Here is a 115,343-nt window from a genome sequence, read left to right on the forward strand (position 1 = left end):
GTCCCCGACACCTCACATGCCCATGATCAGTTGGTCGAGGCCCTTCAAGACGCCGACCCAGAAGCCGCGGTAGCGGCAACTCGAGCAAACATCGACACCGTCCTACGACGACTGCGTGTGCTCGACGCCTAAGAGAGGTTAGTTCTCGTGCAACACCCCACCGGCACAGTTCTGTCGACCGAACACGTGGATCTCGTCCGCGACGGCCGATACTTGTTGAAAGACATCAACATTTCGATCGAACCCGGACAACACTGGGTCCTCCTCGGCGCGAACGGCGCGGGCAAGAGCACGCTTCTGAGCCTGCTCGGAGCAACCGCCCACCCGACTCGCGGTTCCGTTTACGTCCTCGGCCACAAGTTGGGCCGCGTCGACATGAGGGAACTGCGGATGGACATCGGGCACGTGAACCCTCGTCACACGATCGGAATTCCGATCACCGTCCGCAACGTCGTGATCACCGGCCTCACCAACACCACCGAGGTGATGCCGCGCTGGTCACCGACGCCGGAGCAAGAGGCTCACGCCGACGCACTGATCGATCTACTCGGAATGAGTCCGCGTTCGGACGCACTGTGGCCCAACTTGTCCCAAGGCGAACGGGGACGAGCCCTGATCGCCCGCGCACTCATGGTCGAACCGCGCCTGCTTCTGCTCGACGAACCGGCGACCGGGCTCGATCTTGCTGCACGCGAACAACTCTTGACGGCACTGGACGACCTCCGCAATCAGAACCCGTCACTTGCCAGCATCCTCGTGACGCACCACATCGAGGAGATCCCCAGCACCACCACACATGCTCTTCTGATCAAGGACGGCGTCGTGACCGCCAGCGGCCTCGCCGAGGATGTGATCACCACCCAGAACATCAGCGAGTGCTTCTCGCATCCCATCGAGATCGAGCGTCGTGGTGGTCGGTGGAATGCCCAGTCGCGGCCACGCGAAAGAGTGTGACCGACAGTAGTTTCAGAGACGCCTGGCGCCGGGTCCCTCCCGGCCCAGTTCGTCTCCAGGGTTGAGCAGGTTGCATGTTTTCAGTGACAGACACCCGCAGCCGATACAGCCCGTCAGTTCGTCCTGCATCCGGTTGATGGCCTGCTTGCGATCCTCGAGGCGCTGATTCCACTCCGTGGAAATCTTGCGCCAGTCCTTCTTCGTCGGAGTTCGACCCTGCGGCAACGATCCGAATACTTCGGCAACTTCGGCCAGAGGTATCCCGAACCTGACTGCCAACTGGATCAGCGACACCCGCCGGATCGAGTGCCGCGGGAACTTCCTCATATTTCCTGCCGTCCGCTCCGCAGGAACCAGACCGAGTGTTTCGTAGTAGCGCACAGCCGACACGGCGACGCCAGTGCGCTCCGATACCTCACCGATCGAGAGAAGTTCGTCACTCTTACGGATCATTCTGCCTCCCAATGGCTGCGCGACATTGACCTGAAGCGCACTCGAGATTCTACCTTCGACAACATGCACTCCCCCACCGATGCTCCCGCCGGAACCTGGCGGCAACTCCTGAGCGGTCGATACCTCGGCACCGCTACCGTCCTCGCAGGCGGCGTTGCGCTGTACGCGACCAACGTCTACCTGACGACCAGCCTGCTTCCGACTGCCATCGACGACATCGGCGGTCAGCAGTACTACGCCTGGACCGCGACGGTCTTCCTCATTGCTTCCGTCATCTCTTCGATGTTGGTCACCAACGTCCTCGCTGCCAGGGGACCGCGCGGGGCCTACCTGATCGGCCTCGCGATCTTCGCGCTCGGCACCGTTGTCTGTGCGGTCAGCCCGACGATGGAATTGCTGTTGGTCGGCCGCACGATCCAGGGTTCGGGCGGTGGCCTGCTGGCCGGTCTCGGTTACGCCGTCATCAATGCCGCGCTCCCCAGACATCTGTGGACTCGCGGGGCCGCGCTGGTTTCGGCGATGTGGGGAGTCGGCACCTTCGCCGGCCCTGCAATCGGCGGTGTCTTTGCTCAGTTCGGAGCCTGGCGATGGGCTTTCGGCGTCCTGGTCATCGCGACGATCGCAGTCGCCGCTCTCGTCCCCAGCGCGCTACCGGCACATGAACCGGGCAGCACCACCAGTAGCCCGGTGCCGGTCCTCTCGCTGGCATTGCTGACTGCGGCAGCTTTGCTGGTCAGCGTTGCCGGAATTCTGTCCAACCTCGCCGTGACCGCCGCAATGGTTCTCGCCGCTGTGCTGCTACTGATCGCCTTTGTCGCCGCTGACCGTCGCTCGCGCCACGGCGTACTACCGCCGTCGACGTTCAACGCGTCGTCCCTCAAATGGGTGTACCTGACCATCGTCGTCCTCGCTGTCGCGTCGACCGTCGAGACGTTCATTCCACTCTTCGGGCAACGACTTGCCGGCCTGGCGCCTCTCGCGGCCGGATTCCTCGGGGCCGCACTCGCTCTCGGCTGGACTCTCGGCGAAATCCCGAGCGCCTCGGCCACGACCCCTCGTATCGTGCGACGAATCGTTGTCAGCGGTCCGATCCTCGTCGCGATCGGGTTGGGCATCATGGCAGCATTTCTCACCGAACACGCCGGCGCCGGTGCGATGGTCGCGTGGGTGATCGGACTGCTGTTCGCCGGCGTCGGAATCGGCATCGCCTGGCCTCATCTTGCAGTCGGGGCGATGACCTCGGTCACCGATCCCGGAGAAGGTGCGCGTGCCTCGGCTGCCATCAACACCGTTCAGCTGATCGCCAATGCCTTCGGTGCAGCCCTGGCCGGAGTGCTGGTCAACATCGGCGAACCGTCGACGCTTCGTTCTGCGCAATTGCTTCTCTTCACCTTCGCCGCTGTCTCGATCATCGGCATTGCCGTGGCAGCTCGCGCACTTCCGCGAACGCCCGACAAAATCGGCAGCCCCGAAATCGTTCACGACGCTCGCTAAACTGTGAGAAACCCACACGGAGGAGTTGGCCAGTGACAGAACCGGATCCGGGCACAGTGGAAACCGACTTCCCGAAGACGGGAGCTCCCGCACAGCGCGCGCTGATCGCAGCGGGTTACACCCATCTCGCGCAGCTGACGTCCGTGTCCGAGAAGGAACTCGGCGCTTTGCACGGGATGGGACCGAAGGCCTTGAGGATTCTGCGCGAAGCACTCGCCGAACGTGGTCTGAGCTTCGCCGACTGAGCTCTCACATCAGACCAGGCTCGCCCGCACCTGGTTGCCACCTTCGCGCTTCGCTTCGTACATCACCGAGTCCGCGACGCGGAAGAGTTCGGCAAAAGCAGCGTCGACTGACTCACCCGGATTCCGGGGCGCGGTGCGGACCGCCATTCCGATGCTCGCGCTCGTCGGAGGGTCATCGTTCGCTCCGTCCATCGCGGAGCGGATCTGTCCTTCCAGCCTGGAGATCACGCTGACCGGTACCCGTTCGACCACGACGAACTCGTCACCGCCCATACGAGCAGTCAAGGCGGACTGGGTTGTCCACAAACGGATGCGCAGTGCAGTTCGCATGATCGTGCTGTCTCCTACGTCATGGCCGTGAACGTCGTTGATCGTCTTGAAGCGATCGAGGTCGATCACCACTACGAGCAGTGCATCCGCTTCGGTGACCGGAGCGCCCATCAAGTCGTTCACCCGACGCGCCAATCCGCGACGGTTGAGCAGTCCGGTCAACGGGTCGATGTCGGAGGTAGTGGCATCCGAACCCAGGACCGCCAGAACAATCTGTGACACAACAGGAATCACGATGATCGTAGCCAGCACAACCGAGATCTTCGCCAGTCCCAAGCCGACGTCCGCTGCTGGCCCGAACAACAAAGTCCACCCCGAAAGCACCGTGACGGTCGAGGCGAAGACCAAGTGACCGACTTGGAGTTTCGGATTGTGGAAGAACGCGATGTAGCCGCCGATCGACGCGAAAACGACGCACGCGATGAGTCGTCCCAGCGGTTCCGAGTCGGTTGCGGCCGCCGCCGCAATCGCGACGTCGGAACCCACGACAAAGGTGTACGACCACAGCGGCGTAGGCGGAAACAGCCACCAGATCAGGGCCGCGCCGAGGCACAGCGCGATGACCGCCAGATTGACCGCTCGCCAGAACGTACCTTGCGGACCGACGTCACTGAATCGCGCCGACAGCAACACCAGCCCCATCCAGAATGCTGTTCCGCCGACCAGCGCCCGGCAGGAAGTCAAGAACCCGCGGTCCTGGAGGTACCTGCTGAAACTGTGGAACTGGTCCGGCAACTGCCACCAGCGCATGACGACGTCGACCAAACCGTTCATCGCCGATCAGCCGATGCAGCTCCGCAACTTTTGGGCGTACTTCGACGAAACGGACTCGCTGATTTCCCCCCGGAGCACACTGGCATATCCGGCAGCATAGTCAGCGGCGACAGACAAAAACCGTTCTGCCGGATTTGAATCGGTCGATCAACTCAAAGCGTCGTAGGCCGCCGATACGTACTGCGCCGATCTCTCGGAACCGAGCAGACCCGGCCCCATCTTGTTCATCACGTACGAGAACGTCATGCGCTTCTCGGTGTCGATGATGATCTGCGAGCCACCCCAACCTCCCCAGAAGCAGATTCGCCCCTCCGGAATGAACGGGACGGACTCGGGCGTCGGCAATCCGAATCCGACGCCGAAGCGGACCGGCACGCCGAGGACGAGGTCGACCCCGTACGACTGCTCCTCGAAGATCTTGTCGATCGTTTCCTCCGACAGCAAGCGAACGTCACCGACCTTGCCACCGCACGCGATCACCGATTGGATCCTTGCGAGTGCCCTCGCATTCGAATGACCGTTGGCCGCACCGATCTCGGCGGCGCGCCACCCGTCGGTCCACGAACCTGTAGCGTCAGCGGGCGGCGCGGTGAATGTCTTCACCATGATGTTGTCCATCCCGAGTGCCGCGATGTCGATCGGCAACGGCGGTGGCGCAATCACATTCGAGACTCGCCCGTATTCCGACTTCGGCAAGCCCAGGCGGAAATCAGCATCGAGTGGGCCGGCGATTTCCTCGTCGATGAAGCGGCCGAGGGTTCGTCCGTCGATGCGCCTGACGACCTCGCCGATCAGGTGGCCGTAGTTGAGGGCGTGGTATCCGGATGCCGTACCCGGTTCCCACCACGGAGCCTGCGTCGCCAACCGGGCGGTGGCATATTCGTCGTCGCAAATGTTCTCGAGCGTGAACGGTTGATCCCACCCCGACACACCCGAGGTGTGCGACAACAGTTGCCGGACCCGAATTCGGTCCTTGCCCGCTGCTGCGAATTCCGGCCAGTACTGCGCGACCGGGGCGTCGAGATCAAGCAACCCGCGGTCGACGAGCATGAGCGCGGCCAGTGCGGTCACGGTCTTGCTGCAGGACCAGACATTGGTAACGGTGTCGCGAGACCAAGGAGCAGTGTGCTCGACGTCGACCCAACCGCCCCACATGTCGACGACGGATTCGCCGTCGATCGTCAGTGCGATCGCTGCCCCGACGTCCTCGCCGGAATCGAGATTGCGTGCCAGCGCCTCCTTCAAGCCAGAGAATCGCTGGTCACATACGCCTTCGATGTTCGCCACTGACAGCCTCCACAGGAATGATGAAACTTGACGTCAACTTCAACTACGTTGAGTATGTGTCCGATTCACCTGTGGTGTCAATCACTTCAAGTGCCAGAGTCGGCTCAGACCAACGGGATTCCCTTGGCGATGCGCCGACGCAGATCCCAGAGATAGAAGTTGTAGGGAAACATCCGCAGAATCTTCGGACTGAACCGATTGACCAGCGCGGCGACGCGCATGGATCGGTCGAAGTTACGCTGCTGACGCACTGACCACGGGAGCCGCATTTCGTCACGAAAGGCTTGGGGCAGGAACCCGGTGGTGACAAATCGGTTGAGCGGACCGACCACGGGATGCAACAGCTTCGGAGTGAAGGTCGCCGACGCGATCCCGTAGAGATGCTCACGAATCGTCTCGTCGATCGCCACCTTGTCGAGGTTCTCGTTCCAGTAGACCTCGAACGCATCCCGGTCCGCCGGCCACATGTCGCGTCGCATCTGAAGGGTTGTACCGAACGTGGCGCTGCGCTGATAGAACGCATCCCGGGTTACCGGATCGAGATCCCCGTACAAGATTTTGTAGACGTCCTCGAAGCCTCGGTACAGGCAGGCGGCTACCCACAACTGCAGTTCGGGATCGAACGCGTTGTATTCGACCGCGCTGTTCTCATCGGAGCGAACGTGCTTGTGAGAGCCGTTGACTGCGCGTCGGTACAGCTTCTTTTCTTCGTCCGTCGCCAGGCTCGCCACCGCGAGATACGTCAGCGTCGTCCGGGTTCGCTTCACCGGATGCCGATCCAACCGACCCGTCTCGACCTTGCTCTCGTACACGCCGTACCCCACCGCCGGGCGCGCCAACTGCATGATGACGTTGGCGCCTGCGGCCAACAGTCCGAGCCCGGACATCGCCTTTTCAACCTCGGCGTCGATGTCGACCGCCTGGACGCCGACCGCTCCGATGCCGCCTACCACCGCTTCCTCGCGCCCGTCCATCGAATCCCTACTCACCGTCATGGCAGAACCCCTTCGAGTCGATATCTGCGAACGCATGTTCTCAGATGAGTGAAACGCCGAAATGCCGAGATGTCAAGCAATCTCGGGATGCAAAGATGGTCTTCATGAATGACCAACCGCGTTCGTACGGTGGCGTCGACGGCGCGCTCCGCATAGCCCAACGACGGGAGGCGCTGATCGAGGCCGGTCTGGAACTCATGGGCTCCGCCGAGCCCGAACTGACGGTCCGCGGAGTGTGCAAGAAGGCCGGTGTCGCGGCGCGGTACTTCTACGAGAGCTTCACCGATCGTGATGCTCTGATGTCGGCCGTCTACGACACCGTCATCACGGACATCGCCGTTTCAACCCAGGCTGCAGTGGACGCCGCCGAGACCGAACGCGGCAAGGCGCTCGCTGGAATCGCGAACATCGTCCGCTCTATCGCGAACGATCCCCGTCGCGGACGTCTACTGTTCTCCAGCGCCCTGACGAGCCCTGTCCTGGCCGAGAAACGCCAAGCGTCGACGACGATATTCATCGGTCTCCTGGCCGCCAACGCGAAGACCTTCTACCGATTGAACGACAGCGGTCATCTGACCCTGACGGCCACGTTCCTGGTCGGCGGCCTGGCGCAGACCCTCAGTGCATGGCTCGACGGGTACATCGACGTGACGGAAGAAGAACTGGTCGCCGAATGTGCGGCGATCCTGCTCGCACCCGCCCTGCCGCCGTCTTGAGCTCCTGCATTCAGTCCCAGATCCCGATGTTGTCGAGGTGAGCGAGAAGTCGAGCAGCGCCGTCGGAGAACTGCAGACTCATCTGCGCGTCCACCTGTTCTCGATCGTGCTTCTCGAACGCCGCGATCAAAGCATCGTGGCTCGATACCGCAAGCTCACCCCAGCCTGGATCCGTCGCGTAGAGACGAGCAGGGGTGTACCGAATCGCGCCGAACAGGAACCATGCCAACTTCGCACCACCCGCAGCGCGATTGATCAGGCGATGGAACTCGAATTCGCACTGCTCGATCGCAGCTGCATCCGAAGCGTCGACCGCCGCTCGCAAATCGGCATTGAGTTCCGCGAGTTCCGCGAGTTGATCAGCGGTGATGCTGTCCATCGCCCGCAACGCCAGCTTGACCGCGATCTGCCCCTGCAACCAGAAGATGTCTTCGATGTCCTGGCGACTGAGGGGCGAGACGAGATAGCCGCGATGCGGAACCAACTCGACCATCCCCTCGCCGCGTAATGCGACGAGGGCTTCTCGCACCGGCGTGACGCTGACCCCGAGGTCGGCCGCCGTTTCGTCCAGCCTGACGAACTCGCCCGGACGGACCGAGCCGGACATGATCAGGTTGCGAACGTGGTTGGCCACGTCCTCCGACAACTGTGGCCGTCTCCTCAGCTCAGATGTCGCTCTCCGAGTGCGTGCAGACGTTGCCACAACCGATCCTCACAGTCCGTACGTTTTGCCGATGATGTCTCGCTGAATCTCGTTGGTACCACCATAAATGGAGGACACAAGAGTCTTTCGCACATGGTGCTCCATGTCGAACTCAGTCGCGTAACCGTACCCACCCATCATCTGCATCCCCTCGAGCGCGACCTTCTTGGCGGTCTCGGTCAGCTTGAGCTTGGCCATCGACGCTTCCCGCGGGAACATCTTGGTCGGGTTGGCGTCGACCATTCGGGCCACGCTGTAGACCAGCAGACGGCCGCATTCGATCTCCGTGGCGAGATCCGCGATCCGGTGGCGAAGCGCCTGAAACGATCCGACCGGACGGCCGAACTGCTTACGCGTGGTGACGAATTCGAGGGTGTCGTCGAAAGCGCGCTGCGCGGTCCCGAGCATCATCGCCGCGAGGATGAGGCGTTCGATGTTGAGTCCGGCCATGAGTTGACGCCAGCCGTTGCCGACTTCGCCAACCACCGCGTCCTCGGGCAGGAATGTGTCGGTGAAGTAGAGATCGTTGACCTCCTTGCCGCCCATGGTGTCGATTCCACTGATCTTCAATCCGGAGATGTCGGCCGGGACATGGAACATCGTCAGGCCCTCATGCTTGCCTTCACCTCGGGATGTGCGAGCCACCAGAAGGATGTTCTCGGCGAAGTGCGCGTTGGAACACCACGTCTTCTGGCCGTTGATCAGCCACCCACCGTCGACCTTCTCGGCGCGGCAACTCAGATTTCCCACGTCGGAGCCCGCTTCGGGTTCGGACATCGAGATCGACTGAGACGCGCCACGGACGATCCCGCCGAGCACTGCCTCCTTCTGGGCCGGACTGCCGAACTTCTCGTATGCAGCCCCGGTGATGACGGTCGGGCCGAGTCCACCGATCGGCGCCATGCCCTTGGCGGCTTCCTCCAGAAAGATGCACAGGTCGACCGTGCTTCCGGCGGATCCGCCGTATTCCTCCGGGACAGTCAGCCCGAGCCATCCCAATTCCGCCATCTTCTCGTAGAACGCCTGGTTGTGGTTATGGGCGCCATGATCGGTCAGCAGGTCTCGCTGCTCACGGGTACCACTTTCCTTCTTGCAGAACGACGCTACCGACTTGGCGAAATCAGACTGCTCCTGCGTGAAATCCATGTACATCGAAAACTCCCGAGTGAGATGAGGCTGGAGGCTTGTCGGAGCCCGGTCCGACGCATACTGTGACTACCAGCACAGTAAATCACATCACATATATGTGATGCACCGACATGTGGAGGATCTGAAGAACATGACAGAACAGCTCGGCCGCCAGAGCACGTCCACGTCGACAGATCCGAGATCGGACGATCACACTTTCGCGAGCCTCGACCCTCGCAATGATTCCGTGGTCGCGCAGCACCCCATTGCAGACCAGCAGGAGATCGAGAAAGCGGTCGCCGCAGCACGCACGGCGTCGAAGTGGTGGGATCAACTCGGATTCCAAGGCCGCCGGAAGGTGCTCGGCAATTTCCGCGCCGCGATCGCCACTCACGCCGAATCGATGGCGGCGATCATTTCCGCCGAGACCGGAAAACCCAGCGACGACGCACTACTCGAAGTCATGCTGGCCGTCGAACATCTCGACTGGGCGGCACGCAACGCACAGAAAGTGTTGCGCCGCAGACGCGTCGGTGCAGGACTGATCAGCGCCAACCAGTCTGCATCCGTCGGCTACCGGCCGATGGGCGTCGTCGGCGTGATCGGCCCCTGGAACTATCCGCTGTACACACCGATGGGGTCGATCGGCTACGCACTGGCCGCCGGCAACGCCGTAGTCTTCAAACCGAGCGAACTCTCACCAGGCGTCGGCGTCGAATTGGCCCGGCTGTGGAACATCGCCGCACCCGGACACCCTGTCCTGCAGACCATTACCGGTGACGGAAAAACCGGTGCACTTCTGTGTTCGTCCGGTGTCGACAAGATCGCATTCACCGGTTCGACCGCTACCGCAAAGCGCGTAATGGCCGCCTGCGCGGACACCCTCACCCCCCTGGTCGCCGAATGCGGCGGCAAGGACGCCATGCTGGTGGACTCCGACGCCAACCTCGATGCGGCCGTGAGCTTCGCGGCATTCGGGGCAGTGGGCAACGGCGGACAAACCTGTGCCGGCGTCGAACGAATCTACGTCGCAGCGCCCGTGTACGACGCCTTCCTGTCCAAGCTCACCGCCGCGCTACGAGACGCCCACGCCGGCGCCACCGACAGCTCGACCTACGGGCCGATGACGCTGGGAAAGCAGACTGGGATAGTCCGGGGCCAGATCGAAGACGCTCTCAGTCGCGGCGCGAAAGCTGTACTCGGCGGACTTGATTCGTTCAACGGTCCGTTCATCGATCCGATCATCCTGACGGATGTTCCGGAGGATTCCACGGCGATCACCGAGGAGACGTTCGGCCCGAGCGTCGTGGTGAACAAGGTCGCCGACATGAACGAGGGGATCGAACACGCCAATGCGTCGAAGTACGGCTTGGGCGCCTCGGTGTTCACCAAGAGTTCGTCGAAGGGCCGAGCAATTGCCGAGAAGCTCGACTGCGGTGTCGTCACGGTCAATTCGGTTCTCGGTTTCGCCGGAATCGCCGCCCTGCCGTTCGGCGGGGTCGGCGATTCCGGATTCGGCCGTATCCACGGAGCCGATGGGCTGCGTGAGTTCAGCAGTGTGAAATCACTGGCCGTTCAGAAGTTCAGCGCTCCACTGGACCTGCTGACCATCGAGCGAAAAGCCAGGGACATGAAGATCTCACGTTGGATGCTGGCGAAACGCCACGCGAAGTCCTGAGAGATCAGGCGATCAGCCGGCGGTGACGAGCACCTGCTCGTCGCTGTCGGCTGCTTCGAGTTCACGAACCAGCGGAAGCACCTTGGCCCCGAAGTATTCGATCTCCTCCTGGAAATGCAGGAATCCGCCGAGAATCAGATCGACACCGCGACGGCGATATTCGACGATCCGATGCGCGATTTGTTCCGGCGTGCCGATCAGTTGTGAGCGGAAACCGTCGTTGTACTGAACCAAGTCCTCGAACGTCGAATCCGCCCACATCCCGTCCTTGGACGCGGTCGATGCGCCGGCCTGTTGGACTGCATTCTTGAATCCCTCGACCGCAGGGCGGTTGGCCTTGGCGATGATCTCGCGCAGTGTGTCCTTTGCTTCCGCCTCGGTGTCGCGGGCGATGATGAATCCGTTGAGCCCGAACTTGACCTCCCGATCGTTCTCACGAGCAACACGGCGAACGTCGACCAACTGTTCGGTGACGCCGTCGTAGTCCTTGCCGTTACTGAAGTACCAATCCGAATACCGGCCCGCGTTCTCACGGGCTGCCGCCGAGTTACCACCTTGGAACAGTTCGGGATTGGGGCGCTCCGGAGTGTTGAGAGGCTTCGGCTTCAACGTGAAGTCGTGGATGCGGTAGAAGTCGCCGCGGAAATCGACGTCGTCTTCCGTCCAGATCTTCCGAAGAACCTGAAGGAACTCGGCGCTACGCCGATAACGCTCGTCGTGCTCGAGCCACGGCTCGCCTAGATGTGTGAACTCGTCCTTGAACCAACCACTGACGACGTTGACGGCAAAACGACCGTTCGACAAGTGATCGGCGGTAGCGCCCAGTTTCGCCAACACGGCCGGCTGCCAGAGTCCCGGATGCACCGCGGCGATCACCTTGAGCTTCTCGGTGGCCAGGAGAAGCGCAAGGCTGAAGCTCGTGGATTCGTGCTGGAATTCGGCCCCGTAGCTCGCCTCGTAACGTACCTGGCTCAGGGCGTACTCGAAGCCGTTGTTCTCGGCGGTCTGTGCCAGCTTCTTGTTGTACTCGTAGTCCCAGCTGGTCCGCTGCTCGATGTCGGAGGTGACCAGACCACCACTGACATTGGGCACCCAGTAGGCGAACTTGATCTCGTCGGCGATACGTTCAGTAGACATGAAACCCAGCAAACATGCAGTTCCCAGTGGTTTCCAGGGTAGCGATCACACAGGTTGTAAGTGTTGGGTGGGTGCTGCGACTGTGAAACGGTGGCAGCATGACTGCTGTGGACATTCAGGAGATCGCGCACCGCATCACCAGCGAGGACGAGGCGCTCTCGGTGGCGTCACAGCTGTCCGACGAGTTCGCGGCAGGTGCCGGAGTCCGCGATGCGCAGCGCCTCCTCCCCCACGACGAGGTTCGCACCCTGGCGCGGTCCGGCTTGCTCGGACTCTCGGTGCCGAAGGAGTTCGGTGGCATCGACGCAAGCACCGAGACGTTGGCCGAGGTCTTCCGCCTACTCGCCGAGGGCGATCCCAGCATCGCGCAGATTCCGCACAGCCACTTCACTTTCCTGGAAGCGCTCCGGTACCAGGGGTCTAACGAGCAGAAGCAGTTCTTCTACGCCGAAGCATTGTCGGGTAAGCAGTTCGCCAACGCCCAGAGCGAGCGCGGCAACAAGACCATCGACATCGACGGCACCACTCTCACCCCCGACGGGAAAGACTTTGTGCTCGAAGGTCGAAAATTCTATTGCACCGGAGCGCTTTTCGCAGATTGGATCGTGGTGCGTGCCGCCAATGCGGATCAATTCACCGAGACCGGCGCACAGGTGAAATCCGCGGTCTACCTACCCCGGAATACCCCCGGACTGTCGATCGTCGACGACTGGGACGGCATGGGACAGAAGACAACTGCAAGCGGAACTGTGACCCTGGAATCCGTTTCGGTGCCGCGGTTCAATGTCGTACCATTCACGTCGCTCTTCACTCACCCGACCACCTACGGAGCACAGGCCCAGATCCTGCACGCCGCGATCGACACCGGCATCGCGTCGGCTGCACTGCGTGAATCCGTGAAACTCGCGGCAAAGGCGCGTCCCTTCTTCGAGGCGAAAGTCGATACAGCGGTGGAGGATCCACTGCTCGTTCAACTCGCCGGCGAAGCGGCAATCGAGGTTCGCGCTGCCAGATCCCTCTTGGCGGAAGCAGCGCGATCGATCGACGTGGCGCGTCGTGATCCCACCGAGGACTCCACGGCCCGAGCATCCATCGACGCTGCAACTGCCAAAGTGGTCGGCGCCAGGGCGTCATTGGCGGCCACGAGCACTTTGTTCGAGATCGGTGGCACCAGAAGCGCGGGCGAATCGGCGAACCTCTCCCGATTCTGGCGTGACGCGCGCACGCACACCCTGCACGATCCGACGAGGTGGAAGGTCCAGCACATCGGCCGGTGGACACTGTCCGGGACAATCCCACCGCGGCACGGACTGCTGTGAACACACTCAGTCGGAGTTCATATATCCGCTGATCAAGACTTCCAGTCCTTCCAAGTAGCTCTCAGTCGTCGTCCCTCCCGGCCAGTCCTCGAGCACCTCACTGAGCACCGGCAGTTTCTCGGGCCCGATTTCTCGGATCTTGACCGCGAGAGGTGACACGCTGCCTTCCGGTCGCGTAGTGGTGTCGTAGATGTTGAGCAATGCGCCGAGTGTGTAGTTCCACAGCGCTCGATAGATCAACAGTGCGCGACGAGGTGACATACCGAGTTCGACACACGCGGCCATCGCCCGATCGACCAAGACCACAGCGCCGCTCCCACCACGGCCACCGCGCTGAAGCAACTCGATGATCCAGCGCTCCGACGCCAGCTTTTCGAAGATCGCGGTGAAGATCGTGCGAAGCCGTTCGACCTGATCCTGCGGCAGGACCAGCGCGCCGAGATCTTGTGAGTACACATCGAGCACCGCGCTGATCAGCTGTTCCTTGTCGCCCACGTGCCGGTACAGCGCCATCGGCGTGGTGCCGAGCGACTTCGCCAACGCGCGCATGCTCAACGCGTCGGCGCCGCCGGTCTGAAGCTGCCGTTTCGCCTCGTCGACTATCTGCTCCGACGTGATCGTCGGGGGACGTCCGAGCCGCGGTGATCTCGGTTCCATCTTTTCGGCCATCCGTCGATTGTGCGCGCCCCTGCTACGACGCTCTCGCCCGGGGAACCCCTTGCATCTCAGTCGCCAGCAAGGTAAACCTAACTACTTATGAGAACGCGTATACAAATTAGGTACCTGCAATGACAACAACAACTCGAGCGGTAGCCGCACCGGCTCTGGTCCTCACAGCCGCCGCGGCAGCGCAGTTCCTGGTGGCCTTCGACATGTCGGTCATCAACGTCGCGCTGCCCGACATCCAGGAATCGCTGAACTTTTCCGACGCCGGGTTGTCCTGGGTCGTCAACGCGTACGCCCTCGCCTTCGGCGGACTGCTGCTTCTCGGCGGTCGTCTGTGCGACGTGATGGGCACTCGTCGAGTTCTGGTTTCCGGGCTTCTGCTGTTCGCCCTCGTCAGCATCGTCGGCACCTTCTCCGTGTCCGCCGAAATGCTTGTCGGAGCTCGGGCGCTTCAAGGCGTCGGCGCTGCACTGATCGCTCCGGCCGGGCTCGCCGCCCTCAGTCAGGCCTTTCCCACCGGACGCGCCAGGGCCAAGGCATTCGGCATCGGCGCAATGTCGTCAGCACTGGGCGGCGCACTCGGTGTCGTCCTGAGCGGCATTTTGACCGAAGGGCTCAGTTGGCGATGGGTGATGTTCGCCGGCGCACCAGTGGCCCTGATCGCCGCAGTTGCCGGTGCCCGCGGCCTGCCGGCCGGCCAAGCCGCCAGAGGCGGCTCTCTCGATCTCCCCGGAGCCATCTTGGCGACGGCCGGAATCACCGCCCTTGTCGGCACAGTGATCGCCACGGAATCACATTCCTGGACTTCGGGTTACGTGCTGGGTGGATTCGCGCTCACGATCGCGCTGCTCACTGCTTTCGTTGTGGTCGAAAGCCGCTGCGCCACACCACTGGTACGACTGTCCACCCTGCTTCGACCCCGAATCGGACTGGCCAACGCCATCATGTGCCTGGTGTGCGCGGCACAGTTCAGCGCGTTCTTCTTCGTCTCACTCTTCCTGCAACGCGGGCTGGGCTATTCACCGACCACCACCGGTCTGGCTTTCCTGCCCTTCTGCTTCGGCCTGGTGATCGGCATCCTCGCGTCCACCAAACTCCTTCCGCGCTACGGAGTTCGACCGCTGCTCGTAGTCGGGACAGCAGTCGCCGCAATCGGAACTTTCATGTTTTCGACCATGAACCTCGACAGTCCCTTCTGGGCCGTCATCCTGGTGCCTTCGCTTCTGGCGAGCATCGGCATCGGTCTGTCGTTCATGCCGCTCAGTAACGTCGCCACCGCCGACGCTCCCCCCGAAGAAGTCGGCATGGCATCCGGGCTACTGAGTACATCGCGTCAGATCGGCGGTTCACTCGGACTAGCCGTTCTCGTGAGCGTCGCCGCTTCCTCGACGGCACGTTCGGACAGCGCGCCGACCGAAGCACTGGTTTCCGGATACTCCCAAGCCCTCTTCGTCTGCTCCGGCCTACTGCTGGCCGGTACCCTCCTGTCCTTCTTCTTCCCACGAATGGATCGTTGACCTCAGATGTTCACCACCCGAACCGCATTCGGCATCGTCTCGGCGCTTCTCCTGACCGTCGCCGGCGCAAGCGCGTGCAGCAGCTCCGCCGAGTCCGACACCGCCTCTGCAACTCGCTCCGTCACCCACGAACTCGGCACCGTCGAAGTTCCGGCCTCACCGCAGCGCATTCTCGCGCTCGACGAGTACGCGGGGTTGAGTGCACTCGCACTCGGCGTGAAGCCCACCGTCGTCTACAGCACCCTGCGATCGGACGTCGCCAAGTCGATTCTGCGCGAGCAGGGCGTCGAAGTTCTCGACAAGCCGACTTTCTTCGCCAACCCCGCCGTCGAGGAGATCGCGTCCGTCGAACCCGACGAGATCTTGATGAGCAATGCCGGTCCACTACCGAGCCTGTTCGCGCAGATCAATTCCGTGGCGCCAACCTTGGTCCTCCCGTACTCGGCGCCGTGGCGTGATGTGCTCGAACAAGCTGGGGCACAGCTCGATCGAGGCAGCGAAGCTACCGCCATGATCGGAAAGCTGGAATCCGGCCTCGAAGGCGTCAAGTCCGCGGCTGCCGGCCAGAGCCTTGCGATCCTTCTCGGCTACAGCGGAAACCTGTTCACCGTGCCACCGACCACTCCCATCTCCACACTGGTCACCGAGGCCGGATTCACCAGGCCGGCATCGGAAGTCAACGCGACCAACAATCAAGACACCGGCACGATTTCCCCCGTCTCGCCGGAACTCCTACCCGAGCATGCGGCGCAGACCGTCGCCGTACTTTCCGGGCAGCAGTACGACGCATCCATCGTGCGAAACACTCCACTGTTCGACAACCTGACACCCGATCCGGCGCACGCTCTGGACGTCAGCGGTGATCTCTGGTTCGGCAGCCATCCTTTTGCCATCTACTGGATCATCCAGGATCTGGACGGCATCGCACATGGCAAGGGGCAGAACAGTATCGGAACCCTCGACAGCGCCGACGCGCGATGGGCGGCATTCAGCGCGCTCTGACGTCCTGACGGAAGGTCAGCGGAGAAACACCCACCCGGGTGGCGAAGAACTTCGTGAAGTTCGCAGAATCGTCGAACCCCAACTTCGACGCCACCTGGGTGACCGTGTCCGTGCCGAAAGACAGCAGACGTTTCGCTTCGAGAACCACACGCTGATCGATGTACTGCTTTGCCGTCATCCCGGCAGCGGCTCGGGTGGCCCGCAGCACAGTCTTCTCGGAGTACCCGATCTTGTTGGCGTACTCCGAAACCGAACGGACCGTGGCGAAGTCACGTTCGACAACGGCATGAAACCTTTCGAACACGTCATTGTGCGCCAGCACGGAACTCTGTTCCTGTCCACCGAGATGGGTCAGTTTCAACAGAATTGCTGTCAGCGTGTGCCGCAGAATGGCCGCGCGAACGACCGGCGCGGAAGTATCCGGGCAGCCGTAGTTCAGGTTCAGGTGTTTCATACCCGTGCTGATGGTCTCGAGGTTCTCGCCGGACAACTGCCACGCTGCCTGCCGACTGCGAGCGTTCCCGTCCAACAACTGCTGGCTGACGGCATCGAGCGACGAGGGTGTGAACAGAACAACCGTCGCCTCGAAGTCCTGGATTCGCCCCCACTGTTGCACCTGCCCCGGTCTGACCCAGAAAACGGTCCCCGGGCTCACCGCGTAGTTCACGAAGTCGATGGTGTGTAGCGCCGAGCCCTCGGTCACCAGCGCGAGCAAGTGAAATTGCGGACGTTGGGGGCCGACGAACTCTGCGCTTCCCCCGTTGATGCGAATGGTGTCCAGGCTGAGTACTTCGATCTCGGTCGCGTCAGCCACCGACGATGCGTACCCGACGTCCCGGACGGGTACTTGTCTGTTTTTCACTAGTTCGGGACTCATCTTCACCGTGACCGAATACCCGAATGCGACATACCGTCAGGGTATCAATCAGTTCACGCTCGGATAGGAATCTTCCAGTGCAGACATCACGCTCGGAAACAGCAGGCAAGACGCAACTCACCTACGTCTTCGACGCCTATTGCGGGTGGTGTTTCGGCTTCGGCCCTGCGTTGACGGAGTTCGTCCGTCAAAATGCCGATTCCATCGACTTGTCCGTGGTCAGCGGCGGACTGTTCACCGGTGAGCGCGTCGCGCCCATGTCTTCGGCTCCGTACCTGAAATCAGCCAACGCCACCATCGCCGCCCAGACCGGCGCTGTCTTCGGTGACGGATATTCACAACTGGTGACTGATGGGCGGTTCGTCATGGATTCGACGGATGCAGCGATCGGACTCGCCGCACTGCGCGCGCAAGATCCGACACGCGCCCTCGACATCGCGGAGGCCATGCAGATCGCGTTCTACCGAGACGGTCGCAGCCTTTCCGATCCCGAGACGTACCGATCCATCGCGGAATCCCTCCAACTCGACCCATCTGCCGCGGTGTCTTCCCTGTTCACCGCCGCCTCGAAGGATGCCGCCCGCGCTGATTTCGTCCGAGCACGCAGGCTCGGCGCCACTTCGTTTCCGACGCTGTTGTTCCACGGGAGCGACGGGTCCGTCGTGAAATTCGGTTCTCCGACCAGTACCGCGGCCGATCTCACCCGCGACCTGAACACGTGCGTGCGGGCGTATGCGGTGGCTTGACCCACGCACTTTTGCGAGCGAAAGGTACGCCCGGCGCCTTCAGTACGCCGAACGTACCTTTCGCTCAGCGTGACTTCACCCAAATCACTTCGGCCCCCCTTCTGGTTTGATGAACACCGAACGAATCGCACCAAAGGGGAAACGACAGTGGTTTCAGATCCGATCACGGGCCTGGAGATGGAACTTGCCGACATGTGGCAACGAGGACGCGCCCAGGCGCGCACCTATGCGCGCGCAATTCATCCCAAACTCGATCCGGCGCTCTACCCGGTTCTGGTCATCCTGAACCGTTCGGATGCGGTGCGGATGTCCGACCTGATCTGCACCCTCGATATCGAGAAGTCCACCTTGACCAGGCAAATCGACGCCGCAGCTCGACTCGGCCTGGTGGAACGAATCCCCGATCCCGACGACGCTCGCGCCAAGTTGGTAGCTCTGACCCCTGAGGCGCGAACGAAGCTCACGACCATCCGCAATCACCAGATAGATCGCTGGCGCGCCCGACTCGCGAAATGGGATACGGACGACATCACCACGCTGACAGCGCTGCTTCACCGACTGGGCAGTTCCGAGGACTGACGACAAATTAGTCGTGATGGGCAGCCCACTCGAACAGCCGGACGATTTACGCCGTCACGACAATTCTGCAGCAGCACGCAGGATCAACTGGGTGACCTCGTGCGGGTGGGACGCCAAGGATGCATGGCCTGCGTCGAGTTCCTCGATCTCGCGGGCACCGATACGCTCTGCCATCCATCGCTCGGTTTCCGGCGGAATCATTCGGTCCTGCCCTGAAACCTGATACCAACTGGGCTTCCCACGCCATGCCGGCGGCCCTGACGGGTCCGAGAAGCACTGACCCGCAATGGGTTTCTGCGTCAGCGCCATGACCAATGCTTCCGTGTCGTCGAGATCCTGACTGAAACTCTCCTGAAACTTGTCCGGGGCGATCCACAAGAAGCCCTCGGCGTCCGGCGCGATGTTCGCCGCGCCCGCCGGCTGATCCGTGCGGGCGAAGATACTTCCCAGGCTGTCACCCTCGTCCAGCGCGAAGGCAGCGATATATACCAGTCCCACAACGTTTTCCGCATGACCCGCGCCTGTGATCACCGCGCCGCCGTACGAGTGTCCGACCAGCAGGGTCGGGCCGTCCATCGATTCGGCCAACTTCCTGGTCCGGTCCACGTCGTCGGCGAGCGAAGTAAGCGGATTCTGGACCGCAACCACTCGATGCCCGGCGTTGTGCAGGGTGGGTATGACGTGACGCCAATGAGAACCGTCTCCCCAGGCTCCATGCACCAGAACGATGTTTACCTTCTCTGTCATGACCAACTCCTCCAGATACGCAGTGCGACGAATACTCCGACGATCGGCAAGCCTTCGAAACCCAGACCTTGCCTGTTACCCACGTTAAGGGGATCCTGGATCAATAACCATGACCAGATTGCCAAGTTTTTGTGCAGAAACGCCGAATGCTCGAGACATCGGAGTGATCGATCCATGAGGACAACATCATCACAGCGGTACGCACCCACCACCGACGAGACTCGAACCCGGGACACCCTCTCGCACGTTCTCGAAGTCGTCCACCTTCGCGGTGATCAGATTCATCGCTGCGTCCACGGCGAGAACTTCACCGTGGAGGTACCCACGGGGGTGCGAGCACTTCACATTGCCGAGCACGGTGACATCGTGATCAGAACGCAGGGCAAAGCCCCGATCGAACTCGGCCCCGGGGAACTCGTACTGTTACCCCATGGGCATGCTCATACGATCGAGAATGCGATGCCGATGCACACGAAAAACGAAACATGTTGGCTTTTCGGTACTTTCACACTCGACGACGTCGCAGCGCAGCGACTGCTGTCCGTTCTGCCGGACTTCGTCGAACTGCGCGCGACACAAGGAACCCCGGTCGAGTGGCTCGAGGTGAGCAGCCGACTGTTGGGCGCCGAGGTGGACGATCCGAAACCTGGTTCCTCCGTGATGGTTTCCCGGATTCTCGACCTTCTCTTCGTCCAGATCCTCAGAGCGTGGGCTCGAGCGGACGGATCGAACGGCGGATGGTTGACCGCAGCAATGGATCCACGAATCGGGCAGGCCCTCGAGGCCGTCCACAACGACCCGTCACGCAACTGGACCATCGACGAACTGGCGACGCTGTCCACCCTGTCGAGATCGTCTTTTGCGGAGCGCTTCTCGCGACTGGTCGGCCAGACGCCCGGCGCTTACATCACCGAGCGCCGACTCGACCGTGCCGCCGAACTACTCGTGCAAACCACCGAGCCGGTCGGAACCATTGCGATAACTGTCGGCTACGAATCCGATGCCGCGTTCAGCCGCGCCTTCCGTCGACGATTCGACGCCTCGCCGTTGAACTGGCGAAAGTCCAACTCCCACAATCACTGACGTCAGGTCGCAGCGATTACGCCTGCGACCGGGATCCGGCCGAGAACTGCAACGCGGAAGTCCACCATCGCGCGCTCCACGTGATTGGCGCTCGAGACCACAACCACGCCGGTCGCGCCTCGATCGGCGAGAATCCGCGCAGAGTTGATCGCATTCTCGACCGTCGACCACGAAGTTCCCTCTTCGGTGATCCGGCCCGGGTTGACGCCGTTGGCAACGAGCCATTCGCGCATCGCCCTGGCTTCCGTTACTCCGGCCTTCGGAGCCCCACCGCTTGTGATGATCGGAGACTGCGGGTACTGACGGGCCAGCTGGAGCGCCGCCTGAAGCCGGTCGACCAACATCGGACGCATCGTGCCGTCGTCGAAGAGGCCGGCACCCAAGACGACGATGTTCGTGCCCACGGGGTTGAGGTCGAGCAGCACGGGCGACTGGCGTGTCAGCGTCTCAGCACTCGTGCACGCGAGAATGAGAGACCGCACCGGTGTTTGGCAGCCGCCCACCGTCGACAGGATGCCGTTGACGACCGTCGTCGGAGTGATGTCGGCACTCGCTGTCGCCGGCGTCAATCCCACTCCGGCTGCGGCGATTACCGAAGCAGCAATCAATCCCTTCGTCAGAGACCTACGAACATTTGCCATGTAGCCGAACCCCCAGATTGTCGATTGTCCAGCCCACGGTAACGAACATTTCGTCGCGATTGCATCATTTGACTCAAATTTACTGTTCACTGACCGTCACACAGATTAAACATAAATATTGGGCAACAATTCGGGTTCGAAACCGTCATCTACCAGCATCTCGAATCGACGCGCCTGCCGCGTTACCGATCTGAGCTGCAGCATCCCCGAGCAGGTCGGCGACACTGAACGGCAACAATTCGTTGTTGCAGATCACGATGTTGCATCCGGGTGTTCCTGCTCGCCCGTCCCGACCATCGTGTCGAAGATCAATTCGGGGTTCGCGAAGCCGACGAGCTGTGACGGATCGTCGATGAGCGGACCACCCGACCCATGCACGGGAGGCCCGACGTACGGCGGCGGTGAAACGTCCACGATCGAAGCGACGACAAGCCGCAAGAACTCCTGGAGATAGAGATCCCGAGGCGCGTTCTGCCACACCGGATGCGAAACATACTTGCTCACCGGCGCATTCACGGAGTAGAAGTCCTCGCCCGCGTTCACCCAGGTCAAGAAGCCGTACCCCCATTGGACGGAGAGGGCGCGGACAACTCGTCGAGGTAGGCGGAGTCGATCAACGTCTGATCACGCCACGCGCCTCGTTGCACCATCAGCTGACCCAGTCTCGCCATGTCTCCCGGCCGCATTGCCAATCCGAGAATCAGACACGTTCACAGAGAACCACAGACGCATCACGTTTGGGAAGAGTCCGCCTCCATTCCGAGCGCGCGACGCGCTCCCAGCGCCATGGTGACCTGTACAAGATCTTTCGGTGACGACAGGTCAAGTCCCGTCAGGGAACTCGCTTTACGCAGGCGGTACACGACCGTGTTCGGGTGTACGTGCAACTGCCGAGCGGTGGTAGCTCGATCGAATCCGGAGTCGATGAAAGATTCGAGCGTCTCGAGCACGGCAGGATCGGACTCCAACGGCGACAACACATCTGCGAGGATCGGCAGCGCAGCGCTCGGGCGGGTCAGTTGATACTCGACTGCAAAATCCTCGAGACGCACGACCCCACTTGTACGGCCGTACTTTCGGGCAACGTTCAGCACCTCGCGCGCCTGCGACACCGCTGCGGGAATTGCCGGCGGTGCCGCGACATGTACGGCGGCAACCGTCGATGCACCGATGACCTTCTCGAGATCACCCAATCGTCGACACAATGACAAATACTGCGGACTCGACGCCCAGTTCCCCTCAGCGGGTTCCGATTCCACAATAGGAATCAGTACGGCTCCGCCACTGCTCCCGAGCACCCCGAGCGCTTTGTCACGCCCCACCTGATCGAGCTCTCGTTGCAGGTGGCGCACCTTTCTCCGCTCGGCGACGGCAGTGTCCACCTCGGTCGAGGACTCGTCGTCATTCCGTTCGACGTGCAGCGCCACCACCCAGTACAGGCGCGCCAACCGGATGCCCACATCGTCGGAGACCCGATCAACATCGACACCCGTCGAAAGTGCTACGAACAATGACCTTCGCGCAGAATCCTCGTCCGTCTGGGTGGCATGGTCGGAACCGTAGCCGGCAAGAACCGCCGACGCGGAGGCCGCGGTGTATGCATTCAGGAGTCGTCCGGTGCGGGCAAGTGCGACACCGTCTTCCGGGACCGCCCATTCGCTGATGGTCTCCCACCACAGCCCGGCTGCCAGGTGATATGCCCTCAGCACCTCACCGAGTGGAACCAATTCCTGAGCCCGTTGGCGAGCCGATTCGCTGATGTCGGCGAGCAACTCGGGCGTCAGATCGGCGCCGGTCCGCAGCATCGAAATGAACAGTTCCAGATTGCGCCTCACGATGGTGGTGACGTCGTTACGCAATGCCTCGTCAGGGAGCAACCGGTAGAAGGTGACGTCGCGGTGGACCAGATCGACTGTCTCAATGACCAGTGGATGGGTGCGTTGCGCCAGTCGGTCGGCCAGAGATCTGCCACCAACCAGGATCGGCTCGAACGGCAGATTTTTGTTTCCTGACACAAAACCCTCCACAGAATTGAATTGCCACCACAAGGCCGACCTGCCTTTTTCCTATCACTATGTAACCCACGCCACTCACGAATTCACAATCAGCGGCGTAACTGGAAGTCCCACCTTCGACCAAGAGGAGCCTCGAGTGACGTGGAAAACGCGCAGCGCAGCCATTCTGGCAGGCGTCGTGGCTGCCGGTTCGATCGCGGCTCTCGGGACCGGTGTGTCGAGTGCCGAGACAGCGGTCAGCACTATCCAGTACGTCGCGCTCGGCGATTCCGCGGCGGCCGGCCCACTGGTCACCGCGCAGGACTCGTCGTCACCGGGGTGTCTACGATCACTCGACAACTACCCGTCCGTGGTGGCGCGAGAACTCGGCGCTCAACTCACGGATATGACCTGCTCGTCGGCGCGATCCGCCAACGTCACGGACACCGCACAATCGACGTTCTCCGGTCAAGTATCACCGCAGGCAACAGCATTGGGGCCTGATACCGACCTCGTCACCATCACCATCGGTGCCAACGACATCTCGTTGTTCCCGACAGTTCTGAGCTGCGTCAATCCACTCCCCGAACCCGCCGGAACGTCCTGCCGTGACAAGTTCACCTCCGGTGGCGTCGATCAACAGCGACAGATGATCGAAAATGCGTCCACAGGTTGGAGTTCCATGATCGAAGTCGCGCAGGATCGAGCACCTTCGGCGCGCATCGTCGTGGTCGGATACGGCACATACATCCGTGGTGGCGGCTGCCCCGACACTCAGCCGTTCTGGCCGCGCGACGCCGACTATCTCCAGAGTGTGATCGACTACGGCAACACGGTCATGGCAGCAACTGCGGCCCGTTACGGCGTCGAGTACATCGACATCACCGAAACCACTGCCGGGCATGACATCTGCACGGACCCTGCCACTGCTTACTACACGGGAATCGTCCCTACCCAGCCGGCGGTTCCACTGCATCCCACTGCGGCCGGGATGCAGGCGATCGGGAAAACGGTCGCCGACGCTCTGTCCTGAGCTTCTCCCCCAGCACAATTCATTCAGCACTCGCGAAAAGGGTGGAACAATCATGTCAATTCAACGAGACGCTCCGCCGCTGCCGTCCGTCGACGGCGCCCCTGTCGGAACACGTGACAAACTTCTCGGCGGCACACTCGTCGCCCTGTTTCTCGCGAACATGCTCAACTTCTTCGACCGGGCGATCCCCTCAGTCGTTGCCGAGCCGATCAAGAACGAGTTTTCGCTCAGCGACTTGCAATTGGGATTGATCACCTCTGCATTCACCCTCGTCTACGCAGTCGCAGGACTGCCTCTGGGCCGGTTGGCCGACACGAAGAACCGTCCCAAGATCATCGGGATCGGACTCCTGGTGTGGAGCGGACTGACGGCAGCAACCGGTGCCGCCGGCAGCTATGTGCTGTTCATCCTCGCGCGTCTCGGCGTCGGTGTGGGCGAAGCGACCTTCACACCTGCAGCCAACTCGATGATCGGTGATATCTACCCGGCAGAACGACGCTCACGCGCACTTGGTGTCTTCATGCTCGGTTTGCCAATTGGCCTCATGCTCGCCTACTTCACCGTCGGCAAGATCGCCGAGGCATTCGACAGCTGGCGTGCACCGTTCTTCCTCGCGGCGATTCCCGGTGTCCTGCTTGCAGTCGTGCTCTACCGCATGGCAGATCCGGTTCGTGGTGGTTCCGAAAGTCCGGAGGCCCGCGCAGCCGCTGTTTCAGAGGCACCGATCACCCGCCCGATCCGTCGTCTGCTCGCAATTCCCACGCTTCGTTGGCTCATCCTTGCCGGGCTGACGTTCAACTTCGCCGCCTACGCAGTGAATTCGTTTGTCGTCCCGCTGCTCATGCGCCAGTACCACCTGAAACTGACTGCGGCGGCATCGGTCACCGGCATCATCGTCGGAATCACGGGCCTGATCGGATTGCTTCTCGGCGCTCGCTACGCTGACAAGGCCAGCGCACGCTCACCACGCGCACGGTTGATGATCGGTGTCGGAACCTCGGCATTGGCGGCACCTTTGACGGCGCTGGCACTGTTGCAACACGGCGGAAACGTCGTGATGTTCACGCTCTTGTTCTCGGCCGGGTGGCTTCTGGCCTACGGCTTCTACATCAGCGTCTACCCTGCCATTCACGACGTCGTGGTTCCCAGGCTCCGCGGCACTGCGACTGCGTTGTTCTTCGCTGCCATGTACCTTCTCGGCGGATTCTCCGGACCGGTTGCCGTTGGAGCGATCTCGGACTGGTTCGCCAAGCGTGCACTTGCAGATGCCGGTACCGGGAAGTTGGCTCAGTACGCCGGCGACGGGTTGAACTCGGCCATGTATCTCGTGCCGATCATGTTGGCACTCACCGCGGTATTCATCTACCTGGCTACCCGCACTGTCGGCAAGGACTCCGCGCGCATGCAAGCGGAGCTGAGCCAGGCCTGACCGACAAGTTCACGGGCGGTGGCGGGACCCTGAGGCCCCGCCACCGCCGAGTTCAGTTGACCGTAATCGCCAGAGTCGACAACATGGACCGCAACATGTCCGGCAAGCGAGCGATCAGTCGCTGCTCGGTTATCCGAACGGAGACGGGCGCGGCCAGCGTCGCTCGCCACAGTTCCGGTTGATTCTTCATCAGGTTGTTGTAGACCGGGAGCAACTGATCGTTGATGTAGGTCCAACGACCATCCCGGTCCGCCCAGTTGAAGTCCGGAAGCGGCGTTTGCACAACAGCATTGCCCACCTCGAACGAGAGCGGGTTCGACTCGCGTGGCGGCACGACGCCAGGCATCGACGGTGATGCGGCGAAGGTGGTCAGGTAAGTCAACGAGCGACCAACGCTACCGCGGTAGGCCTTCGCCTCGTCCCACTGATCACCCACCGACTGGTACTGCTCCCTTCGCAGCAGACGCACATTGCCGTCGAAGACCGATTCCGGTGTCCCCGAAGCAATGTTGTTCCACGCGATACGGGCGTTCTCGTCGAGCAGCCCTGCGCGATCGAGTTCGGCGATGCCGTCGACACCGTCGTGAACCCACGCCATGTGCATGGGAATCAGGTCCGAGAAGATGTGTTTGCTCATCGCAATCACTTTCCCCTGGAACCACATCACGTCCTCGGGGCGAATCTCGTGGCCGACCTCGAGAAGTGCCGCAATGTCCTCGGGCGCTCCCATCGACGATGCAACCGGCGCCCCGATGCGGTCGATCTCTCGCCACACCAGTGCCATCGCCTCGCTGATCGCTTGGACTTCCAGCACAACCCGCCCGTAGTCCAAGTCGAGGAGTCCACCGGCGAAAGCGGGCCCGACCATTCCTCCCATACCTGCCCACTGCAGCTCTCGATGCTCGAGCTGGAGTCGCTCGTAGAATTGGAAAGTGTTGGTGAGGTTTCCGAGATTCGCGTGCACACCGTCGAACGGAGTCCACGAAGCGAGATCGATACCTGCCGACTCCGTCCCGACCGCGAGCCAGTACTGCTTGAGCAGTGTCTGATAGCGATGCGGATCCACTCCCGAGGCTCGGGCGGTATCCACCAAAGACCGCAGCGTCGCGGAATCCGATGGCAGAGAAGGATGCAGACCGCCCGTGGCTTCGGCGTTTGCGTTCACTGCTTCGAGGTCGAGGTACCTGTCGAGCTCACCAGTACCCGCGGACGCCCTGCCTCCCAGTACGACGGCACCGCCGATACCTGCCGAAGCAACGAGAACCGTGCGCGCAAAATCCCTGCGCGTCAGAGACTTCCGCAAGCTCATCGTCCCTCGGCTTCGTCGAACGTCTTTGCCAGCCAGGCGATGTCCTGCATACCCAGCTGATCGGTCACCGTCTTGTACAGGTTGGTCACGTAATCGAGCGGCCCGCACTGCGACGGGAGCAGGTCCACGTTGCCGCCGTCTGCTCGATATGTCTGCGCCAATTGCTCTGCCTCACTGAAGGGAACGAGAAAGTCGTCCTCACAGGAAGAAATCAGAAGCTTGGAAGCCGGCGCCTGCTTTCCCAACGTGTTGTCCGCGTACGCCGCGGCCAGCGCAGGGATCGTTCGGGGCGAAGGGTTGGTGAGTAGGACGTCGAACGGAACGAATGGGAGTCCGAGGTAGAGCGCCTGGCAGGACGCGCGGAAGGCTGCGGCGACGTTGTGACCGATCGGAGTCAGATGGTCGTCGAGCCGAACGTCGGGGTAGCCCGCGTCGAATCCGAGAATGCTCGAGAAGACGAATCCGGAACCGATCCCACCGGCCGCTGTTTCCTCGAACGTTGCGGGGTCGATCATCATCGCCTGAATGGCACTGGCCTGGACGTTCAGTTCCGGCGCATAATCATGGGCTTGTTCCGCGGCAAAGCCCGCTGCGACACCGCCTCCGGCGACACCGTAGATGCCGACAGGGGTGTCTGATTCGAGGCCACCTTCCGGAAGCGCGAGTGCTGCCCGAACGCCGTCGAGCGTTGCCTTCCCTGAGAACTGTCCGATCGAGAACGGATGGGGAGCAGTGTCGCCGTCGTTGCCGACGTCGCTCATCATCACTGCCCAGCCGTGGCCGAACATCTGAGCCACCGGGCCGAGCGCCGAGAACATCGCCGGGTCGCTCTGATTGCCGCCGGTCCACTGGTGACTTGGTGCGCAGTTCGCGCCGAGGCTGTCGTTCGCCTCGGCGTATCCGATGATCTTGCGATCACCTGGCGCAGTTCCGTCCTCGGGAATCATCAGAATTCCGGTGCTGATCACCTGCCGACCGAAGTGATCAGTGGTGGTGTACATCAGTTGATGAGCCGAGACCACGTCGGGACGGACCTGGTAGACCTGCACGCTGACCGGACGCGCTTTGAGAAGAGTGCCGGGGGCGGTACCCGGCTCGATTTCGGGTTCGTCGAACCACGGATCATCGGACGAGAGCCCGAGTGGAGTCAATTCGGTGGAAATGTCAGCGCCTTGGAGTGCCTTCACGACCAACGGGTTGAACACGTCGGCCAGGTCGACGGTCTCCTGCGCGCCAGCCGGCGACCCCACCGCAAACAAGGCCACTGCCAGGGCCGATGCCGTTCCGGCGCGCCATGACCACCGTCGCCACGTCGAGTCAAACATCGTTCACGAGTTCCTTACTTTCGGGTAATGAGCACCCCTACACTCCCATTCACCTGCATTAACAGACAAGTCGGGCACCCATCCGTTGGCCGAAAACCTCGATCGGGCTTAGGCTGACGGCACCTGTCCGGCAAGTCTGGCGTGGGAGGTTTGTCTGTGAGTGCTCCGACCCGTGTATCGCGAGCTACCGGCGATTCACTCCAAGCTCGACCGCGGCCGTCCAACATCACGTGCAAGATTCTGATGGCCGTGACAGGACTGATCTTCGCCGCTTTCGTTCTTGTCCACATGATCGGAAACCTGAAGGTCTACACCGGTGCCGATCACTTCGACGACTACGCACACTGGCTACGAACGGTGTTCGAACCCTTCCTGCCCTACGAGGGACTTCTGTGGATTCTTCGCATCGTCTTGCTCGCGTCATTGGTCGCACACGTCTGGTGTGCCTGGCTGCTCACCGTCCGCGGACGCCGAGCTCGAGGAAAATTTCGACGTAAAGGTCTGGGAATCAAGTCCTTTACAGCGCGCACGATGCCCGTCACCGGAGCTGTGCTGCTGCTGTTCGTCATTTTCCACATACTCGACCTCACGACCGGAACCCGACCCATCGGCAGCAGCGAGTACGAAGCGGCCACGCGCACACAGAGTTACGCATACGACAATCTGATTGCCAGCTTCGAGCGTCCGCTGGTGGCAGCGTTCTACATCGTCGCGATGGCTCTGCTGGCAATGCACCTCGCGCACGGACTCTGGAGCGCGGTCAACGATCTCGGCGTGACCGGCCAACGACTGCGCCGGATTGGCGTTGCACTCTCCGGAATCTTTGCGCTCGTCGTGATGGTCGGAAACATGTCGATCCCCATCGCGGTCATGACCGGCGCCATCTCGAAGACAGGAGCGTCATAAGTGAACAGCTTCGAACTCGACGATCTGCGCAGCATCGGGACACCGGTGGACGGTAGGGTCCCGGCCGGCGATCCGGCGACGGCCTGGCCCACTCGCAAACTCGACTACAAGCTCGTCAGCCCACTCAACCGGCGCAAGTTCACGGTCATCGTCGTCGGTACCGGCCTCGCCGGCGCGGCCTGCGCCGCCTCCCTCGGTGAACTGGGCTACCACGTCGAGTCCTTCACCTTCCACGATGCACCCCGCCGTGCACACAGTGTCGCCGCGCAAGGAGGCATCAACGCTGCTCGCGCTCGAAAAGTGGACAACGACAGTCTCGCCCGCTTCGTGAAGGACACCGTCAAGGGCGGTGATTTCCGGGGCCGTGAGGCCGACTGTTTCCGTCTCGCCGAAGAATCCGTACGCGTCATCGATCACATGAATGCCATCGGGGCACCGTTTGCTCGCGAGTACGGCGGCACTCTGGCCACCCGATCCTTCGGCGGCGTTCAGGTGTCGCGCACGTACTACACGCGCGGGCAGACAGGCCAGCAGTTGCAGATAGCGTCGTCGCAGGCACTGCAACGTCAGATCGCAGCCGGAACGGTCAACCTACACACCCGAACCGAGATGCTCGATCTCATCGTTTCGGACGGGCGAGCACAAGGGATAGTCACACGCGATCTCGTGACCGGTGAAATCGGCGCCACCACAGGCCATGCCGTCGTACTGGCATCCGGCGGCTACGGCACCGTATTCCACAAGTCCACACTTGCGAAGAATTCCAACGCCACGGCCGCGTGGCGAGCGCACCGACGCGGCGCGCTGATTGCCTCACCCTCGTTCATCCAATTCCATCCGACGGCACTTCCCGTCAACTCCGAGTGGCAGTCGAAAACCATTCTGATGAGCGAATCCCTGCGCAACGACGGCCGAATCTGGGTACCGGCCAAGCCCGGAGACGATCGTGAGCCCGGCGACATTCCCGAAAACGAACGCGACTACTACCTCGAGCGCAAATATCCGGCGTTCGGGAACCTCTCTCCCCGCGACGTCTCTTCACGGGCCGCCCGCGAGCAAATCGACTCCGGTCACGGCGTCGGCCCTCTGAAAAACAGTGTGTACCTGGATTTCCGCGATGCGTTGGCACGGCTCGGCCGCAAGACCATCGAGGAGCGATACGGAAATCTGTTCTCGATGTATCGCGACGCCACCAGCGAAGACCCCTATACGGTGCCGATGCGCATCGCCCCCGGAGCCCACTTCACCATGGGAGGACTGTGGAACGACTACGACCAGATGACCTCCATCCCCGGCTTGTTCGTCGGTGGTGAGGCAGGCTGGGGATACCACGGGGCCAACCGCCTCGGCGCCAATTCGTTGCTCTCGGCATGCGTCGACGGCTGGTTCACCCTCCCGTACGCGATTCCGAATTATCTTGCACCGCTACTCGGATCCACTCCACTCGAACTGTCCGATCCCGCTGTGACGTCGACGCTCACTGACGTGAGGGGTCGGGTGGACCTGCTGCTCTCGGTCGGCGGAACACACGGTCCCGACAGGTTCCATCGACAACTGGGCGAGATCCTCTATGCGGGTTGCGGTGTCACCCGAACGGCCGAGGGCTTGACCAAGGCGATCGCCGAAATCCGCGCACTGCGAACCGATTTCTGGTCGAACCTGCGAGTTGCCGGCAGCGGAAACCAGTTCAACCAGGAGTTGGAAAGGGCCGGCAGGGTAGCCGATTTCCTCGAGCTCGCCGAACTGATGTGCGTCGATGCTCTCGATCGTGACGAGTCCTGTGGAGCGCACTTTCGTGCCGAACATCAGACTCCCGACGGCGAAGCGCAGCGAAACGATCAGGACTGGTGCTTCGTCTCCGCGTGGGAAACCGCCCAGGACGGCAGACACGTTCGACACGACGAGCCGTTGTCCTTCACCGCTGTTCCACTGCAGACGAGGAACTACGTATGAAAATCACCGTGGACGTGTGGCGCCAATCCGGACCTGAGTCGTCCGGCGCATTCGACACCTACCAAATAGACGACGCGACGGTGGAGATGTCGCTGCTGGAGCTCCTCGACCGACTCAACGACCAACTCGTGGAAAGCGGCAACGAACCCATCGCCTTCGATTCCGACTGCCGAGAAGGGATCTGCGGGTCCTGTGGCATCACCGTCGATGACGTTCCCCATGGGCCGGTTGCGAACACTCCCACGTGCCGTCAGCACCTGCGTAGCTTCTCCGACGGTGACCGAATCAAACTGGAGCCGTTCCGCTCCGCAGCCTTTCCCGTGGTCCGAGACCTCGTCGTCGATCGCTCTGCGCTCGACCGGGTGCTCGAAGCCGGTGGATACGTTTCGGTCAATGCAGGAACCGCGCCGGACGCAGACAGTCAGCCGCTCTCGCATCAAAGTGCCGAAGCTGCACTGGACTTCGCCGCGTGCATCGGCTGCGGCGCTTGCGTGGCAGCCTGCCCGAACGGTGCCGCGCACCTCTTCACCGGGTCCAAACTGACCCACCTGTCTCTCGTCACGCAGGGCCGCAACGAACGTGGCAAGCGGGCCCGAGCGATGTCGCACCAGATGGAGGCCGATTTCGGGCCGTGCTCGACCTACGGTGAATGTGCGCAGGTGTGTCCCGCGGAGATACCGCTGACCGCGATTGCCGCTGTCAACAAGGAATCGATGCGATTCGGATTGCGGCGCAAGGACAACTGATCGTCACCAGGCGCCGATCAGCTTCATCCACGCGCCGCCGATGATCGTCCAGATCAGGATGATCACGACGCTCATCACGAAACCGATTCGGAACCATTCCGAGGTCTTGATGTATCCGGAACCGTAGATCACTCCGGCCGGACCGGACGCGTAGTGCGAGATACCGCCGAACAGGCTGCCGATGAAGCCGAACACCAGGGCTGAGAACAGCGGCGGTGCACCGGTTGCCACCGCCGCGCCGAGAAACACCGCGTACATCGCGACGATCTGCGCGGTGTTCGACGCAAACAGATAGTGCGCGTAGAAGTACACCAAGGTCAGGATCGCAAAAGCCCAGATCCACGGCAAACCGTCGACGCTCGAGGAGACCTGGGTTCCGATCCACGAGATCACGCCGAGTTCTTCGAGATGGCTTGCCATACCGACCAGAACGGCAAAGAACACGAGCGTCTGCCACGCCCCGGTGTCGTGGACCAGGTTGTTCCACGTCAGCACCTTGGTCACCAACAGGATGCCGATTCCGACGAATGCTGTTGTAGTGGCATTGACGTTGAGCTGCGAGCCCAGGCACCAGAGCACCAGCAGCAGAACGAAGGTGGCGGCCATGATCTTCTCGTTGCGGCTGATCGGACCTGCCTTGCGCAGTTCCTCCCTGGCTTGCTCGGGTGCTTTCGGAGTCTTCAACATCGTGGGCGGGAAGATCTTCGACATCACCCACGGGATCGCGATGAGACTCGCAATTCCCGGAACCGATGCTGCCAGCGCCCATTTGCCCCACGAGATGTCGATGCCGATCTTGGCAGCCGCATCGACGGCCACAGGGTTACCCGCCATGGCGGTGATGAACATCGCGGAGGTCACGACGTTGACTTGCAGCGACGTGAGCAGCAGATATGCTCCGAGCTTCTTGCGAGAGTCCTCGGGCTCGGGATTGGAGTCCTCCAACTTGCTCAGCGAGACGATGATCGGATAGACGACGCCACCCGCACGGGCGGTGTTCGACGGCGTCGCCGGAGCAAGTATCAAGTCCGTCAACGCCATTCCGTAGGACAATCCGAGACTCGACTTGCCGAGTTTGGTCACGAACATGAGCGCAACCCGTTTGCCGAGTCCGGTGACCAGAAAGCCCTCGGCAATGAAGAACGATGCGACAATCAGCCAGATCGTGGTGTTACTGAAGCCGGACAACGCTTCCGTCGGCGTCTCGGTCTGGGTGATCATGGCGATCGACAGGCCTACCAGCGCCACAGAACCCGTCGGCAGAGGCTGCAAGATCAACGCCACGATGGTGCCGACGAAGATTCCGAGCATGTGCATGCCCTTGGGATCCACACCGTCCGGAACAGGCATGAAATAGATGATCAAGCCGAGGACGACGGGCACCGCAGCCGGGTAGTACCGCCTGAGCACCGATTGTTTCGACGGCTCCGCCGGCGGTGTCGTCTCAGAAAAAGACTCAGTGCTTTCGGATTTGGCCTCGGACATTTGCATCTCCTCGACTTGTCGCCCCAGGTGATCGCCCCAGATGATTGTCCCCCAAACATCAGGTTTTCGTGCGGTCAATCCAAGTTCGAGAGAAAATGCCCAGAAGTACAGTCGTCCTTACGAGGCGCTGTCTCGCACCGACGCTTCAGTGGGAGAATGCCCATCTCGCAAAAGATTGTGCCAATCGATCAACAGAGGCGCGGGCGTGCTGCACGCTTGAATCTCCGAGAGTTGTTCAACCTGCTTCTGCGAAAGGTATTCGTCGGCAAGATGTTTGGGTCAGGACTGCGCGGATTGCCGACCTCGACCGGATCTTCGCGCGTGATGTGATCCAATTCCGAAGCATGTCAGCCGACAGACAGACCCACGAACCGAGAAGATTCGTATCGGGCCGACGAGTGGTTGCGCCATCTATTGTCGGGAATGTGACGGAATCCGACGCCCACGAGGACTCGACCGACTCCACTGAATCGGAAGTGGCCGGTCACCCGAGGAAACGTCCACTGTGGCGTGAGATTCTGATCCTCTTTGTCGTCGCACTCGTCCTGAGTGTTGCCATTCAGAACTTCGTCGGACGCATTTTTCTGATCCCGTCGGAGTCCATGGAACCGACACTTCACGGATGCACCGGCTGCACGGGAGACAAAATTTTCGTCGACAGAATCAGCTATCGATTCGGGGATCCACAGCCTGGGGATGTGGTCGTGTTCAAGGGACCCGAGTCCTGGAACGACGAGTACAAATCCATTCGATCCGACAATTCGATTGTTCGCGCATTTCAGGGACTCGGGTCCATCGTCGGCTTGGTCCCGCCGGACGAAAACGACCTCGTGAAGCGGGTAGTCGCGGTCGGTGGCCAAACCGTACAGTGCCTGTCCGAGGAAGAGGGGCTTCGAGTGAACGGCAAGCCGCTGACCGAGCCGTACATCGACAAGCGCATTCCGGGCAACGGTACCTCTTGCCAAGGAAGGTATTTCGGGCCGGTCACGGTTCCCGACGGGAACCTGTGGGTGATGGGCGACAACCGCGCCCATTCGAAGGATTCACGTTTCCATCTCGATGACGAACACAGTGGAACGGTGGCGATCGACAATGTCATCGGCAAGGTTCAATTGATCGTCCTTCCCTTCTCACGGTGGGGAACTGTGAGCTCCTTCGATCCGCAGTGACAGATCGAATCAACCAGGCGGCCCGCATCTTCGGACGGCACAGTCGACATGGCTCCGCTTTCGGACGATCATCGAGCGCATCTGTTACCGAGGGTAGGAGAACCACATGCGCGCTCGACGCATCACCGCCAATCTCAAAGTCGCCGATGTCGGAACCGCCAAGAGCTTCTACTCCGACTTTCTCGGCCTGAGCACCGAAGAGTTCAACATGGGGTGGGTCGCTCGCTACACCTCTCCCGACACCGGCGCGAACGTACAGCTCGTCACGCACGACGCCACTGCGACCGAGGACTCGGTCATCTCAGTCCACACGGACGACGTCGACGGCGCCTACGAAGAGGCCCGCAGGCTCGGCTACGAAATCGTGCACCCCATAACGACCGAAGAGTGGGGTGTTCGCCGATTCCTCGTCCGGGCACCCGATGGCAACGTCGTCAACATCGTGCGACACCGGGACTGAGCAGCGGAAAGAACCCCATTCGACGTTTTAGGTCATTTGACCTAGAGTTAGGTGCATGACCGATTCATTGCAGTATTCAGCCGACGGCCCGATCCTCGTGGCCGGCGGATACGGAACCGTGGGCAGCGCCCTGACTGCGTTGCTCGCCCCCGACTTCCCACTACTCCTCACCGGACGCACCCCCGAGCGAGGCGACGAACTGGCCGGCCGTCACGGCGCTTCCGTCCGCCGCTGGGACCTCCTCGACCCGACACCCTTCGACGCGTCCGTACGCGCGGTCGTGTCGACGGTCAACGATCCCCACGATCGTGTCCTGTCCGCAGCCGTCGAGGCCGGCATTCCGTACGTGGACATCACCCGCTGGACAACCCGCGTCGCTCGCGCCGCCACTCTGGCGGGTCAGAAGTCGCCGAGCGCACCGGTGTACCTGTCGTCCGGATGGATGGGCGGAGTCACCAATATCGTCGCCGCAGCGCTGGCCGAGGAACTGGGTGGCGCGAGCACGATCGACGTCTCGATTCGCTACGACGTCAACGACATTGCCGGGCTGGACTCCGTCGACTTCATCGATCGGCTCGGGCAGGATTTCGAGGTGATGCAGCAAGGAAACCCGATCACCGTCAGCCCGTTGACGGATACACGCTGGGTCGACTTCCCCGGATCGCGCACCAAGGTCGGAAGAATCGACACTCCGGAACAATTCACGTTCCCCATGACCTTGGGCGCCGAAACTGCCAGCACTCGAATAGGTTTCAGTTCGAATGCATCCACAACTGCGCTGCTCGCCGCCAAGAAGGTGGGTCTGTTCCGTTGGGGTCGCGGCGACCGCTTCACACCGCTACGACGCGGGCTCCTGTACTCGCCGGGCAAGGGCGGGAGCGCGCAAGTACGCATCGATGTCACGGGCCCGAGCGGCACGACAAGCGCGACAATCGTCGACCGGCAGGGCCAGGCTCACCTCACCGCGGTGGGCGGCGCGCTGGCCGTCAGACGAGCCTTGGCCGACGATGCCCGGCCTGGAGTCACTTTCCCCGAATCGCTTCCGAACCCTCGCCGCACCGTCTCCGAGTTGGAGAGCTTCGGGGTGGCAGTATTGCGACCATGACCCTCTCCAAGGGCGCCGCCCGTGCGGCAGCACTTCTCGACGCAGCAGAACAGGTCCTCACTACTCAGGGCAATGCCAACTCGGCAATGCGCGATTTCGCAGCCGCGGCCGGAGTGCGGGTAGGACATCTGCAGCACTACTACCCCACCCGTGCAGATCTGATACGCGCAGTGATGTCACGTGCATTGACCCGCTCACTGGATCGCCTTGCCGTCGTCCCCGATACGGATCAGAGCCTCTCCCGCGAGGAATCCGAACACTTCATCGGAGTCCTGCTCGGAGAACAGGACGACCAGGCCACGGTGCGTCTGTACGTCGAAGTATGGGCCATTGCAGCGGCGGACCAAGAAGTCGCGGTCGTGCTTCGAGACTTCTACGCCCAGTACATCGCACACGTAGAGCGCGCAGTCGCGTGTGCACAACCGGAGCTGGATGCGGCGGAACTTGGCGCGACAGCGCAGACCATCGTGAGCCTGCTCGAGGGTTCCGCAATTCTCCGATCGGGAATCACCGGCCGAAAGTCCGAGGCTTCGGACCGAAAGCTCGTGGACACACTGCAGTACCTGATTCACGGGTCCTGACTCGGACGTATCGTAAAGCCCATGAGCGTTGCAAACGAATGGAGCCGAATCGAAGCGTGGTGCCGTACACACGCACCGGTGACGGCTGCAGCGTTTCAACCAGGACTCGGTGACGCCGTTATCGAGGAATTCGAAGCCTCGACCGGCGTCACGTGGCCCCAGGAACTTCGCGACCTGTATCGGGTCCACAACGGCAGCCTGACCCACGACGACCGGACCGGCCTCTTTCTCGGCAGCGTGCTCCCGGACAAATTCTTCTACCCCATCGACGTCGCAACAGAAGTTCGTCTCACTCTGCTCGAAACGTGGGATGAGACGATCTACGAGAATCCAGACCTCTACGCCGAGGACGAGATGGATCGACACGATCAACGCGACGCAGGCACTGCCGCAACCATGTTCATCCCCTCGTTCGTTCCCTTCGCCGGACTGGACGAGTACCACTACTTCGTGGACACCCGCAGCGGCGCACTCCACCATTGTGTGACCGAGTATGCCTCGGACGCCACTGACAACGGCGGTCCGATCTGGGCGTCCATCTCGGTAATGCTGGCCGCCCATGCCGTAGCGCTGGAAACAGGATCAACGATCGGAGTGTGGAAACCCGTTGTCAGCAAGGGTGTTCTGGAATGGGAAGTCGACGCATGACACCCAAGCAGGATCCGACCCGTCGCACCCTCGCCGACGGGCGTCAGATCTTCTACTTCGACGATGCCGGCAGTGCCCGCGCCCACTCTGCGCGAGATTCCCGCGAATTGCCGGCTCTCGACCACTCGTCTCGGATGAGATTCGACGTTCTCACCGGGGAGTGGATCACCATGGCTTCGCATCGCATGACACGGACACATCTCCCCTCCGCCGCCGAATGTCCATTGTGCCCGACCGACGAAACACGCACGCCCACAGAGATACCCGACGGAGACTACGACGTCGCGGTGTTCGAGAATCGGTTTCCGAGCTTTGCCGCGGCGCCTGAGGAAGCCATTGACAGTCCCGGAGACGGTGCGGGCGATCGCCCAGCGGCCGGTCACTGCGAAGTGATGTGCTTCTCGAGCGATCACACGGCGTCCGTCGCCGAGCTTCCACTCGAACGCATGCGCACGATTGTGGGCGCCTGGATTTCTCGGACCGAAGAGTTGTCGGCGGATCCGCTTGTGGAACAAGTGTTCTGCTTCGAGAACCGCGGCGAAGAAATCGGGGTGACACTCACCCATCCACACGGACAGATCTACGCATACCCGTATGTCACGCCACGCACCCGATCGATGCTGACGCAGGCGCACAAACACTTCGAGCGCACCGGTCGCTCACTACTCGCCGATGTTCTGGCGTTCGAGCGCGAGGACAAGGCCGGGTTGATCTACGACGGCGATCACTGGAGCGCCTACGTCCCGACCGCCGCACGATGGCCCATCGAGATTCACCTGGCACCGCACCGAGACGTCCCGGACCTTCCCTCGCTGAACGACCAAGAGCGCGAAGAGCTTGCGGTCGTCTACCAAGATCTCCTACGCCGTATCGATCGCTTCTATCCGGGCGTCGACCGGGTACCGTACATCGCGGCTTGGCACCAAGCTCCCGTCCGCATCAACCGACCTCTGGGCCGACTGCATCTTCAGCTGTTCTCGATCTTGCGCGCACCGGGCAAACTCAAATACCTCGCCGGGTCCGAGTCCGCCATGGGCGCCTGGGTGAACGACACCGTTCCCGAGGCAGTCGCGGCCCGTCTACGGGAGTTGAAATAGTGGATACCGTCTCGAACAATTCTGTGCTCCAACAGTTTCACGCCACCTACGGCTATCCGGCAACCGGAGTGTGGGCGGCACCCGGACGAGTCAACCTGATCGGTGAACACACGGACTACAACGGTGGATTGTGCCTACCGGTCGCTCTCGAGCAGCGAACACTGGTTGCCGTCGCACTGCGCAGCGACGGGGTCGTCCGCGTGCACAGTCGGCAATCCGCCGAGACGTACACCGGGCCCCTCGGCGACATCGCCACAGGGTGGGCCGCCTACCCCACAGCCGTTCTGTGGTCTCTTGCGCGCAGAGGCCTCCCGATCGAAGGAATCGATCTTGCCGTCGACTCGTCGGTACCGGTCGGGGCCGGGCTGTCGAGCTCCGCTGCCCTCACCTGTTCGGTTGCGTTGGCCGTCAACGAACTTCATGATTCACCTTTCGCCCGCGATGAGCTGGTACAGGTGTGCATCCAGGCCGAGAACGACGGCGTCGGCGCACCGACCGGAGGGATGGATCAAACCATTGCCCTCTTTGCTCAGCCCTCGACTGCGCTCCTGCTGGACTGCCAGGACGGATCCACCGAACCCATACCTTTCGAACTCCACGGTGCAGGTTACGAACTGATCGTCATCGACACCCGGGTCAAACACTCACTCGCAGACGGACAGTACGGAATGCGGCGCTCTCAATGCGTCGCTGCAGCAGCAACTCTCGGCGTCGGCAGCTTGCGAGAGGCTACAGCAGGCCAGGCCGAGACAGTGCGAGACCCGATTCTCCGGGCGCGGGCACGGCACGTCGTGACCGAGATCGAGAGGACGCGGAAGACCGCAGAACTTCTGCGCAACAGCAGATTCAGTGACGTCGGCGAGCTGTTCGACAACTCGCACGCCTCGTTGCGCGACGACTTCGAGGTCTCGTGTGAAGAACTCGACGTCGCCGTTGCCGCAGCACGACGCGGCGGCGCGATCGGTGCGCGGATGACCGGCGGCGGATTCGGAGGCTCGGCCATCGCGCTGGTTCCGGAAGGAAGCGGAGCGGAGGTCATCGCGTCAGTGAGCCGCGACTTTGCGGCGCGAGGTTGGCGAGCACCCCACTTTCTCGGCGTCGTTGCCGGGGGTTCGGCCGCCCGTCTCTGAGCGAACGGCACGTTCAGCGCACTGGAGGTGCCGAACGTACCGTTTGCCCTGGTTGGGGCACCTCGAGATCCCCCTCACATAAATAGTCATCTCAGATGCGAATTATGTAGGTTCAGATCATGCAACTGACGCAGTTCACCGATCTGGGATTGCGCGTCGTCATGCGGTTGGCCGTACTCGACGCGGATGCCTCCCCCAGCACTCGGGATGTTGCGCAGCAGCTCAACGTGTCGTATTCCCATGCCACCAAGGTGGTTACACGGCTCGGTGAGCTCGGCATCGTGACAACCAGGCGCGGCCGCGGCGGTGGGCTTTCCATCACCGAACTCGGCCGCACCGCCACCATCGGCTGGCTGGCCAGACGCCTCGAAGGCCCGGGTGAAGTCGTCGACTGCGAAGGCGACAAACCGTGCCCACTGCGCGGAGGTTGCCTCCTTCGGAGCGCTTTGCGCGAAGCACAGGAAGCGTTCTTCGTTTCACTCGACGCGGTCACGATCGAAGACGTCATCCGGCAGCCGTCCAAAACTGTCCTGCTACGCCTCACCACCCGGAGCGACGAAGCAGGCTGATCAATCGAATTTCGACCGAACGGAGCAGCTCATGCTTTCCCCACAGTCAACCGAGGTCATTCGCGCCACCCTTCCCGTGGTCGGCGCTGCCATCGGCGATATCACAACCCTGTTCTACCGCAGGATGTTCGACGCGCATCCTGAACTCGAACGCGATTTGTTCAATCGCGGCAATCAGAAGCAGGGCGAACAGCAGAAGGCTCTCGCCGGCGCCATCGCGGCATTCGCGACGCTTCAGCTCGAGCCGGACAGCGCCAAGGTCGATCTCATACTTTCACGTATCGCCCACAAGCATGCGTCGCTGGGAATCACGCCCGACCAGTACGCAATCGTGCACGAACACCTCTTTGCCGCGATCGTCGAAATACTCGGCGATGCAGTCACTCCCGACGTCGCAGCAGCCTGGGACGAGGTCTACTGGCTGATGGCGGAAACCCTCATCACGATGGAGCGTGGCCTCTACCAACTCGCCGGCGTGGACGCCGGTGACGTCTGGCGCACAGTCAGGATCAGTGAACGAGTTCTTCAGTCCGCCGACACCGTCTCACTGACGCTCACGTCGCTCGACGGCAGTGCACTCCCCACCTTCGCTCCCGGACAGTATCTTTCGGTCGGGGTTACGCTGCCCGACGGCGCCCGCCAGATCCGCCAATACAGCCTGTGTTCGACACCGAGCAGCGCAGACTGGCGGATCAGCGTCAAGCGAATCTCCGGAACTCCCGATGGCGAAGTGTCGAACTTCCTCTACAACAACGTATTCGAAGGCCAAGAACTCTCCGTCACCACACCTTTCGGTGATCTCACCATGCCGGACGACAACTCGCCGCTCCTGCTCGCGTCGGCCGGAATCGGTTGCACACCGATGATCGGGATGCTCAATCATCTCGTGGACACCGGCGCTGACCGTCCGGTATCTGTCATCCATGCGGATCGATCCATTGCGGATCACGCGCACCGCGCAGAACTCAGCACACTCGTCGACCAGATTCCCGCCGCAACCCTGCACCGTTGGTACGAGGATCTCGGCACGCACGTTGCGTTCGGATCGGTTCACGAAGGACGGGCGGATTTGCAAGGTATTGCAGTGGAGCCCGATACCCAAGCCTTCCTTTGCGGGCCGATGCCGTTCATGTTGGCGATGCGCGCCTCGTTGCTCGAACGGGACGTCCCGGCGCAGAATATCCACTACGAGGTCTTCGGGCCCGACAGCTGGGCCAACACCTGAGCGGACCACTGCCTGCGAACTGGACCTTGGCGCGCCACAGTAATCCCTTGTGTACTCGACGGAACATACGTACCGAGTAGTGGGAGACCGACATGATCACGTCAGCGTCGATGACGGGAGTCGCGCTGATCGCCCTGGCGATGGTTCTGACACCGGGCCCCAACATGATCTATCTGGTGTCCCGCAGCATCAGCCAGGGCCGCCGGGCAGGTTTGATCTCGCTCGGCGGAGTCGCAACCGGTTTCCTGGTCTACCTCACCGCCACGTGTGCAGGGCTGACGGCGGTTCTCTTCGCCGTACCAACGGTGTTCACCGCGGTGAAAATCGGTGGTGCCCTGTACCTGGCCTATCTCGCCTGGTCGACACTCCGACCAGGTGGGAAGTCCGCTTTCGAGGTGGCCGAGGTCGACCGCCACGGTAGCGGCCGTCTGTTCGGGATGGGGTTGACCACCAATCTGCTCAATCCCAAGATTGCGCTGATGTACGCGGCCCTGATCCCCCAGTTCGTCGATCCCACTGCGGGTCCGGTCTGGCAACAGGCACTCGTACTCGGCGGCGTGCAGATCCTGGTCGCAGTCACCGTCAACGCGTTGATCGTGTGCTGTGCGGCAGCCGTGTCGACCTTCCTCATGGCGCGTCCGGTGTGGATGCGGGCTCAGAAATGGCTAGCTGGTGGCATTCTCGGAATCTTCGCCACCCGCATGGCCCTGGAGTAGTTTCAGTCCTTCGGACGTTGGTCGATCAGACGACGCGCTTTGCCGATCGAGCGTTCGAGTCCGCCGGGTTCGAGAACGCTCACCTCGACCGTGACACCGATCTTGTTCTTCACCAGCTTCTGCAACGCCGAAGACGCTGCCGCATGATCGGAAATTGCCGCGTCAGGGCGAGCCTCGACGCGCACTGTCAGAGTATCCATCCGGCCCGGACGCTCCAGCACACACTGGAATTGGGGTGCCAGGGCGGGGACGGTCAGGATCAGCTCTTCGATCTGTGTGGGGAACAGATTGACCCCACGCAGGATGATCATGTCGTCGGTCCGGCCGGTGACCTTCTGCATCCGACGCATCGAGCGCGCCGTACCGGGCAACAGACGGGTCAGGTCCCTGGTTCGGTAGCGAATGATGGGCAGCGCTTCCTTGGTGAGAGAGGTGAAAACCAGCTCACCTTCTTCACCGTCCGGAAGCACTTCGCCCGTGACCGGATCGATGATCTCCGGGTAGAAGTGGTCTTCCCAGATATGGAGCCCGTCTTTGGTTTCCACACATTCCATTGCCACACCCGGGCCCATGATCTCGGAGAGTCCGTAGATGTCGACCGCATGCATGTCGAGTTGCTGTTCCAGCTCGGTACGCATCTGTTCGGTCCACGGCTCCGCTCCGAAAACTCCCACCCTCAGTGAGGTCTTCGAGGGATCGATGCCTTTCTTGATCATCGCATCCACGATGGTCAACATGTACGACGGAGTCACCATGATGGCGTCGGGCTCGAAGTCCTCGATCAGTTGAATCTGCCGCTCGGTCATGCCACCGGACATGGGAATGACCGTGCAGCCTAAGCGCTCCGCACCGTAGTGTGCTCCCAATCCACCGGTGAACAGACCGTACCCGTAAGCCACGTGAACCTTGTCCGAAGACCGCACGCCGCCGGCCGAGAGACTGCGCGCGATGAGATCGGCCCAGTTGTTCAGGTCGTTGCTCGTGTACCCCACCACCGTCGGGCGACCGGTGGTCCCCGAAGACGCGTGAATTCGCGAGACCCGGTCCTGGGGCACTGCAAACATCTTGAACGGATAGTTCTCACGTAGATCCGCTTTGGTGGTGAAGGGGAACTTCGCGAGATCGCTCAGATCCTTCAAGTCGCTCGGGTGGACGCCGGCGTCGTCGAAAGCTTTGCGGTAGTGCGGAACATTGGTGTACGCGTGCATCAGGGACCATTGCATCCGCTCGAGTTGGAGCGTCGAAATGCGGTCCCGACTGGCAAATTCGATGTCTTGCGATGTAGCAGTGGCGAGTTCGGTCATGATTGTCTCCGGTGGGCTCAGTGAGGGCGCTGTGCGGGCGGTCAGGCGTCGAAATCGACTGTTATCTGTTCACCGACAGGGAAGGTCTGGCAGGTCAGTACAAAACCCGCGTCGACTTCGTAGTCTTCGAGTGCGTAGTTCCTGCGCATCTCGACGTCACCGCAGGTGACCTTGGCGCGACACGTTCCACAGACCCCGCCCTTGCACGCGAAGGGCAGATCCGATCGGTACTGTTCCGCTGCATCGAGAATCGACTGGTCTCGCGGAAGTGTCGCGGTGGTCGATCGACCGTCGAGAGTAATAGTCACCTCGCTGCTCGGTCCGACAATTCCGCGCTCACGATGCACTGCAACCGGCGGAGCGACGTCGTCGACGTAGAACAGCTCGTGATGGATGCGATCCTTGGCAATTCCCAAGCCGGCCAGTACTTCCTGGGCGTCGTTGACCATCCCGAACGGACCACACAACCAGAAGCCGTCGACCTGGTCGCACGGAACGAGAGAGGTGAAGATCTCACGCAACCGGTCGGCGTCGAGACGGCCCGAGAACAACTCGACCTCGCGCGGCTCGCGAGAGAGGACATGAATAACGTCCAGGCGCGCACCGTACCGGTCCTTCAGGTCGGCGATCTCTTCGGCGAACATGACTGAACGGGTGCGCCTGTTCCCGTACAGCAGGGTGACATCGGCCTCGGGGTTCACCAGCAGTGTTGCAGCGATGGACAACATGGGCGTGATTCCGGAGCCCGCCGCGATCAGAACGTGCCGTCCACCCAATGCCGGATCGGCGACAAAATTGCCCGAAGGGCCCTGGACGTCGATTCGATCCCCGGCCTTGACGTCTCGCACCAACCAGGAGGAGAAGAGTCCGTCTGCCACTTCGCGAACCCCCACCCGTGGAGACGCCCCTACCGGTGCACAGATCGAGTAGGAGCGACGGTGTTCGACGCCGTCGATCATCCGCCGCAGTGTCAGTGACTGCCCGGCGCCGAAGTCGAATTGATCGGCGATATCGGCAGGCACGTCGAAGGTGACGGCAACTGCGTCGTCGCACAGTGATTCGACACCGGCGACCGTCAACGGGTGAAATGGTTTGTTCCGGTTCGTCGTTGCAGTACTCATCTGTTCAGATCTCCTTCACGTGATCGAACGGCTCGAGGCAGTCGAGGCAGCGATAGAGCGCTTTGCACAGGGTCGCACCGAATTCCGAACTCAGTCTGGTGTTTGCCGAACCGCACTGGGGGCACAGGATGTCGCGCGGCTTGGCCGTCAAGGTCAAGGCGATCGGGCCGGAGGTGCGACGCGGTGCGGCCCCCGGCACCGAGTACCCGGCCGTCCGAAGTTTCGCGAGCCCCTCTTCGCTGATCCAATCCGAACTCCAAGGCGGCGACAGTTGAGTCTTGATCTGGACGCTGCCGTACCCCGCGTCGGTCAGCTTGTGCTCGATGTCGTCTCGCATCGTCGCCATCGCCGGACACCCGGAATAGGTGGGAGTGATTGTCACACAGACCAAGTTCGCTTCGACGTCGACCGATCGGATGACGCCGAGATCGGCCAAGGTCAACAGTGGCATCTCCGGATCCATCACCGAGGCGACGATCTCCTGCGCGGAAGAGACGGTAGCGGCAGTCACGGTCACCACACCCCTTCCGGATGCTCCCGAGCGACGCTCTGCATTTCGGCGAGAAGTAGCCCCAGTGCCCCGGTGTGCAGTCCGGCACGCCCGCCGCGGCCGCCGACGAAACCGGAGAAACGCGAAGGGGGCTCTTCCATTTCGGCTGCATGGAGGACCTGGGCAAGAACAGCGTCGAACTCCGGCCGAACAGTACGCGGGTCCACTCCGACGCCAACTTCTGCCAAGACGAGTTCGTCCTGAGTGGGAACAAAGAGTTCGTCCACGAACGGGAAGATCTCGAGCAAGGCGTCGGCCGTCCGACGCTTGGATTCTGCCGTGCCGGCGCCCAAGGTGACGACCCATCTTGCCGCGTAGTCGCGGTGATAGGTCAGTTCCTTGACGCCCTTGTTCGCCACAGCTGCGAGAACCGGATCGCGCGACATGCGCAGCCGATCGAACAGCGCCAGCCGCCAGGTCGAGAACACGAGTAGCCGAACGACCGTGTGCGCGAAGTCGCCGTTGGCGAGTTCCACCAGTCTCACGTTGCGGAAACCGAACTGATCACGAAAGAAGGCAAGCGCATCTTCAGCCGGCACCGGTGACGTATCGGAGATGAACGGAACCACAGTGGAATCGGCTGCTGCCGCGCGAGCCAGCAGCAGCCTGGCCTGCCCGATCAAGTCCAGGCCGACGTTGGCGAGAGCTACCTCTTCTTCGAGTTCCGGTGCCCGCGTCGACCATTCGGCGAGTCGCTGCGAACTGACGAGCGCGTCGTCGCCGAGCATGAGGCAGTAGCGCGCCAGCGCACCGAGATCGACATCGCCTGGCACCGTGGTGTCGACGCCGGCGAGGGGGTCGTCGAAGCTCGTTCCGAACGCCCACTGACCGTGGCCGTCACCGTCGACCAGGCCGTCGTAGGCACTGTCGTGATCGTTCATCTGTTGGTCCTCGAAGTCGAAGTGATTCTCACATGTGCGGAACGGAGTCCGGGATGTCGTAGAAAGTCGGGTGCCGGTAGACCTTGTCGCCGCTCGGCGCGAAGAACGGATCCTTTTCTGCCGGACTCGAAGCCACGATTTTCGCGGATGGCACGACCCAGATACTCACGCCTTCGTTACGTCTGGTGTAGACGTCGCGCGCGTGGCGTAACGCCATCTGGTCGTCTGCCGCGCGCAGGGATCCGACGTGCACGTGGTTCAGTCCGCGCTTTCCCCTCAGAAATACCTCGTACAAAGGCCATTCGCCCCGCACCTGATCGCCCTGTACCTGATCGTTCTCGCTCATGATGTTTCCCCAGTCGTGCGATCGTGCGCGAGTCTCTCGCGCTGTGCAAAGGCGTACGCGGCGTCGCGAACCCAGGCCCCGTTGTCGTGTGCGGCTTTCCGATTGGTGATCCGCTCGGCGCTCGCCGCTCCGTTGCCGCGGACCACGTCCATGAATTCGCTCCAGTCCGGCTCGCCGAAATCGTGTGCGCCACGCTCGGGGTTCCAGCGCAGGTCGGGATCAGGGAAGGTCACACCGAGTATCTCGGCCTGCGGTATCGACATGTCCACGAATCGTTGCCGCAGTTCGTCGTTCGTGTGCCGCTTGATGCGCCACTTCATCGACTGCTCGGTGTTCGGCGATTCGTCGTCCGGCGGTCCGAACATCATCAGAGCGGGCCACCACCATCGGTCGACGGCTTCCTGCACCATTGCCCGTTGAGCTTCCGTGCCGCGCATCATCGTCGCCAACAGCTCGAAGCCTTGCCGCTGATGGAACGATTCCTCCTTGCACACACGGATCATCGCGCGCGCATACGGCCCGAAGGAGCTGCGGCACAGCGGAACCTGATTGCAGATGGCAGCTCCGTCGACCAGCCAGCCGATCACACCCACGTCGGCGTATGTCAGCGTCGGATAGTTGAAGATCGAGGAGTACTTCTGCTTTCCCTCGATCAGCTTGGTGGTCAGATCGCCACGATCGGCACCGAGCGTCTCGGCCGCGGAGTAGAGATACAGACCGTGCCCGGCTTCGTCCTGGACCTTCGCCATCAGGATCGCCTTGCGTCGCAACGAAGGCGCACGGGTGAGCCAGTTTCCCTCGGGCTGCATTCCGATGATCTCGGAATGCGCATGCTGGGCGACCTGGCGGATCAGAGTCTTGCGGTAGCCGTCCGGCATCCAGTCGCGAGGCTCGATGCGCTGGTCTGCCGCGATCGTCTCGTCGAACAGGTTCTGCAGGTCTTGTGGAGCTTCCACGTTGGTCATCGTACCTACCTTTTATTACCGAATGATCGGTTGGTAACTAGTATGCACCGAGGTGTCCCAGCACACAAGAGAATCTTTCGCCGCACCAGAAATCAGCGACCCTCGAAAACCGGCTTCTGCTTCGACAGGAAAGCCGTGACTGCGCCTCGATGATCTGCCGTGGAACCCAGCTCCACCTGTGCGTTCGCCTCGGCCGCCAGCGTCTGGGAAAGCCCAGGAGCAACGGCACGGATCAGCGATTTCACGTGGGCGAAGGCCGCGGTGGGTCCGTCGGCAAGCCGACGCGCGAGTACCCGAGCCTCAGCTGCGACGTCCTCGTCGGCCACCACGCGATGAACCAAGCCCCACTCCAGCGCGCTCTGCGCGTCGAACTTGTCGCCGAGCAACATCAGGCCACTGGCGCGGCTAGGTCCGAGCGCGTGCACGAGCGCATGACTGAGCCCGGAGTCACTGGCCAGACCGATGCCGGTGAATGCCGTCGCAAAGCTCGCGCGAGCCCCCACGACACGGATGTCTCCGGCCAACGCGATTCCCAACCCGGCCCCGACGCAGGCTCCGCCGATACCCACCACCACCGGGACAGAGAGCGTCGACAGCGCCGTGACGATGGGGTTGTAGTGCGCCTCGACGGTATCCATCGCGTGCGCCGGATCAGCATCCAACGCTGCGGCGTGCTCGCCCAGATCCTGACCGACGCAGAAGTTCTTGCCTTCGGCGAGAATCAACACCGCTCGAACCTCTGCGTCCGCGTGGACCTGCAGCAACGCTTCGAGCAGCTGAGACTTCATTTCGCCGTTGACGGCATTGGCGGCCTTGGGTCGGTCGAGAGTGATTGTCGCCAAACCTCGCTCGATCTCCAAGCGAATCACGTCAGTCATCGATGTTCCTTTCGCAGGCAGTTCGGTTCAGCTCCATGTGTGAAAACCCTGTCCCGTCTTGCGCCCCAACTCGCCGCGAGCCACCTTCTCTCGCAGCAGTGCTGGAGGTGCAAATCGATCACCGAGCGTGCTCGCGAGGTGTTCGGCGATCGCCAGGCGCACATCCAACCCGACCAGATCTGTCGAACGCAGCGGGCCCATCGGATGCCGATACCCCAATTCCATTGCTCGGTCGATCGATTCCGCGTCCGCCACACCCTCTTCGAGCATGCGAATGGCTTCGAGCCCGAGACCGACACCAAGCCGGCTGGTTGCAAAACCAGGTGAGTCGTTGACGAGCACCTCGGCTTTGCCGAGCATCGACACCCATGCTCGTACCGAGTCGACAACCTCGGGGCGGGTCTGAGGCGCCCGGACGATCTCGACCAACAGCGACGCCGGGACTGGATTGAAGAAGTGCATACCGATGAACCGGCCCGGATCCGTCAGCGCTGCGCCGAGCTCGGCGATCGACATGGAACTGGTGTTGCTGGCGATCACGGTGCTTTCTCCGGCAACGGTTTCCGCAGCGGCGAGCACCTCGACCTTGAGGGCCGCAATTTCCGGGACCGCCTCGACGATCAGGTCGAGCGACGGTGGCAACGAGGTCACTGCGTCCACGGTGCTCACGCGCGCCAGCACCGTCGCGGGGTCCTGGTCGTCGAGTTTCCCTCGCTCGTGGGCTCTGTCGAGGCCGGCGGAAACACGCTGCAACGCGGCCGCGGTGTCGCCACTCTCCGCGATGGTGACCGCCCCGCCGAGACTGGCGAACACCTGGGCGATACCCGCACCCATGCGTCCACCGCCGATGACTCCGACGGTCTTCGGTGCAACTGCTTCAGTCATGATTTCTTCTCCAGGAAGGCCGTCATGCGATCGCGCTTGTCCGAACTCTCGAACAGGACGGCCTGGGCGATGTCGTCGGCAAACGGATGCGATCCCGGCGCATCGACGATGATCTTGGTCAATCGCAGTGCCAGCGGGGACAGTCGGGAAATGCGGTCGAGCAGCCGATGCGCTGCGTCGACGTGGCAGTTCGGTTCGGTTACCTCGACAACCAGGCCCGCTCGTAGCGCCTGCTCGGCGTCGAGGTTTCTGGCACCGAGGAGCACCTGCTTCGCGATCGAGACGCCGACGAGCTTCGGCAATCGATAGCTGGCGCCGGCGGCTGCCATTATGCCGAGATTGGGCTCCGGATTCCCGAAGACCGCCGTCGTTGTCGCGATGCGAATGTCGCAGGCGTAGGTCAACTCTGCCCCACCGCCGAGCGCGTAGCCGCTCACGGCGGCCACGGTGGGAAGCGGGAGCTTTCCGATTCGGTCGAACAGCGTGCGGTTGATACCCGCGAACGCTTCCTCTCGTCCGCGCTCTCGGAGCTCCGCGATGTCAGCGCCGCCTGCGAAGTTGTCGCCGCGCCCCGCAAGCAGGAGCAGCTTCGGATCCCGTTCGAGGCGTCCACAAACCTGATGCAGTTCGTCGATCATTTCCGCGTTGATCGCATTGCGTTGCGCGGGCCTGTCGAGGGTGACCACGACGCGATCCTCGCGCTCGTCCACGTGCAGGGTGTTCACATTCGCTCCTTCTCGCTCTCTTACATTAATAACCGAACATTCGGTCGTTTGGCAAGAGTGAAAACGCGGTTGGTGCACAGCTTTGCCCGAACTGAGAAGATGGGGGCATGACTACGGCACGCCCCACTCGACGCACCGGCCTCCCCGGACGTCCCGGCTACGACCTCGATTCGCTCTTAGCCGTGGCTGTAAAGGTGTTCAACGACAAGGGCTACGACGGCGCAAGCATGGAGGTGCTCGCCAAGAAACTCGGCATCACGAAGTCCTCGATCTACCACCACGTGTCCGGCAAGTCGGAACTTCTCGAACTCGCACTTTCGCGTGCCCTCAACGCCCTGTTTGCGGTCACGACCGAAGAAGGCGCCACCACCGGTCCGTACATCGACCGGCTCGAATACCTGGTCCGGCGCAGCGTAGAGGTGCTGGTCGCAGAGCTTCCGTACGTCACCCTGCTCCTGCGCGTCCGCGGCAACACGACGGTCGAGCGGGCCGCGCTCGCCCGTCGACGCGAATTCGACAACTTCGTCGGAGGTCTCGTCGCGTCCGCCGCAGCGGAGGGAGACTTGCGCCCGGACATCGAACCAGCCCTCGCCAGCAAGCTGATGTTCGGCACCGTCAACTCACTGATCGAGTGGTACAAACCCCGAGCGGGTGAGTCCGTCTCCGACATCGCCGACGCGGTCGTCGCCGTCACTTTCGACGGACTTCGCAAGGCCTGACTCCAGGCAGTTCTGCCGAATCCTTGACAACGCGGCATTACCGGGCGATCGTAATTACCGACCGAACGTACGGTGAGATGGAGTTGTCGTGAGCAGACTGTTGGAAAGCTATGTGGCCGGTCAGTGGTACGCCGCATCGGACGCAGGTACCCCGTTGCCGAGCGCAGTGGACGGATCGGAGGTGGCCCGGATCTCCGCAACCGGCATCGACCTCGCCGAGATGGTTACGTACGCACGCGAGGTCGGCGGGCCTGCACTGTCCGCGATGACCTTCCACGAACGTGCCGGCGCGCTCAAGGCTCTCGCCCTCACGTTGATGGCAGGAAAAGCCGAGTTCTACACACTCTCTACTGCCACCGGCGCGACGACGCGAGATTCCGGGGTGGACATCGACGGCGGATTCGGGACCCTGCTGAGCTACGCGAGCAAGGCTCGGCGCGAATTGCCCGACAGCACAGTCTTTCTGGACGGAAACGTCGAGCCTCTCGGCAAGGGCGGAACCTTCCTCGGGCAACACATCTATACATCACGTCGCGGCGTCGCCGTGCAGATCAACGCCTTCAATTTCCCGGTGTGGGGGTTCCTGGAGAAGCTGGCACCGGCATTCATCGCGGGGGTGCCGTCCATCGTCAAACCTGCCAGTTCCACGGCATATCTCACCGAACTCGTCTTCCGGCGCATCATCGAGTCAGGCTTGCTCCCAGAGGGTTCCGTCCAACTGCTCTCCGGTAGTGCACGCGGCCTCCTCGATCACCTCGGCGGGCAGGACTCAGTGGCATTCACCGGATCCGCCGACACCGCAGCAACGCTGCGTGCTCACCCGAACGTCGTCGGCAAGGGTGTCCATTTCAATGCCGAAGCCGATTCACTCAACGCGTCGATCCTCGGCGAGGACGCCATACCAGGAACGCCCGAATTCGATTTGTACGTCAAACAACTCGTCACCGAGATGACGGTCAAGGCGGGCCAGAAGTGCACGGCGATCCGGCGCGCCCTGGTCCCGCTCTCGCTGGTCGACGCCGTTGTCGATGCCGCATCCGAGCGACTGAACAAAGTTGTCGTGGGACACCCCGATGCTGATGGCGTCACTATGGGAGCTCTCGCCAGCATCGAACAGCGTGATGAGGTCTTGAAATCCATTCGCGGTCTGACGAAGTCGGCAACCATCGTATTCGGAGACCCGGACAACGTGGACGTGGTCGGTGCCGACGGCCAGTCAGGAGCCTTCCTTTCCCCAGTCCTTCTCCGGGCGGAAGAGAATGCGCACGAGGTACACGAACTGGAGGCCTTCGGACCCGTCAGCACCGTCATCGGATACGACGGCATCGATCATGCGATCGAACTCGCGGCCCGTGGCGAGGGAAGCCTCGTCGCCTCGGTGGTCACTGCCGACACCGACATCGCACGTCGACTGGTGCTGGGTCTCGCAGCTTTTCACGGCAGAGTGCTCGTGCTGAACCGCGACGACGCCAAGGAATCCACCGGCCACGGCTCTCCCCTTCCAGTCCTCGTACACGGCGGTCCCGGCCGTGCCGGCGGCGGTGAGGAGCTGGGTGGCATCCGCGGAGTTCTGCACCACATGCAGCGGACCGCCGTACAGGGCACACCCGACGTCCTCACCGCAGTCGGCGAGCGCTGGTTCACCGGATCGCAGCGCACGACCGGATCCGAACATCCATTCCGAAAGAGTCTCGCCGAGTTGAAGATCGGTGACACTGTTGTCGGCGGTCCGCGCCAGGTCACACTCGCAGACATCGATCATTTTGCAGAGTTCACCGGTGACACCTTCTACGCTCACACCGATCCGGTGGCCGCTGCGGCGAATCCACTCTTCGGCGGCATCGTCGCGCACGGCTATCTTGTTGTCTCACTCGCTGCGGGCCTGTTCGTCGACCCGGCTCCCGGCCCGGTTCTCGCGAACTTCGGCGTGGACAGCCTCAGGTTCCTGACTCCGGTCAAAGCCGAAGACAGCCTGACGGTCACCCTCACAGCCAAGACCATCACACCTCGCAGCAGCGCCGACTACGGTGAGGTTCGTTGGGACGCCGTGGTGACGAACCAGGACAACGATCCGGTCGCGACATACGACGTCCTGACTCTGGTAGCCAAGACTCGCCCCGAAGGGAATTGAAAGCACATGACCTATCGAGTAGCAGTGTGTTACGGACGCCCCACCGATCCGGAGGCTTTCGACAAGTACTACAACGAGATCCACGTCCCGCTCGCCAGCGCAGTGCCAGGGCTCTCGGACTTCACGTTCAGCAAGTGCTCGACGCTGGACGGCTCCGATCCAGTCTTCTATGCCGTCGCCAACCTCGAGTTTCCCGATCTCGAGACTATGCAGAGCGGCCTGAAGTCCCCGGAGATGGGCGCCGCTGGAAAAGATGTCGCAAACTTTGCCACCGGCACGGTCGACATGTATGTCCAGGAAGTTGTCTCGGTCCTCTAGACCCCTGCAATTTCCCGATCACACAGGAGTTGTCTCGTGAGTACAGGAAGCATCACCGCCAGAGAGATGTTCGACGCGGACCAGGCATCGCAGGCACTCGGTATCGAGATTTCCGAGCTGGCGCCCGGTAGCGCAACCGTGACCGTCACCGTGGGCGAAACCATGGTGAACGGTCACGGAATCACACACGGCGGTTATGTTTTCCTGCTCGCGGACACCGCGTTTGCGCTCGCCTGCAACGGCTACGAGGATTCAGCCGTTGCAGCGCGCGCGGACATCAGATTTCTGCGTCCGACCCGTCTGGGCGACACCTTGACCGCGATCGCCACCGAGAAGGCTCGAGGCGGCCGAAGTGGGATCTACGACGTGACCGTTCGCAATGGCGACACCGTCGTGGCCGAGTTCCGCGGCGACAGTCGAACCATCACCCGCTGAAATTCAGCCCACGGTGTATCAGCCCACGGTGTATCAGCCCACGACGGGAAGTTCGAGGGGGCCGGAACCGTCGGCAAAGATCGTCACCGGCATACCTTGCAGTCCCCCACGGAAACTGATGTCGCCACCGGTGATCGCGAGACGCACGGAATGCCCTGGCTCGAATCGGTGCACTATCGCCGGCATCGCCACCGGCACCGGCTGCGACGGATCACTGATGCGTATGGGCGCGATGAGTCCGTTGATCAGCGAGGAAGTTCCGTCCGGAGCCACGTCGTAGAGTTTCGCGAACACCACCGGCTGTCCGGGCGCCGCAACACGCAGCGTCACAGTGGGGGCTCCCACCACGTCCATAGCCTCGGTCATCGGCGCAGTGGTCCAGAGCGCCTCGGTTCCCGGAATCTGTGCATTCGGAATGTTTCCGGCCGGATTGATATTGAGTGGCTCTACGCCCGTCGGCAGCCCAGCCGGTGCGGTGACGATCGTCTTCGAACCCGGTATCAGCGGCGTGCCGTCCGGTAGCAGTCCCCCGTCAGCGGACAGATGGAAGGCGCGAGCGGTCCCGACATCGACGGTGTCGGACGTCGCGTAGGCCGGTGCCGCGTTTCCCTCGTAGTCGATCCAGTTGCGGAAATACGCGAATTCCGGGCCGGTCTCGGTGTTCTCGTCCTTGAGGTAGTGATCGAACCAGTCCATGAAGCGACCGGTCTCGTACTGGGTATCCTCGTCGGGTGCGGAGAAGCTGAACTCGCCCGGCGCAGCGGCCAAGTGGCTGTGCCCCCACGAATGCCAGATCATCTTGGCATCGACGCCACGATCCTTCAGCGCGTCGTAAGTCGCGGTTGCCTCGTTCAGATCGAACAGGGTGTCCTGTTGCCCCTGAGCAAGCAGTACCGGGATATTGATCCGGTCGACGAACGACGAGACCGATGACGCTCGTAGCTCACTCACTACTTGCGGTCCGATGTCGCCGGTCACCACTGCCTCGGCGATCGCGTTGCACATGTAAGGGACGTAGTTCGGGCAGCCGGGTAGCCGTGCGGGATCTGCGATGTAACCGTCCACACCGGGATTCGCGATGCCCGCGCCGAAGAGCAGCGATGCAAAGAGCACCTTCGCTGCTCCCGGCTCCGCAGTCGACACTCCGGAGATGGTCCCGATGCTGTTGGGCGCCAGAGAATACGAGAGATCGTTCCAGGTGATCATGGGGATGATGGTGTCGATGCGGGGATCGACACTCGCGGCGGCGAATTGAATGCCGCCGCCGTAAGAGCCACCCGTCATTCCGACCCGCGGGTCGTTCGTCGACGGTGCACCGGTGTGATCGACGGAGTCCTGAACGACCGTGGTGAGCGCCGGATAGGGCTGCGTCAGAGCCTGATCCGTGAAGGCAATCCCTTCTTGGCCGCCGAGGAAGCTGACCAACTGGGAAGCGGCGACACCGTCGTATGCGGGAGAGTCGAGTGTGATCTTGCAACTCGTGCCGCCGAAACCCAATCCCGAATACGTCAGTCCGACATACCCGTTCTCGGCGAAGTTCTGCAGGGCCGGAATCTGGTCCTTGTACGAACCGCCGAACCCGTTGGTGGTCAGGATCGCGGGAGCTGGGTTGTCAGCGTCGACGCCATCGGGAACAAAGAGTTCACCGACGACGGTGCACGGCGTCGAGAGTTCAGGCCCGACATCGACCGAGAAGTACAGCAGCTGTGACGAATACGAGCCGTTCGGTGAATCCGCGAGCGCCGGCGGCGAAAAGCCGAGGGCGCAAACCACGAGCGTGACGACACTGATCGCTGTTCTCCGGCGCACCTGAAAACCGTACACCCGGATCTGTTCTCCACCAGCTCAATCCGGCGCGTGCCGCCAACGTTTTCTCGCGAAAGTCACGCCAGACCGAGCCGACCTCTACTTGACCGTCAAGGTGCCGCGCATGCTCGGATGATAGGTGCAGTGGAACGTGTACGTTCCCGGCTCGTTCGGCACCGTGATGGTTTCCGTCTCGCCGGCCTCGATGTCCTCACTGAACAGTCCTGCCGTATCGGACGTGACCGAGTGTTCGACGGTGTCGTTGTTCTGAATGGTCAGTACCTGACCAGGCATCACCGACTCCGGTGTCGAATACTCGAAGCCGCTGATCACGATTCCCATCGACGACGCTCCCGGCGTCGACATACCCAGAGGCATGCTCGGCATCGACATACTGGTCGGCATGCTGGTCATCGGCATACTGGTCATCGCCATGCCGTCGTGATCGGCCGAATCGTTGTCCGACGAATCGTTGTTGTCACTGCACGCGGTCAGTGCGAACACCGCCAGGATCAGCGCTGCGAGCACTGCGAGAATCCGCTTCATTGCTTCGCCTCCTGCTCGTTCCCCCGCAGTCTGCTGATTACCCGCCGCCTAGGGGGCCAAACAGCTCCGATGTGGTGCCTGCGGCGCTGATGGTGCACGATTTCTGCACCAGCTCCACTCGCGGACCGACACTGAAGGAAACAGCACAGATGGCCAAGAGCAAAACGTCGAAGGCAGCCCAGCCGAAGGCGTCGAAGGCAGCGCAGCCGAAGGCTCCCAAGACAGCAGAGCCGAAGGTAGCCGAGAAGGCTCCCGCCGTTCTCTGGAAGGACCTGCCGGACGAGCACGACTACCCGGCGGCCCGCGATTACCTCCAGTTGGGCGCGACGCCGGTTCAGGTCCAAGCTCTCGTGTACGCCCTCAAGACGGCGACGCTGGTCTCGAAGAAGGCCAAAGACATCCTGCGGGCTGCTGGGCTCCCTCTGCTTCCGGTCGACAACCCACACGTTGCTACCGACCTGTTGAAGATCCGCAAGGGGATCGCGCTGTCGCCGATCCTGCTGGTGCAGGGAGACTTCCGCGCCGGAGTACCGGCGCAGATCGCCGACGGCTACCACCGTGTCTGTGCGAGCTACCACGTGGACGAGAACACCGCCATCCCCGCGAAGATCGCACCCTCGACAGTTAACTCGTAGGTCGTCGATGACCTTCGGCATCCTTGCCCTCGTCGCGCTGGCCGGCATTCTCGGCCCGCTGCTCGGCGCTCGCGTCAGCTGGCATGTCCCCGTGGTGGTCGGCGAACTTGCCGCGGGCGTCGTCTTCGGTGTCACCGGTTTCGGGCTGCTCGACTCTTCGGACCAGACTTTCACGTTCCTGGCCGATATCGGATTCGCGCTCACGATGATGGTGGCCGGCTCACACGTCCCGGTTCGCGATCCGGCAGTCCGTGCGGCAATCGGCAAGGGTGCCGTTCGCTCGGTTGTCGTCGGACTTCTGTCGGTTGTTGCCGGCTACGGTGCGGCGACGGCATTCGGCACCGGTCACGCCGCGCTGTACGCGGTCCTGATCGCGTCGTCGTCCGCGGCGTTGATTCTCCCCATCGTCGATTCGCTGGGGCTCGGCGGAACCTCGGTTCTGCAGATGACTGCCCAGGTCGCGATCGCGGACACCGTCTGCATTGTTGCGCTGCCTTTGGTGATCGATCCGGACAATGCCCCTCGTGCCGGTGTCGGCGCACTGGCTGTGGCGGCGTGTGCGGTTGCCTTGTTCTTCGTACTGCGAGCCTTCCACCGGTCCGGCCATTGGCGAAGGCTCCACAAATTCTCGGAGAAACGAAAGTTTGCACTCGAACTCCGGATCAATCTGGTGATCCTCTTTTCTCTGGCAGCGCTGGCGTCGAGCACTCACGTGTCGATCATGCTCGCGGGCTTCGCCTTCGGGCTCGTTCTTGCCGCGATCGGTGAACCCCGCCGCCTCGCCAAACAGCTCTTCGCCATCACCGACGGCTTCTTCGCTCCCCTCTTCTTCGTCTGGTTGGGAGCGGCGATCAATCTGCGCGACCTCGTCACCCATCCGTCCGCCATCTGGCTCGGATTGGTCTTGGGCGGAGCAACTCTCGTGGTTCACGCCGCGATACGCGCCCTCGGTCTCCCGCTCCCTCTCGGCGTGCTGTCCGCCGCACAACTGGGAGTACCGGTTGCCGCAGTTACGGTGGGCACTCAATTGGGGGTGATGGGCGACGGTGAACCCGCAGCCATCCTCCTCGCCGCCATGATCACGATCGGTGCAGCAACGCTGGCGGGTGCTGCCGCGTCGAAAGCTGGTCTCACGAAGCCTGCTTGACCGCGGCCCTCTCCACCGTCAGCAAGCTCTCCTCCGAATGTTCGGCGTGATACGCCGCGCCGCCGCCGCGGACACCGAAGAGTCGCTTGCTCCAGATCAGCCATACGACGGCAGCGATGTTCACCAGCAGCAACCCGGCCCTCAACCACGTGATCTTCTCGGTCAATTCGTAGATTTCGAGGGGCAGGAACAAGCTGGTCGCCACCACCGCGAAGTACTCGCCCCAGCGTTCGACCATCCACAGGCCGACTGCCTCGATCACTTGAAGGCCGGCGTAGACCAACAGCCCGACTGCGATCCAGGTGAGCGTCGTAGCGGACAACGAAAACGCCTGCTCGATGTGATGGACCAGTTTGGAATCGTCGATGTTCCAGCCCAATTGACGGGCAAGTGGCCTGATCAACGGCAATTCGTTCTCGAAGGCGTCCTCGGCGCGACCCTTCGACGATCTCAGTTCGAACACACCGATCGCCAGAAGAACCAAACCCAGAGCGCGGAACATTCTCTCGGTGGCGAGAAGTCGCATGATCAACCGGTCGCGAAGCAGCCTCCCCCGCGGAACCTCGGGGGCGGCGTCCGCCGGTCCCGATGCTCGGGGCGCTCCCGGGACGAAGTTGCCGCAACGTAGGCACCGCCACGCCTGACCCACCGCAGTATCCACATGTAGTCGATCCCGCAGTTCAGGTTCGTCCGGAGCGTAGGTCTCGTGACCGTGCCAACTGCACGAGCGCAATGCGAAGTCCACGGGTGAACTCTATGCCGCATATGCCCGGTAGCGTGGATACCCGCTGACCGTGCACTTCGAACGATGAGGATTCCGATGACAACCACCAAGATCGAAACCCGGCATGGCGTCATGGCAGTCGACGACAGTGCCACCGACGGTTTTCCGGTTGTCTTCATCCACGGGAACTCGGCCAGCCGCTCCATCTTCCGTCATCAGGTCGACGCCGACTGGGCCGGCGACTACCGCATGATCACTCTGGACCTACTCGGCCACGGCGACTCCGAGGACGCGAGCGATCCCGAAGCCGCATACACGCAGAACGGTTACGCCGACGCCATCGTCGATGTTCTGACCGAACTCGGCGTCGAAAGAGCCGTTGTCGTCGGCTGGTCGCTCGGCGGACACATCGCTCTCGAGTTGATCGCGAAATTCCCCGGGCTCACCGGAATCGTCATCACCGGTACGCCGCCGGCAAATCCCGAGACGCTCGGCGACGCCTTCAATGCCGGCGACGGATTGTCCATCGGCGGCACCGAGGTCATCACCGCGCAAGAAGCCGAACTCTACGCACGAATGACCGCCGTTCCCTTCGAGCAGGCTGCCCTCGACGCCGCGATACGCACGGACGGACGCGCTCGCAAGATCATGTTCGACGCATTCGGCGCCGGCCGCGAATCGGATCAGAAGGCTCTGGTTGCAACGGCGTCTGTGCCTCTCGCGGTGATCGACGGCGCCGAGGACCCGTTCGTGAACACGTCGTATGTCGCGTCGTTGACCTTCGCGAATCTCTGGGAGGGCACGTATCACGTGATTCCCGGTGTGGGGCATGCAGCGTTCTGGGAAGCCCCTGAGGTGTACAACCCACTGTTGCAACGATTCCTCGGCAGTTTCGCACAGTAACCTGCTGGACAACCTGCTGGACGCGGCGTCCTATGAGATAGAAGCCACTCGACAATCCGGCCATGTCCGGATCATTCATCGCCGTCCTACAGTTCGGAAAACGACTGGAGGCACTGCGATGACCATTCTCGAGCACGGCACGGAAACGTGCATCGGTGGACCGACCCTTCCCCAGATACGACGCCTCGTCACCGAAGTGCCCGGCCCCAACTCGCGCGCTTTGGCAAAGCGCCGGAGCGCCGCACTACCGGCCGGGCTGACCAGCGGATCCAGCATTTACGTTGCCGCAGCGGGCGGAGGAGTTGTCGTCGACGTCGACGACAACTCGTTCATCGACTTCGGCAGCGGCATCGCCGTGACCACCGTCGGAAACAGTGCGCCGCGCGTGGTCGAACGCACCACGCGCCAGCTCGGTCAGTTCACCCATACGTGTTTCCTCGCAAACCCCTATGAGGGGTACCTCGAGGTCTGCGAAGCGCTCAACCGCCTGACCCCGGGAGATCACGAGAAGCGAACAGCGCTGTTCAACACCGGCAGCGAGGCGCTCGAGAACGCCGTGAAATACGCACGTGCCGCCACCGGTCGCCCGGCAGTTGTCGTCTTCGACCACGCATTCCACGGTCGCACGTTGATGACCATGACGATGACAGCCAAGAACCAGCCGTACAAGGCCACATTCGGCCCGTTCGCACCAGAGGTCTACCGGGTTCCGATGGCATACCCCTACCGTTGGCCGAGCGGCCCCGAAAACGCGGCCGACGAAGCATTCGCCCAGTTCCGTCTTGCGATCGACACTCAGATCGGCGCCGAATCGGTAGCCGCTGTGGTCGTGGAACCGATTCAGGGTGAGGGCGGTTTCATCGTTCCCGCTCCGGGATTCCTGAAGCGAATCTCGGAATTCTGCCGTGAGCGCGGCATTCTCGTCGTCGCGGACGAGGTCCAGACCGGTATCGCACGAACCGGAGCCTGGTTCGCCAGCGAGAGTGAGGACTTCGTCCCCGACATCATCACAACCGCAAAAGGTCTCGCCGGCGGAATGCCACTCGCCGCCGTGACCGGCCGTGCCGACGTCATGGACGCCGCGCATCCCGGTGGTATCGGCGGTACGTACAGCGGCAATCCCGTTGCCTGCGAGGCCGCCCTGGCAGTTTTCGAGACGATCGAGATGGAAGGGCTCCTCGACCGCGCCAAGGACATCGGCGACATTCTGACCACAGGTTTGTCCGAAATCGCTTCGGACACAGACATAATCGGCGACATTCGTGGACGCGGCGCCATGATTGCAATCGAACTCGTCCACGACGAGGACAAGGCTCCGAATCGCGAGGCCGTCGCCCAGATCGTCAGCTACGCCCACACGCACGGTCTCCTTCTGCTCACCGCCGGCACCTATGGAAACGTCGTCCGTTTCCTCCCGCCGCTGAGCATCTCCGACGAGTTGCTGACCGAAGGACTCGGTATTCTTCGCGACGCTGTGGCCGCAGTCCGATGAGCGTCGCAGTGCGCAGCTTGATCGGCGGAGCTTGGGTCACGGGCAGCGACGGCACACTGACGGACACCAACCCGGCCCGTCCCGACGAGGTTGTCGCCACCGGAGGCCGCGCCGGTGCCTCCGAAATGGCGACCGGTGTTCGCGTCGCCCGCATCGCCGCGAATGACTGGGCCCGCCTGCCGATGTCCGCACGCGGCGCATACCTCACTCGCGCAGCGGAAATCATCGAATCCAACGCTGAGGCCTGGGGCGAAGAACTCACCCGCGAAGAAGGGAAAACGCTGGCCGAGGGTATCGGAGAGGTGCGCCGCGCAGCGCAGATTCTGCGTTACTACGGCAACGCCGCCGACCGCGAGACCGGAACGGTGTATTCCTCCCCACGTAGCAGCGAGCAGATTCTCGTCACTCGCAAACCTCTCGGCGTGGTAGGCGTCGTCACGCCGTTCAACTTCCCGATCGCGATCCCGGCATGGAAGATTGCGCCTGCCTTGGTGTACGGAAACACCGTCGTCTGGAAACCGGCTGCCGCAGTGCCCCTTCTGGCCTTCCGTCTCGCGCAGGCACTGACCGAAGCGGGCCTACCCGACGGAGTCCTGAACATGATCCTCGCCGACAGCGCGGCCGGTGAAGCGCTGGTCGATCACCCGGACCTCGACGCCGTCACCTTCACCGGTTCCACCGGCGTCGGCCGAAAGATCGCGGGATCTGCTGCGGCGCGCGGAGTTCCGGTACAGGCGGAAATGGGTGGAAAGAACGCAGCCGTCGTACTTGCCGACGCAGATCTCGAGCTTGCGGTCGAGCAGGTCATGCTGGGCGCATTTCGGTCAACCGGCCAGAAATGCACGGCCACTTCACGTCTGGTGCTCCATGAATCCATCGCCGAGGAATTCCTGGCCAGGCTGACCGTCGAAGTCAAGCAACTGAGAGTCGGAGATCCACTCGATCCCGACGTCACGACAGGTCCCGTGGTCAGCGCATACGCGCAGCAGTCGATCATCGAGGGGATCAATCGAGCCGTCGACGGCGGCGCCAGGGTTGTGGCCACCGCCGAAGCGCCGCAGTCGGGCTACTACGTCCAGCCGACAGTGCTGGAACTACCGGCGAGCACCGAACTGTGGTTCGAGGAACTCTTCGGCCCGGTACTGGCGGTGCAGCGGGCAGCAACAACCGCAGACGCATTCCGCTTGGCGAACGAGGGCGAATTCGGTTTGTCCGCAGCATTGTTCACGCAAGACCTGACCAGTGCACTTGCCGGTATCGACGATCTGGACGTGGGGATCCTGCACGTCAATTCGGAATCGGCGGGCGCTGATCCCCACGTACCTTTCGGCGGCGCGAAGAGGAGTGGATACGGGCCCAAGGAACAAGGCGACGCGGCACGAGAGTTCTTCACTCACACCACCACCGTCTATCTCAGGGGCGGCCGAGCATGATCTGAATTCGATTCCGCCTGCAGCAGTTCACGAGCTTTGAGTGCGATCCACAACTCGGACCGGGTGTGGGCGGAATCGAGATCTCGGCCGATCAACTCGGCAGCCTTGTCCATGCGGTTACGCAGCGTGTGCCGGTGAACACCCAATTGCGCTGCAGCGGATTCCCATTGACCATTGTGGTGCAGGAACGCTTCGATCGAGTCCACCAGACGGGAACCGTTCTCGGCGTCGTAGCCTTCCAGCACACCGAGACCGCCGGCCGCGATCGACTGCAGAACATCGCTCGACTGCACACTCAACAAGAGACTGAAAGTCCCGAGTTCCGAGAACGGAACGAGCGTGTGCCCTTCGACCTGCCCCACTTTGGCAGCAGAGACGGCCTCGCGCAGACTGGCTGCTACACCGCTCATCGGCCGGACGCCACCGATTCCACCGTTGATACTCCGGCGTGAATTCTCCCGCACTCTCGCATACACACTGCGCGTGACCTTCTCCGCAACTTCACTTTTCACGACGAACCACACACCGGCTCCGTCATTCAGCGGGGCCAACAGGTACGGCACCGACTCTTCTTCCAGGGCCGCTGAAGTGATGTCGGTGGCCGCAAGCAAAGGTCCGACATCGGTCAAGGCAGTTGCCACCACCGTGGTTTCGGATTCGAATCCGAAGTACCGCAACAGACTTTCGTCGACGTCACCGCCGGCCTGGCGCACCATCGTCGTAACGGCCAACCTCAGCCGCTGTTCGGCATCGACAACCCGCAACGGCTTGGCAAGCTCGATGGTCAACAGCGACACCGTGTGGCCCACCAACAATCGCTCGGACTGATCCAAGGCGGCGTCGGACGCCACGGCCAGCGTGCCGCTCACAGCAAGGCGGTGAATGGCCAGGTGACCGTCGTCGTCCACCACGATCCGGCTGCGCTCCTTACCTGATCGCTCCCTGATGCGTTCGGGCAGAGACGAACTCGCACCTTCCGTCAGAGCCAGCACCGCGCCGTCCCGATCGAGAACACAGACTGCTGCGTGAACGGCTCGACCCAGGGCAGTGATCAGAGCCGGCACCCCGTCGAGCAGGGCACGCGCCAACTTCTCCTGCGCGTCGACCACCGCCTGCACCGTTCGTATCTGGTCGGCGGTCAGTTCGTCGATCACGGCCCGCGAAATGGCGATGAACGGCGTCTCCTTGGCGACGGAAAGCACGGCAAAACCCAGTTCGTCGCCGGCCCTGATGATCGCGTCCGGCACCCTCTCGTGCACGGTGCCGGTGTCGAACGCCAGTGCCACCGCACCGGTCTGCGCGATGCGCTCGACGTACTCGTATTGCTTTGTCGCCGAACGCGGTAGATGCAGCCCCGTCGTCATGACAAGCTCTCCACCGGCGAGCCAACGGGTCGGATCCTGCAATTCGATTGCGTGCGCCCAGCTGATCGACAGATCCACGTCGTCGTGACCGGCAACGATCGTGAGGCCGAGCGAGGTGGTGGCAGCCAGCCGTCGGACAGTCATCGGCATTACCGGAACCTCCGAAGACATTGAACAGAAAGGCAGTGGATAAATGGGCAGTGGACAGAACTGACAGTTTCCAGTTCAGATTTGTACATCAAGTCCATGTTCTGGATCACACGATGAGCTTAGCGTCTCTCCGAAAGAACTGATCGCGTCATGCAATAGGAGCTGAGCCCAGATGCCCGACAGCAGCACCGAAACAGCCGAAGCCGCCAGCGTTCATTCGACACTCAAAACAGGCTTGAAGAAGCGCCACCTGACCATGCTTTCCATGGGCGGCGTCATCGGCGCCGGTTTCTTCGTCGGTCTGAGCGGAATCATCAACCAGGCCGGCCCCGGCGCAGTCATCACGTGCGCGATCTGCGGCATCATCGTGTTCCTGGTGATGCGCATGCTCGGCGAAATGGCCGTGGCCAAGCCGTGTACGGGATCGTTCACCGAATACGCCCGCATGGCGTTGGGCGACTGGGCGGGTTTCACCACTGGCTGGCTCTACTGGTATTTCTGGGTGATCGTCGTCGGCATCGAATCCGTCGTCGGAGCAACCCTGCTCTCCCGGTGGATCCATGGTGTCCCGCTCTGGCTCATGTCAGCGGTACTCCTGTTGGTGATGACCGGGGTCAATCTTCTCTCCGTCAGCAACTTCGGCGAGGCTGAATACTGGTTTGCGGGTATCAAGGTCGCCGTCATCATCGGCTTCATCGTGCTCGGCAGTCTGTTCGTCTTCGGCATCTGGCCCGGCAGTGAAGTCGATTTCAGCAATCTGACCGGCCACGGAGGATTTCTGCCGAACGGCTTCACCCCCGTACTGGTGGGCGTTGTCGCCGTGATCTTCTCCATGACCGGAGCCGAGCTGGTCACGATCGCCGCAGCGGAATCCGCCGAACCCGCCGGAGCGATCAGGCGGGCCACGAACACGGTCGTCTTCCGCATTCTCGCGTTCTTCGTTGTCGCCACCTTCCTCCTCGTGACGATGCTGCCGTGGGATTCGTTCGTCGTCGGCGATTCTCCGTTCATCTCCGCACTCGACCTGCTCGGAATTCCCGGCGCCGCCGACATTCTCAATCTCGTGGTTCTGGTCGCGGTGCTGTCCTGCCTCAATTCCGGCCTGTACACGGCGTCACGGATGCTCTTCGCACTCTCCGTCTACAACGACGCGCCGGCCTGGATGACACGGACCAACAGCCGCGGCGTGCCGGTGAAGGGCGTACTCGCCTGCACCGTGGCCGGGTACTTCTGTATCGCGGCCGGCTACATCTGGCCGGATACGATTTTCTTGTTCCTCGTGAATTCGTCGGGCGCAATCTGCTTGTTCGTTTACATCCTGATCTGTGTATCCGAACTACGCCTCCGACGCCGATGGGAACGCGAAAGCCCCGAGATTCTGAAATTCCGTGTCTGGTTGTATCCCGGCCTGCCGATAGTGGTCACTGGTCTGATTCTCGTGATCCTGGTGGGAATGGGTCTCAACGAACCCACGCGCGCGGAATTCGTCCAAAGCCTGGTCGCGCTGGGGGTCATCCTCGCCGCTTACGGCGTGAGAAAGTCTCGTACGCGAAAAGTCGGATCGTTCGCGACCGCCTCGAACAACGCACACAGCAGTTCGAAGAAGGCTTGAAACAAGCATCGAGTAAGCGCTCGACTCGATAATTGAACCTCTTCCCCGAAAAGAGCCGATCCGATGGAAGCGGTCGAACATAGATTTTCTCTTTATCTAAATTCAAGGCAAAATGGACAGCATGCCGAGCCCTGTCATCGCCTCCGAGGGGCACAGTTCTTGGCGAACACTTCACGAATGGTTCAACGAACCACACGACTACGAGTGGATAAAGCACCAGAGATCCGGCCGGGCAATCATTCCGATCTTCCGAACCTTGCTCGGAATGATGACGATCATCTTCGGACTGTCCGCTTTCTACAAATTGATCGGTCCGGATACGCCGCCGACCACACCCGGCAAAGCTCTTTCGATTTTCATGATCTGTACGTGTGTGGGCATCGCCGCATGCTGGTTCACACAACCGTTTCCCGGACGCCGGGGGTTGCTTGCATTCGGAATATTCGCAGATCTCGGGATCGCGGCTGCCGTCCTCCTGGTGCCGGATCGCTCGTCCGGGACGTTCGGTTGCATCGTCTTCGCGGTCACCGGAACCTTTGCGACGCTTTTTGTCAGCGCAAAGTGGCTTGTCGCTCATGTCGTTTGGTCGACGACCGTCACGACTACCGTTTTCGTTCTTGCATATATGGAAGGCGACGTCGATATCACGACGCTTCTGGCCCGCGGCACCGTTCTTTTCGGAGCTGTCACACTCGTTCCCATTTTTGCGCACCTGACTTGGCGCACTCTCTACCGCGATGCCCAGTATTCGGACCGGGATCCCCTCACTGGACTGTTCAACCGTCGGGGACTGGAAGGGGCAGTCGGCGATCTCTTCGAGAGCGCCCGAGACGATTCTTCATCTCTCGCCTTCATCGTCGTCGATATCGACAAATTCAAAACGGTGAATGATCTTCACGGTCATGCCGAAGGCGATCATGTCATCAGGAGAACCGCGAACCGATTGAGCACACATCTCGGCGAACGCGGAGTCATCGCTCGAACCGGCGGGGAAGAATACCTGGCCGTCATCGCCGGCAATCCCGAATCGACAACCCTGTTGATCGAAGGGATAAACGCGGCGCTGTCGGATTGTTCCGACGCGATCCCCACAACGGTGAGCGTCGGAGCGGTGATGATGACCGCCGAATCGAAGGCGTGGAGCGGCGGTGCTTCCGCAATCCTGGCGGCGACAAATGTCGCGGATTCGATGATGTATCAAGCGAAGGCGGCAGGCGGTAATACGATCCGCTCGGCTCAGATCTGATTCACAGCCACGTAAGTGGGTGGACGCTGCGCCCGGTTTCCGTGTCCGTCGCGGCAAGATACACATCGACGCGCTCAGCGGTCAGAGCCTTGCTGATGTGGTAACCCTGGACCAGGTCACACCCGACCCACTGGACGCGGCGGAACTGCTCGATGGTCTCCACGCCCTCGGCCAACGATTTCATACCGAGGGCCGCGGCCAATTCGACAATGGACTTCACCACGGACATCTTCGGATCGTCCGAGTCGGTGACCAGCATGCGATCGATCTTGAGAACGTCGATTGGAAGTCTCTGGAGCGTGGCGAAGGACGAATAGCCGGTGCCGAAATCGTCGAGTGCGACGGTGACCCCGAGCTCACGCAGCTTGTAGAGATCCCGGATCGCGCGATCGTCCACAACTCCTGTCTCGGTGATTTCGAGCTGCAGCAGTTGCGGAGGCAAGCCCGAATCCGTCAGCGCTTTCTTCACCATCGCACCGAACTCTCGCGACACCAACTGCACTGGTGAAACATTGACCGAGACGCCAATTCCGGTCGGCCACCCCGCAGCAGCGGCGGTCGCCATCGCCATTGCCTGCGCGCCGAGGGGAATGATCATTCCGGTTTCCTCCGCCACCGAGATGAACTGGCTGGGCCCGATGAGGCCGCGGCTGGGATGGTTCCACCGAAGAAGAGCCTCGAAGGCCACCACTTCACCGGTCTGAGTGTCGACTTGAGGCTGATAGTGGAGATCGAACTGCCCTTCCTCGATCCCTCTGTCCAGCTCGTGCAACGCCGTCGCCCGCGCCGATGCCCTCGCCCGCAGCAGCGGTGAGAACTTACCCACTCGATTGCGTCCCGTCGACTTCGCCTCGTACAGAGCCAGATCCGCCAGCATCACCAATCCGTCGGCGTCCGTCGAATCCTCGGGCGCGCTCGAGTAACCGATCGTGGCCCGCACTTCGATCCGATTGCCTTCGACGAAGAATGGTTCGTGCAGCACTTCCAGGTATCGATCGAAGATCACACCGGGATCGTCGCGCGAAGACGTACAGACGATCAGCCCGAATTCGTCACCGCCCATCCGCGAGCACATGTCCGAACCGATCACGTCGCGAAGGCGTTTCGTGACTTCGAGAAGTAATTGGTCCCCGATCGGATGGCCAAGGGTGTCGTTCACCGATTTGAAGTTGTCGAGGTCGAGAATCCCGACGAGAACCTGCTTCTCCGGCGCGCGGGAATCGATCGCTTCCTCGAGCGCCACTCCGAACGCACGACGGTTCGGCAACCCGGTCAACGAGTCGGTGGCCGCAAGGCGAAGGATCTCCTGCTCGTGGACATACCTCTCCGTGATGTCGGAACCGACACCGCGCCAACCCAGAATCACGCCGGATTCGAGGACCCGTGGATTGCCGGAAAGAGACCACCAGCGTCGCCTACCGTCGACATGCACCGGCACGACGGTGTCCCGGAAGGGAGCACTCGATTCGAGTTTGTCGATCATCTGGGCCGCGGCCGCACGCCCCTCCGGACTCGATGCGATCTGGAGTCTGGTGAGGAGTTGTCCGAAGGTGAGTTGCTGCAACTCGTCCACCGTCATACCTGCGACCTCGGCGAGACGTGCCGAGGTGTGGGAGAACCGGCCGTTGGTGTCGCATTCCCACAGCCAGTCGCGGGAACCGCCCTCGAAACCGTCGAGCAACAACGCCACAGTCTGACGCTCGGATTCCGCCTGAAACTCTGCGAGACAACGTCTCTGGAAAGAGGCCGACAGATAGACCGCCCCTACGGTGAGCGCAAACATGTAGATGCACAACTGAATCGCAAGTATGCGAAAGTGGGGTTCGGCGTGGACGACGAGAACAGTGAAGACGCCGAGGCCGTGAATGTAGATCCAGGTCAGGCTCACCGATCTCAGACTCGAGAACGTCACGGTCCCGGCGCCCATGATCCCGGCCATCGTCGCGATCAGAACCAAGTCGCGGAAGACGTCCATGTCGTGAAAGAGCAGAGCGAAAAGTGTGACGTCGAGGGTCGCGACCACGATCACTTCGACGAGCAGACCCACGTAGTCGTAGCGCGGGGTGTGCTTCGACGGTCGCCAGCGAAGGGGAATCCATACTCGGATCGAATTCGCGAGGACGAGAAAGATGAGGGCGCCCCCCAACCACCTGAGCGTCTGACGTCCGGGCGGGACGGTGTAGGTCAGAATCACGACCAAACTCGCCATGTACGCAAGATTGGCGAACGGCGCGACGGCTGCAGCTTCGTCTATCTGACGGCGAAACAGGCTGTTGCAGTCGGCCTCCGAAGCAGGATCTTGCGTGCCCAATCGACTCGGACGGCTCATCAGCGAGGCATCCCGACATCTGCGCAGGCGCCATCAGCGGGCGTCGAATCCGCTCGCCTGGCCATCCGAACCTCCCCTGGCTCCCCACCGAACCCTTATCCGGTGAAACGTCAGTGTTTCAGACTCGCTGCTTGTTTCCTTCACAACGGTAGCCATCTGACGAATCGATTGTGCGCAGATCACTATATCCAGAGGTCGCTCCCTCGATCTTCCAGGTCGATCTGCGATTGCTGATTCTTAGCTCGATCCACGTTTGTCGCCGACTGCGACGCTAGGGATTCGAGCGGTCGGGAACAACGCTGCGATCGCGAGCAGCGCAGCCACGGCAAAGGCGACACGCAACGCGTCCAGCCTGGCTTCTTCGTTCACGTCCACGATCGCATCCGCCGTGGACTCGGCGACGCCGGCGTCACTGAGAGCGGATCGGAGTTGCGTCGTCGACAGGAACGGCACGCCCGAGGCCATGTCGGTGCTCGCTTGCTGCTGCACCGATGTCGGAACCGCCGGATTGTCTTCGATTCCGGCGATCGCCGACGTCGTGAGAGTGGCAATGAGAACCGATCCGATCAGGGCAGTTCCCAAGGATGCGCCGAGGTTGGTGGCGGTGTTCTGCAACCCGCCGACCTCGGTGCTGCGTTCGTCCGGGACCGCCGACACGGTAACCGCTCCGAGCTGCGAAGACAGGCAGCCCAAGCCGAAACCCATGAACAGCATGGGAATCATCACGATCGCCGCATTGGCGCCGGGGTCCATGCCTGCCACGAGCATCAGAATGCCGACGACCATGACCAACAATCCGACTCGGACCACGCGTCGCGGGTTCGCGGTAGGCCGTAGCTTCGGAATACCGATGGCAGCCAACACGAGCGCCGCCGACAACGGCAGGATGCGAACTCCCGTCTCCAGGGCACTGAGCTCCAGAACTACGGACAAGAACAACGGGACCGCGAAGAACACGCCCGCCTGGACCAGAAACTGCGCGAAGAACATCGACAGCCCGCCACTGAGCTCGCGGTTTCGCAGCATCGCCGGATCAAGCAACGGCTCCTTCCCCGCAGCGGCCAGGCGTCCCTCCCAGCGCAGGAATCCGTACACGACCAGGAGCCCGGCGATCAGCAGCCACACCACCGGGGAAAGCCCGACCAACTGCGGTCCGTCGGGTTTGGCCTGCACCCAACCCCACTCGCTCGAGCGCAGTACGCCGAAGACGATCATGCCCAGCCCGACCACGGACAAGATCGATCCGACGTAGTCGAGGCGCGACTTCGACGGTGGGACGTCGACCACCTTGCTCAGCACCAGCAAGATCAGGACAACGATCACGACTTCGCCGACGAACACGTAACGCCATGACGCAAATGTCGTCGCGGCGCCGCCGATCAGCGGCCCGACCGCCACGGCCATCGCGCCGGCGGCAGCGACCAGACCGTAGGCAGCCGGGCGCTTCTGCGCCGGAAAGTTGGTGGCGACGAGCGCGACGATCGCGGGCATGATGAGTGCCGCACCGACGCCTTCGAGGAACGACCATCCGATCAGCAGGACCGCAAGATTGGGAGCGAGCGCCGTTGTCAGAGAACCTGCGCCGTAGATGATCAAGCCGAGCGCGAAGGCCCGGCGACGACCCATCATCGACCCCAGCTTGCTGCCCGTGATCATCAGCGTCGCCATGACCAGGGTGTACAGCGTGATCGCGGTTTGAATGCCGGTGATGCTCGTGCCGACGTCCTCGGCGACGGTTGCCATCGAAACGTTCATGACCGAACTGTCCAAGGTCATCAGGAATTGGCTGGATGCCAACACCGTGAGAACCAGTCCTGAACCCGCTTGCGTCGTCGAACCAGCAACCTGTCCGTCACCCATCGTGCGGGTGTACCCGGTGTTCAGGTCCTCGAAGCAGACCGGTCAGTGCTGTTCGAGGCTGAGCTGATCCGCCCAAGCCGACACGTCCCCGCGTTCCAGAGCCACCGCCAGCAGTTCCGGAAACTTGTCCGGCGTGCACGCAAACGCGGGAATCCCGAGGGCACTCAGCGACGCTGCATTGTCGTGATAGAACGACGGTGCCCCGTCGTCCGAGAGTGCCAGTAGAACCACGACTTGAACGCCGGAGTTCTTCATGGCGGCCATCCGGCGCAACATCTCGTTGCGAATACCGCCCTCGTAGAGGTCCGAGATCAGAACGAACATCGACTCGGCAGGACGCGAGATCAGTGACTGGCTGTACGCGATAGCGCGGTTGATGTCCGTGCCCCCACCAAGTTGGGTCCCGAAAAGGACGTCGACTGGGTCGGACAGTTTGTCCGTCAGGTCGACGACGGCAGTGTTGAAAACCACGAGCGAAGTCTTCAGCGCCTGCATCGACGCCAACACCGCGCCGAACACGGATGCGTAGACGACGCTGGACGCCATCGAACCCGATTGGTCGATCGCCAGGACTACGTCGCGCTGCACGGATTTCGACTTGCGGCCGTATCCGACGAGCCGCTCGGGGACGACGGTTCGATACTCCGGAAGGTAGTGCGACAGATTTGCTCGGATGGTTCGGTCCCAGTCGATGTCACGCAACTTCGGATTCGACGTTCTGGCCGAACGATTGAGAGCCCCGGTCACCGCGGCCTTCGTTTTCTGCGCGATTCGCTCTTCGACTTCCCGAACCACCTTGCCGACGACCATTCGAGCAGTTGCCTTGCTGGCCTCCGGCATGACCTGGTTGAGGCTCAGCAGCGTCCCGACCAGATGCACATCGGGCTCGACGGCATCGAGCAGTTCCGGTTCGAGCAGCAACTGCGCCAAACCCAGTCGGTCGATCGCGTCCTTCTGCATCACCTGCACCACCGTGCTGGGAAAGTACGTCCGGATATCGCCGAGCCATCTGGCGACGGACGGAGCCGACGCCCCCAATCCGGCTGAGCGGCGTCGCCCCTTGGTCGGGCCGGACGAATCGTAGAGTGCGGCAAGAGCTGCATCCATTCGACGCTCGCCCGGTTGGCCCAGCCCACCCGTCGATTCTTCGGCGGATTCCCCGAGCATCAGTCTCCAGCGTCGAAGGCGCTGATCGTCGTCGCTCATGCGCCCACCCCCAAGATGTCCGCAACGACCGCCATTGCCGCTCTGCCGCGTCGAGCATCGGTCTCCACTGTGGTTTCGACGCGTCGGCCGCCTCTGACCGCCTGACCGATCGCTCGACGCTCCCCCGCCTCGAACGCTCCGAACGTACGTCGAAGCAGTGGAAGCGTGTCGATGAAGTCCTGCTCACGAAGTTGGCGAACCCACGTGTCGATCAGCGTGAGCAACGCTCGATCGTGAACGAGCACAAGCCCTCCTCCACCGAGAAACCCGTCGACCCACCCGGCTTTGGCGGTCGGTGTGCTTCCAACCGACAGGGCCCGAGACAAGCGCTGGGCTGCAGCGGTTTCCGTGATCGAACCGCTGTCGCGCAGTAGCCGCACCATCCGGCCGACGAGTAATCCGTTGACGTCGTCACGGTCGATCACGCCGGCCATGGCCTGCAGCCACCGTGCGCTCGCATCGCGATCGTCACGAACCATGACTGCCGAGTGAACCTTGTCGAGGTGTTCGCGAAACTCCTCGGCACTGGGATCGTCCAGGCCCGTGACGGCGACTGCGAGGCCGGTGCAAATGCGGATCAACAGGCTGTCGGCGACGTCGACCAAGGCAGACACGTCGGTTCCGCGCACATCGCCGTACCGCAGCGTTCGCGTCAGCGTGGGCAGCGCCGCCATCAGGTGCGACACGTCATGATCTAGTGCCGCAACCGTTTTCACACTTTCCAGCACAGCGGACAACGCTGCCGGCAGGTTCGCCAGGAGCGAGTTCTCCAGTAGTCCGATCAGTGACGCGAGAGAGATGTCCGGATCGTTGATCTTCGAGACGACACGTGATGTTGCCGCTGCAACCACCGTCGTGCCCCACAGCGACGCCTCGATCACCGAGACCGAGAATTCGGGCTTCCATTGCAGCGCCCAAGTCTCCCGGAACGTTCCGGTGGAACGGACCTCACTGTCGGCCGGGGTTCCCCAATCGATCTCGAGTATCCCCAGTCGATGCAGGAACTGGGAACGCTCGACGTCGATGTCGCGTCGCAGGTCCAGATCGAGAGTCTTTGCTCCCGCTTGTTGTCTGAGCCGCAAGGTCTTCGAGCGTGCGCGCAGGTCTGCTTCGAGTGGGACTGTCGGAGTTTCCTCGGGCACCGCGCCCAGCGCTTCGCCCACAACCAATCTTCGCGTGATCAGATCCAGAAGAACGTCGTTCCCGTCGCACATCACCGACCTCGTTGCCTCGGTGACCTCCGACAATCCCGCCAAGGGTCGAGAACGCAGTGCCGCCAACGTATCTGCCAACCGGACAGCTTCGATGACGTGAGCACTCGAGATCGGAAGGTCCTCGTCCCTGAGCACCCGCGCAACTTTGGTGAGCCACCGCGTGATCGTCTTGTCGTTCGCGGTGAACAGGTGGTGATACCAGCCCGGCGAGGTGATTCCGGCGCCGTAACCCGATGCCGATGCCAGACGTGAGTGAGTCCAGGGAACCCACGTCAGCGAGGTCTTGACCTTGGACATTCCTTTGAGGATGCGAGCATCGGGTGCCGCCGGCCCCAAGGCTCCGACCAACGCCGGCGCGTGCCAGGCTCCGCAGACGACCGCTACCCGCTCAGCGCCATCTTTCAACGTCTTTCGCAGCACCTGACGCATATACGCTTCGCGATGCGCTGTCTCCTCGTCGATCGGCACTGTCTCACGCAGCGCCTCCATCGCCTCGGCGATCGCATCGAAAGAATCTGCGCCCGAGCTCGATTCGATCACCGAATCCCACCAGCGCTCGGTGTCGTCGAAACCCGCGGCCGCGGCCAGTTCCGACAGAGGATCGCCCTCGCGGACAGTACGAATCCCCTGATCCGCCAACACGTTGAAGGCGGGCAGATCGCAGAACCGTGCCTGCACACCGTTCTTCGCAGCCCACTGCAGCGCTTGCCATTCGGGTGAGAACACCGCAAACGGCCAGAAGGCCGCCTTCGACGGCTCGCCAGTGGCGTACGCGAGCAACGCAATCGGCGGTTCCATCGACTCCGATGCCGCCAGCATCACCAACGGGTCTGCATCCGAAGGACCTTCGATCAGGACCACGTCGGGGGAAAACTCGTCCAGGCCCTGCCGAACCGAACGAGCAGATCCCGGGCCGTGGTGACGGATACCGAAGACCCGGACACGCAGGTCCGGAATCACGATGGTCACCCGGTGACCTCGCGGCACGCCCGGTAGAAGTCGGACCACTCGCCGCGTTCACGCACTACTGCCTCGAGGTACTCGTTCCACACAACCTTGTCTGCGACCGGATCCTTGATCACCGAACCCAGGATTCCGGCAGCGACGTCGGATGCCCGCAGTACGCCGTCCCCGAAATGCGCAGACAACGCCAAACCGTTGGTGACCACCGAGATCGCCTCCGCCGTCGACAGAGTTCCGGACGGGGACTTCAACTTGGTGCGGCCGTCGGTGGTCGTGCCTGATCGCAGTTCCCGAAACACGGTGACGACCCGGCGAATTTCCTCGGCTGCTGCGGGGGTTGTCGGCAATTCCAGTGCTGCGCCCAACTGTTCGACTCGGCGTGCCACGATAGCCACCTCGTCCTCCTCGCTGGCCGGCAACGGGAGAACAACTGTGTTGAACCGTCGACGTAGTGCGGACGACAGATCGTTGACACCGCGATCGCGATCGTTGGCGGTAGCGATCAGATTGAAGCCCTTGGCTGCCTGCACCTCGATGCCCAGTTCCGGCACCGGCAACGTCTTCTCGGAGAGAATGGTGATGAGGGCGTCCTGCACGTCGGCCGGAATACGCGTCAACTCTTCGACGCGGGCGATCTTCCCGGTTTCCATCGCGGTCATCACAGGTGACGGCACCAGCGCACCGACGGTCGGCCCCTCCGAGAGAAGGCGTGCGTAGTTCCAGCCGTAGCGGATAGCTTCCTCGGGTGTACCCGACGTGCCTTGAACCAGTAGCGTCGACGCACCCGAGATTGCAGCCGAAAGGTGTTCGGAGACCCAGGTCTTGGCTGTACCCGGCACGCCCAACAGCAGTAGCGCCCGGTCGGTGGCAAGAGTTGCGACGGCCACTTCCATCAACCGCCGTGGACCGACGTACTTCGGTGAAATGACCGTTCCGTCGTCGAGAGTGCCACCCAACAGATACGTCACCACGGCCCAGGGCGACAAGTTCCACGACGGTGGACGCGGACGGGTGTCCTGCGCGGCCAGTGCTTCGAGTTCGAGCGCGTACTCCTGCTCTGCGTGGGGCCGCATCAGCTTTGCCGGTTGCGCGAGCTTTTCCGGTTCCGTGGTGGGCACGGTTACGCTGTCAGTCACTTGAGCTCCTCGAGCAGAGTCTTGCGGTGGGTGATGGCACTGGCAGTTCTGGCGAAGGTCTGCCGCCAGTCCGGGTCACGAGCACGCTCCGCAGCCCGATCGAGCAAAGTTACTGCGCTGTAAGGAAATCGAGTCTCGGCCAGGCGCAGCGATGCGACGTACTTGTAGCGTGAGAATTCGCCGGCCTTGGCGCCTCCGTCGGCACGTCTGGCCGCAACTCGTTCCCACTGGGCCACCACTGCCCGGGTGATGTCCTCGGGCCATGGACCTCGCAGAGCGTCGTAGATCGCTGCCCTGCCCGGGTGCAGAACATTGGCGTCGCCGTTTCCAGACCTCAACAGGTCAGCCAGCGCCTTGGCCGGCACCAACGGGAGTAGGCGTCGATCGGTTGCCGTGCCGCGTATGCGAAAGAGTTCCAGCGCCCATTCCGCATTGTTCTGCGCGACTGCAGCGGTGGACCAAGCGTCGTGAAGGATCGGCTCCCAGCCTTCGTCAACGCTCATCCCCATGACCTTGCCGGATTCACCGATCATGTTGTTCCACAAAGACAACGGTGCAGAACTGATCGCCTGACGCACATACTCGGCACGATAGTCGGTGTGTGGATTCGGCCGATCTTCGATGCCGTCTCGCCTCGACGCCGCATCGACTTCCTCAGGCGGCAGGATGACCAACGTGGATCGAAGCAGGTTCCGCTCCACCCGCGCCCATTTCTGAACCCGCGCAGCCATTCGCTCCCCGAACTCCGATTCGGGAATACGTCCGAGCACCTCCGCTGCTGCGCGTCGCACGTCCTTGCGACGGTCGTCGAGGGCTTCCTCCAACAATGGTTGATCGTCGGCGCTCGATCCGATTGCCAGAGTCGAGACAAATGCAGCCTTCTGTTCGCCCCGCTCGGTGCCCCAGGATTTTCTGAGTTCGGCCAGTGCCAGCGCGGGATCTGTTCGGCGAGTGTCTATCAGCCACTGCGTGCGCTGGGACGAACTTCCGTGACGCCAGACATCCGGATTTGCATCCCTGGTTCGGACGAGCTTGCTCCACTCGGGGTTTTGCGCGGCTAGCCATCGGCCACGCTCGCCGACGATCTGCAGGATGCTCTCCCGGTGAGCTTCGCTCGCACGTGCAAAGGAAAGCAACTCGGCGACCAGATGATCAGGCGCACGGTAGTTGCGCTCCAACGCGACTGCGAACCACTCGTCGAGCAAGGTCGCCTTGGCCGCGAGCATCGACAGCAGGTGCGCCGATGAGGATTCCGGCAGCGTGAATCGCACATCGTCTGGAGCAGGTGTCGGCACGGCCGCCGTGGTGGAGCCCGCACCGCCACGGCGGTACGCCCTCTCCAACGCTGCTGCTGCCAGAAGCATCTCGGCAGGATCGCCGTCGAGTTCGCGAGCGTAGCCACGCACTTCAGCCGGCAGCTCCTCGAATGTTGTTGCTGTTCTGGCTGTACCAAGGAGGGCCGCTGAGATCAATGTACTCACAGCACGATCACCTGCCCTCCCGTGAAAACCGAGATCGGAGTAAGAGCCAGCGCGTTCCACGTTCCGCAGACTGTGACCGGGTAACCGCCGGAAATGCCGAGCAACTTCCACAGAAGATCCGAATCACCCTCTGCCCGAAGCGCTGTGCCCGATTCGTCGACGACAAACCATGATCCGTCGGCGAACGACGGGACCACCGAACTGATCACTGCCGGCCACGAGCGCAACCATGGATCCGCGGCGAGGGCATCGGTAAACTGCTGCAACGCAGTGTCGATGCTTCCGAACGGCATGGTTGTGAAGGGCTCCGGTTCTCCGTGCGTGACCCCTATCCGCGCCCGCAATGCCGCGGCACCAGGATAGAAATGAACATCGGCGTTGAGCAGAAACCCGACTGGCGGCGTTTCGGTGGCAAAATTGGGTGACCCGTGGGAGAAGTCGAGCAGCATGGCCCACCGCTTCGAATTCCTGCCGAGCATCCACACCGTTCGGGTGAACAGTCGCTTCTCCTCGGTGATCCCGGAACCGAGAATCATCCAGTTCTCTTTCACCGGAATCGATTCCATCACACTCTCGGTTGAGACCGGATAGCCGACGTGTGCTTTCACCGAATGGGCAAGATCTTCCGGCAACTCGGACAGCTTCTGATGCGCAGCAACCAGCAGGTGCAACCGAGCCAACTCGTCGAGGACTTTCTCGGGCCAGTTCTCGGTAGACGCAACGGTGCCCGCCAAGGCTCGAAGTGTGCCTGCGACACCAGGCGCCTGAGCATCCACCATTCGAGCAGCTACTGCGTCGAAGCCCGCCCAGGATGTGTCCATCGCTGCCAGACCACTGCGAATCTGATCGGTGATCCACAGGTCCAATTCGACGAGCCCGCTCGCAACGCGGTCGGCGCGCTTCTGCGCTGTCGCCGGGTCGGGAGCCTTCTTGGGGGCCTCGTCGCCGGTCTCAGCCCTTTCGCCGCGGGTCTCGGCCTTCTCCTCGCGGCGCATCAACCACTCTGCCGCGAAGTCGGCGGGCTCGTCCGCCGACGGCACACGCCCTTCCGACCATTCCACCAGCAGCCCCAGAGCATGTTTGCACGGAAACTTTCGACTGGGGCACGAGCACTTGTATGCAGGGCCCCTCAGGTCGACCACTGCTTGATACGGCTTCGAGCCGCTGCCCTGACACAGCCCCCAGAGCGCGAGACCCCTGTTGCCGGCATGGCTCCACGAACCAGCCAACTTGCGCGCAGCGGCTAGCGATGCGGCGTCGGGAGCTACCGACGCCACCTGCCCAGCTGTCCACGGCGAAGTCACTCGACCACAGTATGACAACCCGCTGACATCACAGAGTCAGGCCGATTCGTTGGTGAATTACCCCTTGACTCGAACACATATTCGAATATGATTCGGGGAGGGGATCGGGGGATTCAATGAGTGTCTTGTTGTCGGATGTGGTGTCTGGTTCTGCGGTGGGGTTACGCGGACGGTTGTGGCGGTTGACTGCTGCGGAGTTACGCGCTGCTGCTGTCGAAGCGAGTGCGGAGATTCTGCGCCTGGAAGCCGTTCGAGTGGCGGTGGTGGACGAGTTGTCGACGCGCCCGGATGATCAGGTGATCGCGAGCCGCGGGGTGGGTGCGTGGTTGGCGGCGAACACGATGCTGCAGGTTCGGGACGGGAAGAAGATCGCCGCGTTGGGTACGGCGTTGCGGCCGTTTCCGGCGGTGGCGGCTCGGTTCGATGACGGGGATTGCTCGTTCGATCATGCCGTGTTGATCGTGGCGTTCTGTGAGTCACCACCGAAAGGCATGCCGGAGGAGGCGCTACCGAAGTGCATCGATTTGTTGTTGGCTGCCGCGTCGGGGGTGGAAGCGACGACGACGAAGGTGCGGAACGTGATCGCGACGTTGGAGCGAATCTTCGAATCGGATGAGATTCCACCCGCCGAAGATGTCGACCGGAACGAGTTGCGAATCGCCTCGACACTCAATGGCCGGGTGGTGGTGCGTGGTGATTTCGACGCCCTCACCGGTGAAATGCTGCTCTCCGCGTTGTCGAATCTGACGATGCCGACCCCGGCACCGGATGGAACGCCCGACGCCCGGTCGGCGGCGAAGCGGACGGCCGACGGGTTCACCGAACTGATCCGCCGTTACCTGGATTGCGCCAAAACCGGCACCGATGGTGGTCAGCGTCCGCATGTGAACGTGCACATCAATGCTCGGGATCTGGCGGAGCATCGGGATTGTGCCGCACAGTCTTCGGATTCGGGTGATGACGACTCACTGGAGCCGGCCGATCTTGATGTCGGGCACATGCCCTGGCTCGGACCGCTGTCGGTGTCGCAGAGCAGGCTTCTCGGGTGTGATTGTTTCCTGTCGACCGTTCTGCTCGATGATCACGGCGCGCCCTTGGATGCGAAACCCGGAAAGAGGTTGGTGAACGCCGAACAGCGGGTCGCGTTGATCGCCCGAGACAGGGGCTGCGCGTTCCCGGGGTGTTCATGTGTACCTGCCTGGACGGATGCGCACCATATCCGGCACTGGGCCAACGGCGGCCCGACGGTGATAAACAACCTGGTGCTGCTGTGCCGTTCACATCACCGGTTGATGCACCGCAAATCAGGGTTCGTCGGGAAATGGGAAATCCGGATCGGCGCCGACAACAAACCCTGGTTCATCCCGCCACCCTCGATCGACCCGCAGCAGCAACCACGGCCGGCGAACACCACCTTCAAAACCTGAGAGGTCAAACCTCTTTGGCGACAACAGAACACGGCCAGGCTCCGCATCGGACGTCAAAACCCGATACGGAGCCCACAGGCCGTGTCGCATCCACGACTCATGACGATTTGGCCGGGCGCAAGACCGATCTGCCCAACAACTCACAAACCTGCAGGGCCAGAGCAAGATCCAACTTGTCTCGGCCGGCAGCAACTGGATCGCCGAGCGCCTTGTTGATGCGATACTTCACCGTATTCCGGTGCAGATTCATGTGATTGGCAGTGTGCAGATGACTTTCACCATGTGCAAAGTACACACTCAACGTCGTCCGCAAGGATGCAGCAGAGGGCGTATCTTCCGCCAACGGGCCAAGCACCTCCCAGACCCATGACTTCGTCGAATCGATGTTCTCGGACAGAAGTGAAACCACAGCGACGCCGCGGTCTCCGAAGCTCACCACAGGTCGCTGCGGTGTATCCGGGACGGCAGCAACCGAATAGGCGGCGGTTGCCTGTTCGTGGGACCGTTTGAAACCGTCGACCCCTGACCCCGGCAGTCCGATTGCCACCCGCGCCCCGCCGTCCAACGGCACTGCCGCCGCGAGAACCTCCGGATCCGGCGCAGGCACCCGGCGACCGAACGGCAGCCATGCCCACACCGTGCGTCGATCGATGGCGGTGATGATCGGCGGCTTGTCCGCTCCCGCCGCTGCGCCGAGATCACGTACGAGTCGGTCCAGCGTATTGATGCCCATGACGTCGGCATCCCACGTCGACCAGACCACCAGGGCGACGTGGTTCTGACCGAGGCGGTACCCTGTCTCCGCTTCGAAAGCAGCGGTATCTGCGTTGGTGCCGGACAGGAGGGCGTGGATTGCGGCCGAATGGAGGTTTCCCTGCGCTGCCATCCATCGACTGCGTTCCCGCTCGTACGCGTCGAAGACGTAGAGCGTGATCCAGTCGATGTAGCTGTAGACCACGTCCGAAGTGTGTTTCAGGACAGCCAAAGTGAGTCGCGCCGGAATATCCAGTGTGCTGATCTCGTCGTGGCAGATCCGCATCAGATCGCCTTGGCCCATGTGATAGGCCCGGACAAGGGAGTTGGACGGGACATCCCGCTGCGCCAGACGCAGAGCGTATTCCACTGCAGCAGTGGTGGGTTGGAGATGATCGATCGGAATGTCGTTGGCCAATACGTGGATGATCGTCGTGATGTTTCCCTGCACGCTGGCCTCGAGCATTTCGAGCAATTTGGCGTCTGCATCCAATTGGTCGATTTCGTGAGCCATCATGAAGGCCATCTCACGCGCGATGTCGGCGCTGCGCTCGTCGAGTCGTCGTGCCAACTCGGCAACCACCGCAAGCACTTCCGGCTCCGCGGCTGCAGGCACTCGGGCGAGGCGCCGCATCGCACCGGCGCCTCGCTCCTTGTGCGATGGACTACTCACAGAACTTCCGCACCCTTTCGTCGCAGGTACTTCAGAGCCGATTCGGCTGCGTTGTACCCGCACATTCCATGTGCTCCGGCACCCGGCGGGGTCGAGGCCGAGCACAGGTAAGTGCCCGCGATCCCCGTGCTGTACGGATCGACTGCGACGCGAGGACGCAAGACAACCTGCAGTTCGGTGTTGGCACCTCCGATGATGTCGCCGCCTACCTGATTCGGATTGTCCTCTGCCAGGTCAGCTGTACCACTGCTCGACGTCGCGACGATCTGCTCCCGGAATCCTGGCGCAAACCTCTCGATCTGACGGATGATCGCCTCCGTAGCGTCGCCGGCGTAACCGTGAGGCACGTGCGCATAGGCATACAGCGGATGAACGTTCCCGGCAGATCGGGTGGGATCAGCCAGGTATTGCTGACCTAGGAGCACGAACGGCCGGTCCGGCATACGGCCTGAATTCGTCTCACGCTCAGCGGCCACGATTTCGTCGAAACCACCTGCCAGATGGACAGTTCCGGCCCGAGCACAGTCCCGATTGGTCCACGGCACATGACCTTCGATCGCAAAATCGACCTTGAATGCTCCGGGAGCCTGCTTGAACTTTCGATAGGCCCTCGCCACTCGGCCAGGGAGTCGATCGCCCAGAATTTCGAGCGCACCCCCCGGATTGACATCCAGCAGAACAACATCGGCGTCCGGAATCTCGGAGGCCGTACGAACCCGAACGCCGGTGTCGATCTTGCCGCCGTGATCGAGGAGCATCGCAGCCATCGCGTCGGTGATCGACCGCGAACCTCCCTCGGCAACCGGCCAACCGTAGCGGTGACCAGCAGCAGTGATCATCAATCCCACCGCCGAGGTGGCCGGACGGTTGAGTGGATAGAAGGCGTGTGCGGCAACCCCGCCGAACAGCGCCTTCCCCTTGTCCGTCTTCCACAGTTTGGCGGTCACCGTTGCCGGAAGCAGCGCTCGCGGACCGAAAGCTGCGAGCCGCAGCGGATGGTGCGGAACATTGACGATCGGGCGCATCAGGTCGGACGCCAGCGCATCGAACCCGGTCGACAAGTCAGCGAACATGCGTTGCCATCGAGGCCCGTCAGCGCCGAGTCCCGCAGCCGTCTGCTCCAGAGAGCGGTACAGAACCCCGGCGTCCCCGTTGTCGAGCGGATGCGCGCAGTCCACCTCTGCCCATCTCCAGATCAGCCCGTATCGCTCGAGGTCCAGCTTGGACAGGTACGGCGAGCCGATACCCATCGGGTGAAACGCCGAGCAGTGATCATGGATCAACCCCGGCACGTCGATCGGACCGGAGCGGGTGCCTCCGCCGATCTGGTCGGCAGCCTCGAGCACCTGCACGTCCACACCGCTACGTGCGAGGTGTACCGCGGCAGCGAGCCCATTGGGCCCGCTGCCGACGACTACGGCCTTTGTCACTTACTCACCTCTTGCTCGCTACCGCTGACCCTCGTACGCATCTTCGGTTCGGAGACAACCTGCGGATCCGTTGCCGCGCGGTCGGCCCGTACGTCCAGTGTCCACTGAACGTCGAACGGAATGGGCCCGTTCGGCAACCACGGCTGTTCGGCGACTGCGTCGGCGACCTTGAAAGTACCTCGTTCGATGACACCGAGAGCGGCATCGATCACCTGGTACTCCTGCGTTCCCTTGTGGATGGGCTGCGATTCGATCCAGGTCACCAGGAACTCACCGGGTGCGAAATTGCAGCGACGCTGAATGGCTGCGATCAACTTCGCGTCGTGCAGGTGCCCGTCACCGAAGTTGAAGGCGACGATGGAGTTGCACATGAACTCTGCTTCCCGCAGTGAGTACGTGTTGATGTCGTCGCCGAGGTGCCTGATCATCAGAGAGAACAGCGCACGCCCCTGGCTGTGCATGGAACGCCAGCCCAACAGCTGATGCAGAACGACATCGGACACATCTTCGGGGTACATCGTCATCAACTGATTGCGCGTATCCGGCGACGGACGCTTGATGAACTGGTCGATCTTGGCTTCAGCGCCCGGCGCGAATGCCCACGTCGCGGATGCCCAGTTGCCGGCGTACTGACGCATCGACGGCAGGAAGGACACCAGATCCGGTCGAAGGTTTCCGAGAATGGGGAAGAAGGCAAGGGCTGCAACAATTCCCGCGGTGATCCACGGTGAGGACATGGCGCCGAGTCCGTAGCCGTCCCATGCCGGGAATCCCAGGAACAGGAAGACCGAGGCATAGGCGAACAGAAGATTCCATTCGAGTGGGACGGCAAGCGGGAAGGTCGACGCGATGAACAGATGGAATCCGACCATGAGGATCACGGCGAGGATCGTGAGGGTCTTGTTCGTCGAGAACAGCAGTATCAACGGGGTGACGATTTCGACCATCGTTCCGGCCACGTGTGCGACGCCGCCGCCCAGGTGTGAAGGCCGCAGATCCTCCGGGAAATTCCGGTAGTGGGCGCGCTTGATCTTCTTCGACGGGATCCACGGGGTATTGCTGAGCATCGGAGGAACCACCAGCGAGAAATGGCGACCGAACTTCGAGACACCGGCACCGATCCACACCATGACGATCAGCAGTTTGAGCGCCAGGATCATGTCGACGAACGGCAGGAATGTGAAGAAGAAGATCGCCGGCAGGTACTGCTCACTACGGGCAGCGATGAAGGGCACCTTGTCCCGCAACCCGAGAATCACCATGAGTACCAGGAAGGAGTACAAGACCGTTGGGCGCACCAGTCCGGCATTGTCAGCGATTGCCGAATCGATTCCTGTGGTGTGAACACCGGGGAGAACAGCGGCAACAAGGAGATTGGCGACTGCGGCGGCATAGATGAAGACGTCGAACACCGTGCGGGTGTCACCCGAGGTGAGCGGCACTTTGCCCGGCCACGGTGGCAGACGAATCGTGCCGGGGCGGAGCCAGTAGAGAACTCCACCGGTCATCGGCTTGAAGTGGCCGGCGAGCGGTCCCCAGGATCCTGCCAAGCCCAGCATCTCGAGCATCATCGTCCAGATGATGAGTTTCTGGTAGACGATCGGCTGGTTCCACCACGATCCGATGTCGAACCACGAGAGGCCGGAAGTCAAAGTGGCAACGGCTGTTCCAGCTGCCAGGTAGAGGAACAACAGTTTCATGATGTAGACGGTGTGGACCATCTTCGGCGTACCGAAGCCGTAATCCACCCAGTGCGTGGACATGTCACGCAGACGCTCGAGAAACGGCTTGTCCATGAACGTTGCCGGATCGACGGGAGGGAAGTTTCCTTCTTTGAATCCCATGATGTGCTCCTGAAATACGGAATGTGGGCATGACGGATCGACTCGACGGACGTCGTCGAGCTGTGCTGGTATTACGGGGAAGTGACTAGTGAGCGGGAGTTGCGCTCAGAGCTCGTCTCATTCCAGGTTTGTCGATCTTGCCCACCGGGTTTCGGGGAAGCGCATCGACGACGTAGATCGCCACTGGCACCTTTACTCGGGTGAGCAAGGCCGTGACATGTTCGAGCAGTTCGTCTTCGGTGACGGGCGCATCGGGGTAGGCGACAACATAGGCAACTGGCACCTCTCCGTAGACCTGGTGCGGAGCGCCGATGACGGCTGCCTCGAGCACGGAAGGGTGTGTAGCGAGCGAGTTTTCGATCTCCTTGGGGTAGATGTTCTCTCCCCCACGGATGATCATGTCCTTGATGCGATCGACCAGGGTCAGGTAGCCGTCCTCGTCGAGGACTCCGACGTCACCGGTATGCAACCAACCATCCTTGACGGTCTTCGCAGTTTCCTCCGGCTTACCCAGATAGCCACGCATCACGTTGCCACCCTTGATGACCACCTCTCCGGCAGTCCCGGCGGGCGCAAAGGTTCCGTCCTCGGCAAGAATGGAAATCTGCTGGCCGGGCAACGCCGGGCCGACCGTACCGAGTTTGCGCACGCCGTCCACAGGATTGCAGGCCGACGCACAGGTCCCCTCGGTGAGTCCGTAACCTTCCACGATCACGAAACCGAAACGCTGCTCAGCGCGTTCGAGGAGTTCCTTGCTGATCGGCGCCGCACCGCACACGGCAAACCTCAAGGACGACGTGTCGATCGAAGGGTCTTCCGGCTGTGAGGTCAGCATCGCGTAGATTGCCGGCACCGCCGAGAAATACGTGGGGCGAAGCCGCGCGACGTCGTCGAAGAATCTCGAAACCGAGAACTTCCCGGTGACACTCACCTGTCCGCCGACAAGTAAGGGCGTCAAGACGCTGACGCAGATCGCGTTGACATGGAACAGCGGCAGAATCAGCAGGCAGTGATCCGCGCCGGTAACACCGATGTTCTTGCCCATCGACGAAGCCATGAACTGCAGGTTGGCATGAGTCAGCATCACTCCCTTGGGCCGTCCGGTGGAGCCGCTGGTGTAGATGAGCAACGCCAGATCGTCTGCTGCAACATCGATTCCGGGTCGGGGATCGGTCGGCGGCACTGTCGCCAGATCCTCGACGGCCAACACTGCGCGGCCGCCCGAGGGTGCGTCGGCAGTGGCGGTGATGACCAACTCGGCCCCGGAGTCCGCGATCTGGTAGTCCGCTTCGTTCGCGGTGAACATCGGATTGATGGGTGTAGCGGCAGCACCGATGCGCCAGGCAGCCATGATCGCGATCAGCAACTCGACGCGATTGGGCAGCATGATCGCCACCACGTCACCGAGGCCGATTCCGAGTCCAGCCAATTGCGCGGCAACAGCTTCCGTGCGATCTGCGAACTCTTCATACGTGAGTTCGACGTGGTCGTCCCGCAAGCACGGCTTCTGCCCGTACTTCTCTGCAAGATCCCAAGCCAGATATCCGATGTTCGCCACGAGAGTCAGCACCTTTCATTCGTGTGTGACTCAAAACACTATCGGCGTCCTGCGGCCGAAGAAACGGTCCCAGGGGATCAACTTGTCCAGGTTCTTTGTTCCCTGAGCACAACACCGCCCGAGCACAACACCGCACGTGCGGTGCACATCAGCTAGACGGCTGATGCAACACCTCGTGGGCGCGTCTGGTCACCACCTCGGAGATCCGGCGCAAGACAGGTGACGACAGTTTCCACTGCTGCCAGTACAGCGGAACGTCGTCCACGAAGTCCGGATCGAATCCGATCAGCACGCCGGAACGATCGTCGTCGCCGCGCTGCAGGTCCGGTATCAATCCCCAGCCGTATCCCCGCCTGACGGCGTCCGCGAAGTCTGCCGATGAAGGAACAAGATGACGGGGCGGATCGGCGGGGTGGCCGACCTTTTGATCGAGGTACCGATCCTGCAGCAGATCCTTGCGATTGAACACCACCAGCGGCGCCTCCGAAAGGGATTCGGCCGTGACACCGTCTGCGAACCAACGACGGCAGAACTCTGCACTCGCCATCGGCCGATACCGCATGATGCCCAACCGACTGGAGGTACACCCTTGAATCGGTGACGCAACAGACGTGACGGCAGCCATGACCGAACCGTCGCGCAGCAGTTCGGTGGTGTGGTCTTGATCGTCGAGATGAAAATCGAAACTGACTTCTTGCGTGAACTCCGCGAGGGCCCCGAGAACCCAGGTGGACAGCGAATCGGCATTGACCGCGATCGAGACACGCGCAAACATCCCTGAACCATTTTCAAGGCCGAGCTCTCGCACGGTGTCACGCGACAAAGCGTCTATCTGACGTGCAAGACGCAGGACTTCTCTCCCTGAATCGGTGACCTGGACGGGTTTGGTGCGCTGCACCAGGATCCGGCCAACCGAGGTCTCGAGACCTTTGATTCGTTGGCTGACCGCCGAAGGCGTGATGTGTAGTTTCCGCGCCGCCGCCTCGAAGGTTCCCTCGTCGACCGCGGCGTGCAATGCCCTCAGTTGCTCGAAATCCAACATAATCTGAAGCTACTCTGATGTGTCCTTAGAATCATTAGCTGGACTGAATGATATCTGCGCGGCAGGCTCGACAACATGCTCAGCACCAACGACCCTGCGTCGGCCCTCGTCGGTTTCGGGGTCGGACTGTCTTTGATCGTCGCAATCGGCGCCCAGAATGCGTTTGTTCTTCGTCAAGGCCTGACGCGATCGCACGTACTCCCGATCGTCGCAGTGTGCGCGTTGTCAGACGCAATTCTGATCCTCGCGGGCGTCAGCGGAATCGGGACCCTCCTCGAACACGCACCGTCGATGATCACGTTCGTTCGTATCGCCGGCGCCGTTTTCCTCCTCAGCTATTCGCTCTTCGCCGCCAAGCGGGCACTTCACCCCCAGACGTTGGCACCGGATCGACATGGCAACGGGTCGAGGCTTGCCGCCGTCACGATGGCATTGGCTCTCACCTGGCTCAATCCACACGTGTACCTCGACACCGTGGTGCTCATGGGTTCTATCGCCAACGGTCGCGGCGAGATCGGACGTTGGTGGTTTGCCGCCGGTGCCATCACGGCAAGTGTGGTCTGGTTCGGCGCCCTCGGTTACGGCGCACGTCTGCTGACGCCGCTTTTTGCGAAACCCAACGCCTGGCGGGTTCTCGATGCTCTGATCGCCGTGATGATGGCGGTTCTCGGAATCAGCCTGCTTGTCGAATGGTGACCAGGCTGCACAACCTCGATCCGACCCTGCGGGTAGCGGGATGGGTTACCGTCCAAGATGAGGAAGCTCAATTCACCTGTCGCGAGTTGTGACCATCAGGTAGGGCTGATCACGATGACCGAGGACGATGGCGGCACCGAACCGCGTGACTCCAACCGCGGACTGGGTTTGCTGTGTCTACTCGCTGCGGTCGCCGGCGTCGGGGTCGGATTTGTCGGCGGCGCGTTCCGTTGGTGTCTGATCAGGGCCGACGAACTTCGTCAGGCGATCGTGAACTGGGCGCATCACGTTCCGTACGTCGGGTGGCTCGTGCCGGTCCTCCTGGTGGCCCTGTGCACCGTACTTGCCGTACTGATCGTCAGACGAGTGCCCCTCGCAAAGGGAAGCGGCATCCAGCACGTCGAGGCGGTGTCCCGCGGTGAAGCGAAACCGCCGGGAATCAATCTCGTGCCCGCCAGATTCATCGGCGGCCTCTTGGCGATCGGCTCCGGTCTGGTTCTCGGCCGTGAAGGCCCCACCGTACACATGGGTGCGGCGATCGGAGCAGAAGCGGGACGGCGAGCCCGCCTCACCGAACCCGACGTCGCCATGCTGCAAACATCCGCGGCCGGAGCAGGTCTCGCTGTCGCATTCAACGCGCCGATCGCGGGGGCACTGTTCGTCTGCGAGGAGGTGACGCACTCGTTCCGGCTGCGCACCGTGCTGCCAACGCTTTTCGGTGTTTCAGTGGCGGTGGGCTGTGCACGGATCGTCATCGGTGATCAACCCGATTTCGAGGTCGGCACCGTCCCGACACCGCAACTCGCATTCTTGCCACTGTTCGTCGTCTTCGGAATCCTCACGGGGCTACTGGGTATTGCGTACAACCGCCTGATTCTGGGACTACTCGACATCGTGGCACGGCTCGACAAGATCCCGCCGACTGTCATCGGCGCAACGATCGGCGCCGTCATCGGCCTGACGCTGTTCCTCGACCTGTTGGCCAGTGGGGGCGGCGACGTTCTTGCACAGATGATCGTCGGCGGAAGGACCTTCGTACTGCCGATCCTGCTGCTGTACTTGGTGGTTCGGTTCTTCACCGGCCCGCTCTCGTATGCCGCTGGAACTCCCGGCGGACTGTTCGCTCCCTTACTCGCTCTCGGCGCGGTCTGGGGGTCGATCTTCACCGGACTGTCGAGCTTCGTGCCCGGAGTGGACGCCGGGCTCACGGTCACCATGGCCACCGTCGGTATGGCTGCCTTCTTCGGCGCCGTAGTACGCGCACCGTTCACCGGCATCGTGATCGTGGTCGAAATGACCGCGGTGACGTCGACGCTGGTCCCGATGCTCGCTGCCACTGCGGCAGCGGTATTCGTCACCACGTCGGCAGGGTCGGCACCTATCTACGACAGTCTGCGCGAACGGATGTTGGAGCCGCAACGCCCGCATACGGATTGATCCCCGCACACGGGTCATTGCAGCACGGGTGCGCTACGTGAATTTCAGAATTTGCAGATGACTTCCTCGGAGAACCTGCGTACCGCATCTTTCTTCGCTTCCAGGTCGCAGTCGAACCCGAGGCCGTACATGGCCCAAGGAATGACGATCGATTCCGTCACTCCGCTATCGGCCAGTTCCAGGGAGCCGTCGAGACCGAAGCGATCGGCGCAGACGGCCTGAATTTCGAACGGGGACTCGGCGCGCCCGTACTCGACCCGCAGGACGCCGATCCTCGCGATGAGAGCTTGCAGATCAGCGAAAGAGACTGTAGCCGAGGTCCAACCGTCACCCACTCGCGCTGCACGGCGCAATGCGGCCGCGGAATGTCCTCCGATGTAGATGGGGACGGGATCGATCGGCGCCGGGCTCATCTGCAGCCTGTCGAAGTCGAAGAACTTGCCGTGATGTTCGACCATACCGCCGCCTAGAACCAGTCGCAGTACCTCGAGCATCTCGTCGACTCGCGGGCCTCGATCCTTGGGGGAAGCGCCGCACCACTCGAATTCCTCTGGCGCCCAGCCCACACCGACCCCGAGACCGAAGCGGCCTCCTGTCAGATTCGCGACCGACCCCACCTGGCTTGCCAGCAGCAGAGGATTGCGTGAGCTGAGCTCGAGCACCTGCGGATAAAAGCAAATCTTCGACGTTCCGGGTCCCATGAAGGCCGCGGCAATCATGGGGTCTACAAATGGTGTCTTCGCGTCCCACATCCGCACATCGTCAGCGGTATACGGATACCCGGTAGCGCCCCGCTCGGGAAAGAACAGTGAGTCGGGCATCGTGATCGAAGAAAAGCCGCATTCTTCGGCCACTTTCGCAAGTGCAACGAGTTGAGAGAGGGGAATCATCGCCACGGCGAGGCTGAACTTCATCGGAAGATCCCTCTGTTCAGTTGACCGGAGCGACTGAAGTGCCTCGATGAGCTCGAAGTCGGTTCGCACCGATCGGCTTGGGAGACAGTGGATCCTGAACAGTCACTTCTTGCAACGCTCAGTCATACGACAACTCCCCCGCAGTGCGGTCGAAGCATCAGCCACCCTCGGTTGGACAAGGACGTGTTCGAGGTTACAAAGCTCCCGCTACTTCGGCTCGGCGGCTTCCCGCCAGGCGGACACATACCAAGAACTTCGGGGTCCTGGTGACACCTGGCACCCCACTCCCCCTGATTTCGCACCGTGCAACCTGCGAATCGGCCTACTGATGCAAGGGAGTTCCGACGTAGTTCTCGGCGATCAGCGTTCGTCCGGCCACGGAACGCGTGACCATGTCCAACTCGGCCAACTGTCGGCGATGCCCGAAACCGCTGTCGTCTGGCAAGCGATGGAGCATCGACGACATCCACCACGAGAAGTGCTGCGTCCGCCACACACGCGGCAACACCGTTTCGGTGTACCCGTCCAGCATCTTTCGGTCGGACGAGGTGAAGAAACCGTCCATTGCCTTCGCCAGTGCGTAGACGTCGGCGATCGCGAGATTCATTCCCTTCGCGCCGGTCGGCGGCACGGTGTGCGCCGCATCCCCTGCAAGAAACAGGTTGCCGTGCTGCATCGGCTCACACACGAAGCTGCGGAACTGGAGGATCGACTTCTGAAAGATCCTGCCGTCCTTGATCTCCGCCCCCTCACCGTCGACGCGCATGTGCAGCTCGTCCCAGATTCGATCGTCGGACCAGTTGTCCACGGAGTCGTCCGGATCGACCTGAAGGTAATGACGCTGTACCTCGGGCGTCCGTGTGCTGATCAGTGCAAACCCGCGCTCATGGTTGGCATAGATCAGTTCTTCGGACGACGGCGGCGCCTCGGCCAGGATGCCGAACCACGCGAAGGGATACTGGCGGAAATGATCTGTTCGGATCGACGGTTCGGGAATCAGCTTTCGCGTTCCGGTGCGTGAACCGTCGCAACCGGCCACCAGGGCGCACTCGAGCTTCTGATCATTTCCGTCCGAGTCGACAAAAGTGATACTCGGGCGATCCGATTCGTGATCGTGTACTTGCGCGTCGGACACTCCGAATCGAATGTCCCCGCCGTCAGCGAGACGCCGCGCGATCAGATCCTTGAGCACCTCGTGTTGCGGATACACCGTGACTGCTCGCCCGTCGGTCAGTTCGTCGAACGCGATTCGGTGCCCTCGTCCACCGAATCGCAACTCGATTCCGTGATGTTCGAGGCCCTCCCGCTTCAGTCGATCACCGAGTCCGGTCTCGACCATGAGATCAACCGTGTTCTGTTCGAGCACGCCGGCACGAATGGTGCCTTCTACCTCTTCGCGGGTGCGGCATTCCAGGACAACCGAATCGATTCCCTTCAGATGCAACAGATGCGAGAGCATCAACCCGGCGGGACCACCACCGACGATTCCGACCTGGGTGCGTGAAGAAGACATACAGAGAGCTCCTGAGGTGAGTGACGATTGAGACCACCCTCGACCACGATCACTCCTCTGAACAGCTGCAATTTCACTCAGTGAAAGACCGAAACGAGCTATCGAAACCCACCGCTACCAAGCCCGCGTGATATTCCACGGGCGGCCGCGACCAACGCCGGCAGTAAAGGAGCCGGATCCTGCTCCACCGGAACAACTGTCGAGACCGCTGCCACGACACTGCCCCCGGCTTCGCGGACAGGAGCGGCGACGGCAAGGGTTCCGACGTTCAGATACTCGCGACAGACCACGAATCCGGCGCGCCTGATCTCGTCGAGAGTTGCTCGCAAAATCCGCTCGGAAGTAATGGTTTTGGGAGTGAACGACTCGAGGCCGGCGCGAAGGACGTCGTCGAGAAGCTCGGTTCCGCCGTGCGCAAGGAGAATCAATCCACCGCTGGACGCGTGCAACGGCAATCTTCCGCCGGCACGGCCGACCACGGTGACGGCGCTACGCGAGGACAAGCGCTCGAGGTACAGAGCCTCGGTGCCCTCACGAACGACCAACTGCACGTTCTCTCGGGTGACCTCGTACAGGTCTTCGAGGAACGGCAACGCCACCTGCCGTAGGCCGTGAGCGCCGGGAGCGAGAGCGCCGATCTCCCACAACCGGACTCCGACCTGGTACTTGCCGTCACTCCGACGCTCGAGTGCGCCCTCAGCCACCAACTGCCCACACAGTCTATGGACGGTGGGCAGAGGCAAACCGCTGCGACGACTGATCTCCGACTGCGTCAACCGCGGCGATTTCGCGTCGAAGGCACCGAGCACGATAAATGCCCGGCCGATCAACGAACGCTCGCCTGATGCCATTCACACAGTGTGACTGACATCAGGCGAAACGTGTTCAGGCGGTGCGGAGCTACGCGGAGTGCGCCAATTCCGGTTCGCGTTCGGTCACCGGCGGCGTGGCCTCGATCTTCATCGGCTCCTGCGCGTAGTGGAAGTGCGGACGACGGTGACCGATGAACGAACCGAACCACGACATCACAGCGACATACCGGTTGCGGAAGCCCACCAGATACATCACGTGCACGGCCAGCCACATGAACCAGGCGATCGTGCCCTTGAACTCGACCTTGCGGACGCGACACACAGCGCTGAATCGGCTGATGATCGACATGCTGCCCTTGTCGAAGTATTTGAAAGGCGTTCCGGCCTTGACCTTTCCGTTCACAGTCTTCGCTGCATGACGGCCACCCTGCATTGCAACGGGCGACTGACCCGGCAGACCGTTCAGCGAAGTCATGTCGCCGATGGCAAAGACGTTGGCGAACCCGCCGACGGTCAAGTCCGGATTGATGAGCAGACGACCTGCACGGTCACTCTCACAACCGGTCGCCTCGCCGAGCACTGCTGCGAAGTCGTTGGCGCGAACACCGGCCGACCAGATGACGGTCTCGGCGTCGATGCGCTTCTCTTCCTTGGTCTTTGCCGAAGAGACGGTGACACCGTGCTCGTCGATGGCGGTGACCATGGTGTTGAGAACAACCTCGACACCCGACTTCTCGAGCGAGGCCTGTGTGTACTCACTGAGCTTGCCGCCGAAGGCCGGAAGCGCAACGCCCGCGCCCTCGACCATGGTGACCGTGACCTCGTCGGCGCTGATGTTGTTGATGGACTTGGCGAAGTAGCGACGCGCCAGTTCCTTGATCTGTCCGGCGAGCTCGACGCCGGTCGCGCCTGCACCGACGACAACGAAGCTGAGCAGGTTGCGGCGAACCAGCGCGTCGTTGGTGGTGTGAGCCTCTTCGAAGCAACGCAGGATCTGCTTACGCAGGACCTCGGCATCCTCGACGGTCTTGAGCTTGTAGGTGACCTTTTCGAACTCGTCATGACCGAAGTACGCCTGGGTGGCACCGGTGGCTGCGATGAGCGAGCGGTATCCGAGAGTGTGGCGGGTGCCCGAAGCCTCGTAGACGACGGTGTTCTCTTCGGCGTTGACCTCGACGACGCGACCGAGACGCACGTCGGCGTTGGGGTACTTCTGCAGGATCGTGCGGATGGGCGGAGCAACTTCGCCTGCCGACAGAACGCCCGTCGCCACCTGGTAGAGCAGCGGCTGGAAGAGGTGCTCGGTGGTGGCGGAGATGAGGACGAACGGCGTCTTGGACTTCGCGAGGGTCTTGGCCGCGGCGAGGGCTCCGAATCCCGAACCGACGATGACTACCTGAGTCTGCTCGTGTCCAGTCGCGTCGATGTCAGCGCGACCCGCAGCTGTTCTATCCACAACAAATCTCCTCAACCAAATTGAAAGTATGACTATTACGGTATGGACTGATCATGGGTCGGGTCCAGCTAGCTGGCGTATTCGCAAGACTGTTATCTCGATTGCTCATAAGTAAGCTGTCCTCATGGACTTCCGCCAACTCAAGTACTTCCTCGTCGTGAGCGAGGAACTGAGCTTCAGTCGCGCTGCCGAGCGCTGCTTCATCTCGCAGTCGGCGATCAGCCATCAGGTCGCCCGACTGGAGAAGGAGCTTGGCGCGACACTCTTCGAACGCTCGACCCGAGCGGTTCGCCTTGCCCCGGCAGGATCGCGACTCGTGCCCATCGCGCAGCAAGTCCTCAGCCTCGAAACGATGGCCTACTCCGTCGCACGCGACCCACGAGCCCGGATCCGGATCACCGGAAACATGAGCTTCGCCGCTCAGACGCTGGACGCCATCGCACACGTGCGCGAACTTCATCCGGACCTGGACGTCGAGTTCGTCATCAAGAGTTTTGCCCACCGCATGGACGCCGTGGCCTCCGGTGACGCCGACATCGCGCTGATTCGCGGCGGCGTCGACCGCCCCGGACTCGAACCCTTGGACCTCGGCGTCGAAGATCTGCTGGTCGTCATGTCGAGCCGGCACCCCCTGGCCGGCCAGCAAAGCGTCGACCTCAATGATCTGGCCGCATACCCCCTGCTCCTGCCGCCGCGCCAAAGCCAGGTGCTCATTCACAAGGTGGTCGAGGACGCGTTCCGCGAGATAGATCGACGCGTCCAACTGGGCCCAGCAATTCCGAGCGATCACACAGCCACGCTGGACGTGATCACCAACCCGCGCGCCTGGACCCTGCTGTATTCGATCACCGCAGGCGAATCTCCACGCGCCGGCATCAGCTTCATGCGAGAATCGCACGGCCGCTTGCGAATTCCCGTCTCGGGAGTGACCCGCAGCGGCGCCACCCACTCGACCGAGTTCGCCGATCTGATCCAAGCGCTCAAGGACGCCATGAATCCGTCTTTCACTGAGTGAAAGTGCGATGGTGATCGACTCCCCTCACGGAGCAACGTGGTGCACAACCATGTGATGCGGCGCGCGGTTGCATCCCTTTACCGAGGAGCGGCCATGACGCGTTTGCTGAGCGAACCTGTGTGGGAATCGAAGATCTTCGACGGCGAATGGGTTCGCGGTAGCGCCGACGATCGTATTGTCGTCGAGCCGGCCACCGGCAAGCAGTTGACGACGGTCGGCATGGCAACACCAGACGACGTGGCAGCCGCTGCAACAAAAGCTGCTGCAGCTCAGAAGGATTGGGCAGCAAGGCCGTACACCGAACGAGCCGCCGTTCTACGCCGCGCCGGTCAACTGTTCGAGCAGTACGCCGACGAAATCGGCGAATGGGTAATCCGCGAGGCCGGCAGCATTCCCGCCAAAGCCGGACTGGAAACCCACACCGCTGCCGAAGAGTGCTACAACGCAGCAGCTTTGGCCGCACACCCCATCGGCGAGGTGCTGCGCTCGGAGCAACCGCGGCTGAGCTTCTCTCGTCGCGTCCCCGTCGGCACCGTCGGCGTCATCGCACCGTTCAACTTCCCGATCATTCTGTCGATCCGTGCAGTCGCTCCCGCACTGGCACTGGGCAATTCGGTGATCCTCAAGCCTGATCCGCGCACGGCGATCTGTGGCGGTGTGGTTCTTGCCCGCATCTTCGAAGAAGCCGGTCTGCCTGCCGGAGTGTTCGGCATGCTGCCGGGTGGCGCTGACGCCGGTGAGGCAATCGTGGTTCATCCGAGCGTTCGCGTCATCGCATTCACCGGGTCGACCCGGGCAGGACGCGCTGTCGGTGAACTGGCGGGCCGCCATCTCAAACGAGCACACCTCGAACTCGGGGGAAACAACGCACTGATCGTCATGGACGACGTCGACCTCGAAAAGGCCGCATCTGTAGGCGCTTTCGGATCCTTCATGCACCAGGGGCAGATCTGCATGACCACCGGCCGCCAACTCGTCCACGAAAGTATCGCCGCCGACTACACCGCACTCCTTGCCGAACACGCCGACAAGCTTCCGGTAGGCGACCCGTTCACCGGTCAGGTCGCACTCGGACCCATCATCGACTCCGGACAACGCGACCACATCCACTCCCTGGTCACCGGAAGCATCGCGGCCGGAGCAAAACTGGCGGCCGGCGGCACCTACGAGGATCTCTTCTACCGGCCCACCGTGCTGGCCGACACCCCACTCACCGCGCCGGCATTCGCCGACGAAGTCTTCGGGCCAGTCGCACCGGTCACCTCCTTCGCCACCGTCGAACAGGCCGTCGCCATAGCCAACGATTCCGAGTACGGACTGTCACTGGGCATTCTGACCTCCGACGCCATGCGCGGGCTCGAGCTCGCCCAACAAATCCCCACCGGCCTCGTACACATCAACGATCAGACCGTCGGCGACGAAGCAGTCATCCCGTTCGGCGGTATGGCGTCTTCGGGTAACGGTGGCCGCGTCGGCGGTATCGGCGCAAACCTCGACGCCTTCACCGAAACGCAGTGGGTGACTGCGCAGAGCGCACTCCCGGTCTACCCCTTCTAGTCCGGAACACGCCGAGTTGGTCCTGAATACACCGAACTGACCCCAGGGGCTCACTGACCAGCATTGACGGGATCGATCTCGCGGACTTACCATCCAGAGAAAATTACTTCGGCACATTAAGCAATTTCTCTTGTAATTCCCGAGAAGGACCCACTTGACGAATTCAGTGACGACCGACAGCGCTGCGCAGCCAACGGTCCACGACACCCCGGATGTATCCGTCGTAACATCGCCGCGCCGCGAGGCCGTCATCATCGGGGCGCTCAGCCTGGCCGCGATGATCGTCTCGATGATGCAGACACTGCCCGTCCCGATTTTGGGGCGTATTCAGTCCGATCTGGGCGCATCCGCGGCCGGCATCAGTTGGGTGACGACGGCGACGTTGCTGTCGGCCGCCGTTTTCACTCCCCTGTTGGGCCGCTACGGCGATCAGCACGGCAAGAAGCGCACGCTGGTCGGCGTTCTGGTCGTCATGGTCATCGGTTCGATCGTCGCCGCACTGGCACACAATCTGCCACTTCTCATCCTCGGACGCGTCCTCCAGGGGACCGCCACCGCCATCTTCCCGCTGGCTCTGTCGGTCCTGCGCGAAGAGGTCCGCCCACACAAGCTTCCCGGCGCGATGGCATTGGTCAGCGGAACTCTCGCATTCGGCAGCGGGCTCGCCCTCGTAGCCACCGGACTTCTCACATCGGCTCCGGATGCCGACTACCGCAATGCCTTCTGGATGGCCACCGGGTTCGCGTTGCTTGCCCTCGTCGCCGTCATCACGCTGGTTCCGGCAACCAAGCACAAGAGCGGCGGGCGCGTCGACGTCATCGGCGCGCTGAGCCTGGGCGCTGCACTCCTTCTGCTCCTGTTGTCGATTTCGCAAGGCCACCAATGGGGTTGGTTCTCACCCGTGACCATCGGTGTTTTCCTGGGCTCGATCGTGATGTTCGCAGTCTGGGTCTGGATCGAGAAGATCGTCGACGAACCACTGGTCGACATGCGAATGTTCGTCCACCGGCCCGTGATGATGGCGAATCTGGCGGGGGTCATGCTGGGCTTCGGAATGTTCGCCAACTTCCTGGGCATCTCCTATCTCGTGCAGCTTCCCCACGCCCTCACGGGATACGGATTCGACGCCAGCATTCTGCGTGCGTCGGTGGAATTCCTGCTGCCGGGTGCGATTGCCTCGCTGATCGCAGCACCGATCGGTGGGCGGCTCATCAGAGTGCGTGGGCCACGCTTCGTCCTGGGACTCACCGCCATCTGTGGTGCGGTGCCGTTCGCCTGGCTCGCGTACGACCACACGCACACCGCGTCGGTCATCGGTGCCGGCATCGTGATCGGCGCCGCCGTGAGCCTGGGCTACGCGGCCATGCCCGCGATCATCATGTCGAGCGTTCCGCGACACCAGAGTGGAATAGCCAACGGCATCAACTCGATCTCCCGTTCCACCGGCAGCGCCATGGGCAGTGCAGTGGTGACTACGATTCTCGCCTCGATGACCATCGCGAACCTGCCAGAGGGCGTATCCGCTCTGCCCAGCGAATCCGCCTTCACCGTCACCTTCGTCACTGCCGCCGTAGCTTTCGCTCTGGTCGGCCTGGTGGGTTGGTCAGGCCTCCCCAAGAGTGCGTCGACGTCTGTCAACGGCAGCGCGTGAACAGGCCTGCTCCGAACAGCTCCGCATTCACGAGATGCCCATGCGTGTGAGCATTGTGCGAGGATCGGCGGGAGGTAGCAGGTCTCGAAGCTGAGCGGCTCGGCGGTCGGTGAACTGCCGACACGCGTCGTCGTCGGAGAACACCCAGAAGTCCCCACGCGCTATTGCTTCGGTCATGTGCTCGGCGGCATCGAGCGGGTCGAGTCCGGATTCGACGTTCGCCTGTTGCATTGCATCGAAGACAGCGTTTGCCGTGACGTTCGTAGTCGGCGCGTCACGCTGGGCCGCACGAAAGATCTCACTCCGGATCGAGTGTGGAACAACAGCACTGACCTGAATCGGAGAGTCGACCAACGACAGATCTTGGTGCAAGCTCTCGGTCATCGCCAGCACCGCGAACTTACTGACGATGTACGGTCCTTGCACCGCGGCGCTGTTGATCCCGCCGACAGAAGACAGATTGGCCACACACGCCGGCTTACCCACCTTCAACATCAATGGCACGAAAGCACGAAGGCAATAGAAGACGCCGTCGACGTTGATCTCCATCAACCGTCTCCACCGCGCACCACTGACTTCCCACAGCAACCCGGCCGTCTCCACTCCGGCATTGTTGACCAGCAACTCGACGCTGCCGTGACGATCGAACACATTGTCCGCCATCCTCTTCACGGCATCGGCATCCGCTACGTCCACCCCATGGACGTCAGCTCTCCCACCGGCCGCGCGAATGTCCTCGGCGACGAGCGACGCACGCTCCTCGTCGATGTCGGCAACGACCACCGTCATTCCCAGCCGCGCAAGGTGACGGGCGAACCCTGCACCGATACCGGCCCCCGCACCGGTCACGACGGCCGTGCCGGTACCGAACCGGCGTTCAGCGTGGGACATCTCCACTCCTCGGGTTGTGTCGCCGAAACTATTGCTCGACAAAGACTTCAGATTCCTTCGGGCAGAATGTTGGGATTGCACCACGTCGGTGGCTCACGTCTGGGCATCAGCCCTTGCCCGTCGAGCGCCTTCACGACCAGATCCTGATACCAGGGAAAATGAAGACTGAACGCTACAAGGCCGGTCCGCTCGGCCGCGGGAAGAGAACACATGGCCAGTACCGTCTCGGCAAGATACTCGACGGGCTCGGTTTCGTATCCATCCGGAATGAGTGCGTCGGCGCCGGGAGTCGAGATCGCAGTGGAAGGCCCCACCGAGTTGACCGCGATATTGTCGTCCAGCACCTCCGCGGCGAGGCCCTGTGTGAACCTGTGCAGTGCTGCCTTCATCGACGCGTAAATCACGTCACCCGACGTCTTGTTGTAGTCGCGGAAGGGCCTGATCGGATTCAGTCCCGTCGAGGAACCGATGTTCACGATCCAGCCTGCGCCGCGCTCTCGCATGTAGGGGATGGCTGCCTTCGACAGGGCGAACGGCGCGCGAATGTAGTGGTCGAGGGTCCGATCGAACGTCGCCAGCGACATCTTCTCGATCGGCGCGTAGTCGGCAAACCCGGCATTGTTCACGAGGATGTCGATACCTCCGGTCCGCGAGACGACCTTCTCGATCAATCCGTCGCGAGCCTCGGAATCCTCGAGATCGGCCGGAATGGCAAGTGCACGACCGTGTTGCGACTCGATCATCTCGACGGTCTCGGACAACGTACCGCCGATGACGACATTACTGTCGGCACGGACTGCCGCGGTAGGCCGAGTCGACCGTGCGGTGACGACCACGGTTGCCCCCTCTGCCGCCAGTCGCCTGGCGATCGCCCTGCCGATGCCTCGACTGCTCCCGGTCACCAGCGCGGTCTTCCCTACCAGCGAGTGATTCAACTGCTCCTCCAAGGCTCTTCCACTTCACGACATCGAACACATGACGTATGTGTTCGACCTGAGTTCGACTGCATTTCACGCAATCGTTGTCCGCCATGTTGCATCATCCGATTCTGTTGCACAGCAACGATTCCCGCCTAACGGGAGGTGTCGAAATGCCGGGCACATGACCAAATCCGCTTTCTCCCGCTGTGTGAGATCGAAAGCATCACAACGGGTTAGGGGAAAGTAATCTTCACCAATGGCAGATGAAACGCTCTACGTGATCGATCGGATAGTCACGAAACCGGGATGCGGTCGACAGTTCGTCGACGCGCTACTCGACCAGTATTTGCCGAGTGCACAGCGTCGCGGCATGACACTCGCCGACGTACTCGTCAGCCCTCCGTTGTGGTGCGATCAAGACCCGAACACCTTGACCGTCACCTGGACGGTCGACGGCACGGCCGGCTGGTGGTCGATGACGCGCCAGGGCCGCAGAGACTCCACCCTCAGGCAGTGGTGGGATGCAATGGCTCCGCTCATAATCGAACGGAGTCGCTCCATGGCCGCCGCAGCAAAGGACATCGAAGGACTGAGCAATGTATAACGTGACAAGAGTCGTGCACGCCGCCAACGGGGCGGGCGCCGACGAGTGGACCGCTGCAGTGAAGAACATTGCCGCAGTTGCCGAATCGTCGAACGCGCTGCGTCGTCTCGTCTGTACGACACTTCCCGGCGTCATCAACGGCGGAGATCTGATCGTCCATCTTCAGTTCGAAGACGAGATGGCTTGGCAGACAGCCCGAGATGCGGTCGACGACAGCCTGCGCTGCGCCGCCGTCGACCACTTCCACGGTGCCGAGTACTCATCCGGGACCACGGGACGTTCCGGCGCCGAAGCCGCCGGTCAGGTGTACCGAGCGCTGTTCATCCGGGTATCCCCCAGCACACCCCAGGACGTACTCGAGGAATTCGAACGGGATCTGCTCAGGATGCCTACCCATATCTCGTCGATCTGCGCCTGGCGTCTCAGCCGAGTCGACGCAGCGATCGGGCACACACCATGGACTCATGTCTGGGAGCAGGAGTTCACCGACCTCGGCTCACTGCAGACCCAGTACCTCGATCATCCGATTCACTGGGCAGTGGTGGACCGGTGGTTCGACCCCGAATGTCCCGAGGCCGTGGTCCACGACAGAATCTGTCACACGTTCGGCAATCTCACCGAGAGACTCCTGACAGTGAAGTGATCTGCCTACTCGCTACCGAGCGCCTCGCGCGTCATCGCCCAAAGCTTCTGTCGCGCAGGCTCGGTCAGTGACAAAGACGGGATAGTGAGGAAGCCGTGGAACAATCCTTCGAAGCGATGATGGCGCACCGAAACGCCAGCCGTCGCGAGCATCTGCGCATACGCGTCACCTGACGAACACGGCGGATCGAGTTCGGCTGTCACGACGACAGCAGACGGAAGACCGGCGAGCGTCTCCGCACGCGTAGGAATCACACGGGCGTCGTCGCGACCTTCAGGCGCGTACTGCTGCCAGTACCATTCCATCGCTGCGGTGGTGTTGTAGTGACCCGTGCCGTAGAGCCGATACGACTCGGTTTCGAAGTCGTCGTCGATCACGGGGTAGATGAGAACCTGAAGGGCGATTTCCGGACCACCCCGATCCCGAGCGGCAATAGCCACGGTCGCCGCGAGGTTCCCTCCCGCACTGTCGCCCACAAGTGCGATTTTACCTGCGTCGGAACCGTATTCGGCAGCATGCTCGCTGGCCCACGCCACCGCGGCGTAGACGTCGTCGTGGGCTGCCGGTGCCGGATGCTCCGGCGCCAACCGATAGTCGACGGCAACCACTACTGCGCCGACTCCCTGCGCCATCGATCGACAGAATTCGTCGTGACTGTCCAGATCGCAGAACACGAAACCGCCCCCGTGAGCGAAGACCACGAGAGGAACGTCGTTCGAGGTTCCATGCGGACGAAAGACGCGAATTGCCAGATCTCCACCGGGACCGTCGATTACGTGATTCTCGACTGAAAGCATGTCGGGAAGACCCGTCAGCGGCGCACGTCGGTTCCGAATCAGAGTTCGTAGCTCCGACGGCGGGACACTGGTGACATCCGGGAATCCAGCGTTGAGGGTTGCAAGCATCGTGGTGACTTCCGCTTGAATCGTCATATCGTCTCCTGGTCTCTCAGCCCGGCGGGTGGCGCTACGTCTGCGCCGGCATCCGCGTTTGTCCACTTGGCGTGTGATCACGTCAACGTAGATCGCCCACCACCAAGCAAGGAACCCGCTCTCCCGATCAGTGGTCCGTTTCCGCCGACGAGCACCGGAGGCGTCCGATCCACAGGGTGGCCTTCTTCACAAAGCAGAAAAAACATGTCATCATTCCTAATCGAAATAGCCTTGTCCAGGGCAGTTGTCCAACTTGACTACGGGATAGCAGAGGGAACACATGTCGCTCCAGCTCGAGGTCGATCCCGCAACGCCGAACGCCTTCCTCGACCGAGTCTCTCTGCTACTGGATGCGTTCGGCGGTCGAGATCGTCTCACCCTCGCCGAGATTGTCCGACGAACCGGGCTTCCAAGGTCTTCAGCCCACCGCATACTCGACCATCTGGTCCAACTTCGGTGGCTGCACCGCAGCGGCCGCGATTACACGCTCGGGTTGCGGCTCGTGGAACTCGGCTCGTTGGCCGTGTACCAGGACAGACTTCACTCAGCTGCGCATCCGCACCTGTACGAATTGCACCGGCGTACCGGACTGATCGTCGAGATGACGATTCTCGACGGCTCAAATGTGGTGTGCCGCGCCCACATGGCAGGTCGTTTCGCCAGCATGATTCCGAATCGGATCGGTTTCAGCACGCGCGCAGACGGAACTCTCGTCGGCAGGGTCCTCCACACCTTCAACAACGAGCGAGGAGAGGCGGCCGACGAGGTCCGAAAAACCGGCGTGGGATACGGCCGTGACACGCCGATCGACGGATTCGGCACGATCGCCACTCCGATCGGCCCGATCGGCGTCGCGACCTCCGCGCTGTCGATCTGCGGACCGCTCCGACAAATGCCGCTCGACGAGCGGAACTCGCCTCTCACCGGGCTTCTTCGGGAAACAGCCGCTTCCCTGTGGCGAAATGCGGGCGTCCGGACCACCGAAAGCATGCGAGCTCAGTAGGCACGAAGACTAGGCGCGAAGACTGGGCACGAAAACCTCGACAGCACAATTCTATTGGCGTGGGGCAGAATCTGGGGAGTTGTACCTCCGCACGCTCAGATCAACTTCCAACTACCGGCATTGACGGGCTGCGGCAAGCCGAGAGCGTTGGCGTCGCCTTGCGCGAATCGAGCGGCGGCCTCATCGATGTCATCGAGCAACTGAGCGGCGAGGTCGATCTCCATCTGAAAATGGCGGCCTATCCATCGCAGACTCATCTCGGTAAATGCCCAGGCGGGTTCATTCTCCGAGTTATCGGCGTGTTCGATTGCCTTGAGCTTCTTTGCCTCGAGGTTGTCGATGTGATCGAGCACTATCGACTTGAGCTGATCGGGGTCGTTGAGGTGGCCGACCCACAGTCTCAACATCACTCCATGTTTGAGAACGGGGGTTTCGATCTCCGATCGGCGTGACCATGATCTGAGAGCCTCGATACCGGATTCGGTTATCGTGAACACTCGTCGACGACGCCCACCCGATTCCGAAACCTCCCGCGAACTGACGAATCCCAGCGTTTCCAGCTTTTTGAGCTCGGTATAGACCTGGCTCACCGACGGGCTCCAGTAATAGAACCCGATGCTCCAGTCGGCCCAGCTTTTCAGATCGCTGCCACTGAGTTCTTCTCCGAATGTGAGCATTCCCAGCACTGCCCAACTTGTCGCGGGCAATGCCGGGTAACACGCAGTTGCGGGATCAGGCACCGGCCCAGACTAACAAGACGTCGACCATCTGACACCGACTTGCCCACCGAGTGGTCTGTTCACGAATTCGTGCAATCAGAAAAGGTTCAATCGCAGTTCGGAGACACCGCGGATAAAGGCCGTGCCACCCCACGTCACTCCACCGTCGACGAGCTCGGTCTTCGGCGCTTTGTCGATCAACGCATTCAGGATGGTCTTGATCTCCAGCCGGGCCAACCACGCACCGAGGCAAGCGTGCGCACCGTGACCGAACGTGATGTGGTCCCGGACATTTGACCTCGACCAGTCCAATCTGTCCGCGTTCGGACCGAATCGAGTTTCATCGCGGTTTGCCGACGCCAGCCACGTCACAATGTGATTTCCGGCCGGAATCACCGCATCTCCCACCGCGTAATCCTCGGGAGCAATGCGAATCATCAACTGCGCCGTCGGCTCATAGCGCAGGACTTCTTCTACCGCGTGATCGAGCAGTGCCCTGTCGTCGACGAGTCGTTCCCACTGATCACGATGGCCCATAAGTGCATTCATGGTGAGACCGACCTGATTGACTGTGGTGTCCAGTCCGGCGATGACCAAAGTCTGCACGGTTGCGGCAACTTGATCCGGCCCGATTATCTCGCCTTCGTCGCCGGCGGAGATGAAGTCCGACAGGATGTCGTCGCCAAGATTGTTGCGCTTCCAAGCGATAACGTCCTGAAGGTGTGCCGAGAAATCACGCTGAGCGGAAATGTAGTCGCTGGTCTGCTCGGCAGTCAGAAACGGATCGAGTAGGTTGAGTCCCTTACGGGTCCACTCGAACATCGTATCGGTGTCGGCAGGTACGGGGATACCGAAAATTTCGCAGACAAGGCGAATCGGTAGCGGATGAGCAACTTCCGTCACCAGCTCGATCTCGGAGCCCCGTCCATGATCGGCAAGCAACTCGTCGACGATTTCCTTCGCCCGCGCGTCGTAACGCTTGATTGCCCTGGGCGTGAACGGGCGCGCCAGTAGCTTGCGCAATGCCAGATGGTCCGGCGGATCCAGCTTCGACAACGATGGGCGCAACAAGTAGGCGTCGCTACCACCGGCCGCCTTGATCCGCATATTGCGCGGTGCCTCGAGTGCATACTGTTCCGACGAACTCAGCGACTTGTCCGCCAGTGCGCGTTTCACGTCGTCGTAGGCGAAAAGCATGTATACGCCATTCGAATGCTGTTGTACCGGAGCAACTTCTCGCGCAATCGCGTACCGCGCGTACGGATCGGACAGGAAGCCCGGCTCCGTTGGATCGACCAATCCCGTTCTGAGCCAATCCGTTGTGTCATGAACCGCACGCTCCGAACCCACCGGCGAAGTCATAGTCAACCTCTCGTCCTCGACAAAATCACTCACACAAGATCTGGCAGATCATTGACGCCCTCGTAAAAATCCACAGCCGAATACCACTGGTGACGAGCGTCAGCGCTGCGCTGAACTGAACTGCGCAGAGCTTCACAGTCGGACTACGAGGCAACCAACAAACCGCCCGCTGTATGGGAAATGAAGTCGCGCTCCGGACGTCGGGTTGCCACATTCTCACTGAGCGGGCGGGAAGGTGCGCTCCTTGCTGCTCGAGGACAGAATTCCCAGACGTCTTCGCCGTGAATCAGTAAGGCGGCGAGATCAATTCCGGGCAATCGTCCCGAGAAGTGATGCGAACCGGTGTCGAAGCAGATTGGAAATTGCGCATGACCGAATATGTGAACCGCGCTGTGCGAGTCGTTCGAGCTCCCCGCGGCTTGCCTGTCGTAGAAGATTTTCGGATCGACGAGGTTCCGATCCGGCCGCCCGCGGACGGCGAAGTTCTGTTCCGCGCCCACTATCTTTCGATCGATCCGGCGATACGAAGACGCCTACCGTCCACCAGCTCTGCCCCCGGGCCGTTGGGAGCTGTTGCCGGTATCGGCGACGTCGTCTTGGCTGGAGTAGTGCCTGCGCACTCCGGTTTGGACGGCATCGCAGTCGGCGAAGTGATTTCTTCGCGGCATCCTGACTTTGCGGCAGGTGATTTGGTTCGAGGCGGCACGCACTGGCAGGTTTATCACACAATCAAAGGCGCTGCCCTGGACCGCATACCGAGGGAGAATCGAGCTTCCCTAGGAGATGAACTCGGAATTCTAGGACAGCCAGGATTTGTCGCACACTGCGGAATGCGGTTGGTCGCCGACGTCCGAGAGCGAGACACAGTCGTGGTTTCGGCGGCCGGCGGAGCAGTCGGCATGGTTGCAGGCCAAATCGCGAAGCTGGCGGGCGCCCGGGTGATCGGAATCGCCGGGGGTGAGAAGACCGAATACGTTGTGGAGGAATTGGGGTTCGACGCCTGCATAGATAGGAAGACGGCGAACATCGGCGAGCAGTTGGACGAATTGTGTCCGAAGGGCGTCGACGTCTATTTCGACAACGTCGGAGGCTCGATCACGCGAGCGGTTTTCGATCGCATGGCCGATTTCGGAAGGGTCGTCGTGTGCGGAATGATCAGCGAATACAACCAGGATGAAAGCGAAGTCGGGCCTCCCCTACGCCCTGTACTACGCAAACGTCTACGCATCGAAGGGTTCATCTGCTACGACCACTACGACCGGTACCCGGAGTACCGGGCGTGGGCGTCCGCTCGAATCACCGAAGGTGGACTGCGCTACCGCAACGATGTCACCGAGGGCATCGAAAATGCCCCAGCGGCCTTGATCGGGCAGCTTTCGGGGCACAACCGGGGGAAGCAGTTGGTGATGATTTGACAAAGGGAGACCACACGTCGTTGTGTGGTCTCCCTTTTCGATTCGTTCAGCCGATCAGGCGTCAGCCTCTGGGCCGAGCATCTACCTTGTCGTCATCGTCGTCGCGCTCGCCGGTTGCGAGCTGGACGCCGGATTTCTCGATGCTGCCGTCAGGACCTGACTTCTCGAGGTCGATCGGTGCATCACCGGTCGCAACCTCTTCGGCCTCAGGCTCTTCCGGTAGCGGCTTCTTGAGACTCAGGATGATCGAGCCTGCCAACACCACGATGATCACCGCGAGGCTGACCAGTGAGGGAATCTCGGGGATCGACGTGCTGATCACCTTGTGGCTGGCCTGCATGATCAGCTTCACGCCGATGAAGGCGAGGATGATCGACAGACCCTTGGACAAGTAGTGGAACTTCTCGAGCAGGCCCGAGAGCAGGAAGTACAGGGCACGCAGACCCAAGATCGCAAACGCGTTGCTGGAGTAGACGATGAATGGATCGTCACTCACTGCCAGCACTGCCGGGACGCTGTCGACTGCGAACACGAGGTCGGCAGCTTCGATGGCGACGACGACGGCGAACAGTGGTGTTGCGACGCGCTTTCCGGCTTCCTTGACGAAGAACTTGGTTCCTGCGTATTCCTCACGGACCGGCATGATCTTGCGCAGCAAGCGAACTGCCAGCGAGGTTCCCGGATCGAAGTTCTCGTCGTCGTCCTTGAGCAGCTTGTAGGCGCTGTAGAGCAGGATGGCGGCGAAGACGAACAGCACGGCCGTGAACTTGCTGACCACGGCAACGCCGGCGGCGAGGAAGATACCGCGGAAGATCAGGGCGCCGATGACACCGAAGAACAACACGCGGTGCTGGTATTCACGGGGCACCTTGAAGTAACCGAAGATCAGGGCGAACACGAACAGGTTGTCGACGGAGAGGCTCTTCTCCAACAGCCAGGCCGTGGTGAATTCGACGCCCGAGTTCACCCCCAAGGTCAGGGTGACGACCACCGCGAATACGAGAGACAAACCGACCCAGAGTGCACTCCACCAGGCCGCTTCCTTGAAGCCGATGACGTGCGCGCCGCGGTGGGCGAGCAGGTCGATGAGCAACATGACGACGATGACTGCGGCGAACGCGGCCCACGCCCACATGGGAACGTTCATCGCTGACCACCTACCCGAATGGCACTGATGACTGCGGTCACGGGGAGCTCCTTCACTGGGTTCGGACGGCCGTCTCGCCGTCTTCTCCAGTGTTCCTTGCCGACTTCTATCCATCCCGGTCGAAATATCGACGACTTTCACACCTGAAGTTGCCGAAACCATGCAATCTGAGGGTGTTGCGTCCGAAACCGCCGCTGGACGGCATCTTGTTCTAGCCTGGCAAGCATGAGCACCTCGTTGTACTACTCCGCCGTCCGCACCACACCGCTGACCGACGACGAGAAGGCCGAAGTCGACCGACTCATCGCCGTCCACAACGACGAATTTCCGTTCGACTACGAGGTCCTGGACCTCTATCCGTCGGATATCCCCAACACTCTGCTCAACGGTTCGACAAAGATCTCGAGCGACCCGACCGAGGTAATCCCTTCGCTCGTCTACTGGTTCAACGCTCTGACCGAACTCCGGCGAGCGGTGCCCGACGCAGACTGGGACGTTTCACTCGACGACACCCCCGCCGATTGGGATGACAGCTCCGGCTATTCGCTCCCCGGGCTCGACGACATGCAGTAGCGAGTCACGGGTTCGCCAGGAGGGCGGCTCCGTAGCTCTCCAGCGCGATGAGCGCCAACTCTGTTGGCAGCCGACGCTGGTCCACGCTGCGGTCTAACAGCTTTTCGGCCTGATCGAGTCGATACCGCACGGTGTTCTTGTGCAGACCGAGCGCCACGGCGGTAGCGGCTGCAGTGCAATTGTTCTCGTAATAGACCCGAACGGTGTCACGGATACGCGTCGTGACACCGTCCGCGCCGGCGAGTCCTTTCAATTCCCGGGCCACCAACGCACGCAGTTCGTCCAGATCTTCGGTGAGCAGACAGGGAACCTGAACATCTTCGTAGACGGTGACCCCCGGCGAACGCGTCGAACGGACCGCGATGCGCTGCGCGGCGAGAGCCTCGCGGTGACTGCGCGCGAATCCTTCCATTCCGTAACCGCTGGCCCCCACCGCGACACGGAGATCCGAATTCCGAGCACGATCGAGCGCCGCCCACTCATGGTCGTCGAAATGCGCGACCCACGACCACACCTCGCGCGCCCCCGAAGGCAGCGTCAGCACGCGCTCGACGTTCGACTCGTCCACAAAGGAACGCGCATACGAGTCCAATCGGGCCAATACGTCGGCGGCCGGATCGGTGTCGTCCGTCCAGAGAACAAACGCAGTGTGGTGGCGCCGCATCGGGTAGTCGAGAATCTGCGACACCTCATCGGAGTGAAGTGCTTCGCCTGCGACAATCGCGTGCACCGTCTCGGACCGACGCGCAAAAGCGCCGCGCGCCAAGCTCTCACGCTCCTTCGCATACGTTGCCACCAACAATTCGGTGGTCACTTCCAGCCATCTCATCGCCGAACCCCACACTCGGACCAGAAGTGCGCGCTTGAGTTCCGGACCGATCGGGAGTGCTTCTATCGACTCGTCGACGAAGCCCAGCATCGCGAGGCGTCCGGCACCGTAGATCTTGAGCAGGACTCGAAGATCCATACCGCGCCTGGCAACGGTGAGTGCAAGCGCAACCGACTCCGGCGGCGGCGTGACCTCCTGGGAACCGCCCGCGATCGCGGCCACGATGACGCGAAGCTGCGCCGCAGTGCTCGCATCCACATCGCGTCGTAGCTCCCGATCACCCGCCACTTCAGGATTGGCCACCGCAATGGCGTCGTCGATGCGTTGAACGAAACCGTCGATCACATCCGGGCGGAGATAGATGGGCGCGAGATTTGCAATCCAGCCGTCCAACTCCGATGTGTCCATGGCGCCTCCCCGACTTGTCACCCTGATTGTGACTTAGTCACAAATCTATCGTCTCACTTCGGCCAAGAAGCCCTAGCAACCCGGTTTCGACTGGTCCACAATCACATCTCACTGCAACCAACCCCTATCTTTGGAGACGCTGGAGTAATGAACAAACCTTTCGACGGTCAGGTAGTGGTCATCACCGGCGGCGCCCGGGGCATCGGATACGCCACCGCGAAGCGGCTGATCAGCCTGGGTGCGACCGTCGCGATCGGCGACATCGACGAAGCCACTCTCGCGCGAGCAGCCAAGGATTTGGGCATCCGCACGTTCGGGCGCCTCGACGTCACCGACCCCGCCTCGTTCTTCGACTTCCTCGACACCGTCGAAGGTGAACTCGGCCCGATCGACGTGCTGGTCAACAATGCGGGCATCATGCCGGTCGGACGGATCGTCGACGAGGACGACTCCGTGACCAGACGCATCATCGAGATCGACGTCCTCGGCGTGATCACGGGAACCAAGCTCGCATTGCGACGGATGCTTCCGCGCGGACGTGGACACGTCATCAACATCGCTTCGCTTGCAGGCGAACTCCCGTGCCCCGGTTTGTCGACGTACTGCGGCGCCAAGCATGCGGTGTTGGGCTTCACCGATTCTGTCCGCAAGGAAGTTCGTGGCACCGGAGTTCACATCTCGTCCGTGCTGCCGACGCTCACCAACACCCAACTCACCTCGGGCACTTCGGGAATGAAGGGATTCCGAGAGGTTCAGCCGGAGGAAATCGCCGAAGCCGTCGTCGGCTTGATCACCAAACCGCGCCCACGCGTACGCATTACGCGGGTGTCCGGGCTGCTCGTGCAGGCACAGGGCTTCTTCCCCCGGCGGCCGTACGAGGCATTGAGCCGACTGTTTGGCGTCGAGACGCAGTTTCTCGGCGACGTCGACACCGCGGCACGTGCTGCCTACGAAGAACGCGCCCGCGCAAGCTGATCAGGTCAGCTCGGTGGCCGGCCAGTCGAGCAGCTTCGCACCCAGTACGGCAGCGTGGAGTGCGAAGCTGTCGTTGGGATCGTTGACGTTCTGACCGGTGAGTTCACGGATGCGGTCCAACCGGTACGTCACGGCGCGGACGGACAAATGCAGGTCTCGGGCGGTCTTAGCCGTATTGCGGCCGGCGGAAAAGTACGCGAGCAGTGTGTCGATCATCGGTCCAGCGCCACCACGCGCCTCGAGCAGCGGCGTGAGAAGGGTGTGGATCAGGTCGGTGACCGCCGGTCTGTCGTTGACCAGAACCCGGTAGACCAGCAGGTCACGAGCATCGATGATCGGTGCGGTCAACGACAGGCGCTGCGCCAGGTCCAGTGCGTCCAGCGCTTCCCGGTACGACGCCACCACGCCCGAAGCGGTGGTTCGAGGGCGCCCGACAGCGATCTGCCACGTGCCGTCCAAAGGACGCCGCTGCAACTGCACTCGCCCATCGTCATCGGTCCCCGGTCCGAGAGCCGAACGAATCCCTGCCAGCACGTGGTCGACGGCATCGCGATCCGGCGCCGCGAAAACTACCACCAGTTTGCCGCTCTTGCTGGCGACCAACGCGTCGGCGTCACCCTTGCTACCCAGAACGGCACGTTCGACGGCGCGCACCAAAGGGTTGTCGTCGGTGAACTCACGGGCGGCGGTCACTACCGCCACGGCATGCGGACCACTGAGGTGGAGACCGAATCCTGAAGCGCGATCCAACAATCCGACGACGTCAGCGCCGCCGGTCAACAAGTCGTCGACGAACTCGCGGCGTGCCGATACCTGCGAGCGGACCAGAGAACGTCTGGCCAACTGAAACCCTTCGGCCAGTTCGGCGACGGCATCGTCGACGGCACGCAGCATCACTTCGCCGGCCGCGACGACGGCATTCGGATCCGATTGTGCCGCAATAACAGCAGGCAGTTCACGCCACAGACGCCAGGCCGAGGAGAGATACAGATCGAGCAGGGCTCGCAGGGCGACACCCTGCTGCGCTGCTTCTTCCCCGCGAGCGCGGAAGCGGTGCAGCTGGCGACGCTGCAGCGGTTTCCCTTCACAGACAGCGTCGCTGAGCACGTCGAGGAAATCACCCAGCAGTTCGACGGGCAGGCCACCGGCGTCATCGGCCCCCGCCGCGGCAACCCGGCGTATGGCGTCGTCAGGTACCCCGGTTCGGCTCACCCTCGCATTCTCTCACTGCCGGCAGCATTGCCTGGCGTCACGAAAAGCGCATCGAACCCGTGTCGATGTACCGCTGATGGAACGAGAATGCCTCGCCCAGGATGTGCGGCGTCTGCCCCGCACCCGGTTGAGCGTCGGCGCGAGCGATGTAATCGTGGAGCAGTGGCCGGAATTCCGGGTGAGCACACTTGTCGACGATCAGGCGCGCGCGTCGCCGCGGCGACAGACCGCGCAGATCCGCCAACCCCTGCTCGGTCACCAACACCTGAGTGTCGTGCTCGGTGTGGTCGACGTGCGGAACCATCGGCACGATCGCCGAGATCTCACCGCCGCGGGCCGTCGACGGGCTCAGGAACATGGACACGTAGCCGTTGCGGGCGAAGTCCCCCGAGCCGCCGATTCCGTTCATGATCTTCGTCCCCATGACGTGCGTCGAGTTCACGTTGCCGTAGATGTCGGCCTCGAGCATGCCGTTCATGGCGATGATTCCGAGCCTGCGCACCACCTCCGGGTGGTTGCTGATCTCCTGCGGACGGAGAGTGATGTGGTGGCGGTAGAAGTCGATGTTCGCGGTCAGTTCTTCGATGCCCTCTTCGGTGAGCGCCAAAGCCGTCGACGACGCATGCGCGACCGTTCCGTCCTTGATCAGCTTCAGCATCCCGTCCTGGATGACCTCGGAGTAGCAGGTCAGGCCGCGATACGGCCCCCGATCGAGCCCTCCGAGCACCGCGTTGGCGACATTGCCGATGCCCGCCTGCAGCGGAAGCAACGTATCGGCCGGCATCCGTCCGGCGCGCACCTCGAAGTCGAAGAATTCCAGGACGTGGCCGGCGATCGCCTCACTGACGGCGTCGGGTGCAGTGAGAGGGCTCGCGCTGTCACGGCAGTTGGTCTCGACAACGGCCACAACCTTCGTGGGATCCACTCGGAACGTGGTCTGGCCGATCCGGTCCTCGACACGAATGATCTCGAGCGGCTTGCGATGCGGCGGCAGCGCGGTGCCGTAATAGACGTCGTGAATACCTTCCATCGCCTCGGGCACCCACGAGTTGACTTCGAGGATGACTCTGTCGGCGACGTCCAGCCAGGTCTTGTTGTTGCCAATCGACGCGGAGGGAATCAATTCCCCTGATTCGGTGATACCGGCGACCTCGACCACCGCGACGTCTACGTTGCCGTAGTAGCCCTCCCACACCTGCTGAGCCACGTGGGAGAGATGGATGTCCACGTAGTCCATACGACCCTCGTTGATCCGGCGACGTGCGGTGGCCTCGGACTGATACGGCATGCGCAGCGCGATTCCGTCGACCTCCGCGAGCAGCCTTTCGGTCTCGGTGGACACAGAAGCGCCGGTCAGGAGATTGATCGTGAAGTTCGATCCGTTGCCGCGGGTCCGGTGAATACGCTCGGCCAGGGCCGGAATGACAACCTTGGGTGTACCGGCGCTCGCGAAACCGCTGATCGCGACGGTGTCGCCCGGGTTGATGAACTTCACGGCGTCGGACGCAGACATCACCTTCGACGCAAACGCTGTGGCGCGAATGCGGTTGGAGGTGGCGTTGTGTCCGGTCTCACCGAAGGTTGAACTCACGGCACCAGGATAAACAGGGCACGTCGAAGCGATTTACGGGGATAACCCAGACAGAATCGCTCCGACGTGCTATGTGCACCGATCAGTTGACGACGCCGTACACGCCTTCGCCGACCAGGCTCGCAATTCGATATTTCTGGATCTTGCCCGACCCTGTCAGTGGGAACGCCTCCGCGCTGAACCACTCCTTGGGCGCCTTGTGGCGCGCCAGTCGCTCGGTGCAGAACTCGACCAGCTCGGCGGCGGTCGGTTGGTCGGACTCGTCCTTCCAGCGGATAACGGCGACAACTCGCTCACCCCACACCTCGTCGGGCACACCCACGACCGCCACGTCGAGAATCTTCGGATGTGTGAAGATCACGGACTCGACCTCACGCGGATAGATGTTCTCACCGCCGCGGATGATCATGTCCTTGAGGCGGCCGGTAACCCGGACGTATCCACGTTCGTCCATCGTCCCCAAATCGCCGGTATGCAACCAACCGTCCTTGTCCACGGTGTCGGCCGAAGCCTCCGGATTACGGAAGTACTCGGTCATGACGAGGTACCCGCGCGCGCAGATCTCGCCTTGTTCGCCGAGCGGCACGCTGTCCCCGGTCACGACGTCGGAGATCTTCACTTCGACCTGCGGCAACGCGAGTCCGACCGTCTCCGACTTGTCCTCGGGGGTGTCGGCCGGGCTGGTCTGTGTGATGACGGGGCTGGCCTCGGTTTGTCCGTAGACGATGCTGAACCCCGCCCCGAAGGCCGACTCCACCGTGCTGACGAGTTCGGGCGGGACCGACGACCCGCCGGATACGACCACCGAACAGGCCGAGAAGTCGCGGCTCGCGAAGCTGGCGTCGTTGATCATCGCGATCAGCATCGTCGGCACTCCACTGATCACGTCAGCGTGAAAGCGTTCCGCCGCATCGAGAACCGCAGTCGGATCGAAGTACTGGATCAGGCCGATGGACATTCTTCGCTGCGCGGCGCCGAGAACCAGGATGCCGCACCCGGCGGTGTGGAACAGCGGCATGGCCGACACAACCGAACCCCGCTCAGGGAATCGGCCTCTCCGACTCACGAAATCGGCATTGTTGACCAATCCTCGGTGATGCAAAAGAGCACCTTTGGGAACCCCGGTGGTTCCCGACGTGTACTGGATCTGCGCATTGTCGTCAGGCGAGACTTCGGGCAGAGCGCCCCGCTCGCCCGCCCAACCTCGAACCTGGCGATCCCACTCCTCGAAGTTGACTGCGAGAACTTCTTCTCCCGAAATCGAAATCGCCTCGGATGCAACCGCTGCCATATCGCCACCGCGGAACTTTCCGGTGTGGAAGAGCCCCCGAGACTGGGACTGCGACAGGACGTACGCGAGTTCCTCCGCACCCAACGCCGGATTGGCGGTCACCAGAACCATCCCGGCGAGCGCGGCGCCGTATTGCAGAATCATCCATTCCGGAACGTTCGGAGCCCAGACAGTGATCCGATCTCCACAGTCGAACCGAGACAAGAGGTAGTGCGCACACCCCTCTGCTTCGTCGAGAAGCTCCGCGAAGGTCCACGTGCGATCGGTTTCAGCCGCCCCGGAAAGCGAATGCGATTGCGTCGGAACCACTTCTCTGATTGCAATCAGATTCGGCGAGTCCGCGGCGCACTCTCGCAGCAGCCCACCCACCGTTTGCTCCTCTATCGGGTCAGACACGTCAGCGGGGAAGTACGACGTTTCGAGAACACTGCTCATCTCACATCCACTTTCTATCGAGGAGGGGTGTCGGACGCGGGGAGCGGCCCGCCTCCGTCTGGAATCTTGCGTCCGGAATCGCGGTACTGAACCGCGGCATGGAATCCGTCGCGCTCGGCAAAATCCTTGAACCAGCGCCCCTCCGGGGAGTGACGCGTAATTCCGTCGAACAGGGTTGCCAGTACCTGGGTGCCTTGCAATCCCATGTTGTCGTACGCCTGGTTGATCATCATCTTCTGCATGGCCAACTGATTGAGCGGAACACCGGCGATGCGATCCGCCAACGCTTCCACCGCCGAGTCCAATTCGTCGGCCGGCACCGCTTCGAGCGCCAATCCCCAGTCAGCCGCAGTGACACCGTCAATGGTGTCTCCCGTCAACAGCATTCGCTTGGCACGCTGGGCTCCGAGCCGGTACACCCACATCGCCGTCGTCGGGCAACCCCACACACGCGCAGGCGGGTATCCGATGCGAGCGTCGTCGGCCATGATCAGCATGTCGCAGGACAGCGCGATGTCACTCCCACCGGCAATCGCATATCCCTGAACCTTGCAGATCGTCGGCTTGAGCGATCGCCAGAGCGTGAAGAAGTCGTCGGTGTTCTGCTTCATCCCGCGAAAGTCCTTGATGGGGTCCCAGACCGGGCCCTGGTTCCACTTTCCGTCAAGGTCGCCTTCGGCAAACTTCTTGAGGTCGTACCCGGCACAAAACGCCTTGCCCGCACCTTGCAAGACGATCACACGGACCTCGTCGTCGTCATTGGCTGCTGCCACCGCGTTTCGAATGTCCGACGGCATCCGGTCGTCGATCGCGTTGAGCCGATCGGGACGGTTGAGCGTGATATACGCTTTACCA

General features: G+C 61.9%; 107 protein-coding genes (2 of these 107 only partly in view). 50 read left to right on the plus strand and 57 right to left on the minus strand.

The features are described from left to right. On the plus strand, positions 1 to 132 hold the 3' end of the coding sequence (locus A0W34_RS26555; RefSeq protein WP_003943086.1) for a FadR/GntR family transcriptional regulator. 573 nt of this gene lie to the left of the window's left edge; only the last 132 of its 705 coding nucleotides appear in the window; its start codon lies beyond the left edge, outside the window; it ends in the stop codon at positions 130 to 132. 15 nt (positions 133 to 147) lie between these two features. Further along, positions 148 to 954, plus strand: a complete 807-nt coding sequence (locus tag A0W34_RS26560; RefSeq protein WP_003943111.1) for an ABC transporter ATP-binding protein — start codon at positions 148 to 150, stop codon at positions 952 to 954. 12 nt (positions 955 to 966) lie between these two features. On the opposite strand, the gene soxR is transcribed toward A0W34_RS26560, so the two are convergent. Continuing rightward, entirely contained in the window at positions 967 to 1,407 is a 441-nt protein-coding gene (gene soxR / locus A0W34_RS26565; protein WP_003943238.1) for a redox-sensitive transcriptional activator SoxR, read from the minus strand. A 63-nt stretch (positions 1,408 to 1,470) separates the two neighbouring features. On the opposite strand from soxR, the gene A0W34_RS26570 reads away from it, so the two are divergent. Together A0W34_RS26570 and A0W34_RS26575 are read left to right on the plus strand one after the other, a co-directional pair. Continuing rightward, complete coding sequence (locus A0W34_RS26570; RefSeq protein WP_042446339.1) at positions 1,471 to 2,901, plus strand: MFS transporter; 1,431 nt, start codon at positions 1,471 to 1,473, stop codon at positions 2,899 to 2,901. A 32-nt stretch (positions 2,902 to 2,933) separates the two neighbouring features. After that, complete coding sequence (locus A0W34_RS26575; protein WP_007730800.1) at positions 2,934 to 3,146, plus strand: hypothetical protein; 213 nt, start codon at positions 2,934 to 2,936, stop codon at positions 3,144 to 3,146. 9 nt (positions 3,147 to 3,155) lie between these two features. Here the strand turns inward: A0W34_RS26575 and A0W34_RS26580 are convergent, their stop codons facing one another. From A0W34_RS26580 to A0W34_RS26590, 3 genes are all read right to left on the minus strand, one after another. After that, positions 3,156 to 4,250 carry a GGDEF domain-containing protein gene (locus A0W34_RS26580; RefSeq protein WP_042446343.1) on the minus strand — a complete coding sequence of 365 codons (1,095 nt, stop codon included), beginning with the start codon at positions 4,248 to 4,250 and terminating at the stop codon, positions 3,156 to 3,158. 147 nt (positions 4,251 to 4,397) lie between these two features. Further along, positions 4,398 to 5,537, minus strand: a complete 1,140-nt coding sequence (locus A0W34_RS26585; protein WP_042446349.1) for an EstA family serine hydrolase — start codon at positions 5,535 to 5,537, stop codon at positions 4,398 to 4,400. 104 nt (positions 5,538 to 5,641) lie between these two features. Further along, positions 5,642 to 6,511: an oxygenase MpaB family protein gene (locus A0W34_RS26590; RefSeq protein ID WP_042446353.1), complete on the minus strand. Its 870-nt coding sequence runs from the start codon at positions 6,509 to 6,511 to the stop codon at positions 5,642 to 5,644. A 116-nt stretch (positions 6,512 to 6,627) separates the two neighbouring features. On the opposite strand from A0W34_RS26590, the gene A0W34_RS26595 reads away from it, so the two are divergent. Further along, positions 6,628 to 7,248: a TetR/AcrR family transcriptional regulator gene (locus tag A0W34_RS26595; protein WP_063315555.1), complete on the plus strand. Its 621-nt coding sequence runs from the start codon at positions 6,628 to 6,630 to the stop codon at positions 7,246 to 7,248. A 10-nt stretch (positions 7,249 to 7,258) separates the two neighbouring features. On the opposite strand, the gene A0W34_RS26600 is transcribed toward A0W34_RS26595, so the two are convergent. Both A0W34_RS26600 and A0W34_RS26605 read right to left on the minus strand, forming a co-directional pair. After that, complete coding sequence (locus A0W34_RS26600; protein WP_054781111.1) at positions 7,259 to 7,951, minus strand: GntR family transcriptional regulator; 693 nt, start codon at positions 7,949 to 7,951, stop codon at positions 7,259 to 7,261. Between the two features lie 9 nt (positions 7,952 to 7,960). After that, complete coding sequence (locus A0W34_RS26605; protein ID WP_007730792.1) at positions 7,961 to 9,103, minus strand: acyl-CoA dehydrogenase family protein; 1,143 nt, start codon at positions 9,101 to 9,103, stop codon at positions 7,961 to 7,963. Between the two features lie 127 nt (positions 9,104 to 9,230). On the opposite strand from A0W34_RS26605, the gene A0W34_RS26610 reads away from it, so the two are divergent. Beyond that, the gene (locus tag A0W34_RS26610; protein ID WP_081558874.1) at positions 9,231 to 10,757 is read left to right on the plus strand and encodes an aldehyde dehydrogenase family protein; all 1,527 of its coding nucleotides are present in this window, start codon (positions 9,231 to 9,233) and stop codon (positions 10,755 to 10,757) included. A gap of 12 nt (positions 10,758 to 10,769) precedes the next feature. On the opposite strand, the gene sfnG is transcribed toward A0W34_RS26610, so the two are convergent. Continuing rightward, entirely contained in the window at positions 10,770 to 11,894 is a 1,125-nt protein-coding gene (gene sfnG, locus A0W34_RS26615; protein ID WP_007730790.1) for a dimethylsulfone monooxygenase SfnG, read from the minus strand. 98 nt (positions 11,895 to 11,992) lie between these two features. Here sfnG and A0W34_RS26620 point away from each other — a divergent pair, with 98 nt between their 5' ends. Then, on the plus strand, positions 11,993 to 13,213 hold the full coding sequence (locus tag A0W34_RS26620) for an SfnB family sulfur acquisition oxidoreductase (RefSeq protein WP_081558542.1): 1,221 nt from the start codon (positions 11,993 to 11,995) through the stop codon (positions 13,211 to 13,213). Positions 13,214 to 13,219: 6 nt separating this feature from the next. On the opposite strand, the gene A0W34_RS26625 is transcribed toward A0W34_RS26620, so the two are convergent. Continuing rightward, complete coding sequence (locus tag A0W34_RS26625; RefSeq protein ID WP_007730788.1) at positions 13,220 to 13,882, minus strand: TetR/AcrR family transcriptional regulator; 663 nt, start codon at positions 13,880 to 13,882, stop codon at positions 13,220 to 13,222. A 119-nt stretch (positions 13,883 to 14,001) separates the two neighbouring features. Here A0W34_RS26625 and A0W34_RS26630 point away from each other — a divergent pair, with 119 nt between their 5' ends. Together A0W34_RS26630 and A0W34_RS26635 are read left to right on the plus strand one after the other, a co-directional pair. Then, a complete protein-coding gene (locus A0W34_RS26630) occupies positions 14,002 to 15,396 on the plus strand; it encodes an MFS transporter (protein WP_003942889.1) in 1,395 nt (464 codons plus the stop codon). A 6-nt stretch (positions 15,397 to 15,402) separates the two neighbouring features. Beyond that, positions 15,403 to 16,398, plus strand: a complete 996-nt coding sequence (locus tag A0W34_RS26635) for an ABC transporter substrate-binding protein (protein ID WP_003943156.1) — start codon at positions 15,403 to 15,405, stop codon at positions 16,396 to 16,398. Here the strand turns inward: A0W34_RS26635 and A0W34_RS26640 are convergent. Next, a complete protein-coding gene (locus A0W34_RS26640) occupies positions 16,385 to 17,212 on the minus strand; it encodes a helix-turn-helix domain-containing protein (protein WP_030536057.1) in 828 nt (275 codons plus the stop codon). The genes A0W34_RS26635 and A0W34_RS26640 overlap by 14 nt on opposite strands. A 140-nt stretch (positions 17,213 to 17,352) precedes the next feature. Here A0W34_RS26640 and A0W34_RS26645 point away from each other — a divergent pair, with 140 nt between their 5' ends. Together A0W34_RS26645 and A0W34_RS26650 are read left to right on the plus strand one after the other, a co-directional pair. Further along, complete coding sequence (locus tag A0W34_RS26645; protein ID WP_007730785.1) at positions 17,353 to 18,021, plus strand: DsbA family protein; 669 nt, start codon at positions 17,353 to 17,355, stop codon at positions 18,019 to 18,021. Between the two features lie 147 nt (positions 18,022 to 18,168). Next, positions 18,169 to 18,600 carry a MarR family winged helix-turn-helix transcriptional regulator gene (locus A0W34_RS26650; protein ID WP_003942924.1) on the plus strand — a complete coding sequence of 144 codons (432 nt, stop codon included), beginning with the start codon at positions 18,169 to 18,171 and terminating at the stop codon, positions 18,598 to 18,600. A gap of 54 nt (positions 18,601 to 18,654) precedes the next feature. Here A0W34_RS26650 and A0W34_RS26655 read toward each other — a convergent pair whose 3' ends face one another. Beyond that, positions 18,655 to 19,347, minus strand: coding sequence for an alpha/beta hydrolase (locus tag A0W34_RS26655; protein WP_081558543.1), 693 nt, complete (start codon positions 19,345 to 19,347; stop codon positions 18,655 to 18,657). A gap of 174 nt (positions 19,348 to 19,521) precedes the next feature. Between A0W34_RS26655 and A0W34_RS26660 the strand changes: the two genes are divergently transcribed. Next, complete coding sequence (locus tag A0W34_RS26660) at positions 19,522 to 20,430, plus strand: AraC family transcriptional regulator (RefSeq protein ID WP_081558544.1); 909 nt, start codon at positions 19,522 to 19,524, stop codon at positions 20,428 to 20,430. A gap of 2 nt (positions 20,431 to 20,432) precedes the next feature. On the opposite strand, the gene A0W34_RS26665 is transcribed toward A0W34_RS26660, so the two are convergent. The 4 genes from A0W34_RS26665 to A0W34_RS26675 form a co-directional block, all read right to left on the minus strand. After that, positions 20,433 to 21,161 carry a YdcF family protein gene (locus A0W34_RS26665; protein WP_054781017.1) on the minus strand — a complete coding sequence of 243 codons (729 nt, stop codon included), beginning with the start codon at positions 21,159 to 21,161 and terminating at the stop codon, positions 20,433 to 20,435. A 162-nt stretch (positions 21,162 to 21,323) separates the two neighbouring features. Then, the gene (locus A0W34_RS26670; RefSeq protein ID WP_156888947.1) at positions 21,324 to 21,623 is read right to left on the minus strand and encodes a hypothetical protein; all 300 of its coding nucleotides are present in this window, start codon (positions 21,621 to 21,623) and stop codon (positions 21,324 to 21,326) included. Then, positions 21,620 to 21,757, minus strand: a complete 138-nt coding sequence (locus A0W34_RS32845) for a hypothetical protein (RefSeq protein WP_156888948.1) — start codon at positions 21,755 to 21,757, stop codon at positions 21,620 to 21,622. The genes A0W34_RS26670 and A0W34_RS32845 overlap by 4 nt, the downstream gene beginning before the upstream one ends. A 45-nt stretch (positions 21,758 to 21,802) precedes the next feature. Further along, positions 21,803 to 23,086 (minus strand): PucR family transcriptional regulator, encoded by a 1,284-nt coding sequence (locus tag A0W34_RS26675; RefSeq protein ID WP_081558875.1) that lies wholly within the window; start codon positions 23,084 to 23,086, stop codon positions 21,803 to 21,805. A gap of 136 nt (positions 23,087 to 23,222) precedes the next feature. On the opposite strand from A0W34_RS26675, the gene A0W34_RS26680 reads away from it, so the two are divergent. Both A0W34_RS26680 and A0W34_RS26685 read left to right on the plus strand, forming a co-directional pair. Further along, on the plus strand, positions 23,223 to 24,098 hold the full coding sequence (locus tag A0W34_RS26680) for an SGNH/GDSL hydrolase family protein (protein ID WP_081558546.1): 876 nt from the start codon (positions 23,223 to 23,225) through the stop codon (positions 24,096 to 24,098). A 52-nt stretch (positions 24,099 to 24,150) separates the two neighbouring features. Then, positions 24,151 to 25,527, plus strand: coding sequence for a spinster family MFS transporter (locus A0W34_RS26685; protein ID WP_050656777.1), 1,377 nt, complete (start codon positions 24,151 to 24,153; stop codon positions 25,525 to 25,527). Between the two features lie 52 nt (positions 25,528 to 25,579). Here the strand turns inward: A0W34_RS26685 and A0W34_RS26690 are convergent, their stop codons facing one another. Then, the gene (locus A0W34_RS26690; protein WP_081558547.1) at positions 25,580 to 26,836 is read right to left on the minus strand and encodes a Tat pathway signal protein; all 1,257 of its coding nucleotides are present in this window, start codon (positions 26,834 to 26,836) and stop codon (positions 25,580 to 25,582) included. Then, on the minus strand, positions 26,833 to 28,161 hold the full coding sequence (locus A0W34_RS26695) for a lipase family protein (protein ID WP_042446378.1): 1,329 nt from the start codon (positions 28,159 to 28,161) through the stop codon (positions 26,833 to 26,835). Before A0W34_RS26695 ends, A0W34_RS26690 begins: the two co-directional genes overlap by 4 nt. Before the next feature lie 156 nt (positions 28,162 to 28,317). Between A0W34_RS26695 and A0W34_RS26700 the strand changes: the two genes are divergently transcribed. From A0W34_RS26700 to A0W34_RS26710, 3 genes are read left to right on the plus strand one after another with little or no spacing between them, the layout of a single operon-like run. Further along, complete coding sequence (locus A0W34_RS26700) at positions 28,318 to 29,067, plus strand: succinate dehydrogenase cytochrome b subunit (RefSeq protein ID WP_081558876.1); 750 nt, start codon at positions 28,318 to 28,320, stop codon at positions 29,065 to 29,067. Further along, positions 29,068 to 31,020, plus strand: a complete 1,953-nt coding sequence (locus tag A0W34_RS26705; protein ID WP_081558548.1) for a fumarate reductase/succinate dehydrogenase flavoprotein subunit — start codon at positions 29,068 to 29,070, stop codon at positions 31,018 to 31,020. Further along, on the plus strand, positions 31,017 to 31,766 hold the full coding sequence (locus tag A0W34_RS26710) for a succinate dehydrogenase/fumarate reductase iron-sulfur subunit (protein WP_042921559.1): 750 nt from the start codon (positions 31,017 to 31,019) through the stop codon (positions 31,764 to 31,766). The genes A0W34_RS26705 and A0W34_RS26710 overlap by 4 nt, the downstream gene beginning before the upstream one ends. 3 nt (positions 31,767 to 31,769) lie before the next feature. On the opposite strand, the gene A0W34_RS26715 is transcribed toward A0W34_RS26710, so the two are convergent. After that, a complete protein-coding gene (locus A0W34_RS26715; RefSeq protein WP_042446385.1) occupies positions 31,770 to 33,251 on the minus strand; it encodes an anion permease in 1,482 nt (493 codons plus the stop codon). 425 nt (positions 33,252 to 33,676) lie between these two features. Between A0W34_RS26715 and lepB the strand changes: the two genes are divergently transcribed. The 10 genes from lepB (at position 33,677) to A0W34_RS26765 (ending at position 41,951) form a co-directional block, all read left to right on the plus strand. Further along, a complete protein-coding gene (gene lepB / locus A0W34_RS26720) occupies positions 33,677 to 34,420 on the plus strand; it encodes a signal peptidase I (protein WP_081558549.1) in 744 nt (247 codons plus the stop codon). A 106-nt stretch (positions 34,421 to 34,526) separates the two neighbouring features. Then, positions 34,527 to 34,880, plus strand: a complete 354-nt coding sequence (locus tag A0W34_RS26725; protein ID WP_058226881.1) for a glyoxalase superfamily protein — start codon at positions 34,527 to 34,529, stop codon at positions 34,878 to 34,880. Positions 34,881 to 34,935: 55 nt separating this feature from the next. After that, entirely contained in the window at positions 34,936 to 35,985 is a 1,050-nt protein-coding gene (locus tag A0W34_RS26730) for a saccharopine dehydrogenase family protein (protein WP_042921555.1), read from the plus strand. Beyond that, entirely contained in the window at positions 35,982 to 36,566 is a 585-nt protein-coding gene (locus A0W34_RS26735) for a TetR/AcrR family transcriptional regulator (RefSeq protein WP_003943180.1), read from the plus strand. The genes A0W34_RS26730 and A0W34_RS26735 overlap by 4 nt, the downstream gene beginning before the upstream one ends. A 21-nt stretch (positions 36,567 to 36,587) precedes the next feature. Beyond that, positions 36,588 to 37,214: an SMI1/KNR4 family protein gene (locus tag A0W34_RS26740; protein ID WP_042446400.1), complete on the plus strand. Its 627-nt coding sequence runs from the start codon at positions 36,588 to 36,590 to the stop codon at positions 37,212 to 37,214. After that, positions 37,211 to 38,311, plus strand: a complete 1,101-nt coding sequence (gene galT, locus A0W34_RS26745) for a galactose-1-phosphate uridylyltransferase (RefSeq protein ID WP_081558550.1) — start codon at positions 37,211 to 37,213, stop codon at positions 38,309 to 38,311. The genes A0W34_RS26740 and galT overlap by 4 nt, the downstream gene beginning before the upstream one ends. Further along, entirely contained in the window at positions 38,311 to 39,441 is a 1,131-nt protein-coding gene (gene galK / locus A0W34_RS26750) for a galactokinase (RefSeq protein ID WP_081558551.1), read from the plus strand. Before galT ends, galK begins: the two co-directional genes overlap by 1 nt. Before the next feature lie 119 nt (positions 39,442 to 39,560). Next, a complete protein-coding gene (locus tag A0W34_RS26755; RefSeq protein WP_003943059.1) occupies positions 39,561 to 40,010 on the plus strand; it encodes an RrF2 family transcriptional regulator in 450 nt (149 codons plus the stop codon). A gap of 31 nt (positions 40,011 to 40,041) precedes the next feature. Next, a complete protein-coding gene (locus A0W34_RS26760; RefSeq protein WP_081558552.1) occupies positions 40,042 to 41,235 on the plus strand; it encodes a globin domain-containing protein in 1,194 nt (397 codons plus the stop codon). Between the two features lie 92 nt (positions 41,236 to 41,327). Next, the gene (locus A0W34_RS26765) at positions 41,328 to 41,951 is read left to right on the plus strand and encodes a LysE family translocator (protein WP_081558553.1); all 624 of its coding nucleotides are present in this window, start codon (positions 41,328 to 41,330) and stop codon (positions 41,949 to 41,951) included. 2 nt (positions 41,952 to 41,953) lie between these two features. Here the strand turns inward: A0W34_RS26765 and paaK are convergent, their stop codons facing one another. From paaK to A0W34_RS26810, 9 genes are all read right to left on the minus strand, one after another. After that, positions 41,954 to 43,255, minus strand: a complete 1,302-nt coding sequence (gene paaK / locus A0W34_RS26770) for a phenylacetate--CoA ligase PaaK (RefSeq protein WP_042446417.1) — start codon at positions 43,253 to 43,255, stop codon at positions 41,954 to 41,956. 41 nt (positions 43,256 to 43,296) lie between these two features. Next, on the minus strand, positions 43,297 to 44,376 hold the full coding sequence (paaE, locus tag A0W34_RS26775; RefSeq protein WP_064687859.1) for a 1,2-phenylacetyl-CoA epoxidase subunit PaaE: 1,080 nt from the start codon (positions 44,374 to 44,376) through the stop codon (positions 43,297 to 43,299). A 4-nt stretch (positions 44,377 to 44,380) separates the two neighbouring features. After that, positions 44,381 to 44,887 carry a 1,2-phenylacetyl-CoA epoxidase subunit PaaD gene (paaD, locus tag A0W34_RS26780; RefSeq protein ID WP_037130654.1) on the minus strand — a complete coding sequence of 169 codons (507 nt, stop codon included), beginning with the start codon at positions 44,885 to 44,887 and terminating at the stop codon, positions 44,381 to 44,383. Between the two features lie 2 nt (positions 44,888 to 44,889). Beyond that, positions 44,890 to 45,807, minus strand: a complete 918-nt coding sequence (gene paaC, locus A0W34_RS26785) for a 1,2-phenylacetyl-CoA epoxidase subunit PaaC (RefSeq protein ID WP_007730623.1) — start codon at positions 45,805 to 45,807, stop codon at positions 44,890 to 44,892. A 28-nt stretch (positions 45,808 to 45,835) separates the two neighbouring features. Beyond that, positions 45,836 to 46,153 carry a 1,2-phenylacetyl-CoA epoxidase subunit PaaB gene (gene paaB, locus A0W34_RS26790; protein ID WP_020909477.1) on the minus strand — a complete coding sequence of 106 codons (318 nt, stop codon included), beginning with the start codon at positions 46,151 to 46,153 and terminating at the stop codon, positions 45,836 to 45,838. Beyond that, positions 46,150 to 47,118 (minus strand): 1,2-phenylacetyl-CoA epoxidase subunit PaaA, encoded by a 969-nt coding sequence (gene paaA, locus A0W34_RS26795; protein WP_081558554.1) that lies wholly within the window; start codon positions 47,116 to 47,118, stop codon positions 46,150 to 46,152. The genes paaB and paaA overlap by 4 nt, the downstream gene beginning before the upstream one ends. A 92-nt stretch (positions 47,119 to 47,210) precedes the next feature. Next, positions 47,211 to 47,996, minus strand: a complete 786-nt coding sequence (locus tag A0W34_RS26800) for an enoyl-CoA hydratase-related protein (RefSeq protein ID WP_029256503.1) — start codon at positions 47,994 to 47,996, stop codon at positions 47,211 to 47,213. 27 nt (positions 47,997 to 48,023) lie between these two features. After that, positions 48,024 to 48,881 (minus strand): 3-hydroxyacyl-CoA dehydrogenase family protein, encoded by an 858-nt coding sequence (locus A0W34_RS26805; protein ID WP_007730617.1) that lies wholly within the window; start codon positions 48,879 to 48,881, stop codon positions 48,024 to 48,026. Then, positions 48,878 to 49,606 carry an enoyl-CoA hydratase/isomerase family protein gene (locus A0W34_RS26810; RefSeq protein ID WP_081558555.1) on the minus strand — a complete coding sequence of 243 codons (729 nt, stop codon included), beginning with the start codon at positions 49,604 to 49,606 and terminating at the stop codon, positions 48,878 to 48,880. Before A0W34_RS26810 ends, A0W34_RS26805 begins: the two co-directional genes overlap by 4 nt. Before the next feature lie 107 nt (positions 49,607 to 49,713). On the opposite strand from A0W34_RS26810, the gene A0W34_RS26815 reads away from it, so the two are divergent. From A0W34_RS26815 to paaI, 4 genes are all read left to right on the plus strand, one after another. Then, the gene (locus A0W34_RS26815) at positions 49,714 to 50,325 is read left to right on the plus strand and encodes a TetR/AcrR family transcriptional regulator (protein WP_007730612.1); all 612 of its coding nucleotides are present in this window, start codon (positions 49,714 to 49,716) and stop codon (positions 50,323 to 50,325) included. A gap of 88 nt (positions 50,326 to 50,413) precedes the next feature. Then, the gene (gene paaZ, locus A0W34_RS26820) at positions 50,414 to 52,456 is read left to right on the plus strand and encodes a phenylacetic acid degradation bifunctional protein PaaZ (RefSeq protein WP_081558556.1); all 2,043 of its coding nucleotides are present in this window, start codon (positions 50,414 to 50,416) and stop codon (positions 52,454 to 52,456) included. A gap of 6 nt (positions 52,457 to 52,462) precedes the next feature. After that, positions 52,463 to 52,774 carry an EthD family reductase gene (locus A0W34_RS26825; RefSeq protein WP_007730606.1) on the plus strand — a complete coding sequence of 104 codons (312 nt, stop codon included), beginning with the start codon at positions 52,463 to 52,465 and terminating at the stop codon, positions 52,772 to 52,774. Positions 52,775 to 52,840: 66 nt separating this feature from the next. Next, a complete protein-coding gene (paaI, locus tag A0W34_RS26830; RefSeq protein ID WP_050794025.1) occupies positions 52,841 to 53,209 on the plus strand; it encodes a hydroxyphenylacetyl-CoA thioesterase PaaI in 369 nt (122 codons plus the stop codon). Between the two features lie 33 nt (positions 53,210 to 53,242). Here paaI and A0W34_RS26835 read toward each other — a convergent pair whose 3' ends face one another. Both A0W34_RS26835 and A0W34_RS26840 read right to left on the minus strand, forming a co-directional pair. Beyond that, the gene (locus A0W34_RS26835) at positions 53,243 to 55,033 is read right to left on the minus strand and encodes a CocE/NonD family hydrolase (RefSeq protein WP_081558557.1); all 1,791 of its coding nucleotides are present in this window, start codon (positions 55,031 to 55,033) and stop codon (positions 53,243 to 53,245) included. Positions 55,034 to 55,114: 81 nt separating this feature from the next. Beyond that, positions 55,115 to 55,561: a cupredoxin domain-containing protein gene (locus A0W34_RS26840; RefSeq protein WP_054187525.1), complete on the minus strand. Its 447-nt coding sequence runs from the start codon at positions 55,559 to 55,561 to the stop codon at positions 55,115 to 55,117. A 272-nt stretch (positions 55,562 to 55,833) separates the two neighbouring features. Here A0W34_RS26840 and A0W34_RS26845 point away from each other — a divergent pair, with 272 nt between their 5' ends. After that, positions 55,834 to 56,196, plus strand: a complete 363-nt coding sequence (locus tag A0W34_RS26845) for a hypothetical protein (protein ID WP_058226926.1) — start codon at positions 55,834 to 55,836, stop codon at positions 56,194 to 56,196. Between the two features lie 7 nt (positions 56,197 to 56,203). Further along, entirely contained in the window at positions 56,204 to 57,343 is a 1,140-nt protein-coding gene (locus A0W34_RS26850; RefSeq protein ID WP_030536077.1) for a cation:proton antiporter, read from the plus strand. Here the strand turns inward: A0W34_RS26850 and A0W34_RS26855 are convergent. After that, the gene (locus A0W34_RS26855) at positions 57,327 to 58,088 is read right to left on the minus strand and encodes a DUF2127 domain-containing protein (RefSeq protein WP_003943067.1); all 762 of its coding nucleotides are present in this window, start codon (positions 58,086 to 58,088) and stop codon (positions 57,327 to 57,329) included. The genes A0W34_RS26850 and A0W34_RS26855 overlap by 17 nt on opposite strands. Positions 58,089 to 58,163: 75 nt before the next feature. Here A0W34_RS26855 and A0W34_RS26860 point away from each other — a divergent pair, with 75 nt between their 5' ends. The 3 genes from A0W34_RS26860 (at position 58,164) to A0W34_RS26870 (ending at position 61,895) form a co-directional block, all read left to right on the plus strand. After that, positions 58,164 to 58,970 carry an alpha/beta fold hydrolase gene (locus tag A0W34_RS26860; RefSeq protein ID WP_003942939.1) on the plus strand — a complete coding sequence of 269 codons (807 nt, stop codon included), beginning with the start codon at positions 58,164 to 58,166 and terminating at the stop codon, positions 58,968 to 58,970. Between the two features lie 118 nt (positions 58,971 to 59,088). After that, positions 59,089 to 60,462, plus strand: a complete 1,374-nt coding sequence (gabT, locus tag A0W34_RS26865) for a 4-aminobutyrate--2-oxoglutarate transaminase (protein WP_064443609.1) — start codon at positions 59,089 to 59,091, stop codon at positions 60,460 to 60,462. Further along, complete coding sequence (locus tag A0W34_RS26870) at positions 60,459 to 61,895, plus strand: aldehyde dehydrogenase family protein (RefSeq protein ID WP_003943062.1); 1,437 nt, start codon at positions 60,459 to 60,461, stop codon at positions 61,893 to 61,895. The genes gabT and A0W34_RS26870 overlap by 4 nt, the downstream gene beginning before the upstream one ends. On the opposite strand, the gene A0W34_RS26875 is transcribed toward A0W34_RS26870, so the two are convergent. Further along, on the minus strand, positions 61,871 to 63,409 hold the full coding sequence (locus tag A0W34_RS26875; protein ID WP_003942964.1) for a PucR family transcriptional regulator: 1,539 nt from the start codon (positions 63,407 to 63,409) through the stop codon (positions 61,871 to 61,873). The genes A0W34_RS26870 and A0W34_RS26875 overlap by 25 nt on opposite strands. 172 nt (positions 63,410 to 63,581) lie before the next feature. Between A0W34_RS26875 and A0W34_RS26880 the strand changes: the two genes are divergently transcribed. Then, positions 63,582 to 65,021 (plus strand): amino acid permease, encoded by a 1,440-nt coding sequence (locus A0W34_RS26880; protein ID WP_030536080.1) that lies wholly within the window; start codon positions 63,582 to 63,584, stop codon positions 65,019 to 65,021. A 121-nt stretch (positions 65,022 to 65,142) separates the two neighbouring features. Further along, positions 65,143 to 66,267, plus strand: a complete 1,125-nt coding sequence (locus A0W34_RS26885; protein WP_232329937.1) for a GGDEF domain-containing protein — start codon at positions 65,143 to 65,145, stop codon at positions 66,265 to 66,267. 1 nt (position 66,268) lies between these two features. On the opposite strand, the gene A0W34_RS26890 is transcribed toward A0W34_RS26885, so the two are convergent. From A0W34_RS26890 to A0W34_RS26920, 7 genes are all read right to left on the minus strand, one after another. Next, positions 66,269 to 68,596, minus strand: coding sequence for a putative bifunctional diguanylate cyclase/phosphodiesterase (locus tag A0W34_RS26890; protein ID WP_081558559.1), 2,328 nt, complete (start codon positions 68,594 to 68,596; stop codon positions 66,269 to 66,271). A gap of 237 nt (positions 68,597 to 68,833) precedes the next feature. Further along, positions 68,834 to 70,456 carry an MFS transporter gene (locus A0W34_RS26895; RefSeq protein ID WP_081558560.1) on the minus strand — a complete coding sequence of 541 codons (1,623 nt, stop codon included), beginning with the start codon at positions 70,454 to 70,456 and terminating at the stop codon, positions 68,834 to 68,836. A gap of 42 nt (positions 70,457 to 70,498) precedes the next feature. Continuing rightward, positions 70,499 to 71,662, minus strand: coding sequence for a VWA domain-containing protein (locus tag A0W34_RS26900; protein WP_081558561.1), 1,164 nt, complete (start codon positions 71,660 to 71,662; stop codon positions 70,499 to 70,501). Further along, a complete protein-coding gene (locus A0W34_RS26905; protein ID WP_081558562.1) occupies positions 71,659 to 73,845 on the minus strand; it encodes a DUF5682 family protein in 2,187 nt (728 codons plus the stop codon). Before A0W34_RS26905 ends, A0W34_RS26900 begins: the two co-directional genes overlap by 4 nt. After that, positions 73,842 to 74,912: an ATP-binding protein gene (locus tag A0W34_RS26910; protein ID WP_081558877.1), complete on the minus strand. Its 1,071-nt coding sequence runs from the start codon at positions 74,910 to 74,912 to the stop codon at positions 73,842 to 73,844. Before A0W34_RS26910 ends, A0W34_RS26905 begins: the two co-directional genes overlap by 4 nt. Before the next feature lie 59 nt (positions 74,913 to 74,971). Then, entirely contained in the window at positions 74,972 to 76,456 is a 1,485-nt protein-coding gene (locus A0W34_RS26915) for a DUF5691 domain-containing protein (protein ID WP_081558563.1), read from the minus strand. Beyond that, complete coding sequence (locus A0W34_RS26920; RefSeq protein WP_081558564.1) at positions 76,453 to 77,760, minus strand: SWIM zinc finger family protein; 1,308 nt, start codon at positions 77,758 to 77,760, stop codon at positions 76,453 to 76,455. Before A0W34_RS26920 ends, A0W34_RS26915 begins: the two co-directional genes overlap by 4 nt. Before the next feature lie 116 nt (positions 77,761 to 77,876). Between A0W34_RS26920 and A0W34_RS26925 the strand changes: the two genes are divergently transcribed. Next, positions 77,877 to 79,187: an HNH endonuclease signature motif containing protein gene (locus A0W34_RS26925; RefSeq protein ID WP_081558565.1), complete on the plus strand. Its 1,311-nt coding sequence runs from the start codon at positions 77,877 to 77,879 to the stop codon at positions 79,185 to 79,187. Between the two features lie 97 nt (positions 79,188 to 79,284). Here A0W34_RS26925 and A0W34_RS26930 read toward each other — a convergent pair whose 3' ends face one another. The 5 genes from A0W34_RS26930 to A0W34_RS26950 form a co-directional block, all read right to left on the minus strand. Next, positions 79,285 to 80,574 carry a PucR family transcriptional regulator gene (locus A0W34_RS26930; RefSeq protein ID WP_063315534.1) on the minus strand — a complete coding sequence of 430 codons (1,290 nt, stop codon included), beginning with the start codon at positions 80,572 to 80,574 and terminating at the stop codon, positions 79,285 to 79,287. Between the two features lie 35 nt (positions 80,575 to 80,609). Continuing rightward, entirely contained in the window at positions 80,610 to 82,043 is a 1,434-nt protein-coding gene (locus A0W34_RS26935; RefSeq protein ID WP_063315533.1) for a phytoene desaturase family protein, read from the minus strand. Further along, on the minus strand, positions 82,040 to 83,887 hold the full coding sequence (locus A0W34_RS26940; protein ID WP_064075024.1) for a DUF3556 domain-containing protein: 1,848 nt from the start codon (positions 83,885 to 83,887) through the stop codon (positions 82,040 to 82,042). Before A0W34_RS26940 ends, A0W34_RS26935 begins: the two co-directional genes overlap by 4 nt. Before the next feature lie 85 nt (positions 83,888 to 83,972). Next, positions 83,973 to 85,445, minus strand: a complete 1,473-nt coding sequence (locus tag A0W34_RS26945) for a class I adenylate-forming enzyme family protein (protein WP_054826947.1) — start codon at positions 85,443 to 85,445, stop codon at positions 83,973 to 83,975. 148 nt (positions 85,446 to 85,593) lie between these two features. Next, the gene (locus tag A0W34_RS26950) at positions 85,594 to 86,487 is read right to left on the minus strand and encodes a LysR family transcriptional regulator ArgP (protein WP_007730552.1); all 894 of its coding nucleotides are present in this window, start codon (positions 86,485 to 86,487) and stop codon (positions 85,594 to 85,596) included. 75 nt (positions 86,488 to 86,562) lie between these two features. On the opposite strand from A0W34_RS26950, the gene A0W34_RS26955 reads away from it, so the two are divergent. Both A0W34_RS26955 and A0W34_RS26960 read left to right on the plus strand, forming a co-directional pair. Continuing rightward, the gene (locus A0W34_RS26955) at positions 86,563 to 87,183 is read left to right on the plus strand and encodes a LysE/ArgO family amino acid transporter (RefSeq protein ID WP_081558566.1); all 621 of its coding nucleotides are present in this window, start codon (positions 86,563 to 86,565) and stop codon (positions 87,181 to 87,183) included. A gap of 114 nt (positions 87,184 to 87,297) precedes the next feature. Beyond that, on the plus strand, positions 87,298 to 88,620 hold the full coding sequence (locus tag A0W34_RS26960; protein WP_081558878.1) for a ClC family H(+)/Cl(-) exchange transporter: 1,323 nt from the start codon (positions 87,298 to 87,300) through the stop codon (positions 88,618 to 88,620). Between the two features lie 44 nt (positions 88,621 to 88,664). On the opposite strand, the gene A0W34_RS26965 is transcribed toward A0W34_RS26960, so the two are convergent. The 4 genes from A0W34_RS26965 to A0W34_RS26980 all read right to left on the minus strand — a co-directional run bounded on the left by A0W34_RS26965 (position 88,665) and on the right by A0W34_RS26980 (position 93,315). Continuing rightward, on the minus strand, positions 88,665 to 89,534 hold the full coding sequence (locus A0W34_RS26965) for a TIGR03619 family F420-dependent LLM class oxidoreductase (RefSeq protein ID WP_081558879.1): 870 nt from the start codon (positions 89,532 to 89,534) through the stop codon (positions 88,665 to 88,667). A 322-nt stretch (positions 89,535 to 89,856) separates the two neighbouring features. Next, on the minus strand, positions 89,857 to 91,047 hold the full coding sequence (locus A0W34_RS26970; RefSeq protein WP_007730544.1) for a 4-hydroxybenzoate 3-monooxygenase: 1,191 nt from the start codon (positions 91,045 to 91,047) through the stop codon (positions 89,857 to 89,859). A gap of 98 nt (positions 91,048 to 91,145) precedes the next feature. After that, positions 91,146 to 91,898 carry an IclR family transcriptional regulator gene (locus A0W34_RS26975; RefSeq protein ID WP_003943227.1) on the minus strand — a complete coding sequence of 251 codons (753 nt, stop codon included), beginning with the start codon at positions 91,896 to 91,898 and terminating at the stop codon, positions 91,146 to 91,148. 49 nt (positions 91,899 to 91,947) lie between these two features. Continuing rightward, entirely contained in the window at positions 91,948 to 93,315 is a 1,368-nt protein-coding gene (locus tag A0W34_RS26980; protein ID WP_003942969.1) for an NAD(P)/FAD-dependent oxidoreductase, read from the minus strand. A 124-nt stretch (positions 93,316 to 93,439) separates the two neighbouring features. Between A0W34_RS26980 and A0W34_RS26985 the strand changes: the two genes are divergently transcribed. From A0W34_RS26985 to A0W34_RS26995, 3 genes are all read left to right on the plus strand, one after another. Further along, entirely contained in the window at positions 93,440 to 94,330 is an 891-nt protein-coding gene (locus tag A0W34_RS26985; RefSeq protein WP_003943104.1) for a LysR family transcriptional regulator, read from the plus strand. 93 nt (positions 94,331 to 94,423) lie between these two features. Then, complete coding sequence (locus A0W34_RS26990) at positions 94,424 to 95,887, plus strand: aldehyde dehydrogenase family protein (protein ID WP_064687873.1); 1,464 nt, start codon at positions 94,424 to 94,426, stop codon at positions 95,885 to 95,887. 154 nt (positions 95,888 to 96,041) lie between these two features. After that, positions 96,042 to 97,538: an MFS transporter gene (locus A0W34_RS26995; RefSeq protein ID WP_202426560.1), complete on the plus strand. Its 1,497-nt coding sequence runs from the start codon at positions 96,042 to 96,044 to the stop codon at positions 97,536 to 97,538. Between the two features lie 27 nt (positions 97,539 to 97,565). Here A0W34_RS26995 and A0W34_RS27000 read toward each other — a convergent pair whose 3' ends face one another. Together A0W34_RS27000 and A0W34_RS27005 are read right to left on the minus strand one after the other, a co-directional pair. Next, positions 97,566 to 98,429 carry an SDR family NAD(P)-dependent oxidoreductase gene (locus A0W34_RS27000; protein WP_007730535.1) on the minus strand — a complete coding sequence of 288 codons (864 nt, stop codon included), beginning with the start codon at positions 98,427 to 98,429 and terminating at the stop codon, positions 97,566 to 97,568. 47 nt (positions 98,430 to 98,476) lie between these two features. After that, positions 98,477 to 99,364 (minus strand): SDR family NAD(P)-dependent oxidoreductase, encoded by an 888-nt coding sequence (locus tag A0W34_RS27005; protein WP_042921616.1) that lies wholly within the window; start codon positions 99,362 to 99,364, stop codon positions 98,477 to 98,479. A gap of 241 nt (positions 99,365 to 99,605) precedes the next feature. Here A0W34_RS27005 and A0W34_RS27010 point away from each other — a divergent pair, with 241 nt between their 5' ends. Together A0W34_RS27010 and A0W34_RS27015 are read left to right on the plus strand one after the other, a co-directional pair. Then, positions 99,606 to 99,953 carry a hypothetical protein gene (locus A0W34_RS27010; RefSeq protein ID WP_007730530.1) on the plus strand — a complete coding sequence of 116 codons (348 nt, stop codon included), beginning with the start codon at positions 99,606 to 99,608 and terminating at the stop codon, positions 99,951 to 99,953. Beyond that, positions 99,946 to 100,596: a Dabb family protein gene (locus tag A0W34_RS27015; RefSeq protein ID WP_030536113.1), complete on the plus strand. Its 651-nt coding sequence runs from the start codon at positions 99,946 to 99,948 to the stop codon at positions 100,594 to 100,596. Before A0W34_RS27010 ends, A0W34_RS27015 begins: the two co-directional genes overlap by 8 nt. Positions 100,597 to 100,601: 5 nt before the next feature. Here A0W34_RS27015 and A0W34_RS27020 read toward each other — a convergent pair whose 3' ends face one another. Continuing rightward, positions 100,602 to 101,528 carry an alpha/beta hydrolase gene (locus A0W34_RS27020; RefSeq protein WP_007730522.1) on the minus strand — a complete coding sequence of 309 codons (927 nt, stop codon included), beginning with the start codon at positions 101,526 to 101,528 and terminating at the stop codon, positions 100,602 to 100,604. A 280-nt stretch (positions 101,529 to 101,808) separates the two neighbouring features. Between A0W34_RS27020 and A0W34_RS27025 the strand changes: the two genes are divergently transcribed. Further along, the gene (locus A0W34_RS27025) at positions 101,809 to 102,531 is read left to right on the plus strand and encodes an IclR family transcriptional regulator (protein WP_007730520.1); all 723 of its coding nucleotides are present in this window, start codon (positions 101,809 to 101,811) and stop codon (positions 102,529 to 102,531) included. A 95-nt stretch (positions 102,532 to 102,626) separates the two neighbouring features. On the opposite strand, the gene A0W34_RS27030 is transcribed toward A0W34_RS27025, so the two are convergent. Both A0W34_RS27030 and A0W34_RS27035 read right to left on the minus strand, forming a co-directional pair. Continuing rightward, positions 102,627 to 103,208 carry a PadR family transcriptional regulator gene (locus A0W34_RS27030; protein WP_050656919.1) on the minus strand — a complete coding sequence of 194 codons (582 nt, stop codon included), beginning with the start codon at positions 103,206 to 103,208 and terminating at the stop codon, positions 102,627 to 102,629. Positions 103,209 to 103,346: 138 nt separating this feature from the next. Beyond that, a complete protein-coding gene (locus A0W34_RS27035; protein ID WP_007730518.1) occupies positions 103,347 to 104,612 on the minus strand; it encodes a cytochrome P450 in 1,266 nt (421 codons plus the stop codon). Positions 104,613 to 104,980: 368 nt separating this feature from the next. On the opposite strand from A0W34_RS27035, the gene A0W34_RS27040 reads away from it, so the two are divergent. After that, positions 104,981 to 106,027 (plus strand): NADP-dependent oxidoreductase, encoded by a 1,047-nt coding sequence (locus tag A0W34_RS27040; RefSeq protein ID WP_081558880.1) that lies wholly within the window; start codon positions 104,981 to 104,983, stop codon positions 106,025 to 106,027. 61 nt (positions 106,028 to 106,088) lie between these two features. On the opposite strand, the gene A0W34_RS27045 is transcribed toward A0W34_RS27040, so the two are convergent. Continuing rightward, positions 106,089 to 107,174: a TerC family protein gene (locus A0W34_RS27045; RefSeq protein WP_064075031.1), complete on the minus strand. Its 1,086-nt coding sequence runs from the start codon at positions 107,172 to 107,174 to the stop codon at positions 106,089 to 106,091. Positions 107,175 to 107,399: 225 nt separating this feature from the next. Here A0W34_RS27045 and A0W34_RS27050 point away from each other — a divergent pair, with 225 nt between their 5' ends. After that, positions 107,400 to 107,747, plus strand: a complete 348-nt coding sequence (locus A0W34_RS27050) for a hypothetical protein (RefSeq protein WP_003943172.1) — start codon at positions 107,400 to 107,402, stop codon at positions 107,745 to 107,747. 4 nt (positions 107,748 to 107,751) lie between these two features. On the opposite strand, the gene A0W34_RS27055 is transcribed toward A0W34_RS27050, so the two are convergent. Beyond that, on the minus strand, positions 107,752 to 108,984 hold the full coding sequence (locus tag A0W34_RS27055) for a PucR family transcriptional regulator (protein ID WP_081558567.1): 1,233 nt from the start codon (positions 108,982 to 108,984) through the stop codon (positions 107,752 to 107,754). A gap of 147 nt (positions 108,985 to 109,131) precedes the next feature. Between A0W34_RS27055 and A0W34_RS27060 the strand changes: the two genes are divergently transcribed. Then, positions 109,132 to 109,959, plus strand: a complete 828-nt coding sequence (locus A0W34_RS27060; protein WP_003942902.1) for an SDR family oxidoreductase — start codon at positions 109,132 to 109,134, stop codon at positions 109,957 to 109,959. On the opposite strand, the gene A0W34_RS27065 is transcribed toward A0W34_RS27060, so the two are convergent. The 4 genes from A0W34_RS27065 to A0W34_RS27080 form a co-directional block, all read right to left on the minus strand. Beyond that, a complete protein-coding gene (locus A0W34_RS27065) occupies positions 109,960 to 111,171 on the minus strand; it encodes a PucR family transcriptional regulator (RefSeq protein ID WP_081558568.1) in 1,212 nt (403 codons plus the stop codon). A 37-nt stretch (positions 111,172 to 111,208) separates the two neighbouring features. Further along, entirely contained in the window at positions 111,209 to 112,762 is a 1,554-nt protein-coding gene (locus A0W34_RS27070) for an acetyl-CoA hydrolase/transferase family protein (protein WP_081558569.1), read from the minus strand. 82 nt (positions 112,763 to 112,844) lie between these two features. Beyond that, entirely contained in the window at positions 112,845 to 114,488 is a 1,644-nt protein-coding gene (locus tag A0W34_RS27075) for an AMP-binding protein (RefSeq protein ID WP_081558570.1), read from the minus strand. 14 nt (positions 114,489 to 114,502) lie between these two features. Further along, positions 114,503 to 115,343 carry the 3' portion of a crotonase/enoyl-CoA hydratase family protein gene (locus A0W34_RS27080; RefSeq protein WP_223304467.1) on the minus strand. It continues 38 nt past the right edge of the window, so only the last 841 of its 879 coding nucleotides appear in the window; its start codon lies off the right edge, out of view; the stop codon is at positions 114,503 to 114,505.

The organism is Rhodococcus sp. BH4, from assembly GCF_002079265.1.
GTDB lineage: Bacteria > Actinomycetota > Actinomycetes > Mycobacteriales > Mycobacteriaceae > Rhodococcus_F > Rhodococcus_F qingshengii.

What these genes read in the sequence shown, in the direction of transcription:
- soxR (WP_003943238.1), bottom strand. Translation starts at nt 1,407, where the DNA reads ATGATCCGTAAGAGTGACGAACTTCTCTCGATCGGTGAGGTATCGGAG.
- A0W34_RS26570 (WP_042446339.1), top strand. Translation starts at nt 1,471, where the DNA reads ATGCACTCCCCCACCGATGCTCCCGCCGGAACCTGGCGGCAACTCCTG.
- A0W34_RS26580 (WP_042446343.1), bottom strand. Translation starts at nt 4,250, where the DNA reads ATGAACGGTTTGGTCGACGTCGTCATGCGCTGGTGGCAGTTGCCGGAC.
- A0W34_RS26590 (WP_042446353.1), bottom strand. Translation starts at nt 6,511, where the DNA reads ATGGACGGGCGCGAGGAAGCGGTGGTAGGCGGCATCGGAGCGGTCGGC.
- A0W34_RS26595 (WP_063315555.1), top strand. Translation starts at nt 6,628, where the DNA reads ATGGTCTTCATGAATGACCAACCGCGTTCGTACGGTGGCGTCGACGGC.
- A0W34_RS26605 (WP_007730792.1), bottom strand. Translation starts at nt 9,103, where the DNA reads ATGTACATGGATTTCACGCAGGAGCAGTCTGATTTCGCCAAGTCGGTA.
- A0W34_RS26610 (WP_081558874.1), top strand. Translation starts at nt 9,231, where the DNA reads ATGACAGAACAGCTCGGCCGCCAGAGCACGTCCACGTCGACAGATCCG.
- sfnG (WP_007730790.1), bottom strand. Translation starts at nt 11,894, where the DNA reads ATGTCTACTGAACGTATCGCCGACGAGATCAAGTTCGCCTACTGGGTG.
- A0W34_RS26620 (WP_081558542.1), top strand. Translation starts at nt 11,993, where the DNA reads ATGACTGCTGTGGACATTCAGGAGATCGCGCACCGCATCACCAGCGAG.
- A0W34_RS26625 (WP_007730788.1), bottom strand. Translation starts at nt 13,882, where the DNA reads ATGGCCGAAAAGATGGAACCGAGATCACCGCGGCTCGGACGTCCCCCG.
- A0W34_RS26630 (WP_003942889.1), top strand. Translation starts at nt 14,002, where the DNA reads ATGACAACAACAACTCGAGCGGTAGCCGCACCGGCTCTGGTCCTCACA.
- A0W34_RS26635 (WP_003943156.1), top strand. Translation starts at nt 15,403, where the DNA reads ATGTTCACCACCCGAACCGCATTCGGCATCGTCTCGGCGCTTCTCCTG.
- A0W34_RS26655 (WP_081558543.1), bottom strand. Translation starts at nt 19,347, where the DNA reads ATGACAGAGAAGGTAAACATCGTTCTGGTGCATGGAGCCTGGGGAGAC.
- A0W34_RS26660 (WP_081558544.1), top strand. Translation starts at nt 19,522, where the DNA reads ATGAGGACAACATCATCACAGCGGTACGCACCCACCACCGACGAGACT.
- A0W34_RS32845 (WP_156888948.1), bottom strand. Translation starts at nt 21,757, where the DNA reads ATGCGGCCGGGAGACATGGCGAGACTGGGTCAGCTGATGGTGCAACGA.
- A0W34_RS26685 (WP_050656777.1), top strand. Translation starts at nt 24,151, where the DNA reads ATGTCAATTCAACGAGACGCTCCGCCGCTGCCGTCCGTCGACGGCGCC.
- A0W34_RS26690 (WP_081558547.1), bottom strand. Translation starts at nt 26,836, where the DNA reads ATGAGCTTGCGGAAGTCTCTGACGCGCAGGGATTTTGCGCGCACGGTT.
- A0W34_RS26695 (WP_042446378.1), bottom strand. Translation starts at nt 28,161, where the DNA reads ATGTTTGACTCGACGTGGCGACGGTGGTCATGGCGCGCCGGAACGGCA.
- A0W34_RS26710 (WP_042921559.1), top strand. Translation starts at nt 31,017, where the DNA reads ATGAAAATCACCGTGGACGTGTGGCGCCAATCCGGACCTGAGTCGTCC.
- A0W34_RS26715 (WP_042446385.1), bottom strand. Translation starts at nt 33,251, where the DNA reads ATGTCCGAGGCCAAATCCGAAAGCACTGAGTCTTTTTCTGAGACGACA.
- A0W34_RS26725 (WP_058226881.1), top strand. Translation starts at nt 34,527, where the DNA reads ATGCGCGCTCGACGCATCACCGCCAATCTCAAAGTCGCCGATGTCGGA.
- A0W34_RS26730 (WP_042921555.1), top strand. Translation starts at nt 34,936, where the DNA reads ATGACCGATTCATTGCAGTATTCAGCCGACGGCCCGATCCTCGTGGCC.
- A0W34_RS26735 (WP_003943180.1), top strand. Translation starts at nt 35,982, where the DNA reads ATGACCCTCTCCAAGGGCGCCGCCCGTGCGGCAGCACTTCTCGACGCA.
- A0W34_RS26740 (WP_042446400.1), top strand. Translation starts at nt 36,588, where the DNA reads ATGAGCGTTGCAAACGAATGGAGCCGAATCGAAGCGTGGTGCCGTACA.
- galT (WP_081558550.1), top strand. Translation starts at nt 37,211, where the DNA reads ATGACACCCAAGCAGGATCCGACCCGTCGCACCCTCGCCGACGGGCGT.
- A0W34_RS26755 (WP_003943059.1), top strand. Translation starts at nt 39,561, where the DNA reads ATGCAACTGACGCAGTTCACCGATCTGGGATTGCGCGTCGTCATGCGG.
- A0W34_RS26760 (WP_081558552.1), top strand. Translation starts at nt 40,042, where the DNA reads ATGCTTTCCCCACAGTCAACCGAGGTCATTCGCGCCACCCTTCCCGTG.
- A0W34_RS26765 (WP_081558553.1), top strand. Translation starts at nt 41,328, where the DNA reads ATGATCACGTCAGCGTCGATGACGGGAGTCGCGCTGATCGCCCTGGCG.
- paaK (WP_042446417.1), bottom strand. Translation starts at nt 43,255, where the DNA reads ATGACCGAACTCGCCACTGCTACATCGCAAGACATCGAATTTGCCAGT.
- paaE (WP_064687859.1), bottom strand. Translation starts at nt 44,376, where the DNA reads ATGAGTACTGCAACGACGAACCGGAACAAACCATTTCACCCGTTGACG.
- paaC (WP_007730623.1), bottom strand. Translation starts at nt 45,807, where the DNA reads ATGAACGATCACGACAGTGCCTACGACGGCCTGGTCGACGGTGACGGC.
- paaB (WP_020909477.1), bottom strand. Translation starts at nt 46,153, where the DNA reads ATGAGCGAGAACGATCAGGTACAGGGCGATCAGGTGCGGGGCGAATGG.
- paaA (WP_081558554.1), bottom strand. Translation starts at nt 47,118, where the DNA reads ATGACCAACGTGGAAGCTCCACAAGACCTGCAGAACCTGTTCGACGAG.
- A0W34_RS26800 (WP_029256503.1), bottom strand. Translation starts at nt 47,996, where the DNA reads ATGACTGACGTGATTCGCTTGGAGATCGAGCGAGGTTTGGCGACAATC.
- A0W34_RS26805 (WP_007730617.1), bottom strand. Translation starts at nt 48,881, where the DNA reads ATGACTGAAGCAGTTGCACCGAAGACCGTCGGAGTCATCGGCGGTGGA.
- A0W34_RS26815 (WP_007730612.1), top strand. Translation starts at nt 49,714, where the DNA reads ATGACTACGGCACGCCCCACTCGACGCACCGGCCTCCCCGGACGTCCC.
- A0W34_RS26825 (WP_007730606.1), top strand. Translation starts at nt 52,463, where the DNA reads ATGACCTATCGAGTAGCAGTGTGTTACGGACGCCCCACCGATCCGGAG.
- paaI (WP_050794025.1), top strand. Translation starts at nt 52,841, where the DNA reads ATGTTCGACGCGGACCAGGCATCGCAGGCACTCGGTATCGAGATTTCC.
- A0W34_RS26840 (WP_054187525.1), bottom strand. Translation starts at nt 55,561, where the DNA reads ATGAAGCGGATTCTCGCAGTGCTCGCAGCGCTGATCCTGGCGGTGTTC.
- A0W34_RS26850 (WP_030536077.1), top strand. Translation starts at nt 56,204, where the DNA reads ATGACCTTCGGCATCCTTGCCCTCGTCGCGCTGGCCGGCATTCTCGGC.
- A0W34_RS26860 (WP_003942939.1), top strand. Translation starts at nt 58,164, where the DNA reads ATGACAACCACCAAGATCGAAACCCGGCATGGCGTCATGGCAGTCGAC.
- gabT (WP_064443609.1), top strand. Translation starts at nt 59,089, where the DNA reads ATGACCATTCTCGAGCACGGCACGGAAACGTGCATCGGTGGACCGACC.
- A0W34_RS26870 (WP_003943062.1), top strand. Translation starts at nt 60,459, where the DNA reads ATGAGCGTCGCAGTGCGCAGCTTGATCGGCGGAGCTTGGGTCACGGGC.
- A0W34_RS26875 (WP_003942964.1), bottom strand. Translation starts at nt 63,409, where the DNA reads ATGCCGATGACTGTCCGACGGCTGGCTGCCACCACCTCGCTCGGCCTC.
- A0W34_RS26880 (WP_030536080.1), top strand. Translation starts at nt 63,582, where the DNA reads ATGCCCGACAGCAGCACCGAAACAGCCGAAGCCGCCAGCGTTCATTCG.
- A0W34_RS26885 (WP_232329937.1), top strand. Translation starts at nt 65,143, where the DNA reads ATGCCGAGCCCTGTCATCGCCTCCGAGGGGCACAGTTCTTGGCGAACA.
- A0W34_RS26890 (WP_081558559.1), bottom strand. Translation starts at nt 68,596, where the DNA reads ATGAGCCGTCCGAGTCGATTGGGCACGCAAGATCCTGCTTCGGAGGCC.
- A0W34_RS26895 (WP_081558560.1), bottom strand. Translation starts at nt 70,456, where the DNA reads ATGGGTGACGGACAGGTTGCTGGTTCGACGACGCAAGCGGGTTCAGGA.
- A0W34_RS26900 (WP_081558561.1), bottom strand. Translation starts at nt 71,662, where the DNA reads ATGAGCGACGACGATCAGCGCCTTCGACGCTGGAGACTGATGCTCGGG.
- A0W34_RS26910 (WP_081558877.1), bottom strand. Translation starts at nt 74,912, where the DNA reads ATGCGGCCCCACGCAGAGCAGGAGTACGCGCTCGAACTCGAAGCACTG.
- A0W34_RS26925 (WP_081558565.1), top strand. Translation starts at nt 77,877, where the DNA reads ATGAGTGTCTTGTTGTCGGATGTGGTGTCTGGTTCTGCGGTGGGGTTA.
- A0W34_RS26930 (WP_063315534.1), bottom strand. Translation starts at nt 80,574, where the DNA reads ATGCGGCGCCTCGCCCGAGTGCCTGCAGCCGCGGAGCCGGAAGTGCTT.
- A0W34_RS26940 (WP_064075024.1), bottom strand. Translation starts at nt 83,887, where the DNA reads ATGGGATTCAAAGAAGGAAACTTCCCTCCCGTCGATCCGGCAACGTTC.
- A0W34_RS26950 (WP_007730552.1), bottom strand. Translation starts at nt 86,487, where the DNA reads ATGTTGGATTTCGAGCAACTGAGGGCATTGCACGCCGCGGTCGACGAG.
- A0W34_RS26955 (WP_081558566.1), top strand. Translation starts at nt 86,563, where the DNA reads ATGCTCAGCACCAACGACCCTGCGTCGGCCCTCGTCGGTTTCGGGGTC.
- A0W34_RS26960 (WP_081558878.1), top strand. Translation starts at nt 87,298, where the DNA reads ATGACCGAGGACGATGGCGGCACCGAACCGCGTGACTCCAACCGCGGA.
- A0W34_RS26965 (WP_081558879.1), bottom strand. Translation starts at nt 89,534, where the DNA reads ATGAAGTTCAGCCTCGCCGTGGCGATGATTCCCCTCTCTCAACTCGTT.
- A0W34_RS26970 (WP_007730544.1), bottom strand. Translation starts at nt 91,047, where the DNA reads ATGTCTTCTTCACGCACCCAGGTCGGAATCGTCGGTGGTGGTCCCGCC.
- A0W34_RS26975 (WP_003943227.1), bottom strand. Translation starts at nt 91,898, where the DNA reads ATGGCATCAGGCGAGCGTTCGTTGATCGGCCGGGCATTTATCGTGCTC.
- A0W34_RS26985 (WP_003943104.1), top strand. Translation starts at nt 93,440, where the DNA reads ATGGACTTCCGCCAACTCAAGTACTTCCTCGTCGTGAGCGAGGAACTG.
- A0W34_RS26990 (WP_064687873.1), top strand. Translation starts at nt 94,424, where the DNA reads ATGACGCGTTTGCTGAGCGAACCTGTGTGGGAATCGAAGATCTTCGAC.
- A0W34_RS27000 (WP_007730535.1), bottom strand. Translation starts at nt 98,429, where the DNA reads ATGTCCCACGCTGAACGCCGGTTCGGTACCGGCACGGCCGTCGTGACC.
- A0W34_RS27010 (WP_007730530.1), top strand. Translation starts at nt 99,606, where the DNA reads ATGGCAGATGAAACGCTCTACGTGATCGATCGGATAGTCACGAAACCG.
- A0W34_RS27015 (WP_030536113.1), top strand. Translation starts at nt 99,946, where the DNA reads ATGTATAACGTGACAAGAGTCGTGCACGCCGCCAACGGGGCGGGCGCC.
- A0W34_RS27020 (WP_007730522.1), bottom strand. Translation starts at nt 101,528, where the DNA reads ATGACGATTCAAGCGGAAGTCACCACGATGCTTGCAACCCTCAACGCT.
- A0W34_RS27025 (WP_007730520.1), top strand. Translation starts at nt 101,809, where the DNA reads ATGTCGCTCCAGCTCGAGGTCGATCCCGCAACGCCGAACGCCTTCCTC.
- A0W34_RS27030 (WP_050656919.1), bottom strand. Translation starts at nt 103,208, where the DNA reads ATGCTCACATTCGGAGAAGAACTCAGTGGCAGCGATCTGAAAAGCTGG.
- A0W34_RS27035 (WP_007730518.1), bottom strand. Translation starts at nt 104,612, where the DNA reads ATGACTTCGCCGGTGGGTTCGGAGCGTGCGGTTCATGACACAACGGAT.
- A0W34_RS27040 (WP_081558880.1), top strand. Translation starts at nt 104,981, where the DNA reads ATGACCGAATATGTGAACCGCGCTGTGCGAGTCGTTCGAGCTCCCCGC.
- A0W34_RS27045 (WP_064075031.1), bottom strand. Translation starts at nt 107,174, where the DNA reads ATGAACGTTCCCATGTGGGCGTGGGCCGCGTTCGCCGCAGTCATCGTC.
- A0W34_RS27050 (WP_003943172.1), top strand. Translation starts at nt 107,400, where the DNA reads ATGAGCACCTCGTTGTACTACTCCGCCGTCCGCACCACACCGCTGACC.
- A0W34_RS27055 (WP_081558567.1), bottom strand. Translation starts at nt 108,984, where the DNA reads ATGGACACATCGGAGTTGGACGGCTGGATTGCAAATCTCGCGCCCATC.
- A0W34_RS27060 (WP_003942902.1), top strand. Translation starts at nt 109,132, where the DNA reads ATGAACAAACCTTTCGACGGTCAGGTAGTGGTCATCACCGGCGGCGCC.
- A0W34_RS27075 (WP_081558570.1), bottom strand. Translation starts at nt 114,488, where the DNA reads ATGAGCAGTGTTCTCGAAACGTCGTACTTCCCCGCTGACGTGTCTGAC.